The following is a 111,748-nucleotide window of genomic DNA, read 5'->3' on the forward strand; positions in this document are numbered from 1 at the left end:
GTGGTGACGCCGCCCGACTTTTGCGTAGGAGGAAGCAAAAAAAACAGCAGCGTGTTGGAAACCTGCCCCGTCGTTATTACCGGAGTGGGGACCGTTTTGTCGACGGGTGTGGAATAGTCGTGATAATACTGGTCATTACGTCCGCCCTCATCGCTTGTGAAGCGCTGCCAGCCTTTGGTGGTGACATCGCTACTCTGAGCATGATCCAGGAATTTTATTTTTGATTTAATGTTATCTTCTATCTCTCCGGCTATCGAAGAATCAAAAGTCACGTCGTCAGCCTTGTAAGTGTATTTTACAAAGCAGATTCCGGTCATCTTGCCATTTCCATAAATATCTCGCTCACCTGCTGTGACTTTAAGTTTTTTGGATAACTTAATTTTACTCGGATCGGCAGAAGTATAGAATCCCTGTATTTGCAGGTTATGTTCGTCGTAGATAAAGGTGCTCATGACAGTTATCTCCATGGAGTTTTAAACATTAAAAATTTTGATGCCGATTGGATACTATTTTTTGCAATATATAATTTGACGATGGTACTGTCGCACCTCCTTTCGGATAATGAGTTTGATGAAAATTCAATGAGATATTTATTTTTAGAGAAGCGCATCGATAACGAAATAGTTCGAATTACAGTTATTTTATGTGGATGTAAGAGATTTAATATTGTCGGCGCGTATCGATAAACTTGTAGTTGTATGTTAGTGGATCGACACTGCTAAACGTGACACAAACGTGACATTTTTGTCATCACGGCAGGTTTGCGTATCAACATGATCGTTCGCCAATAGAAAATATCGCCCGGAGCCACTGGCTGGTAATTCAGAGAACCATTCTTGTGGATTTAGCGCTCTATAGTTACATCGTGGCTGCATTGTGTTCGTTGCTACGTGACGCAAGTTATTGAGGTGCCGCACGGATATGTGATCTGGTCATGCAGAATCCGGCATTGGAGTGCATCGCAAGACGCCGAGGTCGCACTGGCATTCGTGCCGAAGCAGGCGCGAACCGCCTCGAGCTCGAGTTGCGTGTTACGTTTCCAGCGAAGTCATTGAATGGTCTTTAAGGGATTTGCGAATGCCATCTAACGCAGATTCGCTCCACATTCGATCCAGAAACCGAAGATAGGACGATAACTAGTCAGTTTGGATGGCTGGGACATCCTGCAGAGCCTCATATGAGCAACACTCAAACGATGAGGTAGTCTCACGTGCGGTTCTAATGTGATGAAGCCTATCGAAGTCCTTCGCCCAAGTCATACTGGTATCCGAGTTGGCCTGGCGATGCCGCGGATTCGGGCGGTTCCTGCAGCATTGCCGAGGGGGTGGGAGCATTGAAGATGAATGCCCGGCTAGACGCGAGAATGGCGTTGTATAGCGAGCTGATCGCGTTCGACCACTACAACGAGCTACACCTGCACGCCGCCAGGAGATATCGCGTACTACAGGAGGTCTGCTCTAAAGGGCGATCATCGATGCCGGTATTCAATTTTAATGGATTGTCTACCTTTAGCAAAACGAAAGGAGTGATCGTTTCCTCATCATCAGGATTTTTAATCGACAGGTTTCCATTCAGGCGCGAACAGGTCTAGTATTTGACGGTGGGATTATTTTATTGCGCCGTCGATCATTACCTTCCGCTGGGTAATGGCCATTTTTTTATTCAATGAGGCTTCTGAAAATCTTCCAGGTCTTACGGCGAGACATTTTATGCCTCAGCCATGCCGGGGGAATTAATTACACCTGGTAGCTTCGCACTTGAGTTCTCCATTTTTTTGACGAGGCACACATATTTGCATTGGTCACTTCCGGTTCAGGGCAAATCGATAGCGATGCGGTCGACAGCCATGATTCCCTCAGTGGCATTTCTTCCGGTGCGGCAGCTTCTTGGAGAGGATTTTCGATGCGAATTTTAGTCGTTGGTGGGGGACGCGTCACTGGAAAATATATCGCCAGGTCGCTGTCCGAGGCTAGTCTGTTGGCAGACTGGGTTGATGAAGATGATGCTACCGGAGAGCACCTCGCCGCCAGTGGGAACTATGGTCTGGTTGTTCTCGCTTCTCGCTGCGCCGCAGAGAAAGATTGGAGCTTTACGCGAGTTGGATCAAACGGACTCTACGCTTCGCCTGTACTTTTAACGGCGTCACGTGATCCGCATGCTCATACCCTTGGAGCGAATGACTGCTCGATTCCACCTCCCAATTTTGCCGAACTTCTTGGGAAGGTGCAGGCTATCCTGCACTCTCAAAGCACGCAGGATCGCTCAGTGTTGGTGGTGGCCGACATGGAACTGGACCTGGTGCGTCGGAAAGCAATGCGTCAAGGCAAAACGACTTCATTAACCTCAAAGGAATTTTCCTTGCTGTGGTTGCTGACGGAGCGGACGGGCGAGATTCTTCCCCGTTCAATCATCGCTTCGCAAATTTGGGGCGTGAATTTCGTTAGTGGAACAAATTTCGTTGAAGCGACGATCAAGCGGTTGCGGGCGAAAATCGATCACAACTTCCATCCCAAGCTGATTCACACAGTGAGAAATATGGGTTACGTGCTTGAGGACCGAGACGCGGGCGCTGCCACTGCACGTCGAAGACGTGCAGTGGCAGACTCCTGAAGGGAAGGGGTTGACGCCACGCGACCCGCCAATCAATGTTTCGTCGACGTGGACGGTATAACGAAAGTCTCAGCACACGGATCGTTCGGCTCGCAGCGATCCGTAAATAGTGTCTGGCGATTCTGCCGCTGCTCGTCCAGCAGAACCTGAAGCGACTCCGCCTCGAAGGTTGCCTCCAGTTCAGCGCGGTCGGCAATCTCTTCCATTGTCCCGATGAGTAAGGCTCGATCCAGGTTCGGCAAATCGCAATCGCGAATCGTCCTCGCCAACGCAGCAAGTTTTGCGAACTGAACGACGTTCCGTTGACCAGCCTTCAGCATCGTTTCAAGCGAGTCTTCGAGTGCTTGAGCGGCTTGTTTGGATCTGAATTTTTTCCAGACGTGAAGCGCGTCATTGAACATGGTAGGTTCTCCGCTGATTAGAGATAAAACGCCTGGTGCAACCGCGCACTGTTAATCCGACGCTGCCCGTAGCGTCTATTCCCGAGTCCGGGATCGCAGCTTGCCGGTTTGCGCCGGCCCTGACGACACATTCGCCTGTGGCGCATTCGTGTTCACCACCGCTGCCCCACTTTCCGCCAACGCACGTGCCGCGAATCCCGTCGCAATGTACTGCGCTATGGCCCCGCCACCGGTAACACCCGCCCCGGACGATGAAACCAGCGACCCACCTGCCGATTGCCCGGAAAAAGTCGCCAGCACAGAATAGGTATCGCGCGCACCTGCGCCATTAGTCTCCCCATCGCTTCCGGTGGTGCCGTTAAAGCTCTTGCACGAGTCCGACTGACAGACCGCCGGGGTCTCGGCGCCTGACGCATTCGTCGTGTTCGCCAGCAACGGTATCCACACAACCTCCTGTCTGCGATAACCCAGCGTCACGCCGAGATTGCCGGTCGGCAACTGCGACACATCCAGCGCAACCGCCGTATTGGTTCCGAAAATCAGCGTATTGCTATGCTGCGGCGTACTCGAACAGGACACCGTCGCAAACACCACCGCGACGATCGACATAAGCAGTTTCAGTAACGGGTCACACATGGCCCTCTCCCGTCAAGTCCGTCATTGACAATCTTTCCGGCAGCGACCAATTGCGCATCGGTCTGCACCAGAAAAACGAGCCGGCAATCCAGCGGGACCGATATCTCGCTATCGTCGAAATATCCGATCCCCGATTCCCCGCCAAAACGAATTCCAACCGAGCGCAGACGCGTGGCAACCAGACCCGGTTGACCGCCCGACGAACGATAGATGTCTAGCCGCACCAGACCCATCACATGTGTTTCGGTCTTTCCATCGTCATAATGCGTCGTCTCAATCACGCATGCCTGACAACTCAGCATAACTAACGAAATAACGAACAGATTCTGCAGCGCCCGCGCGATCAACTTCATTAAGCGTTCTCCGGGGTTGCCTCGGATGATGAGTAATCTCTGTCGCGCAAGCCCCTAACGCTACGTCTTCTGATTATTGAAGTGCCTCTTGCGATACTTACTTAGTGTCTGTCTGAATTAAGCTTTCTAGTGTTTTAGCGAACCGATCCAGCGATTCCAAGGCAGTGTCCAAAATTTTCGAAACCGGTCGAAACACTGTGCGGTCTCAGGATGAAACTGCAACAGCACCTTGTGGGGCGTTGCACGGATCTGCCATCTGGACATGCCGTACGCACCCCTCCTCGCTCGGGTATCGAATCGTCCGGATTCACGTGACTTCCGCGATCAATCAAAACGCATACTTAATTCACAATTCTGCAAACACGACGATTTCAATTTCATTCTCCCACCTATATTTTTAAATTTATATTGGAATCTTCGTATCAATAGATTAAAAATCAACCACAGGAAATTTCCACAAGCATTCTTCGCCGGGGCAAGCAGTGGGAAACTTCACCGATCTATCCGAACGTAATGTTCCATCCATGCTCGCCGAACAGGCAGCCATGGTTGCCGCTCAGGCGCGCATGGCCTTGTCCGCGAACTTCATTCCGTCCGCTGCTTCATCTCGTTGAAGCAGCGCCAATAACAGAGTAGTTGACGCGCTCCGTGCCGACGGCACGAAACGCGGCGTGTTTGGGGCGCTCGCACAGGCCCGCTTTTTCCAACAGATATGAAAAAAATTTCGTACGGCGGCCGCATTCCAATATGGAGTCGTCATTTCTCTCCGATGAGCGCCAACGCAAAGCATGTGTTGCCAGCTCCCGAAGCGCCGGGATTCGTATGAGCCCCATCGTTATTCTCGTCCTCTCGGTCACGGGAGCGCAGATCGTCGGCATTGCAAGCGCGCTTGCCTCAACCTGGGCCGAAAGCTGGGATGCGCGGCCGCATGATCTGCCAGCGCCAGACGTACTCCCAACATCCGTCGCGTTCGAGTACCGAGGACAGCGCACGACGCAACCGTTGTCGATCTCGGATCCCGCCCCTCGAAGTTAATCGCGAGCCAGTGGCTGCGGTGCGGGGCCGCCTGTTTGAATTCCCGACACACAGAGCGAACCGTTGAAATATCCGATTACAAAACGTGCTAATAGCGCGATCCCCGGCTGAGACCTCAGAAACGCAAAGATCATTTAGCTATAGACTTGCGTCCAACTAATAGAACAGAATAAGGTCGGGGTATTTTTCGCTCAAATCCGGTGCGGACCGCAACCAATCAAAAATTGAAACAATTAATCCGAAATCCGGCAGAAAGACCGTCGACCGATGAGCACGATAGATAACCAATCACAAAGAAACCTCAACGGCAATCCCCATTTCCCCCGGCCGCCCGATCATATGAACGCCTTATCCATCCTGGATTACCGGCCGAGGATCGACCTGACCACCGGAATCCATCCATATTCATCACCCGATATCGGCACACGCTTAAAAATAAAAGCATTTCATTTTTCAAATCAATAATTTGCGTCGAGCCAAACGGGAAATAATATTGTTTACGATCTCAAATTGTTGAAATATTATTCGATTCAACATAACATTTAAAAGCACTTACACCGAGTTCGACGCCACAAGCAGCGCGAAACTCAAACACTTGATTTCCCGACAATATTCGCGCGGTCACACCGCGCATGCGAGGCAATCCGTGGATCACATTCAAGCGATGCGTGTGTTCGTCAATGTCGCTGACACACAAAGTTTTCGTCGGGCGGCACGGCAACTTGCCGTGTCCAACGCCCTCGTGACAAGGTCGATTGCAATGCTCGAGGCCCATTTAAAAACCAGACTCATCAATCGCACCACACGCAACGTCTCGCTCACCGCGGCAGGCACGCGTTATCTGCAAGGATGCCGTGGCGTACTCGAGGAATTCGATCGTCTGGAAAACTCGGTCGTGCATAGCGCACAGGAACCCAGCGGCACACTCAACCTATTGGCGGCAGAAGCGTTGTCGCTGCTTTCATTGACCCCGCTACTCGACGGGTACCGGCGTCGATATCCGAAAGTCACTGTTCGATTGACGCTCGCCGAACGTAACATGGACATGATCAAGGACGGTTACGAAAACCTATACGACGTCGGCATCATGACATCGACGATGGCACCCGATGGCGAACTGGTTCAACGACTCATCGGCACGAATCCCCTGGTGATGTGCGCCGCGCCGGCCTATCTCGCGAACCGCGGCGAGCCGGTCTCACTGGATGAACTCGCGTCGCACTCATTCGTCGCGCTGCAGGAAAGGCAGCCCGAGATCAAGCGGGATTTCACCGATGCGGCAGGAACATCGCAACCAATCTTGCTGCGGCCGGTTTACACCGTCAACAGCGCGGTGATGGTCCGCCAGGCGGCGCTCGCGGGGATGGGTATCGCGATCCTGCCGTCGCAGTTCGTGGCGGACGAATTGAGCGCGGGCACACTTAAGCGCATATTGCAAAGCCATCAAATCGACGACCCCGAGGAAAACGTATCGATCATCTATCCGCGGCGCCAATATCTGCCGGCCAAAACGAGTGCATTCATCGACTACACCCTGGAATATTTCAATCGCGGTAAGCCGCCAGTCCCAGTATCGGCGGCGGGCGGTTATTTTTCGCCGTACCAGTACGGCCAGTCGGACGATTAGATTAAATAGATGCTCAGTTAGCAACCCGACAGCAACCCCACCGCCGACGTTTGCGCCGGCGGTTTTCCCCGTCTGCAGCAAACCCAGGGAACCTGCACCGATACGACTCGCGTCGCCACACGCAATCTCATCCCCTCAAACCTATACGTGTACGTTCACGTTGCACTATACTACCCACTCCCTTTCACTGCTTCACGCCCCATGTCAAAGGACCGCCCCACCCTGCTCACCGTACGCGACGCCGCCGATCGTCTAAACGTCACGCCGCGCACGCTCAAGTACTACGAGGAACGCGGCCTCGTCTCGCCCACGCGCAGCGAAGGCCGCTACCGGCTCTACGACGAAGACGACCTGGAGCGTTTCGCCCGCATTCTGCGACTGCGTTCGCTCGGCTTTTCGCTGCAAGGCATCACCGAGATGCTGAAGCGCCCGCTAGAGTCCACTGAAACCGGCAGCAACCGCTTTTCCACCGAGTCGCTGCAGGCGATCCGCGACGGGCTCTCGCAACAGGTCGACGCACTCGACGCGCGCATCGAAGCGATGCGTCGCGAACTGAAGGAAGCGCAAACGCTGAAGGCCGAACTCAGTCACGACCTCGACTACGTCGTGCGCCGTCTCGCCGGCGAAAACGCCGATACGCTCCTCAAGCAACGCCGCGAAGCACAAGCCGCACGCAAGTCGAAGAAGTCCAGGGCGCGGGACGAATCCGCATGAGCGCCGCCACATCCCGCGTGCCGCTCTTCAGCGTCGAAAAACTGCGCGGCGACTTTTTCCCGTGGGTGCTGGCGGTCGTCACCGGCCTCGACTATTTCGACAACGCCATCTTCTCGTTCTTCACGAGCTACATCGCCGGCGGGGTCAACGCGTCGCCCGACGAGTTGGTGTGGTCGTCGAGCGCCTACGCCGTCGCGGCCGTACTCGGCATCCTGCAACAGCAGTGGTGGGTGGAGCGCTTCGGTTACCGGCGCTACGTCGCCGGCTGCATGCTGCTTTATTCAGCGGGCGCACTCGCGGCGGCGCTATGCGAAACCTCGTTCGAACTGGCGTTCGCGCGCGGCTTTCAGGGTTACTTCATCGGCCCGATGATGGGCACGTGCCGCATCCTGATCCAGATCAGCTTCACCACGCAACAGCGCCCAGTCGCGACGCGCGCGTTTCTGCTTCTGATCGTGCTCAGCAGCGCGCTGGCGCCGCTGGTCGGCGGTCAGCTCGTAGCGCATTTCGACTGGCGCGCGCTGTTCGCCTGCACCGCGCCGGTGGGTGTCCTGTTCGCCGTATTGGCCTTGCTCGCCCTGCCGAATTCCGGCGATCGCCAGCCGGAAGAACGCGGCTCCGCACACTTCTGGCCCTACGTGATTTTCGCGTTTGCGCAAGGCGCGTTGCAGATCGTGATGCAGCAACTGCGCTTCCAGTTGTTCACGGGGTCCCCGGGACTGATCCTGCTGACCCTGCTGGGCATCGGCGCACTGGCCTGGTTTGCCTACCAGCAATGGCACCACCCGAATCCGCTGGTGCGGCTGCACGCCCTGCGCGAGAAGACGTTCCAGGTGGGCCTCGTGCTCTACATGTTCTACTACTACCAGTCCACCGCTTTCAGTTATCTGATCTCGCGTTTCCTCGAAAGCGGTCTCGGTTATCCGGTGGAGAACGCCGGCAGGCTCGTCGGCGTGACCTCGCTTATCTCCGCCAGCGCGTTGTTCGTCTACCTGCGCTATTCGAAGCTGCTGCCGCGCAAGAAGTGGATCATCGTGCCGGGCTTTGCGCTCGCCGCGTTCGCCGCGGCGTGGATGACGCGCATGGAACCCGGCGTCGGCGAGGAGGCGCTACTCGTGCCGTTGCTGCTGCGCGGTCTGCTGTTACTGTTTATCGTGCTGCCAGTCGCCAATCTGACGTTTAGAATCTTCGCTATCGAGGAATTCACGCACGGCTACCGGTTGAAGAACATCGTGCGGCAATTGACGATCTCGTTCGCCACCGCGTCCATGATCATCATCGAGCAGCATCGCGAGGCGCTGCATCAGGCGCGTCTTGCCGAGTTCGTGAATCCGTTCAATCCGGTGTTCCAGAACACGCTTGCCACGCTGACGCGAGGCTTCGCCGCAACCGGCCGTTCGCTCACCGAGGCGCACGGCCTCGCCATGGCGCAGATCGCGCGGATGGTCGCGCAACAGGCGAGCTTTTTGACTTCGCTCGATGGGTTCTACTACCTCGTTGGGGTAGCAGTGTGTGGCGGCCTTTTCGCCGCGTGGCAAAAACAGATCGACTGAGCGATGCTAGCGAAACTCACCCACTGGTTCGATGCGCGCCGCCGCGAGCGGGCACTGCGCAACCATCCGATTGACGACGCGCTCTGGCAGGCAACGCTTGCCGGTCTGCCGTTCCTCAACCATCTCGAAGCGGCGGACCTCGCGCGGCTGCGCGAACTGAGCAGCCTCTTTATCGCGCAGAAGGAGTTCTCCACCGCGCACGAACTCGAGCTGACCGATGCGATGACCGTGGCGATCGCCGCCCAGGCTTGCTTGCCGGTGCTGAACCTTGGGTTGGATCTCTATCGCGGCTGGGTCGGCGTGATTGTCTATCCGGGCGAATTCGTGATCCGCAAAACCGTCGAGGATGAAGACGGCGTGGTCCATGAAGTCGAGCACGACGCCAGCGGCGAGGCCTGGGAAGGCGGTCCGGTGGTGCTGTCGTGGGAAGACGCGCAGATGACGGACGGCACGGACGCCTATAACGTGGTGATTCACGAATTCGCGCACAAGATCGACATGCTGAGCGGCGAGGCCGATGGCCACCCGCCGCTGTTTCGCCGCTGGCACGCGCCACTCGATGCAACCGCCTGGGGCCAGGTATTCGACCACGCCTACGACCACTTCTGCGCCAGGGTGGATGCGGTACCGGACCGCCGCTGGACGCGTTTCGAGCGGGAATCGCTGATCGATCCCTACGCGGCGGACCATCCGTCGGAATTTTTTGCCGTTTGCAGCGAGGCGCTGTTCGTCCAGCCGCACGCGTTCGAAGCCGAATACCCGGAGCTCTACCGGCTGCTGGCCCGCTACTACCGGCAGGATCCGGCGCGGGTGGGCGCACTGCAGGCCTAAGAAGCGGCACGGAACCCGGCGGCATAGAGGTCACGGGCATGAGACCCGGCCTGGAACCGCAACCGGCGGCCAGCCAACCAACCAGTCAACCCGCCAACCCGCCGGCCGTGAAAAAACCTCCGCAAAGTTCGTCAACCGTCTGATTTTCTGGCATAATCGCCGTTTTTCGACCTTAGGCAAGTGGCTCGCGCCAAGATGCTTCCGCATAAGCGGCTGCACGCGGGTTGGCTACCGCCAGACTAAAGGAAAGACCATGAAAGAAGGCATTCACCCGAATTACCGCGAAGTTCTGTTCGTCGATATGTCGATCGACTTCAAGTTTGTGACCCGTTCGACCATCCAGACGCGCGAAACCGGCGAATTCGAAGGCAAGACCTACCCGCTCGCCAAGATCGAAGTGTCGTCGGAATCGCATCCGTTCTACACCGGTCAACAAAAGATCATGGACACGGCAGGCCGCGTCGAGAAGTTCAACAAGAAGTTCGGCTCGCGCGCTACCGGCAAGGCAGCGAAGTAATAGCCAGGGTGTATCCGCCCCGTCACTGGCTGCAGGCCGGACGGGGCGCTCAAGCACCAGCACAGGAGGGCAGCGTAAGCTGCCCTTTTTTGTCGCCTGGCGCCGCTGCTTTCCCTGCGCCGTATCGCGCCGCTCAACGCCCCGTTACGGGCCGGTGCGCCACGTTGCCGCCTGTTACTGACCGTGACGCGCGCAGTGCGCCACGTCTACAATGCCGGATGCTGCGAATCGGCCATGCTGCCGGGCACCCTGCCCGGCGCCGGTCGAAGCGTTTATCCGAGATCAACATATCCGCATGAGATCCGTCGTTCGCCTCACTGCCTCCGCCACGAGCGCCCTGCCGCGCTGGCTGTTGCTGGCCATCAGTATTGTCTACGCGTCGTTCGGCCTGTTCGGCCGCGACCCGTGGAAGAACGAAGATGCGGCCGGCTTCGGCGTCATGTGGACCATGGCCAAGGGCAACGCGCACGACTGGCTGTTGCCGAACCTGGTCGGCAAATATCTGACCGACAACGGTCCGCTCGGCTACTGGCTCGGCGCCAGTTCGATCCGTGCGCTGGCGCCCTGGGTCGACGCCAGCAATGCCTCGCGCGTCTTCACCGGCCTGCTGTTTTGCGGCGCCTGCGCCTTCGTCTGGTACACCGCCTATCTGCTCGGCCGGCGCCCTGAAGTCCAACCATTCAAATACGCCTTCGGCGGCGAGCCGGAACCGCGCGATTACGGCCGCACGCTCGCGGACGGCGCACTGCTGATTCTGCTCGCCTGCTTCGGCCTCGCCGAGCGCGGCCACGAAACCACGCCGCAACTCGCGCAGTTCGTCTGCGTTGCGATGCTCCTGTACGGCCTTGTGCGGATGATCGACAAGCCGGTGCAAGGCGCGCTCGTCTGGGGCTTCGCGCTCGGCCTCGTGGCCTTGGCGAGCAACCCCGTGCTGGTGGCCGCGCTGCTGGTCGGCACGCTCGCCATGACGATCATCGTGCCCGCGGCGCGCACGCGCTGGCTGCTGCTGGCCGGCTTGCCGGTCGCGCTGGTGGTGTCGCTGTCCTGGCCGATCGCCGCGCTCTCCGCCTACCCTGACGACGCCGTCTGGTACCTCAATCAGTGGGTGAGCACCAGCATCAACACGTTTGCCGGACCGCCCGGCTCGGTGGCCCGCTATGCGCTGAAAAACCTGCCGCTCTTCACGTGGCCCGCCTGGCCGCTGGCCATCTGGTCGTGGTTCAGCTGGTCCGGCTTGCGGCGCGCGCCGCACGTGGCGATTCCATTGTCGGTGATCACGCCCTTGCTGATCCTCGTCGTGCTGCAGAGCCATCAGACCAACCTGCTCTTCATGCTGCTGCTGCCGGCGCTCGCGGTGCTCGCCACCTTCGCGCTGCCCACGCTCAACCGCGGCACCATCAACGCCATCGACTGGTTCGCCCTCCTCAGCTTTACGATACTCGGCAGTACCGTCTGGCTGTTCTGGATCGCGGGCCTCACTGGTTTTCCGGCGCCGCTCGCGCGCAACATGGCCCGGTATGCGCCGGGCTTCGTGCCGCAGTTCAAAATGCTGTCGTTCATCTGCGCGGTCGCCGTGACAGTATGCTGGTTCGTGCTGGTCCGCTGGCGCCTCGCGCGCCATCCGAAAGTGCTGTGGCGCAGCGTGGTGCTCTCCAGCGCCGGCACGACGCTGATGTGGGTGCTGGTGATGACGCTGTGGCTGCCCATCATCAACTACAGCCGGACTTATAAGGACGTGGCCGAACAGATCGCGACCCATCTGCCGGACGACTACAGTTGCATTTCGCCGGTGCGCCTCGGCAATGCGCAGATTGCGACGTTTGCCTACTTCGGTCACATGCATTTTGCTTTCGATCAAGACTGCGACGTGATCCTGCGCCAGGACACGCAAGACTACGGCGAACCGAGTTCGATGTCGGACTTCGTCTGGAAGATGGTGTGGGAAGGCCGCCGGGTCGCCGACCGCGACGAGCGCTTCCGCCTGTACGTGCGCATCGACCGTCCGAAGCCGCCCGCCAGACACCGCGCCTGGCGTCCGAGGCAAGCCGCGCCGGCCAGCACGGACTGATCATGCTCGCTGACGTACGGAAGATCGCCGCGCTTGCCTGGCCGGTATTGATCGGCCAGTTGGCGATCATCGCGTTCGGCGTGATCGACACGGCGATGGTCGGGCGTTATTCGGCCGTCGACCTCGCGGCGCTTGGCCTCGGCTCGTCGATCTATATCTCGGTCTATATCGGCCTGACCGGCATTCTCACCGCCCTGCAGCCGATTGCCGGCCAGCTCTACGGCGGGCGTCACTACAGCCAGATCGGCGAGGAAGTCCGCCAGTCGTTCTGGCTCGCGCTGGCGCTGATGACGATCGGCTTCCTGATCCTGTACTTCCCCGAGCCGATCCTGCGCGTGGCCCGCGTGCCGGCGGCGCTGCACGAACGCACGGTCGCTTACCTGCAGATCCTGGCGTTTGGCCTGCCGGCCGGCCTGACCTTTCGTATCTACAGTTCGCTGACTAACGCGGTCGGCCAGCCGCGGCTCGTGATGATCCTGCAGGTCGGCGCGCTGCTGATGAAATTTCCGCTCAATCGCTGGTTTGTCTTCGGCGGCTTTGGCATGCCAGCGCTCGGCGGCCCGGGCTGCGCGCTCGCCAGCACGACGATCAACTGGACGCTGGCCGTCGTCGGCATTCTGTTGATGACGCGCCTCGACGTGTTCCGGCCGTTCGCGATCTTCTCGCACTTCTGCTGGCCGGTCTGGCGCCGTCAGGTTGCCCAGTTACGCCTCGGTATTCCGATGGGGCTCTCGTATCTGATCGAGGTCACCTCGTACACCTTCATGGCGCTGTTCATCGCCCGCTTCGGCACCACGACGCTCGCCGGACACCAGATTGCCGGCAACGTCGGCGCGGTGCTCTACATGACGCCGCTGTCGATCGGCATTGCCACCTCCACGCTGGTGGCCCAGGCGCTCGGCGCGCATCGCCACGAAGCGGCGCGCACGCTGTCGCGGCATGGCATCCTGATGGCCGTGACGATCGCCTGCTGCTATGGAGCCATTGCGCTCGCGCTGCGGCCGCTGATCATCGAAGGCTATACGCCGAACCCGCTGGTCGCGGCGGCCGCGATGCCGCTGGTTCTGATCGTGGTGTTCTATCACGTGTTCGATTCGCTGCAGGTGACGACGGCCTTCGTGTTGCGCGCCTACAAGGTGGCGGTCGTGCCTACGGTGATCTATGCCATCGCGCTGTGGGGTGTGGGGCTTGGCGGCGGCTATCTGCTCGGCTTCGATATCGGCGGCGCCATACCCGTCTGGTTGACCGGCGCACGCGGGTTCTGGGTCGCCAATATGGCGAGTCTCGCGATTGCCGGATCCGGGTTATTGCTTTACTTGCAATCGGTCAGCCGGCGGTATCTGCAGGCTGGTTTTGACGGGCAGGCGGATAAGGCCGTGTAGGCGGCGTGGGCGGCAAGCGATGATGCGGGTCAAGGCGTTGTTGGAGGCGCCTTGACTGCTTGACCGTTAGTTGCATTTCAAGCCTTAGGCAGCCGCTCTGCAAACCTCGCCGCGCTCCTGCTCCGCCGCCTCCAGCCGCATCGTCTGCCTTAGGCAGCCTCCCCCACCGCCTCGCCGCACGCCTCCTCCACATCACGCCGCTCGAACACCTCCCGGGCGGCAAACAACGCGTTCAGGGCCGCCGGAAAGCCTGCGTAAAGCGCCATCTGCATGAACACCTCGACGATCTCGTCGCGCGTGCAGCCGACATTCAACGCCGCTTCGATATGCACCTTCAGTTGCGGCTGCGCGCACCCTAGCGTCGCCAGCGAAGCAATTGTCGCAATCTCGCGCGAGCGCAGATCCAGTTGCGGCCGGCTATAGATATCGCCGAAACCGAACTCGATCAGCAGCCGCCCGAAATCCGGGGCGATCGGCGCAAGCGCGGCGATCACCTTCTCGCCGGTGGCCCCGTCGATCTCCTTCAGCTTGTTCCAGCCCCGGGTGTAGCGGTCGTTTTGTGCGTGTTCCATGGTGAGTCCTTGTCTGATTGAGAGGGGTCGACCTGTCGTGTCACCGTGCGCTCAGCCGCCTCGTAGTAGGCAATCTTGTCGACGATCGCTTCGAGGTTGATCTGCAACTCCGCGATATGCGCGAGCACCGTGTCGCGATGCGCCGCCAGCATCTCGCGCCGCGCGCCGATCGTGGCCTCGCCTTGCGCCCGCAACGCAGCGAAAGCCTGCATCCCGGCGATCGGCATGCCGGTCGCCTTCAGACGCATCACGAACTGCAGCCAGTCGAGGTCGCCGGGCGCATAGAGACGATGCCCCGCCTCCGTGCGACCGACCGCCCGAATCAGGCCGGCCTGTTCGTAGTAGCGCAGCGTGTGTGCGGAGACGCCGGTGCTTGCCGCGACCTGGCCAATGGTGAGTGCTTTTGACATGACGGAACTCAGGTTAGGACTTCGAGTGCACTCTAAGTCAAGCGATTTGCATTGTCATCGACCATCGGGATTTTCCGACGCCTAACAAGGTTGGGGATACTGATGATCGTCCGGTAGAATCGCCAGCATTCTGTAAGCGAACAGGAGCGCGGTCGATGCGAAGCGGCACCCTCAGATGGACGTGGATGTGGGCAACGATAGCAGCGCTCGCCTTGCTGGCCGCCTCGTCGTGGCGCGCCGATGCAGCACGCATCACCAGCGTGTCGCCGCAAGGCAAGGTGGCGCAGGTTCGGCAAGTGGTCGTCAAGTTCGACGAAGCGATGATCGCCTTCGGCTCGGCCTCGGCCGCGGCGCCCGCCCAGGTGCATTGCAACGACGCGGCCGCGAGCGGCGGCGAGGCGCACTGGATCGACGACAAGACCTGGGCCTGGGACTTCACCGCAGACCTGCCGCCAGGTCTCAGTTGCACGGTCGATCTCAACGACGGGTTGAAATCGTTTGCCGGCCACGCCATCACGGGTCCGCACCGCTACGCGTTTCAAACGGGTGGCCCATTCGTCCAGGAGATTCATCCTGACAGCGGCGAAATCGAGGAAGACCAGGCGTTCGTCCTGCAGTTGAACGGACCGGCTACGGACGCCTCGGTGCACGAGCATGTCTGGTGCGAATCGAGCGGCCTCGGCAATCGCATCCCCGTCAAGAATCTCGACGACGCTGCACGCGCGGCGCTGCTCAAGCACTTCCGCCTGAAAAAAGATGCCGCTCGCATCCTGACGCTCCAGTGCCAGCAGACGCTGCCTGCCGCCACCAAGATGCAACTGGTGTACGGCGTGGGCGTGGCGGGCCCGAGCGGTCTCGCCAACGACGTCGAGCGCCGCTTCGACTACACCGTGCGCGAGCCCTTCGCCGCCAGCTTCTCCTGCGAGCGCGAAAACGCCAAGGCGCCGTGTACGCCGCTGCGTCCGGTGCAAGTGCGCTTCAACGCGCCGATCAGCCGGACCGACGCCGAAAAGCTCACGCTCAAGGGCCCCGGCGGCACGATCGCACCCACCTTCAAACCCGATGACAAGGATTCCGAAACATCGACGGTCGAATTTGCGGCGCCGCTGCCCGAACACGCCGAACTCACCATCGACATCCCCGCGAACCTGAAGGACGTCAGCGGCCGGGCGCTCACCAACACCGACCTGTTCCCGCTCAAGACCACCACGGCGCCGATGCCGCCGTTGGCCAAGTTCTCGTCGGGGACGTTCGGCATCATCGAACGTTTTGCGGAACCGGACATGCCCGCGCTCGTGCCGGTGACGCTGCGCAACGTCGAAGCGGATCTGCATGTGGCGGGCCTCAATGCGGGCAACGCGCAGTTCACCACACTGCGCGTCGATGCGGACACCGACATCCGCAAGTGGATGCGCCTCGTCGACCAGTTCGACGGCTATTCGATGAATCGCTCGGGTATCGACTCGCTGATGCCCGGCTTGCTGCAGCGCTCGAAGAACCCGGTGTATGTGCCGCGTTCGCCGGACGAATCCAGCGACGACAACAAGAAAGACCCTGAAATCGACATCCGCTCGCTGTCCCTGCTCGCGGGACAGCGAGGCGTCGAAACCCTCGCCTTGCCGAAGGAAGATCCGAAGGCGCTGCGCCCATTCGAAGTGGTCGGCGTGCCGGTGACGAAACCGGGCTTCTACGTAATCGAACTGGCCTCGCCCGCGCTCGGCGCGTCGCTACTCAGCAGGAAAGCACCCATGTACGTGCGTACTGCGGTGCTCGTCACCAATCTCGGTGTGCACTTCAAGCAAGGGCGTGAAAACAGCGTGGTGTGGGTGACCTCGCTCGACAAGGGTCAACCGGTACCGAACGCCGCCATCCAGGTGAGCGACTGCAACGGCGCCCCGCTCGCCGAGGGCAAAACGGATGCGCACGGCGTGCTGACCATCGACAAGCCACTCTCCCCTGTGAAGGAATGCGGCGAAGGGAGCTTCGAAGGCTTCTTCGTCTCGGCCCGCGTCGACGATCCGAAGACCGGTTCCGACATGGCCTTCGTGCGCTCGGACTGGAACCGCGGCATCGAGGCCTGGCGTTTCAACGTGCCCACCGACACCAGCATCGAGCAAACCGTGCGCGCGCATACCGTCTTCGACCGCACGCTGTTGCGCGCCGGCGAGACGGTCTCGATGAAGCATCTGATCCGCGTCGAAACCTTGCACGGCTTCGCGTATCCGCAAAAGTATCCGACCCGGGTCACGATTCGTCATCTCGGCAGTGGCCAGACCTATCATCTGCCGCTCAAATGGGCCGCCGACCACAGCGCCGATTCGACCTTCACGATTCCGGTCGCGGCGAAACTGGGCGAATACAGCGTCACGCTAGACGATGGCGATCCGAACGCGACGGCGTCTTCCGGCGCGGCGAACGGCAGCGGTGGTAGCAGCAATGGCAACGACGGCGACGACAGTGACGCCTCCGACGATAGCGACAACAACGCCGCCGGCAACAGCTCGCCGTCCATGAGCTACGAGTCGGGCAGCTTCCGTGTCGAAGAATTCCGCTTGCCGGTGTTCAAAGGCACGATTGCCGTGCGCGACGAGAAGACCCATCCGCTGGTGGCCGCTAAAGAAGCGCCGCTTGCGCTGCAGATCGACTACGTCTCGGGCGGCGCGGCCTCGAACCTGCCGGTGCAGGTGTCCGCGTTGCTCAAGAGCACGACGCCCGGCTTCACGGACACGTTTCCGGACTTCAGCTTCACGCCCTATACGCCGCAAACCGGCGACGACACCTCGTCCTCGGACGACGAAGACAGCGACAGCGACGCCCAGCAATCCGCCGACGACGGCGCCAAGCTGATCGCCGACAAGCAGGCGGTGACGCTCGATCGCAACGGCTCCGGCGCCTTGACGCTGAAGAACCTGCCGCACGTCGACGCGCCCAAGCGCCTCGCGCTCGAAGCCACCTTCGCCGATCCGAACGGCGAGGTGCAAACGCTCTCCGGCGGCGCGACGCTGTGGCCTGCCGCGGTGGTCGCGGGCATCAAGTCGGGGCAATGGGTGTCGGTCGGCAACACGGTGCCGGTCAAGGCCCTTGCCGTGGACCTGCAAGGCAAGCCGCGCGCCGGCGTGGCGCTCGACGTGCACGGCTATGCGCGCATCACGACGAGTTCGAGAAAGCGCATGGTCGGCGGCTTCTATGCCTACGACAACCACACCGAGACCAAAGACCTCGGCTCGCTGTGCAGCGGCAAGAGCGACGACCACGGCCTCCTGAGCTGCGACGCGAAGCTGCGCGACGCGGGCAACATCGACCTCGTGGTCACGGCCAAAGACGGCGACGGCAACGTGTCGACGGCGAGCAGTTCGGTCTGGGTCACGCGCGAAGACGAACTGTGGTTCGGCGGCGAGAACACCGACCGCATCGACGTGCTGCCCGAGAAGACAGCGTATGAGCCCGGCGAGACCGCGCGCTTCCAGGTGCGCATGCCGTTCCGCTTCGCCACCGCGCTGGTCGCGGTCGAACGCGAAGGCATCCTCGAGACGCACGTCGTCCAGCTGGACGGCAAGGATCCGACCGTCGAACTGAAGGTCAACGAGGCGTGGGGGCCGAACGTGTACGTGTCGGTGCTGGCACTGCGCGGCCGGATCCACGAAGTGCCGTGGTATTCGTTCTTCACCTGGGGCTGGAAGGCGCCGCTCGAGTGGGCCCGCGCGTTCTGGTACGAGGGACGTCAATACGAAGCGCCCACGCCGCTCGTCGATCTGTCGAAGCCGGCGTTCCGCTACGGCATGGCCGAAATCAAGGTGGGCACGGCGGCGCACAAGCTCGCCGTGACGGTCACGCCGGACGCGAAGTCCTACACCGTGCGCGGCAAGGCCCACATCAAGCTGCACGTGCAGATGCCGGGCGGCAAGCCCGCGCCGGCCGGCACGCAGATCGCCGTGGCCGCCGTCGACGAGGCCCTGCTCGAACTGATGCCGAACGAAAGCTGGGACCTGCTCGACGCCATGCTGGAACGGCGCGCTTATGGCGTCGAAACGTCGACCGCGCAAATGGAGATCGTCGGGCGCCGTCACTTCGGCCGCAAGGCCGTGCCGGCCGGAGGCGGCGGCGGCCACAGCGCGACGCGCGAACTGTTCGACACGCTGCTGCTGTGGAATCCGCGCGTCACGCTCGACGCCAACGGCGACGCCTCGCTCGACGTGCCGCTCAACGACGCGTTGACGAGTTTTCGCATCGTCGCGATTGCGGCGGTCGGTCCGGGCACCTTCGGCACCGGCAGCACGTCGATTCGCAGCACGCAGGATCTGCAACTGATCTCCGGCTTGCCGCCGCTCGTGCGCGAAGGCGATGTCTTCCGCGCCCAGTTCACGGTGCGCAATACGACGGCCCGGGCGATGAAAGTGGTGGTCACGCCGAACGTGCCGGGTCTCGCGCTTGCAGCGCAAACGGTGGACCTCGCGGCCGACTCGGCACGCGAAGTCGCCTGGAACGTAACGACGCCCGACGGCCTCGCCGATGGGCCGTCCGGCGCGCTCACGTGGAGCGTGGCCGCCGCCGAACAAGGCGGCCCGCACGCCAGCGACGCCCTGAAGATCGCCCAGCGCGTCACCGCCGCGCTGCCCGTGACCGTGCAACAGGCCACGCTTGAACAGGTCGACGGCACGCTGTCGTTGCCGGTGGCCGCGCCGCCGGACGCGAGCACGACGCAAGCCGGCGTGCTGCGCGGCGGCATTGCGGTGTCGTTGCAGTCGAAGCTCTCCGACGGCATGCCCGGTGTGCGTCGCTGGTTCGAACGCTATCCGTACAACTGCCTCGAACAGCAAACCTCGCGGGCGATCGGTCTGCGCGACCCCGCGCAATGGCAGGCGGTGGTGGCGAAGATGCCGGTCTATCTCGACCGCGACGGCCTCGCCAACTACTTCCCGCCGAGCGACGACAGCGGCAGTCACGGCAGCCCGACACTGAGCGCGTATCTGCTCGCCGCCAGCGACGAAACCGCGAAGCTCGATCCGCGTTTCGCGCTGCCCGACGACGTGCGCGGCAAGCTCGAAGCCGGCCTCGTGAGCTTTGTGCAAGGCAAGATCCAGCGCGATGTCTGGGCGCCGCGCAAGGATCTCGATCTGCGCAAGCTCGAAGCGCTCGAGGCGCTGTCGCGGTTTGGGATGGTGCAGCCGGGCATGCTCGAGTCGATCGAGATCGCGCCGAACCAGTGGCCGACTTCGGCCGTGCTCGACTACTACGCGATCCTGTCGCGCGTGGCGGATATCCCGCAGCGCGACGACAAGCGCGCGCAGCTCGAACAGATCCTGCGGGCACGGCTCACGTATCAGGGCACGCGCCTCACGTTCTCGACCGAGGCCGACGACGATCTGTGGTGGTTGATGACCAGCACTGAAGACAACGCCGCTCGCACCGTCCTCACCTTCGCCGACGCCCCCGCGTGGAAGGACGAGATGCCACGCCTCGTCGCCGGCCTGCTCGCGCTGCAACGCAACGGCGCGTGGCAGACCACGACCGCTAACGTGTGGGGTTCGCTCGCGGTCGCGCGTTTCTCGCAGGTGTTCGAAAGCACGCCGGTCGCCGGGCAGACCCGGCTGCAGCTCGGCACGTTCGACAAGACGATCTCGTGGAGCCAGGCCGCCGCATCCCCTGCGGCGAGTTCGGCGACACCCGCCACGCCGGCGAAGGACACCCGTAGCCAGCTCCTGCCATGGCCGCCGGTGAATCAAGGCGCAGCGGCGCAGTTGACGCTCACGCAAGACGGCACCGGCAAGCCGTGGGCGACCATCGAAAGTCTCGCCGCCGTGCCGTTGAAAACGCCGTTCGCCGCCGGCTACCGCATCACCAAGACTATCACCGCGCTCGATCCGGCTGTGAAAGGCGTCTATACGCGCGGCGATGTGGTGCGCGTGCATCTGGACATCGACGCGCAGACCGACATGACCTGGGTCGTCGTCAACGATCCCGTGCCGGCCGGCGCGACGATTCTCGGCTCGGGTCTGGGACGCGACTCGGAGGCGGCCACGCAAGGGGAAAACAGCGGCGACAATGCCGACCGTGGCGCGTGGCCGGCATTTATCGAACGCGGTTTCGATGGTTATCGGGCGTACTACGATTATTTGCCGAAGGGGAAATTCTCGGTCGAGTACACGGTGCGGCTCAATAACGTCGGCACGTTCGGTCTGCCGCCGACGCGTGTCGAAGCGCTCTACGCGCCGTCGACCTTTGGCGCGGTGCCGAATGCGCCTCTGGTGGTGGTGCCCGCGGCGGGTACTGTGCCGGCGGTGTCGAAGTGAGACGTGCGGATTGTCCGGCGTGGCTCGCCCGCGCAACGATCTGCATCAGCCTGCTCGGCACCTCGCTCAGCGCCTTCGCGCTGCCCTCGTTCGACGAGGTCCACGCCCGCTGGCACAGCTCGGACTGGGTGCTCCTCGCGCGCGACGGCGAGCCGCTGCAGCGCACGCGCATCGATCACAGCGAGCGACGCGGCGACTGGGTCGCGCTCGCCGACGTCTCGCCCGCGTTGCGCCAGGCCATCGTCGTCTCCGAAGACAAGCGCTTCTACGAACACAGCGGGGTCGACTGGCGCGGCGCAGCGGGCGCCGCCTGGGCCAATCTGTGGAATACGCGCACGCGCGGCGCGTCGACCGTGACCATGCAGTTGACCGGCCTGCTCGACGACGATCCACAACGTTCAGGACAACGTTCGATCGCGCAGAAGGCCAGCCAGGCTGTCAATGCATTGTGGCTCGAGCGCTCCTGGCGCAAGGACCAGATCCTCGAAGCCTATCTGAATCTGGTGCCGTTCCGTGGCGAAACGATCGGCTTGTCGGCCATCTCGATGACGCTGTTCGGCAAGGCGCCTTCGGGACTCAACGACCGCGAAGCGGCGGTGGCCGCTGCGCTGATCCGCGCGCCGAACGCGCCCTACGCGAAAGTCAGCGAACGCGCCTGCCGGATTCTGCGCGACATGCAAGCGGCCGGCCAATGCGCGAACCTCGGCGGTTTCGTGCAACTGGCATTCGCCCGTCCTGCGCCGGCCACCCTCTCCCTCACGCCGGATGACGACGGCCTCGCGCCGCATTTCGCGCGGCGCATCGCGGCTGAAGTGCATCCGGTCGCCGGCACGCGCGTGCGCTCCACGCTCGACGCCAGGCTGCAGCGTTTCGCACGCGACACCCTCACCCGTACGCTGCTTGAACTGAACGCCCGCGCGCATCCGCGCAATGTGCAGGATGGCGCCGTGGTAGTGCTCGATAACACCACCGGCGAGGTGCGCGCGTGGGTGGGTTCGTCGGGCGCGCTGTCCGGCGCCCGCGACGTCGATGCGGTGCTCGCGCTACGCCAGGCCGGCTCGACGCTCAAGCCGTTCCTGTATGCGCAGGCCATCGACGAACGGCGGCTCACCACGGTGTCCCTGCTCGACGACGCGCCGCTCGATCTCGCTGCCGGCGGCGGCCTCTACATCCCGCAGAATTACGACAAGGACTTCAAGGGCTGGGTCAGCGTCCGCACTGCGCTCGGCTCGTCGCTGAACGTGCCGGCGGTGCGCACGCTGGTGATGGTAACGCCGCACCGCTTTGCGAAGACCCTCACGGCGCTCGGTCTGCCGCTCACGCAAAGCGGCGATTACTACGGCTATAGCCTCGCGCTCGGCAGCGCGGACGTCACCCTGCTTGCGCTGACTAACGCCTATCGCGCGCTGGCCAATGGCGGGGTCGCCGGATCCACGGCCGATCTGCCGCGTCGCCAGGCGGCACCCGGCGACACCGCAACCCGGGCGGCGCAGCGCGTCTTCAGCGCCGACGCCAGCTTCATCATCACCAGCGTGCTGTCGGACAACAACGCGCGTACCCGCACCTTCGGATTCGATAGCCCGCTCGCCACGCGCTTCTTCTCCGCGGTCAAAACGGGCACCAGCAAAGATATGCGCGATAACTGGACGGTCGGCTTCACCTCGCGTTATACGGTGGGCGTGTGGGTCGGCAATGCGGACGGCACGCCGATGTGGGACGTGTCCGGCGTGAGCGGCGCGGCACCGGTGTGGGCTGCGATCGTCGGCTATCTGCACCGTCGTTTGCCGAGCACGCCGCCGGCCGCGCCACCCGGTGTGATGCAAACACGCGTCACGTTTGAAAACGGCGTCGAACCCACCCGTGACGACTGGTTCCTGCGCGGCACGCAAACCCCGCTCGTCGCGCTCGCAGCGGATGCCGGCGCGGCCGTGCAACGGGTTTCGACGCGCGGCGCGGTGCATATCGGCGCACCCACCGACGGCACGATCTTCGCGCTCGACCCCGACATCCCTGCCTCGCGACAGCGGATTTCATTCGAACGCGCTAGCGAAACGTCGACCTTGAGCACATGGCGTCTAGACGGCAAGACGCTCGGCCACGCGTCGCGCGTGCCCTGGCTGCCGTGGCCTGGGCATCATCTGCTGGAACTGGTGGATGCCGACGGCAGCGTTGCCGATGCAGTGCACTTCGAAGTGCGCGGCGCGGTAGCCCGCACGCCCGGCACTAGCACTGGCACTGGCACTAGCACTGGCACTGGCACCATCGCAGCACCGATCGCCTCACAAAGGCCTACGAAATAGGCAAAAGCTTTAAATAGTATCCACGATGATTTACTTGTCACGAATCGATCGGTATAAATCGGCGGTTTTCATCAGAAGGCCGCGCGATTTATCCTATGCTTAAGCGCAGCGCGTGCTGACCGAATGCGTCGTCCGTTCCCGGCTAACTTTTTGTGCCCTCAATGGAGTGCTTGCCATGCTGAAGAAGCTGCTTATGCTTTGCGTTGCCTTGGCCCTGTCGCTGTCAGCCACCTTCGCCTCTGCGGTGGAAGTCAATTCCGCCGATCAGGCGACGCTTGAAACTGTCAAGGGCATCGGCCCGGTTCATGCGAAAGCGATTATCGACGAACGCACCAAGAACGGCCCGTTCAAGGATGCAGACGATCTCGCCGCACGCGTGAAAGGCATCGGCACGAAGTCGGTGACGAACCTCGAAGCAGCCGGTCTCACGATCAACGGCGCGTCTACCCCGCCGACCGGCGCCAAGGCGGCCGCGAAGTCGAGCACGACGGCCACCAGCACACCGGCAACGAAGACCCAGGTCGCCACGTCGACGAATACGACGGCGGCCACCACGACGCCGGCCGCGACACCCGCACCGGCGACCGCCGCCGCGAGTGCGCCTGCGGCCGCATCGGGCGGCAAGGCTTCGAAGTCGAAGAAGAAGAGCAAGGCGGCGGCATCCGAAGCAGCCGCTGCCTCCGCCCCGGCCGCAGCGGCGGCAAGCGCGCCCGCGGAAGCCTCGGGCGGCAAAGCCTCGAAATCGAAAAAGGCGAAGAAGAGCAAGGCGGCATCGGCTGCCGCCGCTTCGGGCACCTGATTGTCGTCAGGCGAACGGGGTAAGCTGTTCGCCTGACGTGATTCATCTAACGTGTTTCACCCGAGCGCATCCGGTATCGGCCACGCCCTGCTTTCCATCCAACCGGTGCCGCGCAACCGCGCGGCGTTTTCACCCGCCGGCGTCTCTACGGAACGCCGGCATTCAAGAGAGACCGTCATGAGCCTACTCGACACCTTCGGTTCCCTGCTCGGCCAGTCGCCTGAAGGCGGCGGCGGCCAGCAAGCCCTGATCAGCACCGCGCTTGAATTCGTCAACAACCAGCCGGGCGGCCTGAACGGCCTGATCCAGCAGTTCAAGGACAAAGGGGCCGGCGACATCATCAGTTCGTGGGTCAGCAACGGCGAGAATCAGCCGATCTCGGCGGACGCGCTGCATAGCGTGCTCGGCTCGGACACCGTCACCAACCTCGCGGCCAAGGCCGGTGTACAGCCTGACCAGATCACGGGACTGCTGTCGCAGATCCTGCCGCATGTCGTCAATGCCGCCACGCCCACCGGTGAAGTCCCCGCCGAAGGCCAACTGAACGCGACAAGCGTACTCGGTGCGCTCGGTGGTCTGGAGTCGCTGTTCGGCAAGGGCAAAGCGTAACGTTTGAACGTGGGTCCCGCGCGCGGCCGTTTCAGTCGCGCCGCGGGAACCACACCCTACGCCGAGGCAAATAAAAAGGGCAACGAATCGAAATTCGTTGCCCTTTTGCATGGCGGGCAAGTTCGCGGCTCAACCGCCGCGGCCTTGCAGACCGTACCGCTTAATGCACCACGCGGTCGAACACCAGCTTGCCGTCTTCCACTTCGACGGGAATCACATCCTTCGGACCGAACTTGCCGGCCAGGATCAGCTTCGCGACCGGGTTCTCGATCTCCTGCTGGATCGCGCGCTTCAACGGCCGCGCACCGAACAACGGGTCATAGCCGACCTTGCCGATCAACTCCAGCGCGTCGTCCGAGACGACCAGTTGCATGTCGAGCTTCGCCAGCCGCTCATGCAGCCGTTGCAGCTGGATCTTCGCAATCGACTGGATGTTCGAGCGATCGAGCGCATGGAACACGACGACATCGTCGATCCGGTTGAGGAATTCCGGGCGGAAATGCAGCTTCACTTCTTCCCACACCGCATCCTTGATCGCGTCCTGCGGTTCGCCGACCATCGCCTGGATCACCTGCGACCCGAGATTCGAGGTCATGACGATCACCGTGTTCTTGAAGTCCACGGTGCGCCCCTGGCCATCGGTCATGCGGCCGTCGTCGAGCACCTGCAGCAGCACGTTGAACACGTCCGGGTGGGCCTTCTCGATCTCGTCGAGCAGGATCACGCTGTACGGCTTGCGACGCACCGCCTCGGTCAGGTAACCGCCTTCCTCATAGCCCACGTAGCCCGGCGGCGCGCCGATCAGCCGCGCGACGCTGTGCTTCTCCATGAACTCGCTCATGTCGATGCGGATCAGATGATCTTCCGAATCGAACAGGAACGACGCCAGCGCCTTGCACAGTTCGGTCTTGCCCACGCCCGTCGGGCCGAGGAACAGGAACGAGCCATACGGACGATTCGGGTCCGACAGCCCCGCGCGCGAGCGGCGGATCGCATCGGCCACCGCGGCGATCGCTTCGTCCTGGCCGACCACGCGGTCGTGCAGCTTGTCTTCGATCTGCAGCAGCTTTTCACGCTCGCCCTGCATCATGCGCGAGACCGGAATGCCGGTGGCACGCGACACGACTTCGGCGATTTCCTCTGCGCCCACCTGCGTGCGCAACAGACGCGGGCGGGTCGGATTGTTCTGCTCCTTCGCTTCGGCCTTCGTCACTTCCTTCAGTTGCGCTTCGAGTCCCGGCAGCTTGCCGTACTGCAGCTCCGCGACCTTCTCCAGCTTGCCTTCGCGTTGCAGCCGGACGATTTCGGCGCGAGTCTTCTCGATCTCTTCCTTCAGTTGCGCGCTGCCCTGCACCGCTGCTTTTTCCGCGGTCCAGATTTCTTCGAGGTCCGAATATTCGCGGTTCAGCCGCTCGATTTCTTCCTCGATCAATTGCAGGCGCTTCTGCGACGCTTCGTCCTTTTCCTTCTTGACGGCTTCGCGCTCGATCTTCAACTGGATCAGGCGGCGATCGAGCCGGTCCATCTCTTCGGGCTTCGAATCGATTTCCATCTTGATCTTCGAAGCCGCTTCGTCGATCAGGTCGATGGCCTTGTCCGGCAGGAAACGGTCCGTGATGTAGCGATGCGACAGTTCAGCCGCCGCGACGATGGCCGGGTCGGTGATGTCCACGCCGTGATGCAGTTCATACTTTTCCTGCAGGCCGCGCAGGATGGCGATGGTCGCCTCGACCGACGGCTCGTCTACCAGCACCTTCTGGAAGCGGCGTTCGAGCGCGGCGTCCTTTTCGATGTACTTGCGATATTCGTCCAGCGTGGTTGCGCCGACGCAGTGCAGCTCGCCGCGCGAAAGCGCCGGCTTGAGCATGTTGCCCGCGTCCATCGCCCCTTCGGCCTTGCCCGCGCCGACCATGGTGTGAATTTCGTCGATAAAGACGATGGTCTGGCCTTCGTCCTTGGCGATGTCGCTCAGCACGGCCTTCAGGCGCTCTTCGAACTCGCCGCGGTACTTGGCGCCGGCCAGCAGCGCCGCCATATCGAGCGACAGCACGCGCTTGCCCTTGAGCGTCTCCGGCACTTCGCCGTTGACGATGCGCTGCGCGAGCCCTTCGACGATGGCCGTCTTGCCCACGCCCGGCTCGCCGATCAACACCGGGTTGTTCTTGGTGCGGCGCTGCAGGATCTGGATGGACCGGCGGATCTCGTCGTCGCGGCCGATCACCGGGTCGAGCTTGCCCGCGCGCGCACGCTCGGTCAGATCGACGGTGTATTTCTTCAGCGCTTCGCGCTGGCTTTCGGCGTCCTGGCTATGCACCTGCGAGCCGCCGCGCACCGCGGCGATGGCCGCTTCGAGCGACTTGCGCGACAGGCCGTGCTGGCGCGCGAGGCGCCCGGCTTCGCCCTTGTCGTCGGCGACCGCGAGCAGGAACATCTCGCTCGCGATAAACGTGTCGTTGAGCTTCTGCGCTTCCTTGTCCGCCTGGTTCAGCAGGCCGGTCAGTTCGCGGCCGATCTGGACGTTGCCGTCCGTGCCCTGGACCTGCGGCAGACGGGTGATGGCGTCGTTCAGCGCGGTTTGCAGCGCCTGCACGTGCACGCCGGCGCGCGACAGCAGCGAGCGTGCGGAGCCGTCCTGTTGCGCGACGAGCGCCGCGAGCAGGTGAACGGGTTCAATGTATTGATTGTCACGACCGACGGCGAGACTCTGCGCATCGGCCAACGCTTCCTGGAATTTAGTGGTGAGTTTGTCGACTCTCATCAAGAGACCTCCAATTTCGAATACCACCAAAATGAGGCGTTTTTTGCGGGTTTCAAGCGCTTTTTTGCACGCGGGAGCAAGTATTTAACAATTGACGCGAACAAGCGGTTTGATTCGGTCAATCGACGGGCGCCGCTCCGCCGTCGCCGGACGTCTCCAATGCAATCGGGATCACCTGCCGCATGCCGAGCAACGCCGCGAGCGGCCCATGAGGCTCGGCCAGCTCGCCGATGGTGTGGCGATCCAGCTCCGACAGAAACGCGTGACGCGCCGCTTCCAGCACATTTTTCAGGCGGCATTGGGACTGGATCACGCAGTGCCGGTTGGCGCCCCGTTCATCCGGAAAGCATCCGACCAGCGCGAAGTCGCTTTCGGTGGCGCGCACCACTTCGCCGACCGTGAGCGAACCCGAGTGCTCGAAAAGCCGCAGCCCGCCGTTGCGGCCACGCACCGTCTCGACCCAGCCCAGTTCGCCGAGCCGCTGGACGACCTTCATCAAGTGGTTCTTCGAAATACCGTAGGCGTCCGAGATATCCTGGATCGTCGCCAGCCCCTCGTCGCGAACCGCGAGGTACAGCATGACGCGTAGTGAATAATCCGTGTAGTCAGTCAGTCTCATAAGCGCAAAGTCACAATGAGCGACGGCGGCGATCCGCTGAAAGACCGTGTCGGCGCGAGGGTTGTCCATCCAGCCTCTTCGCAATAACATGCGGGGCCGGCGCATGTTATTCGGGGCTTTCTGTCAATATGCGTCATTCTGAATGGTATCGTCTGACCACAGCGTTGTTTTTCTGAATAACGTGATTGTGAGCCATTATTTCTCGCAGTACTTAGCGACTTTGAATTTGCCCCTGATCACAGCATGAATCCACTCTCTCCCAGCCCCGCTGCGGCGGCGCGACACGCAGAACCGACCGAAGCCAATATCCGCGAGCTCGTTTATGCGTTTTATGAGCGCGTGCGAGCCGATGCCATCCTCGGTCCTGTCTTCGAGCAGACGCTCGGCGGCCGCTGGGACGAACATCTGCCGAAGATGTGCCTGTTCTGGGCGAGTCTCGTGCTGGGTGCGAAGCAGTATCGCGGCAATGTGCAGCAGGCGCATCAGCCGCTGCCGGGTCTCGAACCCAGGCACTTCAGTCACTGGCTTTACCTCTTTCTCGACACGGTGGAGTCGCGCTACGAGCCCGCGGCGGCGGTCCGCTTCATGGAGCCGGCTTTGCGCATTGCGCAAAGTCTGCAATTGAGCCGTTTTGGGTGGGATTACACGATTCCCGCCGAACAGCGAGATTTGCTCGACCGTATCGCACCCGCGCGGCGCGAGCGCGGCGAACGCGATCCGCAGGCGCACGATGCCGCGCGCGGCGAGCCGTTTCCGGCGAAGATCATTGGGCGCTCGAGCGAGCCATGAAGGTTCGGCGCGGCTAAAACGCCGCGCTACCTGCGACGTCTAGCCGAAGAAGCACGGCGCTTTATTCGGACTTCGTATTAATCGAGCCGATCCCCCAGCGCGCGAGCGCGGCGTCGTCGGTCACACGTGCATCGACCCAACGCTCGCCCTGGTCGGTCTTTTCCTTTTTCCAGAACGGCGCCTCGGTTTTCAGGTAGTCCATCACGAACTCGCACGACGCAAACGCGTCGCCGCGATGCGCCGCGGTGGTGGCCACCAGCACGATCTGGTCGAGCGGATACAGCTTGCCCACGCGGTGGATGACCAGCACCTCGATGCCTGGCCAGCGCCCGCGCGCAACCTCGACGATCGCCGCGAGCGATTTCTCCGTCATGCCCGGATAGTGCTCGAGCTCCATGGTTTCGACCACGCTGCCGTCGTTCAGATCGCGCACGGTGCCGACAAAGCAGGCCACCGCGCCGACCTTGGGATTCTGCGCGCGCAAGGCGGCCACCTCGGCGGTGAGGTCGAAGTCTTCTGTCTGGACGCGAACCGTCATGCCCGCTCCCTCACCCGCCCGTCACGGGCGGAAAGAACGCGACCTCGCAGCCTTCGGTAATGCGCGTGCCGGCATCGGTCATCACGTGGTTGCAGGCCATGCGCAGCGCGCGCCCCTCGGCGAGCGTCTCCGCCCAGATGCCGCCGCGCACGCGCAGCCACACCCGCACGTCGCCCACCGTGGCCACGCTGTCGGGCACGTCCACCGTTTCGTCGGCGGTACCAAGTGCTTCACGCACGCTCGCAAAATATTTCAGCTGAATCTTCATCTGGGTCGCCACCGGACGCCGCCGGCGTCAGTTCAACAATTCGGAAAAGGGAATGAAGCGCACGGTCTCGCCGGCGCTGATCACATGATTGGGCGGGTTGTCGATCAGGCCGTCGCCCCATACCGTCGAAGTCAGCACCGCCGAGCTCTGGTTCGGGAACAGATCCAGGCCGCCCGCCGGATTGACCCGGGCGCGCAGGAACTCGTTGCGCCGGTCGCCTTTGGACTGGGTGAAGTCGGCGCGCAACGACAGCGCACGCGGCGTCACGGTCCGCACGCCCGCGAGACGCAGCAGGAACGGACGGACGAACAGCAGGAAGGTGACGAAGGTGGATACGGGGTTGCCGGGCAGGCCGATGAAGAAGGTTTCGGCGGGGGTGTCGGGGGTCGAGGTATCCGCTGCGCCAGCATCCACGTCGCTCACGTCACCCACCGCGCCGCGCCGCACCGCGCCGAACGCCAGCGGCTTGCCCGGCTTCATGGCGATCTGCCACATCGACAGACGCCCTTCCGCCTCCACCGCCGGCTTCACGTGGTCTTCCTCGCCCACCGAGACCCCACCGCAGGTCAGAATCAGGTCGTGGCCGTGCGCGGCCTCACGCAGGGTCGCACGGGTCGCATCGAGCCGGTCGGCGACGATGCCGTAGTCGCTCACCTCGCAGCCGAGCTTTTCCAGCAGCCCGCGCAGCGTGAAGCGATTCGAGTTGTAGATGGCGCCGGGCTTGAGCGGCTCGCCCGGCATGGTCAGCTCGTCGCCGGTAAAGAACACCGCTACCTTGACACGCCGCACCACCGACAGCTCCGCACAACCCACCGAGGCAGCCAGCCCCAGCGCCTGCGGGGTGAGGCGTGTGCCGGCCGGCAAGATCACCGCGCCGCTGCGGATGTCCGCGCCCTGCGCCGTGATCCACTCGCCCGTTTTCGGCATGTGCAGGATCGTGACCGCGTCGCCGGCGGCTTCGGTCTGCTCCTGCATGACGATGGCATCGGCGCCGGGCGGCACTGTCGCGCCAGTGAAAATACGCGCCGCCGTGCCGGCCGCAAGCGGCTGCGGCGCATGGCCCGCCGGGATGCGCTGCGAGACCGGCAGGCGGCGCTCGCCCTGGGTGAGATCGGCGATCCGCACCGCGTAGCCGTCCATGGCGCTGGTGTGCATGGGCGGCACGTCGAGCGGCGACACGACGTCGACGGCCAGCACGCGGTTCAGCGCCTCGAGCGTGGGCAGCGTTTCCTTGCCGACCACGGCGCCGGCGGCGCCGAGCAGCGTTGCAAGGGCGTCGGCCGTCGAAAGCATCGGGGCGCGAGGCGCGGGAGATGTAGGCGTGGACATCGGTTGGGGACGCGCTGAACTGAAAGGAATATTGTAGCGGTCCGCGGCTTTCGCCGGGGCGACCCGGCCCGTCAATAACCCGAATCCCCCTCAGTCGCCCGCATGCGCGACAACGAAGTCCTTCACACGCTGCACGTCCGCCGGCAGCACCTCGAAGCGCTGCGGCAGCGACTCGAGCCCGGAAAACGCCGCCGGCCGCTCCGGCTCGCGCAGCAGCGCTTCGCGGATCGTCTCGCCGAACTTGATCGGCTGGGCGGTTTCCAGCACGATCATCGGGATACCCGCTTGCAGATGCTCGCGCGCCACCTTCAGGCCGTCAGCCGTGTGGGTGTCGATCATCGTGTCGTAGCGTTCGAACACGTCGCGGATCGCCTCGACGCGGTCCGCGTGGCTGCTGCGGCCCGACACGAAGCCGAACTGCCTGACCCGCGCGAAATCGCCGCTCGCCGCCAGGTCGAAGCCGCCCTTTTCCTCGACGTCGCGGAACAACTGCAGCACGCGCGCCGGATCGCGCCCCAGCAGATCGAACACGAAGCGCTCGAAATTCGACGCCTTCGAAATGTCCATGCTCGGGCTGCTGGTGTGATACGTCTCGGCGGCCTTGCGCACGCGGTAGATGCCGGTGCGGAAGAACTCGTCGAGCACGTCGTTCTCGTTGGTGGCCACCACGAGCTTCTCGATCGGCAGACCCATCATCCGCGCAATATGGCCCGCGCAGACGTTGCCGAAGTTGCCCGACGGCACCGTGAACGACACCCGCTCGTCGTTCGACTTCGTGGCCGCGAAGTAGCCCTTGAAGTAATACACGACCTGGGCGACGACGCGCGCCCAGTTGATCGAATTGACCGTGCCGATCTTGTACCTGGCCTTGAAGGCGTGATCGTTCGAAACAGCCTTGACGATGTCCTGGCAGTCGTCGAAATTGCCTTCAACCGCGAGGTTGAAAATGTTCGGGTCCTGCAGGCTGTACATCTGTGCCGTCTGGAACGCGCTCATCTTCTTGTGCGGCGACAGCATGAATACGCGAATGCCCTTCTTGCCGCGCATGGCGTACTCGGCGGCGCTGCCGGTGTCGCCCGAGGTGGCGCCGAGGATGTTCAGCGTCTCGCCATGCTTGGCCAGCGCGTACTCGAACAGGTTGCCGATCAACTGCATCGCCATGTCCTTGAACGCGAGCGTGGGCCCGTTCGACAACTCCAGCAGCGACAACGGCGCACCGTTCTCGACACCGAGCGTCTTCAGCGGCGTGATCTGCTCGGCGCTTTCGTCGTCGCGCACATGGCAATACGTCGCCGCCGTGTAGGTGCGGCGCGTGAGCATGCGCAGGTCGGCGGCGGGGATATCGTCGCTGAATTTCGACAGGATCTCGAAGGCGAGATCCGCGTACGGCAGCGTGCGCCAGCGCGCCAGTTCGTCCGCCGAGACGCGCGGATATTCCGCGGGCAGGTACAGGCCGCCGTCGCTGGCGAGACCGCCCAGCAGGATGTTGGAAAACGTATGGCGCTCGCCGGCTCCGGCGCCGCGCGTGGAAAGGTAGTTCATATCGGTCTCTGGCCTAGTTCAGCGCTTCCATGCGCAGCTTGGTCACCTGCGACACCACGGTCGTCAGTGCCTCGATGTTCCTGATCGCCGCGTTGACGTGCTTTTCCACGGTTTCGTGCGTGATCAGGATGATGTCGGTTTCGCCCTTGCCGTTCGCGTCGACCTGCTCCGATTCCTTCTGCAGCAGCGCGTCGATCGAGATGCCCGTATCCGCGAGAATGCGTGTGATATCGGCGAGCACGCCGGTCACGTCCGCCACCCGCAGGCGCAGGTAGTAGCCGCTCGTCACTTCCTCGATCGGCAGGATCGGCGTGTTCGACAGGCTGTCCGGCTGGAACGCCAGATGCGGCACGCGATGCTCCGGGTCGGCGGTATGCAGGCGCGTCACGTCCACCAGATCGGCCACCACGGCCGAAGCCGTCGGCTCGGCGCCCGCGCCCTTGCCGTAGTACAGCGTGGTGCCGACGGCATCGCCATGCACCACCACCGCGTTCATCGCGCCTTCCACATTCGCCAGCAGGCGCTTCTCGGGAATCAGCGTCGGATGCACGCGCAGTTCGATGCCCTTGTCGGTGCGTCGCGCAATGCCCAGCAGCTTGATCCGGTAGCCGAGTTCTTCGGCATATTTGATGTCGATCGCCGCCAGCTTGCTGATGCCTTCGACGTACGCCTTGTCGAACTGCACCGGCACGCCGAACGCGATCGCGCTCATGATGGTCGCCTTGTGCGCGGCGTCCACGCCTTCGATGTCGAAGGTCGGGTCGGCTTCGGCGTAACCGAGTTCCTGCGCGGCCTTCAGCGCGGTCGCGAAATCGAGACCGCGGTCGCGCATTTCCGACAGGATGTAGTTCGTCGTGCCGTTGATGATGCCGGCGATGTACTGGATCCGGTTCGCCGTCAGGCCTTCGCGCAGCGCCTTGATGATCGGAATGCCGCCCGCCACCGCCGCTTCGAACGACACCATCACGCCATTGGCGCGCGCCGCTTCGAAGATCTCGGTGCCGTGCACCGCCAGCAAGGCCTTGTTGGCCGTCACGACGTGCTTGCGGTTGGCGATGGCGCGCAGCACCAGCTCGCGCGCAATGCCCGTGCCGCCGATCATTTCCGCGACAATGTCGATGGACGGATCGTCGACCACGGCGTCGAAGCTATCGGTGACCTCCACCGTGCCGGCTGCGCTGCCGAGCGCGGCCGTGGCCTTGGCCGGATTGCGCACGGCAATGCGCGCAATCTCGATGCCGCGCCCCGCGCGCCGTTTGATTTCTTCCTGGTTGCGGCGCAGTACCGTGAAGGTGCCGCTGCCCACCGTGCCGAAGCCCAGCAGTCCAACTTTGATCGGTTCCATGCAGCGTGTGTTTTCGAGTAAGGATTAAGGGAAACGGGTGTCGGGGTCTGTGCGCGGGCGAGGTGCCCGGCGCGTCAGACCGAATGACGTTTTCGGTAGCCGTCGAGGAAGCGGGCGATCCGGTTGATCGAATCGGCCAGGTCGTCGACATTCGGCAGGAACACGACACGGAAGTGATCCGGCGTCTTCCAGTTAAAGCCAGTGCCTTGCACGAGCAGCACCCGTTCGGCCAGCAGCAGCTCCAGGATGAACTGCTGGTCGTCTTCGATCGGGTACATCTTCGGATCGAGGCGCGGGAACATGTACAGCGCCGCTTCCGGCTTGACGCAGGTCACGCCGGGAATCGCCGTCAGCATGTCATACGCGAGTTGGCGCTGTTTGTACAGGCGGCCGCTCGGCACGATCAGGTCGTTGATGCTCTGGTAGCCGCCCAGCGCGGTCTGGATCGCATACTGACCGGGCACGTTCGGGCACAGGCGCATTGACGCGAGAATGCCGAGCCCTTCGAAATAATCCCTGGCGCGGCGGCGGTTCTCGCCGGTCAGGCCCGAGATGAACATCCAGCCGGCGCGGTAGCCGCACGAACGGTAGCTCTTCGACAGGCTGTTGAAGGTCACCGTCAGCACGTCTTCGGAGAGCGCCGCCATCGACGTATGCTGCTTGCCGTCGTAGACGATCTTGTCGTAGACCTCGTCGGCGAAGATCACGAGGCCGTGCTGGCGCGCAATCTCGATCAGGCCGAGCAGCAGCTCGTCCGAGTACAGCGCACCGGTGGGGTTGTTCGGGTTGATCACCACCAGCGCCCGCGTGTTCGGCGTGATCCTGGCGCGGATATCGTCCAGATCGGGCATCCAGCCGTTCGCTTCGTCGCAGAGGTAGTGCACGGGCGTGCCGCCCGACAGGCTCACGCCCGCCGTCCACAGCGGGTAGTCCGGCGCCGGCAGCAGCACCTCGTCGCCGTCGTTGAGCAGGCCCTGCATGGCCATCACGATCAGCTCCGACGCGCCGTTGCCGATGTAGATATCGTCCAGCTCGACACCGTGCACACCCTTTTGCTGGGTGTAATGCATGATCGCCTTACGTGCGGCGAACACACCCTTGGAGTCGGAATAGCCCGACGAGCCCGGCAGATTCAGGATCATGTCCTGGATGATCTCGTCCGGGGCGTCGAAGCCGAACGGCGCGAGATTGCCGATGTTCAGCTTGATGATGCGGTGGCCCTCTTCTTCGAGCCGCTTCGCATGTTCGAGGACGGGCCCGCGGATGTCGTAGCAGACGTTCAACAGCTTGTTGGATTTGAGAATCGGTTTCACGGCGGGCACTTCATCCTGGGTAAATAATGGGGCCGACCCGCAACACACGGGGCATGGAGGCGTCTGGACACGAAGCGGCCATTTCAGGCGCACTCCCGCGGACGGGTCTGATTCGGGCTGGCGGCGGATTGCGCCGGGGTGCTCGGGGTGCTTCAGGGAACCGGTCAGGGGACCCTCAGGAAATCTTAAGCGAGCGCCTGGTATGGTGCCTGACAAGCTGCCCGGCAAGCTGTTCGGCCATGCCGGATCCGGCACCTTGACCGGTGTCCGGCAGCGGCTTCGGGTGCGGCTTATGACGGCACGCGAAGCAAGGGGCGCCGTCGGGCGGCTAAAAAGTTATAATTTAGCGGATTTTGGCCGACTTCCGCAATGCACCAAGTGCATGCAGTCCGGAAAGAACGACTTCGGAAAACGAATTTGAAATTACACCAGGATTCCAGCGGCGCCCTGAACACCGTGACCGGCTACGGCGCCGGCTATGTCGAAATCAACCTCCAGCGCCATGCCGGCAGCATCCTCGTGATGCCCGAGACGCCCGTCATCGCCTGGCCGGTGGCTTCTTTCGAAGCGCTGACCCCCGAGCATTTCGCGATGCTGATCGAACCGGCGCCCGAAGTGGTGGTGTTCGGCAGCGGCGACCGGTTGCGCTTCCCGCATCCGCGCCTGACCGCCGCGCTCGCCGCGCACCGGATCGGCGTCGAGACCATGGACTTCAAGGCCGCCTGCCGCACTTACAACATTCTGATGGCCGAGGGCCGCAAGGTCGCGGCCGCCTTGCTGATCGAAGCATAACCGGCACGGTGACGCCGGCCGTGGTCCCGTGCCTTGCCGGTATCGTAAGCTGCGCGTCAACCGCCGGCCGACCCTGCGCATCCCGGCGGCGCGCGGGACTCGCCCTCCGCAAGCGACGTTGCGCAACCGGCCGTCCGAAAGCGGCCGTCCGCCCCTAACAACACCGAAACGCCGCCTGTGCGGCGTCGCAAAAGAACAGGCTAACCACCCATGAACGATATGCCTTCCCGGCTACCGCTCAACCGCAGCACCCTCCTGCTTCTGGTGCTCGCTCTCGCCGTCATCTGGTTCGTGCCGCTCGGCTGGCGTCATCTGCTGCCGAGCGACGAGGGCCGCTACGCCGAAATGGCCCGCGAGATGTTCCTGACCGGCGACTGGATCACGCCGCGCTACAACGGCTACAAGTACTTCGAGAAGCCGCCGCTGCAAACCTGGATGAACGCGCTGACCTTCGCGTGGTTCGGCATCGGCGAATGGCAGGCCCGGCTTTACACGGCCCTGACCGGCTTCGCGGGCGTCCTGCTGATCGGCTACACCGGCGCGCGGGTGTTCAACGCGGCCACCGGCGTGTTCGCCGCGATCGTGCTGGCGACCTCGCCGTACTGGAACCTGATGGGCCACTTCAACACGCTGGACATGGGCCTGTCGTTCTGGATGGAGCTGACCCTGTGCGCCCTGCTGCTGGCGCAGCGTCCCAACCTGCCGGGCGGCCAGGTGCGGCTGTGGATGTGGCTATGCTGGGCGTCGATGGCGCTGGCGGTGCTGTCGAAAGGCCTGATCGGCGTGATCCTGCCGGGCGCGGTGCTGGTGCTGTACACGCTGATCGCCCGCGACTGGGCGGTCTGGAAGCGGCTGCACCTGATCGGCGGCGTGATCCTGTTCTTCGCGATCGCCACGCCGTGGTTCGTGCTGGTGCAGCAGCGCAATCCGGAATTCCTGAACTTCTTCTTCATCGTCCAGCAGTTCAAGCGCTATCTGACGCCCGAACAGAACCGCCCCGGCGCGTTCTACTACTTCGTGCCGGTGATCCTGGTGGGCTTCCTGCCGTGGCTGTCGGTGAGCGTGCAGAGCATCCGCCACGCGCTGCGCCTGCCGCGCCAGCCGAACGGCTTCTCGCCGGTCACGATGATGCTGGTGTGGTCCGGGTTCATCTTCCTGTTCTTCAGCGCGTCGCATTCGAAACTGCTGTCGTACACGCTGCCCATCGCTCCGGCGCTGGCGCTGCTGATCGGCCTGTACCTGCCGCTCGTCACGCCCGCCACGCTGCGCCGCCATCTGGCCGGCTACGCCGCGTTTCTGGTGGTGGCGGCGGTCGGCGCGCTGTTCATGAGCCGTCTCGGCGACGACCGCAATCCCACCGAGTTGTACGTCGCCTATCGCGTCTGGGTGCTGGCCGCCCTCGGCGTAGCCTTTGCCCTGACGCTCGCCGCACTGTGGCTGAACCGCCGCGGCCGCGGCGGCATCGTCGGCGCTGTGGCGACCTTCGGCGCCGCCTGGCTGCTGCTCGGCACCATCGCCGGCACCGGGCACGACGTGTTCGGCCGCCTGAGCTCCGGCGCGCCGCTTGCCCCCGCCATCAAGGCCGCCATCGCCAAACTGCCACCGGACACGCCGTTCTACTCGGTCGGCGTGCTCGATCACACGTTGCCGTTCTACGTCGATCACACCATGATCATGGTCGAACATCCGGACGAACTGGCCTTCGGCGTGTCCGTCGAACCGCAGAAGTGGGTGCCGACGGTCGACGAGTGGGTCCAGCGCTGGGACGCGGACCGCTACGCCCTCGCCCTGCTGCCGCCGGACCGGTACCAGAAGCTGCTGGCGCAACATGTGCCGATGGAAGTCGTCGCCCGCGACTCGCGGCGCGTGATTGTAGAAAAACCGCAGCAATGACCCCATATCAGGACCTGAACCCTTGATGAATCCGATTTCGCTCTTTTGTATCCTTGCCGGCGTCGCGCTGAACGCCTGCGCGCAGTTGTTGCTGAAGGCCGGCACGAATGCCGTTGGACACTTCGAATTCACCCGTGCGAACATCCTGCCCATCGGCTTCAAGCTGGCGACGCAATTGCCGATCATCGGCGGGCTGGGTTGCTATGTCATCAGCGTCGCGGTGTGGGTGGTCGGGCTGTCGCGGGTCGATGTGTCGATCGCCTATCCGATGCTGTCGCTCGGGTATGTCGTCAACGCGATCGCGGCCTGGTATCTGTTCGGCGAGGTGCTGTCCGTCCAGCGGCTGATCGGAATCGGCATCATCCTGATTGGCGTCGTCGTGCTGGCGCGCAGCTAGGCGCCGCACCGGTTGCCGCAAGCTGTCTGTTACGGTTGCGTGCCGGCGCAGCAAGCCGGCCGGTAAGGGGTGGTAACACCCTGGCAGAGGCGCCGTCATACTCGTTGAGTGCGCCCCGGGTTGCCGAAGTATCCTTGCAGGTCACCGTCCTTGTTGGTTGCCGCCCTTATTTCTTTCGAGCGAAGCATTCATGAGCCAGTCATCAGTCCCGTTTTTGCCGTTTGTCCGTCCGGAAATCGATGAAGAGACCATCCAGGGCGTGGCCGAAGTGCTCCGCTCCGGCTGGATCACCACCGGCCCGCAGAACCAGAAGTTCGAAGCCGCGCTGTCGGAATTCTGCGGCGGCCGTCCTGTGCGGACCTTCAACTCCGGCACGGCGACACTCGAAGTCGGCCTGCGCATCGCCGGGGTCGGCGTGGGCGACGAAGTCATCACCACGCCCGCTTCGTGGGTCTCCACCAGCAACGTGATTTACGAGGTTGGCGCGACGCCGGTGTTCGTCGACATCGATCCGAAGACCCGCAACATCGATCTGGATCTGCTCGAGAAGGCCATCACGCCGCGCACCAAGGCGATCATTCCGGTGTTCCTGTCGGGCCTGCCGGTGGACATGGATCGCCTCTACGAAATCGCCCGCGCCCACAAGCTGCGCGTGATCGAGGACGCCGCGCAGGCATTCGGCTCCACCTGGAAAGGCGAACGCATCGGCAAGCTCGGCGACATCGTCTCGTTCAGCTTCCACGCCAACAAGAACCTGACGTCGATCGAAGGCGGCGCGCTGGTGCTGAACAACGAGGAAGAAGCCATCCTTGCCCAGAAGTACCGGCTGCAGGGCATTACCCGCACGGGCTTCGACGGCATGGACTGCGACGTGCTCGGCGGCAAATACAATCTCACGGATGTGGCCGCGCGCGTGGGCCTCGGACAGATGCCGCATCTGGAGCGTTTCCTCGCCCAGCGCAAGAAGCTCGTACGGGCCTACTTCGCGGGTTTCGAAGGCGGCGCCGCGGTCAGACTGGGCATGGGCCTGCCGCTTGCTGACTTCGAAAACAGCAACTGGCACATGTTCCTGATCACGCTGCCGCTCGACAGACTGTCGATCGACCGCGCGGCTTTCATGGGCGAACTGAAGGAACGCGGCATCGGCTCGGGCGTGCACTACCCGGCGATCCACCTGTTCTCGCTGTACCGTGCGCGCGGCTTCAAGGAAGGCATGTTCCCGCATGCGGAGCACTATGGGCGCACCACGGTCACGCTGCCGCTCTTCACGCTGATGAACGAAGGCGACGTGGCGCGCGTGTGCCAGGCGGTCAATGAAATTTGCGAACAATACGGAAAATAAGCGGAAATGAGTCAAACGGAACATCGCTCCCCGATGTCTGATACGCCGGAAGTTTCGGTCATCATCCCGGTGTACAACGAGGAGGCCGGACTGGCCGCGCTGTTCGCGCGCCTGTATCCGGCGCTCGATGCGCTCGGCACCGCCTACGAAGTGATCTTCATCAACGACGGCAGCCGCGACAAGTCCGCCGCGCTGCTGGCCGAGCAGTTCCGCAAACGGCCGGATACGTCGCGCGTGATCCTGCTCAACGGCAACTACGGCCAGCATATGGCGATTCTTGCCGGCTTCGAGCAGTCGCGCGGCGAGATCGTCATCACGCTCGACGCCGACCTGCAGAATCCGCCGGAAGAAATCGGCAAGCTGGTCAACAAGATGCGCGAAGGCTACGACTACGTGGGCACGATCCGCCTGCAGCGTCAGGACAGCCTGTGGCGCCGCAAGGCCTCGCGCGCCATGAACCGCCTGCGCGAGCGCATCACGCGCATCAAGATGACCGACCAGGGCTGCATGCTGCGCGCGTACAGCCGTCACATCATCGACACGATCAACCGCTGCGGCGAAATCAATACCTTCATTCCGGCGCTGGCCTATACCTTCGCGCAGAATCCGGTGGAAATCGAGGTGGCGCACGAAGAACGCTTTGCCGGCGAATCGAAGTATTCGCTGTACTCGCTGATTCGTCTGAACTTCGACCTCGTGACCGGCTTCTCGGTCGTGCCGCTGCAATGGCTGTCGTTCATCGGCGTGATCCTGTCGCTCGGCTCGGCGGCGCTGTTCGTGCTGCTGCTGATTCGCCGCTTCATCATCGGCGCGGAAGTGCAAGGTGTGTTCACGCTGTTCGCCATCACGTTCTTCCTGCTCGGCGTGATCATTTTCGCGCTCGGGCTGCTCGGCGAGTACATTGGGCGGATCTACCAGCAGGTGCGTGCCCGTCCCCGTTATCTGGTGCAGACGATCCTCGAGCAGCGCAACGGCGCCACCGTCACCGAGACGCCGCGCCAGGCCGTGGTGCAGGCGGTCCAGCCCGCGCCGCTCATCGATCAGGGACCGAATCCATGAAACCACGCGCGGTCGTATTCGCGTATCACAACGTCGGCGTGCGCTGCCTGCAGGTGCTGCTCGCGCGCGGCGTGGACGTGGCGCTGGTCGTCACCCACGAGGACAGCCCGACCGAAAACATCTGGTTCGGCAGCGTGGCCTCGGTCGCCGCGAGCTACGGCATTCCCACGGTGACGCCGGCCGATCCGAAGAGCGCCGAGCTGCGCGCCGCGGTCAGCGCCGCGCGCCCGGATTTCATTTTCTCGTTCTACTACCGTCACATGTTGCCGGTCGACCTGCTCGCGCTCGCCGCGCGCGGCGCCTACAACATGCACGGCTCGCTCCTGCCGAAGTATCGCGGCCGGGTGCCGACCAACTGGGCGGTGTTGAAGGGCGAAACCGAAACCGGCGCGACCCTGCACGAAATGGCCGCCAAGCCCGACGCGGGCGCGATCATCGCCCAGACGCCCGTGCCAATCCTCCCGGACGACACCGCCGCGCAGGTGTTCGACAAGGTCACCGTGGCCGCCGAGCAAACCCTGTGGCGCGTGCTGCCGGCGCTGCTGGCCGGCGAAGCGCCGCATCTGCCCAACGATCTGGCGCACGGCAGCTACTTCGGCGGGCGCAAGCCCGAAGACGGCCGGATCGACTGGAGCCAGCCGGCCCAGGACGTGTACAACCTGATTCGCGCGGTGGCGCCGCCCTACCCGGGCGCCTTCACGGAGCTCGACGGCCAGCGCCTTATCGTCGCGCGGGCGCGCCTTGCGCGTCCCGGCGCGCTCCGCTCGGATTTGCCCCTGGGCCTCCACGTAAGCGATAATGCCGTTTTTGCGGTGTGCGGCGATGGCCGCGCCATCGCCATCCACGAATTGCGGCGCCAGCACGAGGGCAGCGAGTCCGTCGTCTCCCCAGCCGAATTCACCCAGCTCATTCAATCTTCCCGTCATTCATGAAAAAAGTCCTGATTCTGGGTGTCAACGGCTTCATCGGCCATCACCTGTCCAAACGCATTCTCGAAACGACCGATTGGGAAGTGTTCGGCATGGACATGCAGACCGAGCGCCTTGGCGACCTCATCAATCACGAGCGGATGCATTTCTTCGAAGGCGACATCACGATCAACAAGGAGTGGGTCGAGTATCACGTCAAGAAGTGCGACGTGATCCTGCCGCTCGTCGCGATCGCCACGCCGGCCACCTACGTCAAGCAGCCGCTGCGCGTGTTCGAACTGGACTTCGAGGCGAACCTGCCCATCGTGCGTTCGGCGGTGAAGTACGGCAAGCACCTCGTGTTTCCGTCCACCTCCGAGGTCTACGGCATGTGCACGGACGAGCAGTTCGACCCGGAAGAGTCGCAACTGTCGTACGGCCCGATCAACAAGCCGCGCTGGATCTACGCATGCTCGAAGCAGTTGATGGACCGCGTGATCTGGGGTTACGGCATGGAAGGCCTCAACTTCACGCTGTTCCGACCGTTCAACTGGATCGGCCCGGGCCTCGACTCGATCTACACGCCGAAGGAAGGCAGCTCGCGCGTGGTCACGCAGTTCCTCGGCCATATCGTGCGCGGCGAGAACATCAGCCTCGTCGACGGCGGCGCGCAGAAGCGCGCCTTCACGGATATCGACGACGGCATCGGCGCCCTCATGAAGATCATCGAGAACAAGGACGGTGTCGCCACCGGCAAGATCTATAACATCGGCAACCCGACCAACAACTTCTCGGTGCGCGAACTCGCGCACAAGATGCTGGCGCTCGCCGCGGAATTCCCGGAATACGCGGAAACCGCCAAGCAGGTGCAACTGGTTGAAACCTCGTCGGGCGCGTACTACGGCGCGGGCTATCAGGACGTGCAGAACCGCGTGCCGAAGATCGACAACACGATGCAGGAACTCGGCTGGGCGCCGAAGTCGACCTTCGACGAAGCGCTGCGCAAGATTTTCGAAGCGTATCGCGGCCATGTCGGCGAAGCGCGCGCGCTTGTCGAACAGCAATAATCAAGGACTGATCCTTGCCTCGTATCGTCCTGAAGATCGACGTCGACACGCTGCGCGGCACCCGCGAAGGCGTGCCGAATCTCGCCCGCATCTTCGACCGTTTCAAGGCGCGCGCCACCTTCCTGTTCAGCCTCGGGCCCGATCACACCGGTTGGGCGATGCGCCGCGTGTTGCGGCCGGGCTTTCTGCAGAAGGTGTCGCGTACCTCGGTGGTCGAGCATTACGGCATCAAGCAACTGATGTACGGCGTACTGCTGCCGGGGCCGGATATCGGCGCGCGGGCCTCGTCGGAGATGCGCGCGATCCACGAAGCCGGCTTCGAATGCGGCATCCACACGTGGGACCACGTCTACTGGCAGGACAACGTGCGCACGCGGGAGCGCGACTGGACCGTCGCGCAGATGCAGAAGAGCCATGAGCGTTTCGTCGAGATCTTCGGCACGCCGCCCGCCACGCACGGCGCAGCCGGCTGGCAGATGAACGGTCATGCGTTCGAGCAGATCGACGCCTGGGGCATGCAGTATGCGTCCGATGGGCGCGGCCATTCGCCGTATTTCCCGGTGGTGGACGGCAAGACGCTCGCGCATGTGCAGATGCCCACCACGCTGCCCACGCTCGACGAAGTGCTGGGTGTCGACGGCGTCGAACTGGACAACGTCGCGGCGTGGATGTTGAAGCGCACCGAGAACAATCCGCACGACCAGGTGTTCACGCTGCACGCCGAACTCGAAGGGCAAAAGCTCGCGCCCATCTTCGAACAACTGCTGGAAGGCTGGCGGGCTCAAGGCCACACGTTTGCGACCATGGGCGACTATCACGCCGCGCTGGACCGCAGCACGCTGCCATCGTACCCTGTCACCTGGGGTGAGATTACAGGCCGCTCCGGCGAGCTGATCGTCCAGCCCTCGTGAGCCGGTCGCGGTAAATCAGCCTGACCATAACAACCGGAGAACCTCGTGCCCATCGCAGTCGACCAACCCGTCCCCGACTTTACCGCCCCCGCAACCGGTGGCGAGATCACGCTGTCCAGTCTTCGGGGCAAGAAGGTGGTGCTGTATTTCTATCCGAAGGACAACACGCCGGGCTGCACGACCGAAGGTCTGCAGTTCCGCGACCTGTATCCGAAGTTCAAAAAGGCCGGCGCCGAAATTCTCGGCGTGTCGCGCGATAGCCTGCGCTCGCACGAGAACTTCAAGGCCAAGCTCGAACTGCCCTTCCCCTTGATCTCGGATCCGGAAGAAACGCTCTGCGCGCTCTTCAGCGTCATCAAAATGAAGAAAATGTATGGCAAAGAAGTACGGGGAATCGAACGCTCCACGTTTGTCATCGACAGCGAGGGCGTCCTGCGCCAGGAGTGGCGTGGCGTGAAAGTACCAGGTCATGTCGATGAAATTCTGGAGGCTGTACAAGCGCTGTGAGGCGCGTTATATTGGGCTGCAATGAGTGCCTGTCCACCCCATTCTTTCCGCGGCTGCGCCGTACATCATGCCTCTGTGGTTGAGGCAGAGAGGCGCAACGCGATGACCGAAGTCGAGCCGCTTGCCCCGTTTGCCGGGGCGGCGGCTTTTTTAATTGCGCGAAGCCGTTCATTTGTTCGGCCACGCGCTCTCGTCAAGGAGCCGATCGAAAACCAGGCGAACCGGCATCTCTAGACCGAAAGCGCGCCTCCGGGCGCAAACTGCGTGGGCCATCCGGCACACCGGCAGAATGCGACAGGCGGCGCACGATATGTGACCCGATTTTTTCGAGGGAAACCATGCCTTTGCCTACCGCACCCAGCAAGCTCGGCAATCTCTTACCGGCTGACGAATACAAGGCTAAAGCCACGCCGGCCCGGTCCGCCAAAAAACAGGCGACCGAAGGGGAGCAAGCAGAGTCGGCCGATTTCGGCCCCGTCAGCGTCGCCACGCCCATGGCGCGCGCTGCCAATGCAGCCTCCACGTTGCGGCCGGTTCCTGCTTCTTCGTCTGCTTCGTCCACTCCTTCCGCCAGCACCGAGCCGGCCGCTCCGGCTCGCAGCCGCAAGTCCAAACAGACCGCTGCATTGCTGCAACCGGTGCCGGCTCCCGCGGCGCGCCAGGAAAGCGCACGCGTCGAGCCTGCACAGCCCGCCACGGCGGAACCCGTCGTCGCGCGGGCCGGCAAGCAGCCGGCACCCAGCGCGACCGCTGCTCCGGTCGCCACCACGCGCGGCACCACGAGAAAGCGCGGCAATACGGCCGAACAGGTCGAAACCCGCAAGCTGTTCGTGCTCGACACGAACGTGCTGATGCACGATCCGACCTGCCTGTTCCGTTTCGAGGAACACGACGTCTATCTGCCGATGATGACGTTGGAAGAACTCGACAACCACAAGAAAGGCATGTCGGAAGTCGCGCGCAACGCGCGTCAGGTCAGCCGCACGCTGGACGCGCTGGTCGCCAACGGCGGCGATATGTCGGAAGGCATTTCGCTGTCGCGCCTCGGCAGCCGCGAAGCCGCCGGACGCCTGTATTTCCAGACCGAGCTGACCTCCATCGAACCGGTCGAAGGCCTGCCGCAAGGCAAGGCGGACAACCAGATCCTCGGTGTGGTGCGCGCGCTGCAACGCGACCGCAACGATCGCCAGGTCGTGCTGGTGTCGAAAGACATCAACATGCGGATCAAGGCGCACGCGCTGGGTCTGCCCGCTGAAGACTACTTCAACGACCAGGTTCTCGAAGACAAGGATCTGCTCTATTCCGGTATCCGCGCGCTGCCGCAGGATTTCTGGACCAAGCACGCCAAGGGCATGGAGAGCTGGCAGGACACCAAAACGGGCACCACGTATTACCGCGTGACCGGTCCGCTGTGCGCCTCGATGCTGGTCAACGAGTTCGTCTATCTGGAACCGCAGAACGGCGAGCCGGCATTCCACGCGCTGGTGCGTGAGCTGAACGGCAAGACCGCGCTCCTGCAGACCTTGCGCGACTACGGCCACCACAAGAACAACGTGTGGGGCATCACGGCGCGCAATCGCGAGCAGAACTTTGCGCTCAACCTGCTGATGAATCCGGAGATCGACTTCGTCACGCTACTCGGTCAGGCCGGCACCGGCAAGACGCTCGTCGCGCTGGCGGCGGGTCTCGCGCAGGTGCTCGACGACAAGCGTTACAACGAGATCATCGTGACGCGGGCCACCGTGCCGGTCGGCGAAGACATCGGCTTTCTGCCGGGTACGGAAGAGGAAAAGATGCAGCCGTGGATGGGTGCATTCGACGACAACCTCGAAGTGCTGCAGAAGACCGACGACGCCGCCGGCGAATGGGGCCGTGCTGCGACCCAGGAGCTGATCCGCTCGCGCCTGAAGATCAAGAGCATGAACTTCATGCGCGGCCGGACCTTCGTCGACAAGTATCTGATCATCGACGAGGCGCAAAACCTGACGCCGAAGCAGATGAAGACGCTGGTCACGCGCGCCGGTCCGGGCACGAAGATCATCTGTCTCGGCAACATCGCACAGATCGATACGCCGTATCTGACGGAAGGCAGCTCGGGTCTGACCTACGTGGTGGACCGCTTCAAGGGCTGGGCGCACAGCGGGCATGTGACGCTGGCGCGCGGCGAGCGCTCGCGTCTGGCGGATTACGCGTCCGATATTCTGTAGACCGCGTTAGCAGCGTCGCATTTCCGGCTGAGCGATACAAAAGCCGCGCCCGGGTCACACCGGACGCGGCTTTTTTCCGTCTGCGCGCACGCTTCGGGGAGGGGAGAAAGGTCCGCTTGCGCGTTCCGGTCGTGCAACACTTAGCGCGTAAACTTCAAGTAATTTATCAACTTTTCTTGCCCACGCCACGGTGGACGGGCTACCATCGCGACATCGCCCGCCTTAAGCGAGTGTTTACGCTCGCCTTGTCTTCATGCGCCGACTTGGCTTTTCGCTGCTGATCCTTCTGCTGCTCGCCGCCTGCTCCAGCGAGCCGCAGCGGGTTTCGCGCAGCTCGAGCGGCTATTCGTCGGCGTCCAACGGCGCGTATCGCACCACCCCGCCCGGCTTCCCGAACTTCGTCGATCACAGCATCGGACGCGAGGAAATCTCCATTCAGGCGATGAGCCTCGTGGGCATCCCATACCGTTGGGGGGGGAATACGCCCGATAGCGGCTTCGATTGCAGCGGCCTGGTTCGCTATGTCGTGGCGCGCGCGGCCTCGGTGAATCTGCCGCGCACAACCGCCGATATGAGCGGCAGCGGCGAGTCGGTCGAGCCGGACGAAGTGGCGCCCGGCGATCTGATCTTCTTCAACACGACGGGACGCCCTCACTCGCACGTCGGCATTTATGTGGGCAAGCTGCGTTTCGTCAATGCCCCGTCGACGGGCGGCACGGTTCGCATCGACTATCTGACCAATCCGTATTGGGCCAAGCATTTCGATGGTATCCGGCGCGTGGCTGCGCCGACTCATGCGCCGACGACGCCGTTCGAGACGCCGACCTATCAGGCATCGAACCCGCCTGAGAAGGTGGTGCCGGCGGAGCCGCAAGCGTCCTATGCGGGTACCGCTGTTGTGATTCCGGCGCAGCAACCGGTAGCCGAGTCACAGCCGGCGTATGCAGCGGCTGAGCCTGTGATTGCGCCTTCTTCGCAGCAGCAATCCCAACCGCAGCGTGTTGCTGCCACGATGCGTGCGCCGCTGACGACGACTGCCGTACAGCCCACGCCTCAGCCGGTGGGTGCGTCCGCAGATGCCTTCGAGCCGCCGCCTCCCGCGATGAGCGCCGCGCAGATGCAGGCGCGTGAAGCGGGTGCCGTGGCGCCGGCGAGCGTCGACCGCGCGCCGGACCCGATCGATGCCGCCGCCGACGCTTTCGAACCACCTCCGCCCGCCTCCGTCGCGGTTCGGCAGGAACAGCAGGCCGTCTCATCGAGCGGCGGCGTGCAGATCATGCGCGCGTCGACCAACTCGCGTGCCACGCCCGCCCCCACGCAGTCCAGCGACGACCCGATCGCACACTTCGCGAACGGCAACTTCTGAGCGAAGGTTGCGGTCGGCCCTCGCCCCACCGTCACCCCGCAGTTGCTCCGCCCTTACCCAGGTCCCGGCCGTGTTCGAATGCACCCGCGAATACGCGCGACTATGCTATCTGCTATCGTCCCCGATATTCCTTCGACGGCAGGTGCTCAACATGGATCTTGGACTGAAAGACAAAGTCGTGCTCGTCACGGGCGGCAGCAAAGGAATCGGCCTGGCCTGCGCCCGCGCATTCGCGGCCGAAGGCGCGAAGGTGGCGATCGTCTCGCGCGATCCGGCGAATCTCGCCCGCGCCCGCGAGCAACTGGCAAGCGAAGGCCTGCACGTCCACCTGACGCGCGCCGACCTGCACGAGCCGCATGGCGCCGCCGATATCGTCGAGGAAGTGAGCACCGCCGTCGGCCCGATCGACGTGCTGATCAACAGCGCGGGCGCCGCCCGCCGCTACGATCCGGAAACGCTCGACGCCGCCGCCTTCAGGGCCACCATGGAGGCCAAATACTTCCCGTACATTTACCCGCAGCAGGAAGTGCTGCGCCGCATGGCGGAGCGGGTGAAGTCCGGCGAAGCCGCCGAACCGGGCACGATCGTCAACATCATCGGCATGGGCGGCAAGGTGGCGAGCGACATCCACATTGCCGGCGGCGCCGCCAATGCCGCGCTGATGCTGGCGACCGTCGGGCTCGCGCATTACTACGCGCGCTATGGCATCCGCATCAACGCGATCAATCCGGGCGCGACCTTGACGGAGCGCGTCGAGGAAGCGTTGAAGCTGGAAGCCGGCCAGCAAGGCATCGACACCAAGGAAGCGCTGGCGCGCGGTCAGGCCAAGGTGCCGCTCGGGCGCTACGCCAAGCCTGAGGAAATTGCCGACGTCGCCCTGTTTCTGGCGAGCCGGCGCGCGAGCTATGTGACGGGCGCGATCGTCCCGATGGACGGTGGCAGCGCGCCGCTCATTTAAAGGCAGCGCGCCGGCACGTTAAAAGGCCGCGGAAGTTACAGGAAGTGGTGGCCGAGCCACCAGCCCGCCGCGGCCAGCACGGCCGAAGCCGGAATCGTCAAAATCCACGCCCAGACGATATTGCCGGCCACGCCCCAGCGCACGGCGCTCAGCTTCTGCGTCGCGCCCACGCCGACGATGGCGCCGGTAATCGTGTGGGTGGTGGAGACCGGAATGCCGAGGAAGGAGGCGATAAACAGCGTGATCGCCCCGCCCGACTCCGCACAAAAGCCGCCGACCGGCTTGAGCTTGGTGATCTTCTGGCCCATCGTACGCACGATGCGCCAGCCGCCGAACAGCGTGCCCAGGCCCATGGACAGATAGCAGCCGCCGATCACCCACAGCGGCGGCGCATCCGCGATCGACGATGCGTAGCCCGTCGCAATCAGCAGCATCCAGATAATGCCGATGGTCTTCTGCGCGTCGTTGCCGCCGTGCCCGAGGCTGTACAGGCCGGCGGAAATCAGCTGCAGACGTCGGAAACGCCGGTCTACCTTGCTGGGTGGCGTGCGGAAGTAGATCCACGAGACCGCCAGCATGAAGAACGAGCCGAGCACGAAGCCGAGCAGCGGCGAGATGAAGATAAACGCAACCGTCTTCATCAGGCCGTCGAAGTTCAGCGAGTGCCAGCCCGATTTGGCGAGCGCCGCGCCCACCAGGCCGCCAATCAGCGCATGCGACGAACTGGACGGAATGCCGTAGTGCCACGTCACGATATTCCAGCCGATCGCGCCCACCAGCGCGCCGAAGATCACGTAGTGATCGACGATGGCCGGGTCGATCGTGCCTTTGCCGACCGTCTGCGCGACTTTCAGGTGGAACACGAAATAGGCCACGACGTTGAACGCCGCCGCGAAGGCGACCGCCTGCTGCGGCTTGAGGACGCCGGTCGACACAACCGTGGCGATCGAATTCGCCGCGTCGTGAAAACCGTTCATGAAGTCGAACACCAGCGACACGGCGACCAGGAGGGCAACAGCCCAGATGGCAAGTTGAATCGATTGCATTAGGCGTTTTCCAGCACGATGCCTTCGATGATGTTCGCGACGTCCTCACATTTGTCGGTGATAGTCTCGAGCAGTTCGTAGATCGCCTTCAGCTTGATCAGCGTCTTGACGTTGTCTTCCTCGCGGAAGAGCTTCGACATGGCCGAGCGCAGCACGCGGTCGGCTTCGGACTCGAGCCGGTCGATGTCCTCGCACGCCTTCAGGATCTGGCTAGCCTGCTTCATGTCCGACAGCAGGCCGACGGCGAACTGCACGCGCTCGGACGTAGCTGTGCAGATATGCGCCAGTTGACTCGCCTCGGAGGTCACCGTCTGCACGTCGTACAGCGAAATGGCGGTGGCGACGTCCTCCATCAGGTCGAGGATGTCGTCCATGGTGGTGATCAGCTTGTGGATTTCGTCGCGGTCGAGCGGCGTGATGAACGTCTTGTGCAGCAGGTCGATGGTTTCGTGCGTGAGCTTGTCAGCGGCTTTTTCGGCTTTCTGCACGTTCTGCTTATGGGTCTCGGCGTCCTGCAGATTGTCGATCAGCAGCTCGAGTTCGTGGCTCGCCGAGACGATGCACTTTGCGTGCTCATTAAAAATTTCAAAGAACTTGCCCTCGGTGGGCATGAATCGACCGAACATTGGGATCCCGGAATTTTGGTCACGTCATGACTGACATAAAACCGCAATATTGTACCGTTACCGGGATACCGTCGCACTTTTGAAAGCACCGTTACAACAGCGCTTTCACATAAGGCTTTACTCGGCGTAGAAATTCTGCGCGCCGGCAAAATTATCGAACTTCGTGAATTGACCGTGGAACGTGAGTCGAACGGGACCGATCGGACCGTTACGCTGCTTACCGATGATGATTTCCGCGGTGCCCTTATCAGGACTGTCCGGGTTGTAGACCTCGTCGCGGTAGATGAACAGGATCACGTCGGCATCCTGCTCGATAGCGCCCGATTCGCGCAGGTCCGACATGATCGGACGCTTGTTCGGACGCTGTTCCAGGCCCCGGTTCAACTGCGACAACGCGATCACCGGCACGTCGAGTTCCTTGGCGAGACTCTTGAGCGAACGCGAGATTTCCGAGATTTCGGTGGCGCGGTTTTCGCCGGATGACGACCCGCTCATCAGCTGCAAATAGTCGATGATGATCAGGCCCAGCTTGCCGCACTGGCGCGACAGCCGGCGCGCCCGCGAGCGCAGTTCCATCGGATTCAGACCGCCGGTTTCGTCGATGAAGATTTGCGCTTCGCTCATCTTCTGCACGGCGTGCGTCAGCTTCGGCCAATCCTCGTCGGTCAGGCGGCCCGTGCGCATGCGGTGCTGGTCGAGCCGGCCCACGGAGCCGAGCATACGCATGGTGAGCTGGGTGCCCGGCATTTCCATGGAGAACACCGCGACCGGCAAACCGTATTCGACGGCGACGTACTCGCCGATATTCATCGAGAACGCCGTTTTACCCATCGACGGACGGCCCGCCACGATGATCAGTTCGCCGCCGTGCATGCCGGAGGTCATCCGGTCCAGGTCGACGAAGCCCGTCGGCGTGCCGGTCACGTCGCTCGGATTGGCGGTGTGGTACAGCGTGTCGATCCGCTCGACCACCTGGGTCAGCAAAGGCCCGATTTCCAGAAAGCCTTGTGTGCCGCGCGCGCCGTCTTCGGCGATCGAAAACACTTTCGATTCGGCCTCGTCCAGCAACTGGCGGACTTCCTTGCCCTGCGGATTGAAGGCGTCGGCCGAAATTTCGTCGGCCACGGACACCAGACGCCGCAACACGGCGCGATCGCGCACGATTTCCGCGTAACGGCGGATATTCGCCGCGCTCGGCGTGTTTTGCGCCAGCGCGTTCAGGTACGCCAGCCCGCCGACCTCTTCCGCCTTGCCCGAGGTGCCGAGCGCCTCGTAGACCGTGATCACGTCGGCCGGACGCGTTGCCGCGATCAGCTTGCCGATGTGTTCGAAGATGATGCGGTGGTCATAGCGATAAAAGTCGCTTTGCGACAGGAAGTCGGCAATGCGGTCCCACGCGGCGTTGTCGAGCAGCAGCCCGCCCAGCACCGATTGCTCGGCCTCAATTGAATGCGGCGGGACTTTCAGCGACTCGATTTGGGGGTCTTTGGACGGTGCGTTCATGGGATGGAATTATCGGGCAAATGGTACCCATCGGGTACAAACCGGCCAACAAAAAAGGCAGGGGCCGGTCACCCGGCCCCTGCCCTTCGCCAGTCAGACTACCTGGCAAATGCTACTGCGATGATGCTTAGACGTGTTCGCCCAGCACCGACACCGTCACGTCGACGAGGACGTCGGTGTGCAGCGAGATTTGCACAGCGTGGTCGCCGACCAGCTTCAGCGGGCCTTCCGGCAGACGCACTTGCGCCTTTTCCACTGCGAAGCCTTGCTTGACCAGTGCGTCAGCGATGTCGGCGTTCGTCACCGAGCCGAACAGACGGCCGTCGACGCCAGCCTTCTGGCTGATCTGAACCGTCGAGCCTGCCAGCTTTTCGCCTTGAGCCTGAGCTGCTGCCAGCTTTTCAGCGGCAACCTTTTCCAGTTCTGCGCGGCGGACTTCGAATTCAGCGATAGCGTCTTTCGTTGCGCGGCGTGCATGCTTGTTCGGGATCAGGAAGTTACGTGCGTAACCGTCCTTCACCTTGACGATGTCGCCCAGGTTGCCCAGGTTGACGACTTTTTCCAGAAGAATAACTTGCATTCTGATTGCTCCTTGTCGCGTCGTCGGGTTAGGCCTTGTGCTGGTCGGTGTACGGCACCAGCGCGAGGAAACGAGCGCGCTTGATTGCCGTATCCAGCTGGCGTTGATAGTGCGACTTCGTACCCGTGAGACGCGCCGGCGTGATCTTGCCGTTCTCGCCGATGAAGTCCTTCAGCGTTTCGATGTCTTTGTAGTCGATCTGGTCGACACCGGCTGCCGTGAAACGGCAGAACTTCTTGCGCTTGAAGAGCGGATTTTGTTGCTGACGACGCTTGTCGAATTTCTTACCAGTCGGGCGGGGCATGTTCAGTCCTTTCCAATGTCCTGCAATGCTGTGATGTGAAATACCAGGGTTCTTGCGTTGCGGCTTTTCTTTGCCAGGAAACCGGTGAAGAGCGTTTCGACGCCCATCGCACAGTTTTCCAGCTTGCCGCTCGCCTCGCCGGCCGCCACCGCCGGCATCGTCAGTTCAACTTGCCGGGCAATGCCGGCTTCGACGACTTCGGTGCGGTGTTGCAACGTACAGCTTGCGATCGGAACGCCGGCGGGGGTGTACCGCACCGGTTCGCGTTCGACGACGCTGGCTGTGAGTTGCAGCCGATTCACGAGAGCGACGCTTTAGCCTGGTAGCTTAAATAGTGTGTCTTAAGCCTGCGCTTCGGACGGCTGCGTAGCAGCTGCCTTCTTGGCTTCTTCGCGCTGCACTTCCTTCATCATCGGCGACGGGCCGGTTTCGGCCTTCTTCATCTTGACGATCAGGTGACGCAGAACCGCGTCATTGAACTTGAATGCGTGTTCCAGCTCGTCGAGCGTGGTTTGGTCGCATTCGATGTTCAGGCAGACGTAGTGAGCCTTCGCGAGTTTCTCGATCGGATAGGCCAGTTGGCGACGGCCCCAGTCTTCGATACGGTGGATCTGGCCACCGTGCGACGTGATCGTGGTCTTGTAGCGCTCGATCATGGCGGGCACTTGCTCGCTCTGATCGGGATGCACAATAAAGACGATTTCATAATGACGCATACACACTCCTTGTGGATTAAAGCCACCCGGGCGTCTGGACCGGTGTGGCAAGTGAGAAGCCGAATATTGTAGCCCGAATGGGGACGGGTTGCAAGCCATCCCGTTAATCGGGCGCCTGATTCGGGTGTGTTTTCAAGGGTTTAGCCCCTTGGCGGCGGCGGGCGCCCCTAATACGTGCTGCGGTTCCAGTAATCCTTGCTGGCGTAGGCCTCTTTCAGATAGTCGATGAAGTAGCGCACCTTGGCCGGCACGTAACGCTGCTGCGGGTAGACCGCGAGGATGTCGTAGTCCGGCAGCGCGAATTCGTCGAGCACCGTTTCCAGCTCGCCGCGCGCGAGCTGCTGCTGGATTTCCCAGGTCGAACGCCAGCCGAGCCCCAGCCCCTCCGACACCCAGCGGTGCAGCAATTCGCCGTCGTTGCAGTCAAGCGTGCCGCCGACCCGCACCGTCGCCAGCTTGCCGTTGCGCCGGAAGTACCAGCCGCGGTTCTGGCCCCCTTGCAGGTTGAAGGCGAGGCAGTTGTGCTGCGGCAGGTCTTCGAGCGTCTTCGGCTTGCCGTATTGGCGGAAATACGCCGGTGTGCCGCACACCACGCGCCGGTTCGAGGCCAGCTTCACGGCCACAAAATTCGGATCGACCGCGCCGCCGATGCGAATCGAGAGGTCGTAGCCTTCGCGCACCAGGTCCACGACCCGGTCGGTCAGATTGAACGACAGTTGCAATTCAGGCTTGTCGGCAAGAAATGACGGCGCGAGGGGCGCGACGTGCTTGCGGCCGAAGGCGGCCGGCGCCGACACGATCAGATGCCCGCTCACCGCCCGGCGGCCCGCGGCCAGTTCGTTTTCCGCCTGATCCCACTCCGAGAGCAGGCCGCGGCAACGCTCCAGAAACGCGGCGCCCTCTTCGCTCACCACCAGACGGCGCGTCGAGCGGTACATCAGCTTGACGCCGAGGCGCTTTTCCAGCGCGTCGATACGCCGTCCGAGGATCACCGGCGACACGCCCTCCTCCAGCGCCGCGGCGGCCAGACTGCCGGCGTCGGCGACGCGCACGAAGGTTTCGATCTGCTTGAAGCGGTCCACGTCTTGTCTCCATTGTCGAGCGCAGTTAGCGCTTCAGCGCTTACTCCGGCCCCACGCAAGCGGGTTGCAACCGTCCTGCGTTCGTCGTCATTCCATACTTTTTGTTTCGAAATAAGCGACCCGCACTGATCTTATCAAACCTTTCGGTGAGGCCTAAAGTCCATCTCAACCCCCTCGATCCGCATTCACAGACATTCAGGAGACATTCATGGCCAAGATGAGAGCCGTCGACGCAGCGGTGCTGGTGCTCGAAAAAGAAGGCATCGATACCGCCTTCGGTGTGCCGGGCGCCGCCATCAACCCGTTCTACTCGGCCATGCGCAAGGCAGGCAACATCAGCCACGTGCTGGCGCGCCACGTCGAAGGCGCTTCGCATATGGCCGAAGGCTATACGCGGGCTCAGCCGGGCAACATCGGCGTGTGTATCGGCACGTCCGGTCCCGCCGGTACCGACATGATCACCGGTTTGTACTCCGCTCAGGCCGACTCGATTCCTATTCTGGCTATCACGGGCCAGGCGCCGCGTGCGCGTCTGTACAAGGAAGACTTCCAGGCCGTCGATATCGAATCGATCGCCAAGCCCGTCACCAAGTGGGCCGTCACCGTGCGCGAACCGGCGCTGGTGCCGCGCGTCTTCCAGCAGGCCTTTCATCTGATGCGCTCGGGCCGCCCGGGTCCGGTGCTGATCGACCTGCCGATCGACGTGCAGCTCGCCGAAATCGAATTCGATATCGACACCTATGAACCGCTGCCGGTCTACAAGCCGAAGGCAAGCCGCAAGCAGATCGAAGCCGCGCTCACACTGCTCAACGATTCGGACAAGCCGCTGATCGTCTCCGGTGGCGGCGTGCTGAACGCCGCCGCGGAAGACCTGCTGGTGGAATTCGCGGAAACGATCGGCGTGCCGGTGATTCCGACGCTGATGTCGTGGGGCGCGATTCCCGACGATCACCCGCTGATGGCCGGCATGGTCGGCCTGCAGACGTCGCACCGCTACGGCAACGCGACGATGCTCGCCTCCGACTTCGTGCTCGGCATCGGCAACCGCTGGGCCAACCGTCATACGGGCAGCGTCGAGGTTTATACCAAGGGCCGTAAGTTCGTGCATGTGGACATCGAGCCGACGCAGATCGGCCGTGTGTTCGGACCGGACCTCGGCATCGTCTCGGACGCGAAGGCCGCGCTCGAACTGTTCGTCGAAGTGGCCAAGGAATGGAAGGCCGCCGGCAAGCTGAAGGACCGCAGCGCGTGGGTTGCGGACTGCCAGCAACGCAAGCGCACGCTGCAACGCAAGACGCACTTCGACAACGTGCCGATCAAGCCGCAACGCGTCTACGAAGAGATGAACCAGGTGTTCGGCCGCGATACGTGCTACGTGAGCACGATCGGTTTGTCGCAGATCGCCGGTGCACAGTTCCTGCACGTCTACAAGGCCCGCAACTGGATCAACTGCGGCCAGGCGGGCCCGCTCGGCTGGACGATTCCGGCTGCGCTCGGTGTGCGTGCCGCGGACCCGCAACGTCCTATCGTGGCGTTGTCCGGCGACTACGACTTCCAGTTCATGATCGAAGAACTCGCGGTCGGGGCGCAATTCAAGCTGCCGTACGTGCATGTGGTGGTGAACAACTCGTACCTCGGGTTGATCCGCCAGGCGCAGCGCGCGTTCGACATGGACTTCTGCGTGCAGCTCGCGTTCGACAACATCAACGCGCCGGAAGTGAACGGCTATGGCGTCGATCACGTGGCCGTGGCCGAAGGCCTCGGCTGCAAGGCGATCCGCGTGTTCAAGCCGGAAGAGCTGAAGCCGGCGCTGCAAAAGGCGCAGTCGATGCTCTCCGAGTTCAACGTGCCGGTGATCGTCGAAGTGATTCTCGAGCGCGTGACCAACATTTCGATGGGCACGGAAATCGACGCCATCAACGAGTTCGAAGAACTGGCGGCGAAGCGCGAAGATGCGCCGAGCGCCATCAGCATGCTCGACTGAGTCCACCCAGTCGGCCTGTTTAGTTGACCTGCCTAGTTTGACCCGATCGACCGGGCGGTTCAGTGCGTAGTTCGCACCGCACCGCCCGAGCGAAGTTGTTTCATTGACCGACCAGCGAGACCCCAGCACCATGCCGAAATTTGCAGCCAATCTCACCATGCTGTTCAACGAAGTCCCGTTCCTCGACCGCTTCGTGGCCGCAGCGGACGCGGGCTTTAACGCCGTCGAATTCCTCTTCCCCTATCCGTATCAGATCGCCGAGCTGGCCGAGCGTCTGCAGCAGAATCGCCTGAAGCTCGTGCTGCACAACCTGCCCGCGGGCAACTGGGAAGCCGGCGAGCGCGGCATCGCCTGCCTGCCGGATCGCGTCGGCGAGTTCCAGGAAGGCGTCGGCCGCGCGATCGAATACGCCAAGGCGCTCAAAGTACCGCAACTGAACTGCCTCGTCGGCATTCCCGGCCCGGGCGTCGATGCCGGCCGCGCTCACGCGACGATCGTCGACAACCTGCGCTTCGCTTGCGCCGCGCTGAAGAAAGAAGGCATCAAGCTGCTGGTCGAGCCGTGCAATTCGTACGACATCCCCGGCTTTGCGCTGAACCGTTCGTCCGAAGGGCTCGATGTGATCCGCGCCGTCGGCTCGGACAATCTGTTCCTGCAGTACGACATCTATCACATGCAACGGATGGAAGGCGAGCTTGCCGCCACCATCAGGAAGAACCTGGCGTCGATCGCGCACATCCAGCTGGCCGACAACCCGGGCCGCAACGAACCGGGCACGGGCGAAATCAACTACCCGTTCCTGTTCAACCTGCTCGACTCGCTCGGCTACGACGGCTACATCGGCTGCGAATACAAGCCGCGCACGACGACTACCGAAGGTCTCGACTGGGTGCAGCGCGTGGCCGGCCAGGCACGCGGCGCGGCGCACGTGGCCGCCTGAGCGATCGACTCGCTCTCCTAACGACTCTCTACCCCAACCCACTGGAGACATAGACACATGGCAAAGATCGGTTTTATCGGCCTCGGCATCATGGGCGCGCACATGGCGCGCAACCTCATCAAGGGCGGTCACTCGCTGATCGTGAACGGCGCGTATCCGGTGCCGGAAGATCTCAGCAAGACCACCACGGTGGTGGCGAACTCGACGGCTGTTGCGCAAGCTGCCGACATCGTCATCATCATGGTGCCGGACACCCCTGACGTCGCCAACGTGCTGTTCGCCGACGACGGCGTCGCCAAGGGTCTGACGCAAGGCAAGCTGGTGATCGACATGAGCTCGATCTCCCCGCTCGACACGCAAGCCTTCGCGAAGAAGATCAACGCGCTCGGCGCCGACTACCTCGACGCGCCGGTCTCGGGCGGCGAAGTCGGCGCACGCGAAGCGTCGCTGACAATCATGGTCGGCGGTCCGGAAAAAGCCTTCGCACTCGCCAAACCGCTGTTCGAACTGATGGGCAAGAACATCTCGCTGATCGGCGAGAACGGCGCGGGCCAGACCTGCAAGGTGGCGAACCAGATCATCGTCGCGCTGAACATCGAGGCGGTGGCCGAGGCGCTGCTGTTCGCCGCGCGTTCGGGCGCCGATCCGGAGCGCGTCCGCAAGGCGCTGATGGGTGGTTTCGCTTCGTCGCGGATTCTTGAAGTGCACGGCGAGCGCATGACCAAGCGCACCTTCGATCCGGGCTTCCGCATCGAACTGCACCAGAAGGACCTGAACCTCGCGCTCGACGGCGCGCGCAAGCTCGGCATCGCCCTGCCGCATACGGCGAGCGCGCAGCAACTGTTCAGCGTGTGTGCGGCGAACGGCGGCAAGGCATGGGACCACTCCGCGATGGTGCGTGCGCTGGAAATCATGGCGAACTTCGAAGTGGCTCAGGCGCCGGGTAAGGAAGCGAAGGCCGCTTAAGGCGATCGCGTGAGATCACTGGGCCGCCCCTGGAGCCGTAGCCATACGGCGCAAACGTCGCGACCGGTTGGGGGCGTGCCCAGTAGCAACAACATCGGTTGCCGTGAGCTTTACGGCAACCGGCAGGTGGGGCGTCCGATGCGGTGCGCGGCACGCGCAACGTATCGGACAAATCGTGCCGCTCTGGGCTGAGAGCGGCAAGTGGGGTCCGCAGCGGCACCCGGCGACGCCGGGGAAGCCTTGGTCGGTCAGACGTCGTCGTCGGGTGTCCGGCTGTCGGATTGCACGGCATCAAATCACAACGCGGCGATAAGGGCAGTGTGCCCCTATCGCCGCGTTTTTTTATCACATCCACATCAAGCAGCCCCGCCGGCGCGCGCCAGACGACGCACGCGCCCTGCCCGCTCAGTACTTATCGAAGATCGCCTGCAGCGCCACCGCTCCCGTGCCGCCGGCCGCGAGGGCCAGCATCAGCAGCACGCGCGCCTTGTACGCATTGAGCGAACCGGCCGTGACAAAGCCGAGCGCATCGTCCGGCGCCGCGCCGTTGCGCATCACATGGCCCGAGCCGACCCGCGACGAACGCACCACCACCACGCCCTGCGTCACGGCATCGGCAAGCGCCTGTTGCACCGACGCATGGATCGAACCGTTGCCCGTGCCGGCCACGACGATGCCGCGCACGCCCGCCGCCACCAGCGCATCGACGGCGATCCGCGAAGCCCCCGCATAACTCGTGACGATCTCGACATTGGGCCACTTGGCGCCGATCACAAATTCCGTATCGACGGTATGCGGACGCACGACCTTACGCTGGAATTCGACGCGACCGTCCTGCACCCAGCCCAGCGCGCCGATTTCCAGAGACTGGAACGCATCGACCGCGTAGGTGCTGGTCTTGACGACGTCGCGCGCGCTATGAATGCGGTTGTTGAACGCGACCAGCACGCCCTGCCCGTGCGCCGCCGCGCTGGCGGCGACCGTCACGGCATTGAGCAGATTCAGCGGGCCATCCGCGGAGAGCGCCGACGAGGGCCGCATCGACGCGGTCAGCACGACCGGCTTGGTCCCTTTGACGGTCAGATGCAGCAGGTAGGCGGTTTCTTCGAGCGTATCGGTGCCGTGGGTAATCACCACGCCGTCGATCTCGTCGCTTGCCAGCAGCGCGTTGACGCGTTGCGCGAGCGTGGTCCAGAGCGCGAGCGCCATGTCCTTGCTATCGATGCTGGCAATCTGCTCAGGCTGGATCTGCGCAACGCCCGACAGCGCGGGCACCGCCTCGAGCAAACGGTCGACGCCGACCACGCCGGCCTGATAACCGGAAGTATTGGTGACATCGGCGGCGGAGCCGGCAATCGTGCCGCCCGTCGCCAGCACGGCGATACGCGGCAGCGCATGCGCCGCCGGCGTTCCCGAAGAGGAGGAAGTCAAAGTATTCATGGCGGCGATTGTAAGCGATGCGCCGCCCGCCGCCATCAATCCACTGCGCGCAACTGGGCGGCGATATCCGCTTCCTTCAGCTGCGGTGCGAACATTTCCAGCAGACGATACGCATAGGCCCGCAGGAACGCGCCCTTACGCAAGCCGACGCGAGTCGTGCTCGCCTCGAACAGATGCTGCGTATCGAGCGCGACCAGTTCCGTATCGCGCTTCGGATCGTAGGCCATCGCCGCCACCACGCCAATGCCCATGCCGAGTTCGACGTAGGTCTTGATCACGTCCGCGTCGATGGCGGTCAGCACGACGTCGGGCAGCGCCCCCGCCTTGGCGAACGCCTGGTCGATATGCGAGCGGCCGGTGAAATCCTGATCGTAGGTCACGATCGGAAACTCGGCGATCTCATCGAGCGTCAGGTTCTCGCGGCCCACCAGCGGATGGCCCTTCGGCACCACCACCACGTGGTGCCACGAATAGCACGGGAACGTGACGATGTCCGGGAAGCGGTCGAGCGCTTCGGTCGAGATGCCGATATCCGCTTCGCCGTTGATGATCATCTGCGCGATCTGCTGCGGACTGCCCTGGCGCAGCGCCAGATGGACCTTCGGAAACACCTCGGTGAACTGGCGGATCACCTTGGGCAAGGCGTAGCGCGCCTGCGTGTGGGTGGTGGCCACCACGAGGTGACCACTGTCCTGGTCCGCATACTGGCGTGCGACGCGGCGCAGGTTTTCCGCGTCGAGCAGCATCCGTTCGATCAACTGATGCACCGCCTTGCCCGGCTCGGTCAAGCCGGTGAGACGCTTGCCGCGACGGATGAAGATATCGACGCCGAGTTCGTCCTCGAGGTCCTTGATCTGTTTGGACACGCCCGACTGCGACGTGTACAGCACGTTCGCGACTTCGGTCAGGTTCATGTTCTGGCGCACGGCCTCGCGCACAAAGCGTAGTTGCTGAAAGTTCATCTGTATGTCTCCGGTTCAGCCAGACTCAAGTTATGCAATATAGGTTAACCGGGCTGTTTCAATGCGCCGGAAAGACGCGCAACGCGCGCGGCACCGCCGTCACGCCGTCGCCGACCGCCAGTTGCAGCGCCCGCCACGCTTCGCGATCCAGTTCCGCTTCGAGTACGTTGCCTTCGCGCCCGGCGAGTTCGACGCGCACCGAACCGCCCAGCGTCACGACACGCCGCACATCGACCACGATGCCGTCGCGATGACCCGAGGCTTGCGGATACAGTTGCAGGTCATGCGGACGCACATACGCGAACGCCGGGCCTTCGAAACCGGCCGTCGCCACCACCGGCAACGCGGCGCCGTCCACCACGAAACCGTGTTGATCCACCTTGCCGTGCAGCCGGTTGGCCGCGCCGAGAAACTCGTAGACAAACGAGGTCTGCGGATGATCGTACACGTCCTGCGGACTGCCCACCTGCTCCACATGGCCGCGATTCAATACGACGATGCGGTCGGCCACCTCGAGCGCTTCTTCCTGGTCGTGCGTCACGAAGATCGTCGAAATATGCAGATCGTCGTGCAGGCGGCGCAACCAGCTGCGCAGTTCCTTGCGGACCTTCGCGTCCAGCGCGCCGAACGGTTCGTCCAGCAGCAACACCTTGGGCTCGACGGCGAGCGCACGCGCCAATGCAATCCGCTGCCGCTGCCCGCCCGACAGTTCCGACGGATAGCGTTGCGCCAGCCAGTCCAGTTGCACGAGCTTCAGCAACTCATGCACCTTCTCGCGGATCACCGCCTCCGACGGCCGCTCCTTGCGCGGTTTCACACGCAGGCCGAAGGCGACGTTCTCGAACACGGTCATATGACGGAACAGCGCGTAATGCTGAAACACGAAACCGACCTGGCGTTCGCGTGCGCCCACCGTCGCGACATCCTGTCCTTGTAACACGACCTGACCCGAGTCCGCATATTCGAGGCCGGCAATCACGCGCAACAGCGTGGTCTTGCCACAACCCGACGGTCCGAGCAGCGCCACCAGTTCGCCCGGCGGAAAGTCGAGCGAGACGTTATCGAGCGCGGTGAAATCGCCGAAGCGCTTTTGCAGGTTACGAACGGTGATGCCCATTGATTACGCTCCAGTCGGCTGCGAGGTGGCGGGACCGGCATGCGCGGGCACGTCGCGCGCAGCCGCCAGTTCCGCGGACAGATGACGCTCGGCAAGCAGCTTGAGGCCGAGCGTCACGAGCGCGAGCAGCGCAAGCAACGAGGCCACGGCAAACGCCGCCGAGAAGTTGTATTCGTTGTAGAGGATTTCGACATGCAGCGGGATCGTGTCCGTCTGGCCGCGAATATGGCCCGAGACTACCGAGACCGCGCCGAACTCGCCCATTGCCCGCGCGTTGCACAGGATCACGCCGTACAGCAGGCCCCACTTGACGTTCGGCAAGGTGACGCGGCGGAACGTCTGCCAGCCGGATGCGCCGAGCACGTGAGCGGCTTCCTCTTCATCGTTACCCTGGGCCTGCATCAGCGGAATCAGCTCACGCGCGACGAACGGGAACGTCACGAAGATCGTCGCGAGCACGATGCCCGGCACCGCGAAGATGATCTGCACGTTGTGATCCTGCAGCCACGGGCCGAACCAGCCTTGCGCGCCGAACAGCAGCACATAGACGAGACCGGAGACCACCGGCGAGACGGAGAACGGCAGGTCGATCAGCGTGGTCAGCAGCGCCTTGCCCTTGAATTCGAACTTCGCGATGCACCAGGACGCGGCGAGCCCGAACACCAGGTTCAAGGGCACGGCGATCGCGGCGGTCAGCAGCGTCAGCTTGATGGCGGAAACGGCGTCGGGATCGGCAAGCGCTTCGAAATAGAAGCCCACGCCTTTGCTCAGCGCCTGATAGAACACCGCGATGAGCGGCACCACCAGAAACAGCGCGAGAAACAACAGCGCGATCCCCGTCAACACCCAGCGCACGAGGCGTGGTTCGGTGACGGGATCGGCGCGGCGGGCCGCGTTCGAAGCGGCGCGCTGTACAGGCGGCAGCGGCGGCGGCAGCGCAGCGGAATCGTGGCTCATTGCAGACCTCCTGCGGTGCCTGTCGTAACCGTTGCGGCGGTCGCAATGGGCAGCGCCGGCGCGGCCGCGCCGCGGCGCGTGCGACGCTGCAGATACCACTGCAGCGTGTTGATCAAAAGCAGCATCAGGAACGACACCACCAGCATCACGACGGCGAGCGCGGTGGCCCCGGCATAGTCGTACTGTTCGAGCTTGGTGATGATGAGCAGCGAAGTGATCTCCGATTTCATCGGCACGTTGCCGGCAATGAAAATCACCGAGCCGTATTCGCCCAGCGCCCGCGCGAAGGCCAACGCGAAACCGGTCAGCAGCGCCGGCAATACCGCGGGCAACACGACGCGGCGAAACGTCAGCCAGCGCGATGCGCCGAGGCACGCCGCAGCCTCTTCCTGCTCGCGTTCGAATTCTTCCAGCACCGGCTGCACAGTGCGCACCACGAACGGCAAGCCGATAAAGGTCAACGCCACCAGCACGCCGGCCGGCGTAAACGCGATCTTGATGCCGAGCGGCTCGAGAAACTGGCCGATCCAGCCGTTGCCCGCATACACCGCCGCGAGCGAAATGCCCGCCACCGAGGTGGGCAACGCAAACGGCAGATCGACGACGGCGTCCACCAGACGCTTGAACGGAAACTTATAGCGCACCAGCACCCAGGCGACCAGAAAGCCGAACACCGCGTTGATCAGCGCGCCGCCGAGCGCCGAGAAAAACGTCAGCCGGTACGAGGCCAGCACGCGCGGCGAGGCGACCGCGCGCACGAACTGGGCCCAGTCGAGCGAAGCCGTCTTGAGAAAGGTCGCCGCGAGCGGAATCAGCACCACGAGGCTCAGATACGCCACCGTGATGCCGAGCGTCAGGCCGAAGCCGGGTAACGCGCTGGGCTTGCGGAAGGTCAACGTCGTCATGCGGAATGCTCTTTCAGGGTGAAAACCACGGCGGCCACTGTCGGCCCAACACGTCGCCGATACGTGGCCTAAACACGTGAACAAAAGGCACGCCACATGTGGCGTGCCGGATTGCGTCCTGCGGATTGCGCTTTACTGCGGCGAGTAGATCGAATCGAACACGCCGCCATCCGCAAAGTGCGTCTTCTGCGCATTCGCCCAGCCGCCGAACGAGTCGTCCACCGTGTACAGCTTCAGCTTCGGAAACTTCGCGGTCAAAGCCGCCGGCACCTTGTCCGAACGCGGACGGTAGAAGTTCTCCGCGGCGATCTCCTGGCCCTGCTCGCTATACAGGAAGTTCAGATACGCCTCGGCCAGCTTGCGGGTGCCGTGCCTGTCCACCACCTTGTCGACCACCGCCACCGGCGGCTCGGCCAGAATGCTCACCGACGGCACCACGATCTCGAACTTGTCCGGACCGAATTCCTTCAACGACAGGAATGCTTCGTTCTCCCACGCAATCAGCACATCGCCGATACCGCGCTGCACGAAGCTCGTGGTCGCCCCCCGCGCGCCCGAGTCGAGCACGCCGGCGTTCTTATAGAGCTTCGAGACGAAGTCCTTGGCTTTCTGGTCGTTGCCGCCCGGCTGATGCTCGGCGTAGGCCCAGGCCGCCAGATAGTTCCAGCGCGCGCCGCCCGAGGTCTTCGGGTTCGGCGTGACGATCGACACGCCCGGCTTCACCAGGTCGTCCCAGTCCTTGATGTGTTTCGGGTTGCCCTTGCGCACCAGAAACACGATGGTCGAGGTGTACGGCGCCGCGTTGTCCGGCAGGCGCTTTTGCCAGTTCTTGTCGACGATGCCCTTGCTGGCGAGCGCGTCGATGTCGTAAGCGAGTGCGAGCGTGACGACGTCCGCCTGCAGGCCGTCGAGCACCGAGCGCGCCTGCGCGCCCGAGCCGCCGTGCGACTGCTTGAAGGTGACGGTCTCGCCGGTCTGCGCCTTCCATTCCTTGCCGAATGCCTGGTTGACCTGCTGGTACAGCTCGCGTGTCGGGTCATAGGACACGTTGAGCAGCGTCGTGTCCGCTGCAGCCGTCTGGGCCACCAGGCCGAGTGCCGCTGCGGCGCCCAGCGCCAGCACCGTGATGAGTTTCCTGGTCTTGCCTGCGAGCCCCGTGCCCTGATCGATCATCCAGCTTCTCCGCGTCGTGGTTGGTTGGGACTGCGCGTCCCGTGTTCTATGCAGCGAGTGGAGGCCAGTCTATCGAAGGGCTTTCATCATTAAAAATAATGTTTCTTCATTTTTTAATACTCAAAAGTGGTAATGACAGCCAGACGTGGCGTTGCGGCACGAAAACGGCCGTTAAGACGCCCCAAAGCGACGCCACAACGACACCCAGGGACACGAACTTAAAGTAAAGCTTGAATTGCGCCGAATACTGTATAAAAATACAGTCACCTGTCTATCCATACAGTGGCGCCATGACCAAACTCACCGCACGACAGCAAGAAGTTTTCGATCTGATCCGCCGGGCTATCGAACGCACCGGCTTTCCGCCCACCCGCGCGGAGATCGCCGCCGAACTGGGTTTCAGCTCGGCCAACTCGGCGGAGGAGCACCTGCGGGCGCTGGCCCGCAAGGGCGTGATCGAACTCGCGGCGGGCGCTTCGCGCGGCATCCGGCTGCTGCTGGCCGGTAATGACGACGCGCCGCACCAGTTCACGCTGCCGCACGCCAGCATCATGCAGTTGTCGCTGCCCCTGATCGGCCGGGTGGCCGCAGGTAGCCCGATCCTCGCGCAGGAACACATCTCGCAGCATTACGCCTGCGACCCGGCGCTGTTTTCGAGCAAGCCGGACTATCTGCTGAAGGTACGCGGGCTGTCCATGCGGGACGCCGGCATCTTCGACGGCGACCTGCTCGCCGTGCAGAAGAAAAGCGAAGCAAAAGACGGCCAGATCATCGTTGCGCGACTCGGCGACGACGTGACGGTCAAGCGTCTCAAGCGGCGGCCGAACGGTATCGAGCTGATCGCCGAGAACCCCGATTACGACAACATCTTCGTTCAGGCCGGCAGTGCGGAATTCGCATTGGAAGGCATTGCGGTGGGGCTGATCCGCCCCACCGAATTCTGAACCCTGCTGCCCTGAATCAAGCCTGGAGAGACTCATGGAACGCCTTGCCCGCCTGCTGCCCTTCCGCCAGTTCGGTCGCCTGCGCCACTTGCGCAGCCTGGTGCCCTGCGCACCGATCGAGGCATCCAGTGCCACGGCTTCGTTATTCGACGTGGAGGAGCCGCGCACCTCAACCTTGCCGTCGGCGCTGCCGGCCTTCGCACGGGTGTCGCTGAATTCGGGGCTGAATACGGCGGAACCGGCCCGGCGCGCGCCGGTGCGGGTCTACCACGGGCCGTCGCGGCTCATTATGGTCGGCACCGTCGACGCAGTGTGCCGGATGATCGACCGTTGCATCGCCGAAGAACGCGCCGGCTTGCAGAACGCGCTGTTCGAGTAAGGGCGTGCGTGTGGGGGATCGTTTTGCCGCGGTTGCGGTCCACGTTAGATCCCCTCTAACGGAGAATCTCGTCCGATGGCTGTTTCAACACCTGCAAAACGCGGCTTTGTCCGGCCGTTGATCGTTGTTCTGGTTGTGATCGTGATCGTCGCCGTGCTGGGGTATGGCTATGCGTCGCCCTACCTCGCGCTCGATCGTCTGAAGCGCGCGGCCGACGCGCGTGATGCGCAGACCGTCAGCGAGTACGTGGACTATCCGGCGTTACGCGAAAGCCTGAAGGAACAGGTTTCGGGCTTGCTGACGCGTCGGCTCGAAGCGCGGGCGAACGGCAATCCGCTTGCGGCCATTGGGGCAATGATCGGCGTGGCGTTGATTGGTCCGTTAGTGGACGCCTATGCCACGCCGGATGGCGTGGCTGCGCTGCTGAACGGCATGCCGCCACGCGGCGATCTCACCCAACGTCCGCCTGCGCCGCCGGATCTGGCGAGCCATGCGCCCGGCACCGGCGCGGCGGATTCAACGCCGGCGCCTACAGTGCCTGCGCCGGCCGCCACAGCGCCGGCCACAGCAACCACCGCCGCGCCGCCGCAGCCGCCGCAAACCACGGCCGGCTATCGCGGCATCAACGAATTCGCCGTGACGTATCAGCATGGCGTCGGCGACGCGCGCTATGCCGCGATTCTGCGACGCGAAGGGCTATTTTCGTGGAAGCTCGCGGCGGTCGATCTGAACGCCAACTAAACGCCAACTGAACGAATCAGGCCGCAGCGGCCGCTTGCTGCTGCTCCTGCACCGACGAGCACGCCACCAGGATGCTGCACGAAATCCGGTCGAGTAAAGGCGTATTGCCCGCCCCCATCCACCAGCGCGACAGGCCAGTGCGGCAGCGATGGCCGACCACCACGAGATCCACTTGCAGATCGTTGGCGAGGTTGGCGATTTCGTCGATCGGATGGCCGAACGCAAAGTGGCCTTGCGCCGTCACACCGCGCTCGGTGAGCCAGTCCACGCCTTCCTGGAGGATGTCGCGGGCGGTCTTCTCGAAGCTGCCGCAGGCCACGTCGGTCAATAGCCCTGCGCTCTGCGCGATGCTCGAGCGCATGTCCACGACCGACAACAGATGCGTTTCCGCCTTGAGGTCCAGCGCCAGATCGGCGCCGCAACGCAGTGCCTTGCGGCCTTCGCGCGAGCCGTCGTAGCACAGCAGGATTTTCTGGTAGCTCGCCATGTGGTTCTCCCTACCGCGTTGATCGCGGTTCTGTCCTGAATCATGGTGCGCCGCAATTCAGCTTGCAAGGGATGGAAAACGCTAATTAAGCATCAACGCGACACCCGTTGCATGACAGCCGCTTCGCACGTCATGCCGCAGCGCAAGAACCGCACCCCGGCAGTGCACGGATGCCAACAGCAAGGCGCCAATGCCCTAGAATGGGCAGCCTTACCGGCCGTTCACGTCTTTCGGAATCCCTATCGACCCATGTCTGAAGCCGCCATCGAATTCCTGCAAGTCCACAAGCGCTATGCCGGTAAGACCGTCGTCGACGGTCTGTCGTTCCACGTCCGGCGAGGCGAGTGTTTTGGCCTGCTCGGCCCGAACGGCGCCGGCAAGACCACGACGCTGCGTATGCTGCTCGGCATTGCGGCGCCGGACGCCGGCACGATCCGCCTGTGCGGCGAGCCGATTCCGGCGCGCGCCCGGTTCGCGCGGGCGCGTGTCGGCGTGGTGCCGCAGTTCGACAATCTCGATCCGGACTTCACGGTGCGCGAGAACCTGCTGGTGTTCGGCCGCTACTTCGGCCTGAGCGCGGCGCAGGCCCGCGCCATGGTGCCGTCACTGCTCGAATTCGCCCGCCTCGAAAGCAAGGCGGATGCGCGGGTCGGCGAACTGTCCGGCGGCATGAAGCGGCGTTTGACGCTGGCCCGCGCGCTCGTCAACGACCCGGACGTGCTGATCCTCGACGAGCCCACCACCGGGCTCGACCCGCAAGCGCGCCATCTGATCTGGGAGCGGCTGCGCTCGCTGCTCGTGCGCGGCAAAACCATTCTTTTGACCACGCACTTCATGGAAGAAGCGGAGCGGCTCTGTCACCGTCTATGCGTGATCGAGGAAGGACGAAAGATCGCGGAGGGCGCGCCGAATGAACTGATCGCCTCGGAGATCGGCTGCGACGTGATTGAAATCTACGGACCGGATCCGCTCGCCTTGCGCGACGAACTGGCGCCGCTCGCGGAACGCACCGAGATTAGCGGCGAGACGCTGTTCTGCTACGTCACCGACGCGGAACCGGTGCATGCGCGCCTCAAGGAACGCTCGGATCTGCGCTATCTGCACCGGCCAGCCAATCTTGAAGACGTGTTCCTGCGGCTCACGGGCCGCGAAATGCAGGACTAGCGGCGCCACGGCACACCCAACCGCAAGCACAACCACGCATCCACGCCTGAAACCGCACCCCAAACCCAGCCTGCCTCGACACCCACCCGCCATGGACGCACGCACCTACGACACCCCCAGCCAGGCCGCCCCGGCCAGCGAGCCGTTCGCCGCCCTGCCGGCCAATGCCGTCAACTGGATCGCCGTGTGGCGCCGCAATTATCTGGTGTGGCGCAAGCTGGCGCTGGCGTCGATGTTCGGCAACCTCGCCGATCCGATGATCTATCTGTTCGGGCTGGGCTTCGGCATGGGCCTGATGGTCGGGCATGTCGACGGCGTGTCGTATATCGCCTTTCTCGCCGCCGGCACGGTGGCCTCGAGCGTGATGATGTCGGCCAGTTTCGAAGCGATGTATTCGGGGTTTTCGCGCATGCACGTGCAGCGCACGTGGGAAGGCATCATGCACACGCCGCTGACGTTGGGCGATATCGTGCTCGGCGAAGTGATGTGGGCAGGCAGCAAGTCGATGCTGTCCGGCGTGGCCATCATGCTGGTGGCCGGTGCGCTCGGCTATGCAAACTTCCCGTCGATGCTGCTGGCGCTGCCCGTCATCGCGCTGACCGGACTCGCGTTTGCCAGTGTGGCGATGATCGTGACGGCACTCGCGCCGTCGTACGATTTCTTCATGTTCTATCAGACGCTTGTACTCACGCCGATGCTGCTGCTCTCCGGCGTGTTCTTTCCGATCGCGCAGTTGCCGCCCATCGCCCGGCACGTGACGCAGGTGCTGCCGCTCGCGAATGCGGTCGATCTGATCCGGCCGGCAATGCTCGGCCGGCCGCTCGACCACGTAGCGCTGCACGTCGCCGTGCTGGTCGCCTATGTGGTCGTGCCGTTCTGCATCGCGGCCGTGCTGTTCCGCCGCCGGATGATGCGTTAAGGCGCAGCGGGAGCGTGCTCAGTCCTCGTCATCCGTCCAGGGAATATCGACGTCGGAGATGAACGCGACCGTCGCGAACGGGCCGCCTTCCTGACGCCCGACCTTGCCGTCCGCGCGCTGCCATTCGACGCGAAACAGCGTGCCCGGATCGTCGGCAATCAGGCGTACCGTACGCACCTCGTCGGGATCGGACTCTTCCACCGGGCCGTCGAGCGACACCAGCAGTTCCTGTGGCCACAGACCGTCGGCGGGATCGTAGATGCGATCGCCGTCGGGGATCAGCGTGAAGGCTTCCACGCCGATCGTCGCCGAGGCTTCAATGATCATTTTGCCCAGGGCGCGCAGCAGCGCAGTGGCCCGCGCCGAGTTCGCCTGGCGGATCGCGAGGTCCCCGCGCGTCAGCGCCTGTTCAAGTTTCGGATTTGTCTTTTGTTGCGCCATTCGATTTCCTGATTGCAATCGCTCGAGTGTATGCGGCGGCTCGCCTAAACCGGTGTCGCCTGTACCCAACCTGCAAAGGGGCACGCCGCCTGTGATTTTTTTCGGGCTGAATCGTACCACTGGTGGGCATCCCAGCCGCGTCGAACGTGACAGCCGTTCGATCCCGACGCCCCCAGTTCCCCAGTTTAGGTCGTGATTCGACAACTGGCAGCGAGATTTCTCAGGCGAGGCGGTCCAGCTCACAGATGCCGTGCACCGCTTCAGAAGCCGAGCGCGACGGCCAGTCCGCCGCTCACCACCCCGAACAGCACCACCGACACCGCCACCAGCGTCAGGAGACGCGGCCGGAACGAGCGGGCCAGCATTGCCAGCGATGGCACGCTGATCGGCGGCAGGGTCATCAGCAGCGCGCCGGCGGGACCGACGCCCATGCCGAGCGAGAGCATGGCCTGAATGATCGGCACCTCGCCCGCGGTGGGGATCACAAACAGCATGCCGGCGACCGCCAGCGCCACGATCCAGCCAAACTGGTTGCCGATCTCCGGGCCGACGTGCGGAAACAGCCACGCGCGCGCCGCGCCGAGCAGCAGGATCAGCACGATGTATTCGGGAATCAGGCGCGCCGCCATGCGGGCAAACAGACTGAGCCAGCGGACGAACGCGTTGCCGCGCGCCTGCTCCTGCAGTGCAGCAAGCTGCGCCAGTTGCGCGTCGGCGGCCTCCGCCTCCTTAGGGGTGACGAGCCGGTTCACCAGGTAGCCCAGACCGAACACCATCAGCACGCCCAGCACGAGGCGCAGTGCTGCCCAGTTCCAGCCGAGCACGAAACCCATAAATACGAGCGTGGCCGGATTGAGCACCGAGTTGCCGAGCCAGAAGGCAATCGCCCCGCCCGGCGAGGCCTGCCGCTGCCGCAAGCCGACCACCACCGGCGCCGCGCAGCAGGTGCACATCATGCCGGGAATCGCCAGCAGGCCGCCGGCCGCGACGCTGCCGAAGCTGGTCTTGCCGAGCACCCGGGCGATCCATTGCACGGGCAACAGGACCTGTACGGCCGAACCGAGCACGAGACCCAGCACCATTGCCTGCCAGATCGCCTTGCCGTAGGCCAGCGCATAACCGAGCGCGGCCGCCAGCGACGGGGCGGGCGGGCTCGCGTCGGTCCCCATCAGGATCGACTTGCCGATCGAATGCGTCTCAGCGGCCGTGAAGGCGCGGTGGTAGTACGGAAACCACTTCACATAAAAAAGGCCGGCGACGGCGACCAGCAGAAAGATCAGCCATCCGGCTGCGGGTTGAGTCTGGCGTGTGGTGTTCATCGTTATGATCTTTTGGAGTTTGAAACTCGGACTTCGGGGCAGGAGGCGTCTACCGGCCCCTCTGCCTGCGCAAGACTCGCCAGCAGCGCCGCGGCCTGCTCGACGCTGTCGGCCGCGTTTGGCCTGAAACTGAAACGCAGCGCCTCGCCCAGGCGGCTGAAATGCTGCCGGCTGCTGCGCTGATACGCGGGATCGTAGTGCCGCTCGATCAGTTCGCCGAACAGTTCGGCACGCGCCGCCGCGGCGTCTGCTTCGTGCACGCCGTCTGGGCCAGGCGCACTGCTGCCTGCGTCGATCAACTGCTGCCAATGCTTTACCTGTTCGCGGCTATGCAGTCCGATCAAACGCTCGAGCTGATGCTTGAACGAATCCGGCTGGTCGAACAGATGCGCATAGTCCTGCAGCAAAAACGTGATGCGCTCGGCGTGCGTGGCTTCGACTTCCACACAGGCGCCGCCGTGAAAACGCTCGAGCAGCGTCTGCGGCAACGTGATCGCGCCGATGCGCCGGCTCTCCGCTTCGACGAACACCGGACGCCGCACGTCGAAGTGCGACAACGCGCCGATCAGCGCCGTATCGAAGGCTTTTTGCGCCGGTTGCGGCTGATCCGGCAACGCGCCGAGCAGCGAGCCTCGATGGCAGGCCAGCGCCTCCAGATCGAGCACCTGGGCGCCCGCCTCGCGCAACGCCTGCAAGAGCCGGGTCTTGCCGCTCCCGGTATGGCCGATCAGCGCGACATAGTCGAACTGGCCCGGCAAACTCGCGAGCGCGGTGACCACAGAGCCCCGGTAAGCCTTGTAGCCGCCGTCGAGCTGACGCGCCTGCCAGCCGATCAGGTTGAGCCACGTCGTCATCGAACCGGAGCGCTTGCCGCCGCGCCAGCAATAGATCAGCGGACGCCAGTTGCGCGGACGCCCGGCGAAGGTGGTCTCGAGGTGCTGCGCGATATTGCGCGCCACCATCGCCGCGCCGACCCGCGTCGCCTCGAAGGGTGACACCTGTTTGTACATGGTGCCGACGATCACACGCTCCTCGTTGCTCAGCACCGGCGCGTTGATCGCACCGGGAATGTGATCTTCGGCAAACTCGAGCGGCGTGCGCACGTCGACGATCTCGTCGAAGCGCGTCAGTTGATCGAGGGACACCAGCAGGTTTTTCAAGGGGACGACGCACGAAGAAAGGCTGCTTTCGAATGAAATAGCCGGAATGAACGGAACGGTGACAGCGGTTAAGCCGAATTATGGCATGGGGTAGCGTCACTTCGGCTGCGGCGCCCGGATCGCAGCAATCAGGAAATCGCGAAACGCCCGCACCGAAGCCGGCAGTTCGCGCCCGGCCATGGTCTGCACCTGAATGCTGCGCTGGCGCATCTGCGGATGACTGAGCGCGATCACCACGAAGCCGTCGGCGGCGTAACGATCGCGCACCGACAGCAGCCCCGTGAACATGATCGCGCCGGATTGCTGTGCGTAGCGGTACATCGCGCCGCTGTTGTTGCTGGTCAGGTCCGGTTCGAGCAGCAGTCCTTCGAGCGCGCAGGTAATGTCGATCAATTGCCGGATGGTCGTGCCCGCTTCCGGCAGCACCAGCGGATAGCGCTGCAGATCGGCCAGCGAAACCTTGGCGCGCGCCGCGAGCGGATGATCGGCCCGCATCAGCGCGAACACCGGAGCCCGCTCCGTGTGCTCGACCTTGACGCCCTTTTCAGGTGCGAGGCTGAAGGTCAGGGCAAGGTCGGCGTCGCCGTCGCGCACCCGCCGCGTCGCTTCGCCGGGCGTCAGGACCGCGAGGTTGAAGTCGATCCCTGGGTGTTTGAGGCGGAAGCCGGCCATCGCGGTCGGCAGGAAGTCCGAGGCAAACCCTTCGGAGCTGACGATCTTGAGCATGCTGCCGTGCAAGGCATCGAGCCCACCGATCTCCTTCATCACATGTTCGGCTTCCAGCAGGCTGCGCTGCGCGTAGGCGAGCAGGCGCTCGCCCGCTTCGGACAGCGCCATGCCGCGCGGCCGCCGTTCGAACAGCGGCGCGCCGATCTCCGACTCGAGCCGCGCGACCTGCCGGCTGATCGCCGAGACCGCCACGTGCAGGCGCACCGACGCCTCGCTGATCGAACCGGTGCGCGCCACCTCGACGAAATAGCGCAAGGCAATGCCATGCAGGGAAAGGGCCATGGAACGGGATCTCGCAAAGGTCGTTCGAGCTTTGCCTTTTCGGCAACGCAAGCTTCGAAATACGATCATTGTGACAAAAAAAACGGCCTCCTAGAATCGATCTCAAGTCACCCTTCCTCTACCGCCCCATCCCGGAGACCACCTTGACCCGCAATCAGGCCATTGAGCACGCGACACATCACTTCGAGTCGGGTGCCTTTCTCACCGACCTCAACCGCCGCGTCGGCTTTCGCACCGAGAGCCAGGACGCGGGCCGCGCCGCCACCCTGCTCGCCTACCTGACCGATGAGATCGTCCCGGAGGCCGGGCGGCTCGGCTTCGAGACGCGCATCGTCGACAACCCGGTAGCGGGCGCCGGTCCTCTCCTGATCGCCACGCGGCATGAAAACGACGACCTGCCGACCGTGCTGATCTACGGCCACGGCGACGTGGTGCGCGGCTACGACAACCAGTGGCGCGAAGCACTGTCGCCGTGGGAAGTGAAAATCGAAGGCGAGCGCTGGTACGGCCGCGGCACCGCCGACAACAAGGGGCAGCACAGCATCAATCTCGCGGCGCTCGCCAGCGTGCTCGCCACACGGGGCGGCACACTCGGTTTCAATGCCAAGCTGCTGATCGAAATGGGCGAGGAGACCGGCTCGCCGGGACTCGACGCAATCTGTCATACGTATCGGGACGCGCTCGCCGCCGACGTGTTGATCGCCTCCGACGGACCGCGTCTTGCCGCACGGCGTCCCACCGTGTTTCTCGGCTCGCGCGGCTCGGTGAATTTCCAGCTCGCCCTGAACCTGCGCGACGGCGCGCATCACTCGGGCAACTGGGGCGGCCTGCTGCGCAATCCGGCCACCGTGCTCGCCAATGCGCTGGCGAGCCTCGTCGACGCGCGCGGCGTGATCGCCGTCGCCGGCCTGCGCCCGCCGGCGATTCCCGAGGCGGTGCGCCGGGCGCTCGCCGATATCACAGTCGGCGGCGGCCCGGGCGACCCCGCCGTCGACGACAACTGGGGCGAGCCCGGTCTCACGCCGGCAGAGCGCGTGTTCGGCTGGAACAGCTTCGAAGTGCTGGCCTTCAAGGCGGGCAACCCCGAGAACCCGGTCAATGCGATTCCTGCGTCCGCCTTCGCGCACTGCCAGTTGCGCTTCGTGGTGGGCACCGACTGGCAGCATCTCGCCCAGCACCTGCGCACCCATCTGGACGCGCACGGCTTCACGATGGTCGAGTTGACGGTCGAGCGCGGCGCGCCGGCGACGCGTCTCGATCCCGAGGACCCGTGGGTCACGTGGGCGATCGCGTCGCTCGAGCAGACCACCGGTAGAAAGACAGCAGTCCTGCCGAACCTCGGCGGCACGCTGCCGAACGAAGTGTTCGCCGACACGCTCGGCCTGCCGACCATCTGGGTGCCGCATTCGTATCCGGCCTGCTCGCAGCATGCGCCGAACGAACATCTGCTCGGACCCGTCGTTCGTGAAGGACTGCAGATCATGGCGGGGCTCTTCTGGGACCTCGGCGAGAACCCACCCAAAGCGCTTGCCGCCGGCGCCTGACGCGCGGTTGCTGGTCGCCTGAAAACCGCCGCGTCGCCGGCGGTCCACCCCATGCCGTCACGAGAGCCGATCACGATGAGCACGCCCGCCCTGCAAGCTAACGCCCTGCGCCCCTCTGCCGCCAAGGTCCACCGCATCATCCTCGCGGCGTCGATCGGCAACGCGCTCGAATGGTTCGATCTGGTGGTCTACGGTTTCTTTGCGGTGACGATCGCCAAGCTGTTCTTTCCGGCGCGCACCGAATCGATCTCGCTGATGCTCACGCTCGGCACCTTCGGCATCTCGTACCTCGTGCGGCCGCTGGGCGGCTTCGTACTCGGCTCGCTGGCCGATCGCGCCGGACGCAAGGCGTCGCTGCTGCTGTCCATCGGTCTGATGATGATCGGCACCCTGACGATCGCGATCATGCCGGCCTATGCCTCGATCGGCGTGTGGGCGCCGGTCGGCATTTTGCTGTCGCGTCTGCTGCAGGGCTTTTCCGCCGGCGGCGAGTTCGGCTGCTCGACCGCCTTTCTGGTCGAACACGCGCCCGAGCGGCGCGGCTTCATGGGCAGTTGGCAATTCGCGAGCCAGGGACTCGCGACGCTGCTCGCCTCCGGCTTCGGCGCCTTGCTGACGAGCCAGCTTTCGATGGCGCAGCTCGAAGCATGGGGCTGGCGCATCCCGTTCCTGTTCGGCCTCGCGATCGGGCCGGTCGGTTTCTATATCCGCAAATACGTCGACGAAGGCGCGGAGTTCGACAAGGAAGAAAAGACCCACACGCCAGTGCGCGATCTGTTCGTGACGCAAAAGATGCGCATGCTGCTGGCGGTGGGCGCGCTCGTCATTTCGACGGCGGCCAACTACATGATCCTGTACATGCCGACCTATGCGATCAAGCAGTTGCATCTGCCTGCCGCGACGGGCTTTGCCGCGACGCTCGCGACCGGTCTCGTGCTGACCGTGCTCACGCCCTTCGTCGGACACTGGTCCGATACCGCGGGGCGCGTGCGAATCATGGCGGTTGCGGCGCTGCTGATGCTGGCGACGGTGTATCCGACTTTCGTGTACATGAACGTGCACCCGTCGTTTGCGACGATGCTGGTGGCGATGATCTGGATCGGCGCGTTAAAGGCCGCGTATTTCGGTGCGCTACCGGCGTTGATGTCGGAGATCTTTCCGACCCGCACCCGGGCGACGGGACTCGCCGTCAGCTACAACATCGGCGTCACGGTGTTCGGCGGCTTCGCGCCGCTCATCATCACGTGGTTGATCGCCGCGAGCGGCAATAAGCTCGCGCCGGGTTTCTATCTGATGTTTTGCGCGGTGCTGAGTCTCATCGCGCTGTACGCGGTGCGAGTGAAACTCGCGATTCGCTGAGCGCGAGCCCGGTGCATACGCAACCGGGCCCGTCTGTCTCCGCCGAGACTTACGGCGCGGGATTCGGCTGCTGTTCGTGCAAGGCGTCGATTTCCGCCAGCACTTCGGGCGACAACTTCACGTCCACGCTGGCGATGTTCTCCTTCAACTGCGCCAGCGAGGTTGCGCCGATCAGGTTGCTCGTCACGAACGGCCGGCTATTGACGAACGCCAGCGCGAATTGCGCGGGCGACAACCCATGCCGCTTCGCGAGTTCGACATAGCGGCTGGTCGCCTGCACCGCATGCGGCTTGCTGTAGCGCTGGAAGCGTTCGAACAGCGTGATGCGGGCGCCCTCGGGACGCGCGCCGCCCTCGTACTTGCCCGAGAGCCAGCCGAAAGCGAGCGGCGAGTACGCGAGCAGACCGATGCCGTCGCGATGGCTGTATTCCGACAGCCCCACTTCGAAGGTCCGGTTCAGCAAGCTGTACGGATTCTGGATGCTGACGATGCGCGGCAAGCCAAGCTTCTCCGCCGCGCGCAGGAACTGCGCGACACCCCAGGGCGTTTCGTTCGACACGCCGATATGGCGAATCTTGCCTTCCTTCACGAACCCGGCAAGCACCGACAGCGTTTCTTCGATCGGCACCGTATACGTATCCTCGACCCACGGATAGTTGCTGCGGCCGAACGTCATGGTGCTGCGATCGGGCCAGTGCAACTGGTACAGATCGACGTACTCGGTTTGCAGGCGCTTGAGACTGTCGTTGAGCGCCTCGGTGAGGTTCTTGCGGTCGAACTGATTGCCCTCGCCGCGAATATGGCGCGGGTTATGCGGTTGGCGCGCCGGCCCCGCGATCTTGGTGGCGAGCACGATTTTCTCGCGCGCGCTGCGATGCTGTGCGAGCCACGTGCCGATGCAGCGTTCGGTGGCGCCCTGCGTCTCGGGACGCGGCGGCACCGGATACATCTCGGCGGCGTCGATCAGCGTGACGCCATGATCGAGCGCATAGTCGATCTGCTCATGCGCTTCGCGTTCGGTGTTCTGCTCGCCCCAGGTCATCGTCCCGAGACCGATCAGGCTGACCTCGACGTCGCTGTTGCCTAGTCTGCGGTATTCCATCGCACTGTTCCCTGTTGTTTGTGTGAACGAAAGACGTCGAAGTTACCACGGCGGCGCAATGCCTGCAGCGCAGCTAAAATGCGGCTACCCCGCCGAGTTCGGCACAGCTCCATTCAACCCTCAAGCGATGAATCCGGAAAAACTTGAATTGCTGGTCACCCGCGTGATGCCCTATGGAAAATATAAAGGCCGCCTGATCGCGGATTTACCGGGACACTACCTCAACTGGTTTGCGAGCCAAGGTTTTCCACCCGGCGAAATCGGCCAATTGCTGGCGCTCATGCACGAGATCGATCACAACGGACTGAAATCGTTAATCGAACCGCTACGAAAACGTTAAACAGGAGGGCGAAGAACAGATAAGCCCGCGGCAAGCGGGTTCAGGCTTTCAGTTTTCCAAAATCGGTCGACAATCGCATCACTAAATCAATACAAAGTGAAAGCTGTCGAACGGGTTATTTCTCGTGTAAAAAAATCTAACTTTTTGTCGCTTGACCGGTGTGAGTCCATCGGTTGTAATCGGCAGCACTTGATCTGCTTCTCTCTGTTTCGCTCCGCTGATCTCGTATGCCTCTATGAACAATCCCAGTCTCATTCATCTGCTCGAATACATCGGTCACGACATGTCGCCCGTCTGGGCTGTCATCGCGTTCTTCGTGTTCGGCTATGTTATCGTGGGCCTGCCGCTGCACTTCCGCCAGGGGCCCGCCTCGCGCGACGTCTGGGGTACGGCCGCCGGCGTGACAATGGCCGCCGTGTATGCCGCTTTCCTTGTGTGCGTGTATCCGCTGTTGCAACATTCGCTGCATCTGCTGCCGCCCATCAGCATGACTCACTGAACGCCGCCGCGAGCGCGGCAAACGCCTCGCTCGCCGCACTCCGGTAAGCCCCGCTGCGCCGCAGAAGTACCGCCGTGCGGCGCGGCAACGCGGGTTTCAACGCGACCGGATGCAAGCCCTCGTGCTCGCGCGCGATCGCATCGGGCAACACGGTGGCGAGCTGTCCGCGCCGCACGATCTCCACCACCGCACTGAGCGAATTCACCTCGATCGCCACGCGCGGCGCGATGCGCTGTTGCCGGCAGTACAGATCGATGTAGCGACGCGTCGCAAACTCTCCGCTCAACAGCACCAATGACTCCCGCTCCATGTCCCGCACCGCCAATGGCGCCGTCTGCGCCGCGCAGCGATGGGCCGCGCCGACTACGAGGCTAAGCGTCTCGACGAACAGCACCTCGCTTTCGATATCCGGCGAACGGATCTCGTCGAAAGCAATGCCGATGTCGAGCAGGTCGGCGGCCAGCGCCGCTTCGATGCGGTCCTGGGTGGTCTCCTCGAGATTCACCGTGACGCCCGGATAGCGTTCGTTGAAACGCGCCAGCAACGGGCCGATCAGATACGCCGTAAACGTGGGCGTGACGGCCAGCCGCAGCGTGCCGCGGCTCAGGTCCTGCACGTCGTCGATCGCGCGCCGGCCGGCATCGAGATCCTGCAACGCGCGCCGGGCGTGGCGCAGATACGCCTCGCCCGCATCGGTGACGCGCACCGTGCGGCCCGAACGGTCGAGCAGTTGCACGTGCAGCAGGTCCTCGAGCTGCCGGATCTGCTGCGACAGCGTGGGCTGCGAGACGTGCAGCGCCTCGGCCGCGCGCGTGAAGTTCTGGTGTTCCGCGACCGCCTGCAGATAGCGGATATGGCGTAGCAGCATAAAGACCCAACTATAGGTATGGCTTATTGGATCCATCATAATCCGGTCTTGGACCCTATAGCTAAACAGGTTCATCCTTTCGTTATCGCTGTGTGCCCGGAGAGACGCTCATGCAGAACATCATCAATGGCTTTCTGAAGTTTCAGCGGGAAGTCTTCCCCGCCCACTCTGCGCTGTTCAAGCGCCTCGCCAACAGCCAGAACCCCGGCGTGCTGTTCGTCACCTGCTCGGACAGCCGCGTGGTGCCGGAACTGCTGACGCAACACGAACCCGGCGACATGTTCGTGATCCGCAACGCCGGCAATATCGTGCCGTCCTATGGACCGGAACCGGGCGGCGTCTCGGCGACCGTCGAATATGCGGTCGCGGTGCTGGGCGTCACGGATATCGTCATCTGCGGGCATTCGGACTGCGGCGCGATGACGGCCATCTCGACCTGCATGTGCCTCGATCATCTGCCCGCGGTGGCGGCGTGGCTGCGGCACGCCGATTCGGCCAAGGCCGTGAACGCCGCCCGCCAGCATGCCTCGCCGCAGGCACGGCTCAATGCGCTGGTGCGCGACAACGTCGAAGCGCAGCTCGCCAACATCAAGACGCATCCGTCGGTGGCGGTGGCCCTCTCGCAGGGCAAGCTGAACCTGCACGGCTGGGTCTACGACATCGAAAACGGCGCCGTCGACGCCATCGACGGCAGCGCGACCCCGCCGCGTTTCGTTTCGCTGGCGGCACATCCGGATGCGTGCGCGCTGCGGACCCATGTCGACAAGCCGGCCGGCGGCGCTCAGGTGACTCAGGACACGTAGAGCACGCGGACCGGCTAGCACGACCGCAACGTTGGACACCCGTTTGGACACCCTTCCACGCAACCCACGAAAGGACTCACCATGCAAAGCCAAGTAAGCCAGGCTGCCCGCCTGCAACTGACCGACGCCATCATCGACGCGAAGCTGCGCAACAACCTGTCCTGGGAGGCGCTCGCCGAGGGCACCGGCCTGAGCCTCGCCTACGTGACCGCGGCCCTGCTCGGGCAACATGCGCTGCCTGCCGAGGCAGCCGAACGGGTCGGCAAGCGGCTCGAGCTCGACGCCGACGCGATCCGTCTGTTGCAGGCCGTGCCGATGCGCGGCAGCCTCGCCGAGCCGGTGCCGACCGATCCGACCGTCTACCGTTTCTACGAGATCGTGCAGGTCTACGGCACGACGCTGAAAGCGCTCGTGCACGAGCAGTTCGGCGACGGCATCATCAGCGCGGTCAACTTCAAGCTGGACATCAAGAAGGTGGACGATCCCGAGGGCGGCTCGCGGGCGGTTATCACGCTCGACGGCAAGTTCCTGCCTTACAAGCCGTTCTAACCCGCGACGGCCTGCGTCTCTATCTTTGTCTGTACATGGCCGCCGACGCGGCCATGGCATTGCCTCCGACCTCTCTGGTCACCTCCCCTCGCCGTCCCCGCCGGGCGCGCCGCTCCGTACAAACCCGAAGTTGAGTCAGGCTCATACCTGAGATCAAAAAACATCAATTCTTCGGCAACGGCAACGAACAGCACAATCACGCTACACCGTCGATTGCGCAGCGTATTTCGATCGCGCGGCCACGATCAACTAGAAAAACATTCAGACAATATTTGGAGACAGTCATGCAATTCAGACACCTTCGCGCGGCATGCCTGAGCGTCGCCTTACTCGTAACCGGCACGGCCCACGCGGCCGACACCTGGTGCGGCGCGGGCAAGACCGTGCACTTCGCCGGCATCACGTGGGAGAGCGGTGCGTTCGCCACCGAAGTGCTGCGGCAGATTCTGGAGAAAGGCTACGGCTGCAAGACCGACGAGGTGCCAGGCAGCACCGCCGCCACCGAAACCGCGCTCGCGCACAACGACGTGCAGGTCTGGGCCGAACAATGGACCGGCCGCAGCGAGATCACCGCTAAGGCCGTGGCTGCGGGTAACGTCAAGCTGGTCGGCGATACGCTGCCGGGCGGCACCAAGGAAGGCTGGTTCGTGCCGGACTACGTCGTCAAGGGCGACCCCTCGCGCGGTATCAAGCCGTCGGCGCCGGGCCTTGTGGCCGTGAGCGATCTGCCGAAGTACAAGGATGTCTTCACGGACGACGAGGAACCCGGCAAGGGCCGCTTTCTCAACTGCCCGAGCGGCTGGGATTGCGAACGCGTCAACACGCGTCTCCTGAAGGTACTCAAGCTCGACGATTCGTACACGAACTTCCGCCCCGGCACGGGCGCCGCGCTCGATGCGGCGATTGCGTCGGCTTATACGCGCGGCAAACCGATCCTGTTCTACTACTGGGGCCCGGCTGCGCTGATGGCCAAGTACAAGCTCACCGAACTGAAGATGCCGCCGTACAACGCCGATTGCTGGAAGACGCTGCGTGACGAGAGCAGCACGTCGCAGTGCGCGTCGTCATACATGGTCTCGCATGTGACGGTGGGCGTCTCGACGCCCTTCTACAACGACGATCCGCAGTTGATGGAACTGTTCACCAAGGTCAAGTTCCCGATGGACTTCCTGAACGAAACCATCCTCGACATGAGCGTGAAGAAGGTCGACGGCAGCACCATGGCTACGCAATTCCTGCGCACGCATCCGGAGATGTGGAAGCAGTGGGTGCCCGCCGACGTCGCGTCGAAGATCCAGGCCTCGCTCGCAGGCGCCTGATCTGCGACGACGTCGCGACGCTTTGGGCTTGGGCTGAACGGATGGCGTTTGACGCCGTCCGTTCAGGCGCATCGGAGGTTTGATCATGCATTCGTTTTTCCTGCACCTGTCGATTGCCGACTGGGTCAACGACGCGGTCCAGTCGTTCGTCACCCAGTACGGCGACAGCTTTCATAACTTCAGCATCGCGCTGCTGCGCTATCTGCTGGTGCCGCTCGAAGGCGCGCTGCGTGCGACGCCGCCGTGGCTGATCCTGCTTGTGGTAGGTGCGATTACGTGGAATGCGACGCGGCGGCTCGGTATCGCCGGCTTCTTCGTCCTGCTGCTTTACGCGATCGGCTGCTTCGGCCTGTGGGACAAGCTGATGGAGACGCTCGCGCTGATGCTGGTGGCCACCGTGCTCTCCGTCGCGCTCGGCGTGCCGCTCGGCATCTTCACCTCGCGCAGCGCATGGCTGCGGCGCATCCTGCTGCCGGTACTCGACATCATGCAGACGCTGCCGAGCTTCGTGTACCTGATCCCCGTGCTGATGCTGTTCGGCCTCGGCAAGGTGCCCGCGATTCTCGCCACCATCATCTATGCGCTGCCGCCGCTGATCCGTCTGACCGATCTCGGCATCCGTCATGTGGATGCAGACGTGGTCGAAGCCGCGCGCGCATTCGGCACGACGCGCTGGCAGTTGCTGGTCAACGTGCAGTTGCCGCTCGCGCGCCCCAGCATCATGGCCGGCATCAACCAGACCACGATGATGGCGCTGTCGATGGTGGTGATCGCCTCGATGATCGGCGCACGTGGGCTCGGTGAGGATGTGCTGGCGGGGATTCAGACGCTCGATGTCGGCAAGGGCACGCAGGCGGGCATTGCGATCGTGATCCTGGCGATTGTGATCGACCGGATCAGCCAGGGGTATGGGCAGGATCGTCGTACGCGGCGTCTGCTGGCGTTGCGCAGGAAGGCGAAAGCGGTGTCGCGCGTGCCGTACAAGGTCGCGGCTACCGAAGCCGGGGCGGATGAGGCCAACGGCGAGGCTCACGCCGCTCAGGGCGGGCTTGAAACCCGTGCGGCGAAGTAGTCACCTGGAAAGCTGAAAAGTGTGCGAGAAAGCGCTCAGGAGAATGACATGGCAGCGATAGAAGTCAGACACGTCTACAAGCTGTTCGGCCCCGAGACCGGGCATGCACGCGTGCTCGACCTGCTCAAAAGCGGCAAGGGCAAGGCCGACGTGCTCGCGCAAACCGGCTGCAACGTCGGACTGAACGACGTGAGCCTGAACATCGGTTCGGGCGAGATTTACGTGATCATGGGCCTCTCGGGCTCCGGCAAGTCCACGCTCGTGCGCCACTTCAACCGGCTGATCGAGCCGACCGCGGGCGAAATCGTGATCGACGGTTCGGACGTCATCAGGCTGAACCCGCAGGGCCTGCGCGAACTGCGCCGCTACAAGGTCAGCATGGTGTTCCAGAACTTCGGACTGCTGCCGCACCAGACCGTGCTCGACAACACCGCGTATGCGCTGCGCACGCGCGGCGAAGGCAAGGCCGAAGCGAACGAGAAGGCGCGCACGTGGCTCGGCAAGGTGGGTCTGAACGGCTACGGCGAGCACTATCCGGACGAGCTGTCCGGCGGCATGCGCCAGCGCGTGGGCCTCGCCCGCGCGCTCGCCGCCGATACCGACGTGCTGCTGATGGACGAAGCGTTTTCCGCGCTCGATCCGCTGATCCGCACGGAAATGCAGGATCAGTTGCTGCAGTTGCAGGCGACGCTGAACAAGACCATCGTGTTCATCACGCACGATCTGGATGAGGCGCTGCGCATCGGCAACCGCATCGCGATCCTGAGAGACGGGACGCTGGTGCAGGAAGGCACGCCGGACGAGATTCTCACGCGTCCCGCCGACGATTATGTGCGGCGTTTCGTGGAGCGGCGCGCGGGCGTGCATTGAAGCGAGCGCTGCCACCCAAGGGCGCGCCAGCACACTCCACGACGCGGACGGTCGCACCGCAGGACCCGCGCGGCGAGCAACGCGCGCATGTGCGCCCGTGCGCCCTCACCGCGACCCAGTCCTCCTACCAGCCCGCCGCCTTCGGCAAATGCCAGCCGAACACGACGGCCATCATCCGCAACGCGAAGCACGCCACCCCGCCCACCACCGCGGCCCAGCCGGGCGGCACGCCGGCGCGGCGCGCGACGATCACCACCAACGCGCCAAAAAAGGCCGCCGTCGCGTAGATATCGGCGCGTAGCACCAGCGGCACGCGCGCCAGCAGAATGTCGCGGATCACCCCGCCGCCGACCCCGGTCACCGTCCCCATCAGCATCGCGACAAACGGACGGATCTCGAAGAGAAGCGCTTTCTCCACGCCGGCCACGGCGAAGAGCGCAAGACCCGCGGCATCGACCACCGTGACCAGCAGGTCCGGAACCGGCTGGGCCAGCGAGTGAAACAGGAAGGTCAGCAGGCCCGCTGCGAACGTCAGGGCGGGATAACGCCAGTCGCGGATCGCGCTCGGCGGCGTGGCGCCCAGCAGCAGGTCGCGAATCACGCCGCCGCCGAGCGCGGCGACGAACGATACGACCATCACCCCTAGCAGATCGAGCCCGCCGCGCATCGCGCTGACCGCCCCTTCGACCGCGAAGACGAACGTGCCGGCCATATCGGCCGCCCAGATGACGGCCTCGACGTTTGGCCTGGTTTTGCTGATGGACAGTGTTGGCATCGGCCCGTTACCTCTCCCCTCGTTTGAGTTGTCGAAAGGTATAGCGGAAACGGGACGAAGGGGGAAACTTTTTGTGCGGGCGTAGAAGGCCGGCAGCAGCGCCTGACGTCCTCGCGCAACCTAGTTGCGAGGACGCGCGCGCAACGCCCGTTGCATGGGCTTATCCAGCAGCCCGCTTGCGTTCAGCCTCCAGCAACGCCGGACCCAGCCCGTCGTACAGCGGCTGAATCAGCTCCGCAGCCGGGCGCCAGCGTTCCAGCGACGTGCGAAACAGCGGCTTGCGCACCTGCGATGCGCTGGCGGTATTGACCTGGCGTTCGGTCTGATGGAAGGCGAGACAGCGCTCGTCCCAGTCGAGCCCGCAGTGCGCCAGCATGCGGCGAACGTTGCCCTCGAGATCGTCGACGAGGTCTTCGTACTGCACCTCGATCATCACGCCTTCGGGCAGCGCCTCGCGCCAGTGCGTCATCAACGCATCGTACGCACGGTAATAGCGGCCCAGTTCGCCGAGGTCGTAGCCGAACGGGACGTCCTGGAAAATCCGCGAAAAAATCGACAGGCAGATTTCCACCGGCGAGCGTCGGCTATGGATAAAGCGCGCATTCGGCAACGCAAGGTGGATCAGGCCGACGTTGATGAAGTTGAACGGATACTTGTCGGTAATGCGCAGGTAGCGCGCCGCATCCGGCACCTCGATGCCGATCCGGCGCACGTAGTCGGCGCCGAGCGGGGCCAGTTGCGCCGCGGTGGCGTGATGCATCGCATCGAAGTTGAGCTTGCTCTGGTCGGCCTCGCTGCGCGCGAGGGCCGCCACCAACGCCTTGCCGAAATCCGGCCGCTCGCCGGCGCCGAAAACCTGCGGATGGCTCGCCAGAATCTGCTCGATCAGCGTCGACCCGGAACGCGGCATCCCGACAATGAACACCGGCGACGCGGAAGGATCGCCCAGCCCGCGCTTGTCCTTCAACACGTCCGCGTTCAGTAACCCGGGCATATGGCCGAACAGGTCCAGCGTCATCGCTTCGTTGTAGCCGACGCTGCGCCGATGCAGCGCATTGCCCTTGAGCAGATGCTCGAACGAGCGATCGTTCTGGCCGAGATCGGCCAGCGCGTGCCCCATGGCGAAATGCAACTGGGCCTGATTGTCCGGCGTCATCGCATCGGCATGCTGCGCCAGTTTTTGCAGCGAGACGAAACAGGGATCGTCGAGCGTCATGCGCTTCGACTGAACGAAATTGCGGTAGTACACCATGCTCTGCGGCGCAATCTCGATGGCGCGACGGTAGGCCTCGTGCGCCTCGTCGAAACGTCCAAGCGATTGCAGGCAGTTCGCCATGTTGTTGTACGAGCCGTCGACGAGCTTGCCCAGTTGCACCGCTCGCCGGTAGCTCGCCACCGCCTCGTCCAGCCGGTGCATCTGCTCGAGGATCCAGCCGAGGTTGTGATGGATATCCGCGTTGTTGGGATCGAGCGCCTCCGCTTGCCGGTAGCGCTCCAGTGCCTCCGGAAAACGCTCCATTCTGACGAGCGTCGAGCCGAGGTTGTTGTAGACGCCGGGGTCGGCGGGACGCGCGAGGCGAACCTTTTCAAAACAGGCGAGCGCGGTCTCGAACTCGCCGCGTTCGGCGCAGGCGTTGCCGCGGGCGAACCAGTCGTCCGCTGTTGCCGGCTGTGTATCGTGCGTCATGGACGGCCAGAAATCGTGACTAAAAAAGCTGAAAGAGGCTGCGTACGGCACGTATGAGCCGGACGCGGTAATCGTTCATGCCGAACTTAACAGGAACGCGCCGCAACTTGATTTCAAAATTTCACGAACCGTTACATTTGAGAAGGCTACGTAAGGAATCGCAGACTCGCGGTTTCGCGAGCCGTGCGACGGCAAGCGAAAGTGCTAGCATGAATTGAGTAACCCGACGGAGACGGCCATGTCGAAGTCATTGAGTCCGGAAGCCATCGAGGCGTTGCGACGTCTGAACGACGTCGGCGTCGGCCAGCTTGCGCCGCCGCTTTCTGCCACCATCACTGCGGAGCTGCTCGAACAGGGGCTCGCCGCGGAGGCAGCGGGAGGCGATGTCGAGATCACCTGCAACGGCCGGCAGTATTTGTCTGGCGATTGCGACTGACGCGGCGACGCGAGTCGAGCGAGGATGAGGAGCGTGAGAAGTTCGCTCGCGGGGAAGGTGTGTGCCTTGCGTAGTGGAGCGTCTCACCGTTCACCGGGTGGCGGGGCACAAGGAGACAGGCAAACCTACGCCCCGTCGGATAAGCGAAAACGCCGAAGCGTGCGGGCAATGGCCCGGACACTCCGGCGTTTTCAGCGGACGTTCGTGACGAACGCCCGGCACAGGCTCGCTTAGTTCGCTTGCGAAGCGGCGACCGGCTGGCGGTTACCCGATTGCGACGACGGTGCGTTCACGCCACCGTATGCGTTAGCATCGGCATTGGCGCGTTCAGCTGCAACCGTCTGTGCGTTCTGGCCTTGTTGCGACGCAGGTGCGCCAACAGCCGGACGATAGAACGGTGCCGGGCCGTAGCCGCTAGCAAAAGCGGGAGCGGCGAGCGTAGCGGAAGCGGCAACCAACAGGGCGGCAAGAAGCGTGTTCTTCATGATGACTCCAATAAGCGTTTCGGACTTCGGTTCAGGAAGACGTCGCAACAGTGACCGAGCCGGTTTGTCTGCAACGCTGATGGAATCAGTGTATTCCCTTACTATCAAGAATTTGTATCGATAATCCGAAATTACTTTTCTCCTGCCTGAAACAATCGGTAAGGGGCTTTTCTGGCGCGGGAAACAATGGGGTCAAGGCCGTTTAAATAGGCCATGGGGGCGTTTTTCTTCCGGCCCTACTTTGATTTGTCATAGGCCGGCGACTCTGCCGGTTTCCGGCTTCCAGCGCCGGCCGTAAGCCGCCCCGCCCGCTTGCGGTAAAATCGCGGTTTGATTCATGCCGCCGGCCGTCCCTCATGTCCCTCGCTCTTCCCGCCAATCCCCGTCGCGTCTCGGTTGCCCCGATGATGGACTGGACCGATCGTCACTGCCGGTCGCTGCATCGCATGCTGTCGCGCCACACGTGGCTCTATACGGAGATGGTGACCACCGGCGCGCTGCTGCATGGCGATGTGCCCCGGCATCTGGCGTTCACGCCGGAGGAAGCGCCGGTCGCGTTGCAACTGGGCGGCAGCGAACCCGACGACCTCGCCCGCTCGGCCAAACTCGGCGAACAGTGGGGCTACGACGAAATCAACCTGAATTGCGGCTGCCCGTCGGAGCGCGTGCAGCGCGGTGCATTCGGTGCGTGCCTGATGAACGAACCGCAGCTCGTCGCCGATTGCGTCAAGGCGATGCGCGATGCCGTATCGGTGCCGGTGACCGTGAAGCATCGGATCGGCGTCGATGCGGTAGAGGAATATGGCTTCGTGCGCGACTTCGTCGGCACGATTGCGGACGCGGGTTGCGAAGTGTTCATCGTGCATGCGCGCAATGCGATTCTGAAAGGCCTGAGCCCGAAAGAGAATCGCGAGATCCCGCCGCTCAAGTACGACTTCGCCTATCAGTTAAAGCGCGATTTTCCGCAACTCGAGATCATCATTAACGGCGGCATCAAGACCCTCGACGAGGTCGAACTGCATTTGCAGCACGTCGACGGCGTGATGTTGGGTCGCGAGGCTTATCACAACCCTTATGTGCTGGCCGACGTCGATGCGCGCTTTTATGGCTCGACGCAGGCTGCGCTGACGCGCGAGCAGGTCGAAGCGAAGCTGATCGAATACTGTGCGGCCGAACTTGCGCGCGGCACGTTCCTCGGCTCCATTACGCGTCATGCGCTGGGGCTGTATCGCGGCGTAGCCGGTGCGCGTGGATGGCGGCGCGTGCTCTCCGACAACAAGAAACTGGCGGCGCGCGATCTCGCCATTTTCGACGAAGCAAGACAGCATCTGCGTGAGCCCGCCGAAATCTTTGAATAAAGGGCTAGGCAAACGCAAATCATGTTTGTATAATCTCGCTTCTTGATCGGCAAGCCAGTTCATGGCAAGCCAAGCAGATGTTCCAGTGGTGGCTGTAGCTCAGTTGGTAGAGTCCAGGATTGTGATTCCTGTCGTCGTGGGTTCGAGTCCCATCAGCCACCCCACTTTCCTCAAGCAGTTCTGCAGTAACTCCCCTTCTCGATTATTTGCGCTTTAAAGCGTGGACTTCGCTATCGCTCTGCGCTCAGCATTAAGCTCGTCATCGCATCGCGGCGGCATATAGCTGCGACAGCGTGAGCGACTTTCTCCACGACGATCGCAAAAGCGAAGACGGCGATCCCCGCCGTCCCCACCTCAGCCCCTCATCCTAATTGTTGTGCTGGTCATGATTATCGTGGCCGCCACCTCCTCCGCCATGTTCTTGCGGAGCACCTCCATGCTGTTGCTGGGGCGCGCCACGCTCTTGAGGCGCTGGGCCGCCATGCTGCTGCGGAGGCGCGCCATGCTCTTGAGGCGCCGGTCCCCCATGCTGCTGCGGCGGACCACCATGCTCTTGCGGTGCTGGACCACCATGCTGCACCGGCGGACCACCCCGTCCCGGAGGCTGAGCAGCACGCTCCTCAGGCGGACGGCCTCCTCCTGGCGGAGGACCACCCACGCCTGGAGGCGGACCACCATGTCCCGGCGGGGGACCGCCATGTTCCGGCGGAGGGCCACCATGCCCCGGAGGCGGACCACCGCGTCCAGGCGGCGGCGGTGGATGATGCGCCCAGTGTTCCTGGTTGTTATACCAGGGCCGTCCGCGGTAATAGCTGCCCCAATACGCACCGATTGAAAACGTGACGACAGGCAGTCCGATCACCGTACCGTAGTTCAGGATCGGCACGTTATTGCCCTGATACGGGTAGCTGAGATTGCCCGCGTAGACCCAGCCACGCAAATCCGGCAACGCCACATCGCACCACGTGTAACCACTGACACAGCCCATCACGGTAACCGGCACACCGCCCGGCAACTGGGACACAGCGGGATAATCGTCCGCCGGGCCCGCGTACAGATTCACCGGACTATTGGTGTACGCCTGAGTCTGCGCGAACGCCACGCCTGGTAACGTCAACAGACCGGCAGCGCCGGCAAGCAATCCACTTATCATGCGTTTTCGCATTGTTCCTCCCGTGTGGTTCATTCATCTTCACGTCCTGCATGCTGCGAACGCTGCCCTTGATAGGCCTATCTGCCAGGCAGCAATTACTGTTCCCGAGGCGAACGGCAACGTAAGAAGAACGCTTATCAAGCGCCCAAAACGCAACCCATTCAATCAGGATTCCTTTTTATATGCCGGCAGCGCGCACGCCTTTCCTCCGCTTCACCGAACCGGTATCAAGGCACCCTCCTTCACCCCGCGCCGGGCAATCCGCGCAAAGAAATTCCACCCTCCAACCAGACCCAGGGTTAGATGCCGTAAGGCATGTAAGTAGCCCTGAAACCTGATTCGAGGTCAACCGCTCTACACTGGGACCTCCTCTTCCCTGAGAGGATTTTGTCTCTCATCACTCTTTATGGCCCACTTCCCCTGGTGGGCCTTTTTTTATCGCCGATGGATCCGAGCGCCCCCGCAGCACGTGCCGCGCAGTCACGCCAATCCGCTCGCAAGCCGGCGCCTGTCCTACAATAGCGGGCTAAACGATACGGTATGAGGATGCAATAATGCAGTTAAGAATTCGAACACTCGCGCTGACTTTGCTTACAGCGTGTTTCACGCTCAACGCGAGCGCCGAGATGACCGCCGAGCAATACAAGCAGTGGAACCACGTCGACAACAATTCGATCTACGCGGCCTACATCACCGGCGCGCTCAACGAGCTGGGATGGGCCAACGGCGACCTGATATCGAAGAAACGCAAGCCCCTCTTCTGTCCACCCGAAAAGCTGCCCATCGGCCCGCAGACGGTGTACCCGCTGCTCGACGAATTCTTCACCAACCACCCCGGCCTGTCCGACGATTTCCCGGTCGGTCTCGCGATCCTGCGCTCGCTGCAGGCTGCGTTTCCGTGTCCGACCAAGTAGCGTCTGCGCTAACGCGCGGCTTCGAATCGATTCACGTGGAGTAAGCGGCGCTTGCGTGTTGCGCAAGGCTTCGGGCGCGCGTCGTCAGGACGCACGCGGCAGGGTCGCGAAACATGGAAGAGAAGCGAATTTTCCGCTCGGGTTGCGGTCTACCAGGGAACGGAGCGCCTGACGGTGGCCGCAGGCGGCTTCATGTGGCCGAAAACCGCCAGACCAGACCAGGGAGGAGCGGATGAAACCGAACAAACCTGCAATGCTCGCAGCGCTTTGCGCGCTTGCGGCATTCACGGTCGCGGCGGGACCGGTACTCGCGCAGACACCGCCAGTGGACAGCGGCGCCTCAATGGTGAGGCCGCCCGAGGCGGCCGGTACGGAGAATCCGGCGAATCCGGATCATATGCCGGTCAAGCGGCCGCCCAAACCGACGCACGACAAGATGACGCACACGCCGCCCGCCAGCGCAGCCGAAGCGAAATAACGCAACGGCGGCGTTATCGGCTAACGGCGGCTGGCAGCAGCTAGCGCAGACAGGCAGGCAGGCAGCGGCAAGCACAGCCCCATGCGCTTAGAGGCGCGCGATCGACACCTCCGTCGACTTCACCAGCGCGACCACTTCCGAGCCGACCTTGAGATCGAGCTCGTCGACCGAACGCGTCGTGATCACCGACGTGACGATGCCGAACGGCGTATCGACGTCGACTTCGGACACCACCGGTCCGCGGATAATTTCCTTGACCTTGCCTTTGAACTGATTACGTACGTTGATTGCGGAAATGCTCATTTCGAGTGACTCCAGTGAATCGATAAAAAACGGTCAGGCAAGGGACTGTCAGACAGCCCAACGGACTTCGGTCGGCCGCACGAGGCGGTCGTCGCGATGCGCATCAGCGGCGCGATACGGGAGACCGTCGTCGTTCGGCGAGGTCTTCAGCACACGCTGCAACACATGGTCTTCAAGCGCGGCAAACCCTGCCGAAGCGCGCGCGCGGGGTCGGTCGAGCGGCACCGGTTGATCGAGCGCAATGCGCCCTTCTTCGATCAACAGAATCCGGTCGCCCAGTGCGACCGCTTCATGCACGTCGTGCGTGACGAGCAGCGCGGTGAAACGATGTTCGCGCCACAAGCGTTCGATCAGCGCATGCATTTCGATGCGCGTGAGTGCGTCGAGCGCGCCGAGCGGCTCGTCGAGCAGCAGCAGTTGCGGCCGGTGCACCAGCGCACGCGCCAGCGCCACACGTTGACGCTGGCCGCCGGACAATTGCGCGGGCCAATCGTTGGCGCGTTCGAGCAGGCCAACCTCGGCGAGCACCGCACGCGCATCCTCGCGAGCGCCGCGGCCGAGACCCAGCATCACGTTGTGCAAGACGCTCTTCCACGGCAACAGGCGCGCGTCCTGAAACATGATGCGCGTATCGAGCGGCTGCCCCTGCTCGCCGCGCTTTTCGAGCACGCCGGCGGTCGGCTTCTCGAGCCCGGCGACGAGCCGCAGCAAGGTGGATTTGCCGCAACCGCTACGGCCGACGATCGCCACGAAACTGCCGCGCTCGATCGACAGGTCGAAATCCGTCAGCACCGTGCGCTCGCCATACTGCTTGCCGACGCCACGCAACTCGACCGCGTGGTCCGCGCTGCGCGACGCGTCCCGCGTCAGCGGACCGGCCCCTGCAGCAGCGCGTGAAAAATCGACAACGCCCGAAGAACCATCGTCGCGTTCCAGGCTTGCGGCCTCGTCGGCATCGTGATCGCGAGTGCGTGGTTGCGCCAGTTCCGCTTCGAGATCGCCGCCCGCGATGCCGCCGAAACTCGTCGACAAGGTCGTCGCGCTCATGCTTTCGCTCCCCGTTGATAAGCCGGATGCCAGCGCAGCGTGACGCGCTCCAGCGTTTTCGCCAGCACATCCGCGAGCTTGCCGAGTCCGGCATACAGCAGGATGCCGACCACCACCACATCGGTTTGCAGGAACTCGCGCGCATTCATCGTCATGTAGCCAATCCCCGACTGCGCGGAGATCGTTTCCGCGACGATCAGCGTGACCCACATCAGGCCGAACGCAAAGCGCACGCCGACCAGAATCGACGGCAGCGCGCCCGGCAGGATCACGTCCCAATACAGCCGGAGACCTTTGACGCCATAGCTGCGCGCCATCTCGATCAGGTTCGCGTCGACCGAACGGATGCCGTGGAACGTATTCACGTAGATCGGGAAGAACACCCCGAGCGCGACGAGAAACACCTTCGCTTCCTCTTCGATGCCGAACCACAGGATCACGAGCGGGATCATCGCCAGCGCCGGAATATTGCGGACCATCTGCACGGTCGAATCGAGTGCGACTTCGATGGGCTTGAAGAGTCCCGTGGCCAGCCCGAGCGCCAGGCCGATGCTGCCGCCCACCGCGAAGCCCGACACCGCGCGCCACGTGCTGACCTTGACGTCGGCCCACATTTCGCCGGACTGGATCAGCGACCACGCCGCCTTCACCACCGCAATGGGCTCCGGCAACACGCGCGTCGAGAGGACGCCGCTGCGCGCGGCAAACTCCCACGCGAGCAGGATCACAAGCGGCGCAATCCACGGCGCCACATGTCCGCCGAGACGCCGTACCGCACTTTCACTTCCACTGGATCGAGCCATGATCGCTTACTCCACTTCTTATCCATACAGAGGCTGCGCTCGCCTGCCTGAACCGCAGCCCCGGACCTCGCCGGCCACGCCTAGCTCTGGCTGACCTTCGGCAAATAGTTGTTCCCGACGATCTCGCCGAACGGCCCCGACAGCGGCCCGCTCGCGCTCGCGCGCTTGCGGTTCGGCAGCAGCGGAAACACCAGTTCGGCAAAGCGGTACGACTCTTCCAGATGCGGGTAGCCCGACAGGATGAACGTATCGATCCCGAGGTCCGCGTATTCCTTCATGCGTGCAGCGACCTGTTCAGGATTGCCGACGATTGCCGTACCCGCGCCGCCGCGCACGAGGCCGACGCCGGCCCATACGTTCGGATACACCTCGAGATCCTCACGGCTGCCGCGCTTGCCGCCGTGCAACGCGGCCATGCGGCGCTGCCCTTCCGAATCCATCTTGGCGAACGAGGCCTGCGCGCGGGCGATGGTCTCGTCGTCGAGCTTGCTGATCAGCTTGTCGGCGGCGGCCCACGCTTCCTCTTCCGTCTCGCGGACGATGACGTGAAAGCGAATCCCGAACTTGATCTCGCGGCCATGCGCTGCGGCGCGGGCGCGGATGTCGGCGATCTTCTTCGCGACCGCTTCGGGCGGCTCGCCCCAGGTCAGGTACGTGTCGATGTGCTCGCCGGCCATCTCGTGCGCGGCCGGCGACGAACCGCCGAACCACAGCGGCGGATGCGGGTCCTGCACCGGCGGATACAGCACCTTGCCGCCCTTCGAGGTGAGATGCTTGCCTTCGAAATCGATCGCGTCGTTCGTGTGCGCGGCCGTCAGCAGTTGACGCCAGATGTACAGGAATTCGTCGGTGATTTCGTAGCGCGTATCGTGACTGACGAACACGCCGTCGCCTTCGAGCTCGGCCGCGTCGCCGCCCGTCACCACGTTGATCAGCAGACGCCCGCCCGACAGGCGGTCGAAGGTCGACGCCATGCGTGCCGCGAGACCCGGCGAGGTAATGCCCGGGCGAATGGCGACGAGAAACTTCAGGCGCCGGGTGGCCGCGATCAGGCTCGAGGCGACAACCCATGCGTCTTCGCAGGAGCGGCCGGTCGGCAGCAGAACGCCCTCGTAGCCGAGCGTATCGGCGGCGACGGCGATCTGCTGGAAATAGTCGTAATCGGCTGCGCGTGCGCCTTGGGACGTACCGAGATACCGGCTGTCGCCGTGAGTCGGGATGAACCAGAACACATTCATTTGCTGCTCCTGCTTGTTCGAGACTGGATTAATAAAGGCGGGATGGGCCGGCGCGCGCACACCATGGCGGCGCGGCCACGCCGGGCCGGCGACGCGGCCTCAGTCAACCGGCACGGCCATACCGCAAGACAGATCGGAAAAGCGTTGATTCAGGACTCCCGCGCTCGCCAGCCCGCGGACGAGCCGGCGGCGAACGCTGCGCTGACCGTTGGACCGGCAGCCGGGCAGGCTCACGGGCGTCGCTGGCCGCGCGGCTAGCGGCCGCGCCGACAGCGCGGCGGTGCCGTAGGGGGAACAGCGGAGACCGGCTTCAGAAAGGACATCGCGACAGCTTCCCTTGACGAAACGTGCGCCTTCCCGGCGCGCGGTAAGTGGACGACGGCGGCAATGCCGTCTACATGGAGAAACAGTCTATGGATCGGACCCAGGCTTTTGAACGATTTTTTTTAGCTTAGGTTTTCCACTTTCGTGATTAGCCCGACGCTTAAGCATACAGACGGCACCCTGAAACCCGCCGCTGCGTCTATATAATGACGCGTCTTTCGATAATCCGGCCCGGGCCGCGCGGTCGCCGCCAACCGGGCCCTTGGCGCTGCACCGCATGCAAAAAATCATCCTGCCGTTCGTATCCGGCTTTCTGGCTTCACTGTTTTTCCACGAATCGACCCTCGCGCTGCTGCACGCCGCGGGGCTGATCGACACAGCAGGTTTTTCGACTGCGCCGTTCCTGCCGCTGGGACTGCCGGAATTCATCGCGAATGCCGTGTGGAGCGCCGTGTGGGCGGTGTTGATGGCATGGCTGTTGCGCGTCGCGCCCGAGCGCCGCGCGCCGTGGATTCAGGCGTTTGTGTTCGGCGGCATCGCGCTGACGGCGGCGAGCGTGTTCGTGGTCGATCCGCTGCGCGGCATCTGGCCGAGCGGCAACATGCTGCCGCGCCTCGCCGAGGGCTTCGCCGCCAACGCCATGTGGGGCTGGGGCGCGCTGGTGTTCATGCGCGCGTTCATGGCGTTCGACGATGAGGAATGAGGGACGCTGAGTTGCGGTCTCGCGGAACCCGCCTATCCTGCGCCTGATCCCGACGCATCGTCCCTGCGTTTGATGCTCTAGCCCTGCAGATCGGCCAGCGGGTGCTCCGCCGCCGGCCACGGGCTCTCGAACATCTCCGCCACATCGTCGGCGCGGACTTCTTCGATGCGGGCGAAGCGCCAGCGCGGCGCGTTGTCCTTGTCGATGATGCGGGCGCGGATGCCTTCCACCACATCGCCATGCGCGAAGCTCGTGCGCGTCAGGTCCAGGTCGCGGCGCAGACAATCCGCCATCGCGCCCTCCGCGCGCGTCACCACCTCCAGCGACACCGCCATCGACAGCGGCGAACGTTCGCGCAGCACGCCGACGACCTGCTCGGCCCACTCGGCCTCTTCGCAGCCGCTCACCGCCTCGAGCGACGCCAGGATCTGCGCCACGTCCGGCAGCGCAAAATGCCGGTCGATAAAGGCTCGCGTGTCCGCCAGCGGCGAGGTATCGGGCGTCGGCACGACCTTGTGCGCCACCGTTTCGCGCTCGACGCATGCCACCACGTCCACGCCGCGCTCGAATACTTCGCTACGCAAGGTGTCGACGAGCGCGGGCAACGCCGTGTCGTCGATATAGGCGTCAGCGAGACCGGCGTACAGCGCGTCGGCCGGGCCAATGGTCTCGCCGGTCACGGCCAGATAGCGGCCGAGCGCGCCCGGCGTGCGCGCCAGAAACCAGCCGGCGCCGACGTCGGGAAAGAGTCCGATACGCGTCTCCGGCATGGCCATGCGGGTCGAGCCGGTCACCACCCGCAAGCCGCCCGTGCGATGCGCGCCTTGCGAAATCCCCATGCCGCCGCCCATCACCACGCCGTTCATCAAGGCGATATAGGGCTTCGGGTAAGTGAAGATGGCGTGATTGAGACGGTATTCCTCGATAAAGAAGGTGTCGCGCGCCGCCTCGTCGCCGCGCTGAAACGACTCGTACAGAAAGCGGATATCGCCGCCCGCGCAGAACGCGCGCGGATGCTGGCTGCGCACCACCACCGCCAGCACATCGGGATCCTCGCGCCAGGCGTCGAGCGCGGCATGCATCCCGCGGATCATGCCCGTCGAGAGCGCATTCAGCGCTTTCGGGCGCTCCAGTTCGATAAAGCCGATGCGGTTGGCAATGTAGGTCGTGACTTCGTCGCTGACGGCGGATGCTTCAGGAGTGGACATGGCGTAGCAGGTGGAAAGGCGTGTTCGGATGGAAGGCTGAACGTTATCACGCGTCGACGGCTTTCGGCTTCGCGGCCGGACGGCGTGCGCGCGTGGATCGGGCTGCGGCCGGCGGCGCCGCGGCGGCGGCCGCAGCCGGCTGTTCGCGTACGCCGAACCAGGCGTCCAGCGCGGCGTCGATAACCGTGTCGAGCGGTGAAGTCGGAAACACCGGACAGGTCAGATTGAGCGCCACGATTCCATGCATCGTGGCCCACAACGCCTCGGCCCAGACCGCGCCGTCCGCCGATGCCGGCAGGCGCCCCGCCGCTTTCAGCTCGTCGAGCGCGCCCACCATCAGGCGCATCGCCGCGTCGCTGGAATCGTCGGAGGCCGCGGGGTTGATGAGCTGGGCGTCGGCCTGGGGAGCAGCCTGGGGGGCGGCCTGGGGGGCGGCCGGATTGCCCGCCGGTTTATTCGCCCGCTCGTTCGCCGCGCCGGCGGACGCCTTCTCCGCTTCGCTCGCGCCGCCCAGCGCCGCGCCCAGGTAGGTCGGATCTTCCATGAAGATCAGCCGGTACGTCTGCGGATGCGCCACGCCGAACGCCACGTAGGCACGGGCCAGCGCCTTCAGCCGCTCGGCGGGATCGGCAATCTGCGCGAGCGGCTCAAAACCGGCAAGCAACTGCGCATAGCCCTGCGCGCACAGCGCACGCGCAATCTCGTCGCGGCTAGCAAAGTACAGGTATAGCGTAGCGGGTGAGTATTCGATGGCGTCGGCGATCTTGCGCATCGACAGCGCCGCGAACCCTTCGCGTATGACGATGCGCCGCGCCGCCTCGAGGATGCGGTCGCGCAACGCCTGCTTCTCGCGAGTCTTTCGTTCATTGATTCCCATGCCACGCATTTTCCGGTTGACAAACTGAAAAGTCAAATTAAACTGAACACCGTTCACTGAACGATGTTCATAAAAATTCATCCAGTTATTTGGCGGCACATCGAAGTCCGTCACCTTGTTCAAGGAGTCGTCATGGAAAACGTAGGGAAAGTCGGTCTGTTCGGCGCCGCCGGGGCAATCGGCCAAAGCATTGCTCACGCGCTGGGCGCCGCCGGGCGGGACTACCGGGTCATCGGGCGCTCGCGTGGTTCGCTCGAAGCGGCTTTCGGCCAGGATCCGCGTGCGGAGATCGTCACGTGGAACCCGGACGATCCGGCGTCCGTCGTCGCTGCGGCCCAAGGCCTGCAAACGGCCATATATCTGGTGGGCGTGCCCTACAACCAGTTCGAGACGCACCCGCCGCTGATGGAGAAGACGCTGGCCGGCCTGCGCGCGGCAGGTGTCGAGCGCCTGATCCTGATCGGCACGGTCTATCCGTACGGCCGCGCGCGCAGCCAACCGGTGACGGAAAATCATCCCCGTGAACCGCACACGTTCAAAGGCCAGATGCGGCTCGCCCAGGAGAATCTGGTGCTCGACGCGCACGGCCATCATGGACTCTCGACGCTCGTGTTGCGCCTGCCCGACTTTTACGGCCCAGGCGTCGAGCGCAGCTTTGTGAACGGCGTGTTCGAAAGCGCGGCGCGCGGCACGCGGGCGCAGATGGTCGGCCCGATCGACGTGCCGCATGAGTTCGTGTTCGTACCGGATGTCGGACCGGTCGTCGAGACCCTCACGCGCACGCCCGAGGCCTATGGCCGTTGGCTGCACCTCGCCGGCGCCGGTACGATCACGCAGCGTGAGATCGCCGCCAAAGCCTATGCGCTGGCCGGACGCGAACCCAGACTGATGGTTGCCGGCAAGCCGATGCTGCGCGTACTCGGCCTGTTCAATCCGATCATGCGGGAAATGGTGGAGATGAATTACCTGATGAGCGAGCCGCTCATCCTCGACGACAGTGCGTTGCAGGCGCTGATTGGGCCGATCAGGAAGACCTCGTATGACGAGGGTATCCGCCTTGCTTTTGCCGCTGCGCAGGACGCGGCGAAAGTGGCGGCGTGAGGTGGCTCATAAGGTGACGCACGGGGTGGCACATGAGATGGCGGCATGCAGTTGCGGCACGATGGGACACAGCGCGGCACGCACCCTCCTTCGCTACGCAGCGCCCTTTGCCTAGCCGCTACAGGCCAGCCACATTGCCTGGCGGAAAATGCCCGCTCTTCAGCAGCACGGGAGTGCCGTTGCTGATCTGCAGATGCTCGCGCGCCACCTCTTCGATACGTCCACGCCCCGCGTCGAAGGCCCGCATCCAGCCTTCGCGGTCTTCGGAGCATGCGCCGAAATGGTCTTCGAGCGCTTCCACCGAAATCGCGCACGGCACGGCCTCGCCGTCTACCAGCGCGCGGAACACGACTGTCAGGTTGGAATCGCGGTAAGCGGGCGCGTCCGCGGGAAACCGAATTTCCATGGTCGCCTCATCAGAAGAATCCGTCAGGAAATCAGACGCCGGAACCACAGGCCCGGCGAAATCGGACTTCGCACTTATGGTACTCGCCGGACTGCACCGCGGTCCACCCTCGGACGTGCTCGACCAGGAGCCCGGGTGCAATCGGACCACTGCGTGCGTCCAACAGGTATAAGTCGCATCTGGCGACAATAAGTTCTCAGTGAAAAAAAGCCTTGCGCCGCACTTGCGCGACGCGACACGGTCGAACCCGGTACGCGGCACGATATGTGCGTGGGACCTAATCGATCCGGGAGTCCGCAATATGGGAAAATATTTTTTAGAGCAAACTGAAATCGCCGAGCCCGATGCGGCCAACACATGGTTCGCCTATGCCGGCAACCATGGCATCGAGATTCCAAAGGCCATCAGCATCTGGGAAGATGCGGCCACTGAAAGCGGGGCCGAGAGCCGCCGCATGGTCAGAAGCGCGGGCATTACGATCGACCCGGAGCTCGACTGAGCCGCGCCGTAGCGCCTCCGGTCGCCACTCGCGCTGCTCGCGCTCCGGCCGCGCGGCGTTTGCAACGCCGTCGCTTTCGCCATTCGTCTAGCCATCCGTTTAAAGAGGACACACCATGAAGCAACTTACGCGGCGCTTTCGCCCGTCCGGCCAGTGCCCTGCCACCGAGGCAGCGCACGGCGCGAGCCGCAGCGCGTGGGCGCGTATCGGCGCCCTGCCCGTTGCGCTGCTGGCCGCCGTCGCCTTGAGCGCGTGTGCGTCGTCGAATACGACCTCGCTGATCAACCTGCCGAACGGCCAGACCGGCTTTGCGGTGAACTGCAGCGGCGCGGACGCCGCGTCGAGCTGGGCGTCCTGCTATGTCCAGGCGGGGCAAGCCTGCGGCGCCACCGGCTACGACATCATTTCAAAAGACAACGATGAAGGCGGCGCCGCCGGCGGCAGCGTTACCAACGTCGTATCGGCCAACGTGAAAAACCGTTCGATGATCGTCCGCTGCAAGTAACGCGCAACGCCTCAATGCGCCTGCATCTTCGAGAACAGGTTGAGCACGACGACACCTGAGATGATCAGCCCGAGTCCGATGATGGCCGGCAAATCGGGCACCTGCCGATACAGCACCAGGGCAACGAGACTGATCAGAACGATGCCGGCACCCGACCAGATCGCATAGACTATCCCGACTGGAATGGTCTTGAGCGTCAACGACAGACAGTAGAACGCCACGCCGTAGCCGAGCACGACCACCGCCGCAGGCAACCAGCGTGAGAAGCCTTCCGACGCACGCAGCGCGGAGGTGGCAATCACCTCGGCGACGATGGCGATGGCGAGCAGCGCATAAGGAGGCACGCGCATGAGTTCAGGCCTTTGCAAGCGCGAGCTTGCTGTAGTCCTGACCGAGGTGCGCGCACAGCGCCTCCACGACGAGCTCGTGATCGGCGCGCTGCGGCAGGCCGGACACCGTCACCGAACCGATCACACCCGCGCCCGCCACCGTCAATGGAAACGCGCCGCCATGCGAGGCGTATTCGCCGAGCGGCAAGCCGTGCTTTTCGGCGAGCGTGCTGCCCGCCTGCTGCATGCGCAAACCGAGCGCGTATGAGCTGCGGCGGAAATGCGCCACCACGTTGCCCTTGCGGCGTGCCCAGTCGACATTGTCCGGCGTGGCGCCCGCGAGCAGGCTGAAGAACAGCGGCTGGCCGAAGGTGCGGATGTCGATGGCGAGCGCGAGTCCGCGCGCTTGCGCAACCTCGTGCAGATACGCGCCGAGTTGCCATGCGCGATCGGCATCGAAATGGGGGAACACCAGGGCGTTTTCCTGAGCGGCAATCGACTGCAGATCTTGAACGATGTCCATGGGCGGAAGAAGAACGAGAGAGGGATGCGTCGCCGCAACCTGGCGGATATCAATGCCGGGTGTTGGATAGACACGGCGTAGCGACGCAGATGGAAAACGGATTCTAGCGCAGCGGTCCTGATGACTCGCTTCGAGATCCGCACAACATCAGTGGCAATACGACATCGAGACCCTTCGCCCTCATGGCTGCACACAACGCGGCGCGTACGTATCAGCAACGCGCTCGCCGCCATGTTGAAGTCTGTTCTTAAAAAGGTATTGCGCGGGTATGCGGTTTGTCCTATAATCTTTTCTTCGACGGACGCGGGGTGGAGCAGTCTGGCAGCTCGTCGGGCTCATAACCCGAAGGTCGTAGGTTCAAATCCTACCCCCGCAACCAAGCAGCTAATCGTATCGCGTACGCATCGAATAGCTAACGTCGAAAACATCAAGGGCTTGCCTAACCGGCAGGCCTTTTTTGTTTGTGCGCTTTGTGCGTTTCGTTCGCGGCCTCGCTAAAAATTCTCTGTCACCGAACACAGCGCAACGACCCCGGCCGCACTCAGAAGCAAACGGTTACCCGACAGCAGTGCGTGCAGCAACGGATCCGAAAACAGCGATACGGCCAGCGCGCACAGCGGGAAAAGACAGAGGCCGCTGAAAAAGTCCGCAGCAGTGGACGAGCAGAAAAGCGCCCGCATGGGATGCACCCGCCTCGCGGAACGCCGCACCGGCATACGCCGGCGTTTGACATAGCGCGCCCACGACCACGCAACGGCCGTCACGTAGGAAAAGTCATCAATCCAACCTCCATCAATCTGTAGTCCGAATAAAGACATGCCAACCTGAAGCGACATGCTCAGACGAGCGTAAATACTCTGAGCGACCCCACCCCTGCTCCGATCACGACGCCGATGGTTTGCATGTCAACCGACCGGTCGATCCAGCCGAAGAACTTGCTGACCGCGAGCCCGCCCATGACCCCGCAGGCGACGATAAACCGAACCCGCTCGGAGCGTTGTTTGTTGCGCATCATGCCCTCCTCCTACCGCATTGAAAATGCCCTTGTCAGGGCGTCCAAACTGAATAGCAATCCTAATGCAATCACCAGCCCTTTGCTAAGCGATTTTTTCCACACTAGCCATCCGGCCAGGGCCGCCGGCGCGGCTTCCCGCTCCGATTTCGCGCCCTCGCCAGGCACCGCCATCTTGATAATTCGCCCTGGTGATAAACTCCTGTTACCACTCTTCGTCCCCTTCCTATGAAATTCTGTTCTGTCTGCGGTCACCCGGTCAGCCTGAGCATTCCGCCGGGCGACAATCGCGAGCGCTTCGTCTGCGCCAGTTGCGGTACCGTGCACTATCAGAATCCGCGCAACGTGGTGGGCACCATCCCGGTGTGGGACGACAAGGTGCTGCTGTGCCGTCGCGCCATCGAACCGCGCTACGGCTACTGGACCTTGCCCGCCGGCTTCATGGAAATGGGCGAGACCACCTCCGAAGGCGCCTCCCGCGAAACCCTCGAGGAAGCCGGTGCGCGCGTCGAGGTGCAGAGCCTGTTCTCGCTGCTCAACGTGCCGCACGTGCATCAGGTGCATCTGTTCTACCTCGCGCGGCTGCTCGATCTCGACGTCGACGCCGGTGAGGAAAGCCTCGAAGTGAAGCTGTTCGAGGAACACGAGATTCCGTGGGACGACATCGCCTTTCCGACCGTCGGCCAGACGCTGCGCTTCTTCTTTGCCGACCGCCAATCCGGCAGCTACGGCCTGCATACCGGCGACATCTTCCGCTCGCTGCGCGAAGGCTGAGCGGCGCACGCATGGTTCCCTGGCTCGGACCCGACGATCCGTTCCCCGCCGTCGAGCGCGCGCTCGGCGCGTCGAGCGGCGCGCCGGGACTGCTCGCCGCCAGCGCCGACCTGCTGCCGTCGCGCCTCATCGACGCCTACCGGCGCGGCATTTTCCCCTGGTACTCCGACGGCCAGCCGGTGCTCTGGTGGAGCCCCGATCCGCGCATGATCCTGCGTCCGGCTGAATTCAAGGTCTCGCCTTCGCTGCGCAAGACGCTCAAGCGCGTGCTGCGCGACGATGCGTGGGAAATCCGCGTCGACCACGACTTCGCCGCCGTGATGCGCGCCTGCGCGCAGGCGCCACGGCGCGGGCAGCGCGGCACCTGGATCACCGCCGATGTGGTGGAAGCCTATTCGTCGCTGCATCGCGCGGGCGAAGCGCACAGCATCGAAACCTGGTTCGAGGGCGAGCGCGTAGGCGGTCTGTATGGCGTGTCGTTCGGCCGGATGTTCTTCGGCGAATCGATGTTCGCCGAGGTGACCGATGCGTCGAAAATGGCGCTCTCCGCGCTCGTCGGACACTTGCGACGTCACAAAATAGAAATGATAGACTGCCAGCAGAACACGTCGCATCTGGCGTCGCTGGGCGGTCGCGAGATAGCGCGCAAGGCGTTCATCGCGCATGTCCGCGCGTCTGTCGATGCCGCGCCCATCCCCTGGCGTTTCGACAAGACGGTCCTGCTCGATGTCGTCGCGCCCGCGGCGTAACGTGCCAAGCCGGGCCCGCTGCCGAGACTGCGGCGGGTGTGAAATACCAGAGACGCTTCGAGAGCTGCCAACGTGACGCACCCCAACGAGCTGCCGCTTTCACCCCTTTCCGCGCTGCAATTCTATGCAACGGCGCCGTACCCCTGCAGCTATCTGGAGGGGCGCGTGGCACGCTCGCAGGTCGCCACGCCCAGCCATCTGATCAACTCCGATGTTTACACCGACCTTGTCAAGGCGGGCTTCCGGCGCTCGGGCGTGTTCACCTACCGCCCCTATTGCGACGGCTGCCGCGCGTGCGTGCCGGTGCGCGTGCCGGTGGACCGGTTCGAGCCGAACCGCACGCAGCGCAAAGTGTGGAAAAAACATGGCGGCCTCATCGCCACGGTCGCCCCGCTGCATTACGACGAAGAACACTATGCGCTTTACATGCGCTATCAGTCGGCGCGGCACGCGGGCGGCGGCATGGACCGCGACAGCCGCGACCAGTACGAGCAGTTCCTGCTGCAAAGCCGGATCAACTCGCGGCTCGTCGAATTCCGCGAGCCGCTGGCCGGATATCCCGATGCGCCAGGCATCTTGCGCATGATCAGCATGATCGACATCCTCGGCGACGGGTTGTCCTCGGTCTATACCTTCTTCGAGCCGGAGCTGCCGCACAGCAGTTTCGGCACCTACAACATCTACTGGCAGATCGAGCAGGCGCGCAGCCTGCGCCTGCCCTACGTGTATCTGGGCTACTGGATCCGCGAGAGCCAGAAGATGGCGTACAAGGCCAATTTCCGGCCGCTCGAAGGCCTCGTCGACGGCGCCTGGAAAACGCTCGATCCGCATAGCCTCGAGCTGGCGCCGGTCGACGCCGCCATCCAGGGCCGGCGCGGCCCGATACGGTTGTGACGCCGGCGGCGCGGCGCTGAGGCAAGCACCAGCGTCCACGATCGCCCCCATCGCGTCCTACGCACCCTGCCGTCCCGTCAAAGCCGGTAAAATGGCGGGTTCCCATTTTTAGCCGCCCGGCTCCGCCCTGTGTTCAGTTCCCTCTATCCGCTCGTACGCGCCCAACTCTTTCGCATGGACGCGGAAGATGCTCACCATCTGACCTTGCGCCTGCTCGGCGCAGCCGGCCGCACCGGCATCGCCGGCACGCTCGCGCCGCGCGTGCCCGAGGCGCCACGCACCGTGATGGGGCTCACCTTCCGTAACCCGGTGGGCCTCGCCGCCGGGCTGGACAAGGACGGCGCGTGCATCGACGGGCTGGCGGCCCTCGGCTTCGGCTTTATTGAAGTGGGGACCGTCACGCCGCGCCCGCAGGCGGGCAATCCGCGGCCGCGCATGTTCCGGCTGCCGGAGGCAGGTGGCGTGATCAACCGGATGGGCTTCAACAACGCCGGGGTCGACCAGTTCGTGAAGAACGTGCAGGCCGCGCGCTATCGCGGCACGCTGGGCCTGAACATCGGCAAGAACGCCGACACGCCGATCGAGCGCGCCGCCGAAGACTACCTGTACTGCCTCGAACGCGTGTATCCGTTTGCGAGCTACGTGACGGTCAACATCTCCTCGCCGAACACGAAGAACCTGCGCCAGTTGCAGGGCGCGGGCGAACTCGATGCCCTGCTCGCCGCCTTGAAGGACAAGCAGCAGCGCCTCGCCGACCTGCACGGCAAGCTGGTGCCGCTCGCGCTGAAGATCGCCCCGGACCTCGACGACGAGCAGATCAAGTCGATCGCCGACACGCTGCTGCGGCACCGCTTCGAAGGCGTGATCGCCACCAATACGACGCTCTCGCGCACCGCGGTGACGGGCCTGCCGCACGCTGACGAAGCCGGTGGCCTGTCGGGCAAGCCGGTGTTCGACGCGTCCAATGAAGTGATCCGCAAGCTGCGCGCCGAGGTCGGCGAGACGGTGCCGATCATCGGCGTCGGCGGCATCTTCTCGGGCGCGGACGCACGCGCCAAACTCGCAGCCGGCGCGGCGCTGGTGCAGCTCTACACGGGCTTTATCTACCGCGGCCCCTCGCTGGTGGCAGAATGCGCACAGGCGCTGGCTTAAACTGAGACACTGCCGGCGCGCGGGCTGAAGCGCGGGCTGAAGCACCAACAGGCCAAGGGTCCGACCAGGTTATATAGGCATAAACAAACAGTATTTAAGTGCCGATAGTCTGCTTTGTTATCCTTTCCGCTGTTCAAACCGCCCTCCTGGGCAACAAGCATGAATAAGGGAACACGATGAAGTTTGGCTTGCTGAAAAACATTCTGGTGGCCGGCCTGATTGGCGCCTCGTTCACCGCCGCGACGGCCCACGCGGACGACCTGCTCGACCAGGTCAAGCAACGCGGCACGCTGCGCATCGGCCTCGAAGGCACGTTCCCGCCGTTCGATTCGAAGGCGCCGTCGGGTGAGCTGGTCGGTTTCGACGTGGACATCGCCAAGGCCGTCGCCGCGAAACTCGGCGTGAAGCCCGAGTTTGTGACGACGGAATGGAGCGGCATCATCGCCGGCCTGCAGGCCGGCAAGTTCGATGTGATCGTCAACCAGGTCGGCATCACCGACGCCCGCAAGCAGGTGCTCGATTTCTCGCCCGGCTACACGTTTTCGGCTGCGCAGCTGATCCAGCGTAAGGACGACACGCGCCAGTTCAAGTCGCTGGACGATCTGAAGGGCAAGAAGCTCGGCGTCGGTCTGGGCACGAACTACATGGACATGGCGAAGTCGGTGCCGGGCATCGATGTGAAGACCTATCCGGGCGCGCCCGAGTATCTGGCCGATCTGGCCGCCGGCCGTCTCGACGCCGCGCTGAATGACCGCCTGATGCTCGCCTACCTGCTGAAGACCTCGCCGCTGCCGCTGCGCACGGGTGCGATGGTCGGCGCGGGCACGCCGTCGGGCATTCCGTTCAAGAAGGGTAATCCGAAGTTCGCCAAGGCGATCGACGAGGCAATGACCCAGCTCGAAGCGGACGGCACCTTCGCGAAGATCTCCGACAAGTGGTTCGGCATCGACGTGACCAAGCCCGTCACGAACTGAAGCTGACTGCGCCGGTAGAAAACCCCCACGCGGGACACAAGGCGGCATCCTGGCGATGCCGCCTTTTTCTTTGCAGCAACGCCCATGCGCCCCGCCCTGGTGAGCGCGCGTATACGTCTGCGCCCCATCACCCGTTTATGATGTGCGCTTTGTTGCACACAACACTCACCGCCCATGTCCACCACTTCCCTGCTCGTCCAATCGCTCCCGGTGCTCGCTCAGGGCGCCGTCCTGACGGTCAAGTTCGCGGTTCTGTCGATGATCTTCGGGTTGCTGGCCGCCAGCGTGCTCGCCGTGATGGGGATCAGCCACAACCGGGGATTGAACTGGATCGCGCGGATCTATGTGAGCCTGATGCGCGGCACGCCGCTGCTGGTGCAGATCTTCGTGATCTACTACGGCCTGCCGAGCCTCGGCGTCTCGCTCGATCCGACTCCGGCGGGCGTGATCGCGCTATCGGCCAATGTGGCCGCGTATCTGTCCGAGAGCATGCGCGGCGCGATCCTCGGCATTCCGAGCGGCCAGTGGCTGGCGTCGTATAGCCTCGGCCTGTCGCGGCGCCAGACCCTGCGCTATGTGATTGCGCCGCAGGCGCTGCGCATTGCCGTGCCGAGCCTGTCGAACAGTCTGATCAGCCTGATCAAGGACACCTCGCTGGTCTCGGTGATCACCGTGACCGAGTTGCTGAGAAGCGCGCAGGAAGTGATCGCTTCGACCTATCAGCCGTTGCCGCTGTACCTCGCGGCGGCCGCGATCTATTGGGTGCTCTGCCAGGTGCTGGAATGGGTGCAGCACTGGTATGAGCAGCGTCTCGCGCTGCCCACACGGCATTGAATCGGCAGGGGCGCTTGCGCGGGGCTTAAGCTGCTCAGGCCGCGCAGCCGCCGGTATCACCCGGCGTCAAGTTGACTGTGGCTGCCCCGCTCAGACGCTCAACGCGCAGCGAGCGGCGGCGGCGTATCGAGCCGCGCACCGAAGCGGCTAAAGCGCGGCTCATAGTAATGATCGGGGTCGAGCGAGAACGCCACGCGGCGCGTGCGGCCCATCAATTCCCCACGCGGGAAAAAGCCGAAGTAACGCGAGTCCGCGCTGTTGTCGCGATTGTCTCCGAGCATCAGGTATTGGCCCGGCGGCACGATCACCGGCCCAAACGAATTGCGCGGGCTCGGCGACTCGGGCGAGAGCCGCACCGTATGCACCACGCCGTCGAAACGCTCGGTCAGATAGTCGGCCGGCGACGTCGCATCGCCCGGCAGCGGCCCGAACTTCAGCGGCTGGTAGGCAGCGCGCACGCCGTTCACATACAGCACGTTGTCGCGCATCGCCACGCTGTCGCCGGGCAGGCCGATCAGCCGCTTGACGAGCAGTTCATGCGCGGCCGACGACTCGATCGTCACGATGTCGCCGCGCTGCGGATCGTGCAAATGTGCGATGGCGATATGCGTGAGCGGCACGCGCAGATCGTAGGCCATCTTGTCGACGAAAATGCGGTCGCCTTCGCGAATGGTGGGCAGCATCGAGCCGCTCGGCACCACGTTCCAGTCGGCGATCGCGCTGCGGAACAGCACCATCAGAACGAGAAAGGCGACGAGACTTTTGTTGTCGCGCCACAGTTTTCCAAGCATGCGCATCGAGGACAGCTCCTGCGGAAGGTAATCGAAAGCTTTGGCGGCACCTCTGCGCCGCGCCGACGCAAACGCGCCGACGCAAATCGTACCACCGCGGCTTGCAGTCAACGTGACGACATAGGGACGCGCATGCCCACGCACCCGCACGCTCGCGCCGCCGCGGCGTCACCCACTGCCCCTCATTGCCCCTCACTCGCCCGCGAACCGCAGCCCAAGCGCGGCGCGCGCCGCATCGGCCATTGCGATCATCTGCAAGGATTTGGCGTGCGGCATCACCGGGCTCTCCAGTTGCCCCGCGCGGATCAGCTCGCAGAAATGCGCGGTCTCGTAGTTGAGGCCGCCGCCTTCGAACGGCACATCCAGTTCGACGACGCGGCCATCGCCATAACGGATCGTCGCGCGCGCCGGGTTCCACCAGTTCTCGTGAATCGTCACGTGGCCGCCGGGCGCGAGCAGCAGCGCGTCGCCCTTGCCGTACAGATCGAGTCCGCAGAACAGTTGCGCGATGCCGCGCTCGTGCTGGCTATTGAGGCTCGCGAAGGTATCGACGCCGGTCGCGCCGAGCCGCCCCAGCGTCTGCACTTCGAGCGGCGCGCCGAGCCAGTCGACGGCGAGAAACATCTCGTAGATGCCGATATCGAGCAACGCCCCGCCGGCGTGCTCGAAGGAAAACGAAGGATGGTCGGGCGGCACGTTCGCCGCCGAACAACCGGCCCGCACGAGACCGATCTCGCCGATCGGGTCGGCAGCGAGATGGGCGCGCAGCGCCTCGTAGAGCGGATAGAACGGCGGCTTCATCGCTTCCATGAAGAGCCGCTGTGCCTGGCGGGCCGCCGCGAGCACACGTTCTAGCTGCGCCGCGTTGATGGTGGCCGGCTTTTCGCACAGCACGTGCAGGCCCGCTTCGAGCGCGGCGATCGCGTAGTCGACGTGGCTATCCTGCAGCGTGGCGATGTAGAGCGCGTCGATGCCGCTGGCGAGCAGGGCTTCGAAGCTGGCGCACACGCTGCCGCCGTATTCTTCGGCGAAGGCTGCGGCGGGTTCGGGACGGCGCGACCAGAGCGCGGTGAGTTGTGCGGCCGGCACGTGCGCCAGACCTTGCGCGAAGCGGCGGGCAATGCGGCCGGTGCCGACGATGCCCCAGTGAATCACGGCGGTGTCGTTCATGACCCGTTCTCTCCCATCGATCCCGGCACGGGCAGGCCAATACGACCCGGCCCTACCGGTAGAAATCAAAAGGAAAAGACGATATCACGCAGACCACTGCCGCGGTGACGGTGACGAAGCAACACAGGCGCAGGGCGCACCGCTCGACATGCGAGAGCGCCGCGCAGCGCACGCGACGCAACGCGACGCGACTCAGACGCGAAGCCAACGCGCTCACGCGCGCGGGCTGCCTGCCGCGCGCAGCGCCGGCCAGCGCCAGGCGCCAAGCGTGCGCAGCATCGGCCGCTCCACATGCAGATGAAACAGGACCGCGGCCGCCACCGATACGCTGACGGCCACAGCCAGCGCGAACACCGCCCCCCCCAGGCCTCGCAGGCCGAGCACCATCATCAGCTTCATCACCACGCTGATGAGCGGATAGTGCAGCAGATACAGCGCATAGGAAGCGGCGCCCAGCACTTGCCATCCTGCGTGCGCGCCATGGACCGCGCCACGGTCCTCGGCTTTGACCACGCCGAAAATGATCAGCGCGCTGGCGAGGCCATACAGGCTGATCAGCGACTCCTGCCGTACCACGCCGGCGTCCATCAGACCCAGCGTGTGCAACGTAGCCGCGGCGACCAGGATGCTCACCCCGAGCATCAGCGACAGCCGGTCCGTCCACGGCCCCACGCGCCATCCGCCGCGCGCGACCGCAGCGGGCAGCGTAGCCGCCGCACCGCTCGCCACGGTCCTGCGGCATAGCCAGGCGGTCGCGCCGCCAAGCGCGAACAGCAGGATGCGGTAATCGGCGAAGAAGCCAAGCGGAAAACTGCAAACCGTCCGGCACGTGAAGAAATTGAAGACCCACAGCGCCGCGACCAGCAGACACGCACGCGGCGCGATGATAGCCAGCGCAACGAACAGATAAAACATCACCTCGAATTGCAGCGACCACGCCACGGTCAGAACCGGCGCTCCGGTCGCGGTGACACCCGGCGTGGCCGGATCCATCGGCACGAGCAGCAATGCCTTGAGCAGCGTCCATGGATCGCCTGGCACCGTCTGGCGCAATGCGGGCACGGCCAGCGCCGCGCAGCACACCACGGCGAAGATCGTCCAGTAGGTCGGATAGATGCGGATCGCCCGCTTGGCCAGATAGCTGCCGAGGCGCTTCGGCTGACCGATGTCCTTCGCGTGGATCCAGAAGATGATGAAGCCGCTCAGCACGAAGAAGAAGTCGACCCCGGCGGAGCCGCCGAAGATGAACGCATTGCCGAGCACAGACTCGCCGAAGTATTTGGGTTGGGAAATCGCGCCACGCGCATGATAGAAGACCACCATCAACGCGGCGAGTCCCCGGCAGGCCTGAAGCGATTTGTACATGGCGGACTCCCGCGAAGTTCTCGCGACACTGTCCGCGATGCAGCCCGCGTGGTCTGTACGCGGCGCCACACTGGCGCCGCGCACGGCGTGCCGCTCAGGTATGGCCGAGCGGCTCGATCGACAGCGCGTGACGGATCTCTTCCGCGGTAAAGTCGATCATCGCAATCGAGGCCGCTTCGGCCTCCTTCGGATCGCGCCGTTCAATCGCCTCGACGACGCGGCCATGCGTGCCGATCACAGCCTCCCAGCCGCCCTCGCGCCCCGCCACGATCGGATTGATCGCCGACAGCGCGCCACGAATGATCGTCGCCATCTGCTGGAAGAACTGGTTGCCGCTCGCCGAGACGATCCGCGTATGCAGCAGCTCGTCGGCGCCCTGGTAGCCGCTCTCGCCGGGCCGGCTCGAGCGGAACAGATCGAAGGCTTCGCGGATTCCCGCAATCTCGGCGGCCGTCCCGCGCGCGGCCGCCTGGGCGCAGGCGCGCGGCTCGATCAACGCACGGAACTCGATCACGTCGCGCAGAAAAACCGGATCGGGCTTCGCACGAAAACGCCAGCTCACCACGTCCTCATCGATCATCCGCCAGTCGCGCATGGGCCGGATACGCGTGCCGATCTTCGGCCTCACGTCGAGCATCTCACGCGCGAGCAGCATCGACAACGCCTCGCGCATGACCGTCCGGCTCACGTCGAACTCCTTGGACAGCACATCCTGCGGCGGCAGCACGGCGCCGTACTTCTCTTCGACGATACCCGTGACCAGCCCATCCATCACCTTGCTGACCAGTGATCGATCCTTGTTTCCCTGTTCCATGACACTCTCCCCGCTGCGGGTTTGTATCCCCCGCGTAGCCTGTTGATGAAACGGCCCTCTCGGTTTTTTTCTTTTGTTTTGTTGTATTAATCGATACGTTGCTAGCATAAAAACAGATGCGCCAGTTGGGAAACGTCCTAACAGGGTTATCCCTCTGAAGAATTGTTTCGTTCATGTAACGCACCTTGCAGCGACGCGCTGCAAGCTTGCGTGATAAGCGTGCGGGAGATGGAAAAGTTGCATCGTGCGAAGACGCACGCA

112 protein-coding genes and 2 tRNA genes (1 of these 114 cut by a window edge) are annotated in these 111,748 nt (G+C 63.6%); 60 read left to right on the forward strand and 54 right to left on the reverse strand.

Annotated elements, in window-relative coordinates:
• Positions 1 to 452: the 5' end (the start) of a hypothetical protein gene (locus tag P3T42_RS02905; protein ID WP_429305126.1), read on the reverse strand. The gene continues 778 nt to the left of window position 1, outside the view; 452 of the gene's 1,230 nt are visible here — the first part of the coding sequence; its start codon is at positions 450 to 452; its stop codon lies beyond the left edge, outside the window.
• A gap of 1,450 nt (positions 453 to 1,902) precedes the next feature.
• On the opposite strand from P3T42_RS02905, the gene P3T42_RS02910 reads away from it, so the two are divergent.
• On the forward strand, positions 1,903 to 2,610 hold the full coding sequence (locus P3T42_RS02910; protein WP_429305127.1) for a winged helix-turn-helix domain-containing protein: 708 nt from the start codon (positions 1,903 to 1,905) through the stop codon (positions 2,608 to 2,610).
• A gap of 32 nt (positions 2,611 to 2,642) precedes the next feature.
• Here P3T42_RS02910 and P3T42_RS02915 read toward each other — a convergent pair whose 3' ends face one another.
• The 3 genes from P3T42_RS02915 to P3T42_RS02925 form a co-directional block, all read right to left on the reverse strand.
• Complete coding sequence (locus P3T42_RS02915) at positions 2,643 to 3,011, reverse strand: hypothetical protein (protein ID WP_429305128.1); 369 nt, start codon at positions 3,009 to 3,011, stop codon at positions 2,643 to 2,645.
• A 75-nt stretch (positions 3,012 to 3,086) separates the two neighbouring features.
• Entirely contained in the window at positions 3,087 to 3,647 is a 561-nt protein-coding gene (locus P3T42_RS02920) for a hypothetical protein (RefSeq protein ID WP_429305129.1), read from the reverse strand.
• Positions 3,629 to 4,000, reverse strand: a complete 372-nt coding sequence (locus tag P3T42_RS02925; protein WP_429305130.1) for a hypothetical protein — start codon at positions 3,998 to 4,000, stop codon at positions 3,629 to 3,631. Before P3T42_RS02925 ends, P3T42_RS02920 begins: the two co-directional genes overlap by 19 nt.
• Positions 4,001 to 5,681: 1,681 nt before the next feature.
• On the opposite strand from P3T42_RS02925, the gene P3T42_RS02930 reads away from it, so the two are divergent.
• The 7 genes from P3T42_RS02930 (at position 5,682) to P3T42_RS02960 (ending at position 13,727) form a co-directional block, all read left to right on the forward strand.
• Complete coding sequence (locus P3T42_RS02930) at positions 5,682 to 6,662, forward strand: LysR family transcriptional regulator (RefSeq protein ID WP_429305131.1); 981 nt, start codon at positions 5,682 to 5,684, stop codon at positions 6,660 to 6,662.
• Positions 6,663 to 6,863: 201 nt separating this feature from the next.
• Positions 6,864 to 7,376 carry a MerR family transcriptional regulator gene (locus P3T42_RS02935; RefSeq protein ID WP_074298509.1) on the forward strand — a complete coding sequence of 171 codons (513 nt, stop codon included), beginning with the start codon at positions 6,864 to 6,866 and terminating at the stop codon, positions 7,374 to 7,376.
• The gene (locus P3T42_RS02940; RefSeq protein WP_074298508.1) at positions 7,373 to 8,929 is read left to right on the forward strand and encodes an MFS transporter; all 1,557 of its coding nucleotides are present in this window, start codon (positions 7,373 to 7,375) and stop codon (positions 8,927 to 8,929) included. Before P3T42_RS02935 ends, P3T42_RS02940 begins: the two co-directional genes overlap by 4 nt.
• 3 nt (positions 8,930 to 8,932) lie before the next feature.
• Positions 8,933 to 9,760: a zinc-dependent peptidase gene (locus tag P3T42_RS02945; RefSeq protein WP_074298507.1), complete on the forward strand. Its 828-nt coding sequence runs from the start codon at positions 8,933 to 8,935 to the stop codon at positions 9,758 to 9,760.
• Between the two features lie 253 nt (positions 9,761 to 10,013).
• Positions 10,014 to 10,277 carry a type B 50S ribosomal protein L31 gene (locus tag P3T42_RS02950; protein ID WP_074298505.1) on the forward strand — a complete coding sequence of 88 codons (264 nt, stop codon included), beginning with the start codon at positions 10,014 to 10,016 and terminating at the stop codon, positions 10,275 to 10,277.
• A gap of 295 nt (positions 10,278 to 10,572) precedes the next feature.
• Positions 10,573 to 12,345: an ArnT family glycosyltransferase gene (locus P3T42_RS02955; RefSeq protein ID WP_074298503.1), complete on the forward strand. Its 1,773-nt coding sequence runs from the start codon at positions 10,573 to 10,575 to the stop codon at positions 12,343 to 12,345.
• A 2-nt stretch (positions 12,346 to 12,347) separates the two neighbouring features.
• Complete coding sequence (locus tag P3T42_RS02960; protein ID WP_074298502.1) at positions 12,348 to 13,727, forward strand: MATE family efflux transporter; 1,380 nt, start codon at positions 12,348 to 12,350, stop codon at positions 13,725 to 13,727.
• Positions 13,728 to 13,876: 149 nt separating this feature from the next.
• Here P3T42_RS02960 and P3T42_RS02965 read toward each other — a convergent pair whose 3' ends face one another.
• Entirely contained in the window at positions 13,877 to 14,299 is a 423-nt protein-coding gene (locus P3T42_RS02965) for a carboxymuconolactone decarboxylase family protein (RefSeq protein ID WP_429305132.1), read from the reverse strand.
• Complete coding sequence (locus P3T42_RS02970; protein ID WP_074298499.1) at positions 14,251 to 14,709, reverse strand: MerR family transcriptional regulator; 459 nt, start codon at positions 14,707 to 14,709, stop codon at positions 14,251 to 14,253. The genes P3T42_RS02965 and P3T42_RS02970 overlap by 49 nt, the downstream gene beginning before the upstream one ends.
• A gap of 155 nt (positions 14,710 to 14,864) precedes the next feature.
• Here P3T42_RS02970 and P3T42_RS02975 point away from each other — a divergent pair, with 155 nt between their 5' ends.
• The 4 genes from P3T42_RS02975 (at position 14,865) to P3T42_RS02990 (ending at position 24,707) form a co-directional block, all read left to right on the forward strand.
• Positions 14,865 to 20,999: an MG2 domain-containing protein gene (locus P3T42_RS02975; RefSeq protein ID WP_429305133.1), complete on the forward strand. Its 6,135-nt coding sequence runs from the start codon at positions 14,865 to 14,867 to the stop codon at positions 20,997 to 20,999.
• Between the two features lie 38 nt (positions 21,000 to 21,037).
• Positions 21,038 to 23,299 carry a penicillin-binding protein 1C gene (gene pbpC / locus P3T42_RS02980; RefSeq protein ID WP_429305255.1) on the forward strand — a complete coding sequence of 754 codons (2,262 nt, stop codon included), beginning with the start codon at positions 21,038 to 21,040 and terminating at the stop codon, positions 23,297 to 23,299.
• Positions 23,300 to 23,474: 175 nt separating this feature from the next.
• Positions 23,475 to 24,098 carry a ComEA family DNA-binding protein gene (locus P3T42_RS02985; protein ID WP_429305134.1) on the forward strand — a complete coding sequence of 208 codons (624 nt, stop codon included), beginning with the start codon at positions 23,475 to 23,477 and terminating at the stop codon, positions 24,096 to 24,098.
• Between the two features lie 177 nt (positions 24,099 to 24,275).
• Positions 24,276 to 24,707: a YidB family protein gene (locus tag P3T42_RS02990; protein WP_074298491.1), complete on the forward strand. Its 432-nt coding sequence runs from the start codon at positions 24,276 to 24,278 to the stop codon at positions 24,705 to 24,707.
• Between the two features lie 160 nt (positions 24,708 to 24,867).
• Here the strand turns inward: P3T42_RS02990 and clpB are convergent, their stop codons facing one another.
• Both clpB and P3T42_RS03000 read right to left on the reverse strand, forming a co-directional pair.
• Positions 24,868 to 27,465 (reverse strand): ATP-dependent chaperone ClpB, encoded by a 2,598-nt coding sequence (gene clpB, locus P3T42_RS02995; protein ID WP_074298489.1) that lies wholly within the window; start codon positions 27,463 to 27,465, stop codon positions 24,868 to 24,870.
• A 118-nt stretch (positions 27,466 to 27,583) separates the two neighbouring features.
• Positions 27,584 to 28,084 carry an Rrf2 family transcriptional regulator gene (locus P3T42_RS03000; RefSeq protein ID WP_074301591.1) on the reverse strand — a complete coding sequence of 167 codons (501 nt, stop codon included), beginning with the start codon at positions 28,082 to 28,084 and terminating at the stop codon, positions 27,584 to 27,586.
• Between the two features lie 243 nt (positions 28,085 to 28,327).
• Here P3T42_RS03000 and P3T42_RS03005 point away from each other — a divergent pair, with 243 nt between their 5' ends.
• Positions 28,328 to 28,873, forward strand: a complete 546-nt coding sequence (locus tag P3T42_RS03005; protein ID WP_429305135.1) for a group III truncated hemoglobin — start codon at positions 28,328 to 28,330, stop codon at positions 28,871 to 28,873.
• A 61-nt stretch (positions 28,874 to 28,934) separates the two neighbouring features.
• On the opposite strand, the gene moaE is transcribed toward P3T42_RS03005, so the two are convergent.
• The 6 genes from moaE to P3T42_RS03035 form a co-directional block, all read right to left on the reverse strand.
• Complete coding sequence (gene moaE / locus P3T42_RS03010) at positions 28,935 to 29,411, reverse strand: molybdopterin synthase catalytic subunit MoaE (RefSeq protein WP_429305136.1); 477 nt, start codon at positions 29,409 to 29,411, stop codon at positions 28,935 to 28,937.
• Positions 29,412 to 29,421: 10 nt separating this feature from the next.
• Positions 29,422 to 29,679, reverse strand: a complete 258-nt coding sequence (gene moaD, locus P3T42_RS03015; protein WP_074298485.1) for a molybdopterin converting factor subunit 1 — start codon at positions 29,677 to 29,679, stop codon at positions 29,422 to 29,424.
• A gap of 27 nt (positions 29,680 to 29,706) precedes the next feature.
• Positions 29,707 to 30,972 carry a molybdopterin molybdotransferase MoeA gene (locus P3T42_RS03020; RefSeq protein ID WP_429305137.1) on the reverse strand — a complete coding sequence of 422 codons (1,266 nt, stop codon included), beginning with the start codon at positions 30,970 to 30,972 and terminating at the stop codon, positions 29,707 to 29,709.
• Positions 30,973 to 31,098: 126 nt separating this feature from the next.
• Complete coding sequence (gene thrC, locus P3T42_RS03025; protein ID WP_429305138.1) at positions 31,099 to 32,550, reverse strand: threonine synthase; 1,452 nt, start codon at positions 32,548 to 32,550, stop codon at positions 31,099 to 31,101.
• A 13-nt stretch (positions 32,551 to 32,563) separates the two neighbouring features.
• Positions 32,564 to 33,895, reverse strand: coding sequence for a homoserine dehydrogenase (locus tag P3T42_RS03030; protein WP_429305139.1), 1,332 nt, complete (start codon positions 33,893 to 33,895; stop codon positions 32,564 to 32,566).
• Between the two features lie 74 nt (positions 33,896 to 33,969).
• Complete coding sequence (locus P3T42_RS03035) at positions 33,970 to 35,217, reverse strand: pyridoxal phosphate-dependent aminotransferase (protein ID WP_429305140.1); 1,248 nt, start codon at positions 35,215 to 35,217, stop codon at positions 33,970 to 33,972.
• 193 nt (positions 35,218 to 35,410) lie between these two features.
• Here P3T42_RS03035 and P3T42_RS03040 point away from each other — a divergent pair, with 193 nt between their 5' ends.
• The 14 genes from P3T42_RS03040 to P3T42_RS03105 all read left to right on the forward strand — a co-directional run bounded on the left by P3T42_RS03040 (position 35,411) and on the right by P3T42_RS03105 (position 48,615).
• Positions 35,411 to 35,629 carry a hypothetical protein gene (locus P3T42_RS03040; protein WP_143788408.1) on the forward strand — a complete coding sequence of 73 codons (219 nt, stop codon included), beginning with the start codon at positions 35,411 to 35,413 and terminating at the stop codon, positions 35,627 to 35,629.
• Positions 35,626 to 36,000 carry an Mth938-like domain-containing protein gene (locus tag P3T42_RS03045; RefSeq protein WP_074298474.1) on the forward strand — a complete coding sequence of 125 codons (375 nt, stop codon included), beginning with the start codon at positions 35,626 to 35,628 and terminating at the stop codon, positions 35,998 to 36,000. The genes P3T42_RS03040 and P3T42_RS03045 overlap by 4 nt, the downstream gene beginning before the upstream one ends.
• Before the next feature lie 210 nt (positions 36,001 to 36,210).
• Positions 36,211 to 37,893 carry a glycosyltransferase family 39 protein gene (locus P3T42_RS03050; RefSeq protein WP_429305141.1) on the forward strand — a complete coding sequence of 561 codons (1,683 nt, stop codon included), beginning with the start codon at positions 36,211 to 36,213 and terminating at the stop codon, positions 37,891 to 37,893.
• Between the two features lie 25 nt (positions 37,894 to 37,918).
• Positions 37,919 to 38,290 (forward strand): SMR family transporter, encoded by a 372-nt coding sequence (locus tag P3T42_RS03055; protein ID WP_074298469.1) that lies wholly within the window; start codon positions 37,919 to 37,921, stop codon positions 38,288 to 38,290.
• A gap of 190 nt (positions 38,291 to 38,480) precedes the next feature.
• Positions 38,481 to 39,632, forward strand: coding sequence for a DegT/DnrJ/EryC1/StrS family aminotransferase (locus P3T42_RS03060; RefSeq protein WP_429305142.1), 1,152 nt, complete (start codon positions 38,481 to 38,483; stop codon positions 39,630 to 39,632).
• Between the two features lie 6 nt (positions 39,633 to 39,638).
• Positions 39,639 to 40,691, forward strand: coding sequence for a glycosyltransferase (locus P3T42_RS03065; RefSeq protein WP_074298465.1), 1,053 nt, complete (start codon positions 39,639 to 39,641; stop codon positions 40,689 to 40,691).
• Positions 40,688 to 41,623 carry a formyltransferase gene (locus P3T42_RS03070; RefSeq protein WP_074298464.1) on the forward strand — a complete coding sequence of 312 codons (936 nt, stop codon included), beginning with the start codon at positions 40,688 to 40,690 and terminating at the stop codon, positions 41,621 to 41,623. Before P3T42_RS03065 ends, P3T42_RS03070 begins: the two co-directional genes overlap by 4 nt.
• On the forward strand, positions 41,620 to 42,666 hold the full coding sequence (locus P3T42_RS03075) for a bifunctional UDP-4-keto-pentose/UDP-xylose synthase (RefSeq protein ID WP_074298462.1): 1,047 nt from the start codon (positions 41,620 to 41,622) through the stop codon (positions 42,664 to 42,666). Before P3T42_RS03070 ends, P3T42_RS03075 begins: the two co-directional genes overlap by 4 nt.
• 14 nt (positions 42,667 to 42,680) lie before the next feature.
• Positions 42,681 to 43,577: a polysaccharide deacetylase family protein gene (locus P3T42_RS03080; RefSeq protein ID WP_429305143.1), complete on the forward strand. Its 897-nt coding sequence runs from the start codon at positions 42,681 to 42,683 to the stop codon at positions 43,575 to 43,577.
• Positions 43,578 to 43,622: 45 nt separating this feature from the next.
• The gene (locus tag P3T42_RS03085) at positions 43,623 to 44,084 is read left to right on the forward strand and encodes a peroxiredoxin (protein ID WP_074298458.1); all 462 of its coding nucleotides are present in this window, start codon (positions 43,623 to 43,625) and stop codon (positions 44,082 to 44,084) included.
• Positions 44,085 to 44,186: 102 nt separating this feature from the next.
• The gene (locus P3T42_RS03090) at positions 44,187 to 44,318 is read left to right on the forward strand and encodes a hypothetical protein (RefSeq protein WP_429305144.1); all 132 of its coding nucleotides are present in this window, start codon (positions 44,187 to 44,189) and stop codon (positions 44,316 to 44,318) included.
• Positions 44,319 to 44,422: 104 nt separating this feature from the next.
• The gene (locus P3T42_RS03095; protein WP_429305145.1) at positions 44,423 to 46,291 is read left to right on the forward strand and encodes a PhoH family protein; all 1,869 of its coding nucleotides are present in this window, start codon (positions 44,423 to 44,425) and stop codon (positions 46,289 to 46,291) included.
• Positions 46,292 to 46,544: 253 nt separating this feature from the next.
• A complete protein-coding gene (locus P3T42_RS03100) occupies positions 46,545 to 47,657 on the forward strand; it encodes an NlpC/P60 family protein (protein ID WP_429305146.1) in 1,113 nt (370 codons plus the stop codon).
• A 151-nt stretch (positions 47,658 to 47,808) separates the two neighbouring features.
• The gene (locus P3T42_RS03105; RefSeq protein WP_074298453.1) at positions 47,809 to 48,615 is read left to right on the forward strand and encodes an SDR family NAD(P)-dependent oxidoreductase; all 807 of its coding nucleotides are present in this window, start codon (positions 47,809 to 47,811) and stop codon (positions 48,613 to 48,615) included.
• 35 nt (positions 48,616 to 48,650) lie between these two features.
• Here P3T42_RS03105 and P3T42_RS03110 read toward each other — a convergent pair whose 3' ends face one another.
• The 8 genes from P3T42_RS03110 to P3T42_RS03145 all read right to left on the reverse strand — a co-directional run bounded on the left by P3T42_RS03110 (position 48,651) and on the right by P3T42_RS03145 (position 54,472).
• Positions 48,651 to 49,661 (reverse strand): inorganic phosphate transporter, encoded by a 1,011-nt coding sequence (locus P3T42_RS03110; RefSeq protein WP_074298450.1) that lies wholly within the window; start codon positions 49,659 to 49,661, stop codon positions 48,651 to 48,653.
• Positions 49,661 to 50,287 carry a DUF47 domain-containing protein gene (locus tag P3T42_RS03115; RefSeq protein ID WP_074298448.1) on the reverse strand — a complete coding sequence of 209 codons (627 nt, stop codon included), beginning with the start codon at positions 50,285 to 50,287 and terminating at the stop codon, positions 49,661 to 49,663. Before P3T42_RS03115 ends, P3T42_RS03110 begins: the two co-directional genes overlap by 1 nt.
• Positions 50,288 to 50,404: 117 nt before the next feature.
• Complete coding sequence (locus P3T42_RS03120; RefSeq protein WP_074298446.1) at positions 50,405 to 51,790, reverse strand: replicative DNA helicase; 1,386 nt, start codon at positions 51,788 to 51,790, stop codon at positions 50,405 to 50,407.
• A 127-nt stretch (positions 51,791 to 51,917) separates the two neighbouring features.
• A complete protein-coding gene (gene rplI, locus P3T42_RS03125) occupies positions 51,918 to 52,370 on the reverse strand; it encodes a 50S ribosomal protein L9 (RefSeq protein ID WP_074298444.1) in 453 nt (150 codons plus the stop codon).
• Positions 52,371 to 52,398: 28 nt separating this feature from the next.
• The gene (gene rpsR / locus P3T42_RS03130; protein ID WP_074264854.1) at positions 52,399 to 52,674 is read right to left on the reverse strand and encodes a 30S ribosomal protein S18; all 276 of its coding nucleotides are present in this window, start codon (positions 52,672 to 52,674) and stop codon (positions 52,399 to 52,401) included.
• A 2-nt stretch (positions 52,675 to 52,676) separates the two neighbouring features.
• The gene (priB, locus tag P3T42_RS03135; protein ID WP_074298441.1) at positions 52,677 to 52,976 is read right to left on the reverse strand and encodes a primosomal replication protein N; all 300 of its coding nucleotides are present in this window, start codon (positions 52,974 to 52,976) and stop codon (positions 52,677 to 52,679) included.
• Positions 52,977 to 53,015: 39 nt separating this feature from the next.
• On the reverse strand, positions 53,016 to 53,390 hold the full coding sequence (rpsF, locus tag P3T42_RS03140) for a 30S ribosomal protein S6 (protein WP_074298439.1): 375 nt from the start codon (positions 53,388 to 53,390) through the stop codon (positions 53,016 to 53,018).
• A gap of 167 nt (positions 53,391 to 53,557) precedes the next feature.
• Positions 53,558 to 54,472 carry a LysR substrate-binding domain-containing protein gene (locus P3T42_RS03145; protein ID WP_429305147.1) on the reverse strand — a complete coding sequence of 305 codons (915 nt, stop codon included), beginning with the start codon at positions 54,470 to 54,472 and terminating at the stop codon, positions 53,558 to 53,560.
• Between the two features lie 208 nt (positions 54,473 to 54,680).
• On the opposite strand from P3T42_RS03145, the gene gcl reads away from it, so the two are divergent.
• The 3 genes from gcl (at position 54,681) to P3T42_RS03160 (ending at position 58,362) form a co-directional block, all read left to right on the forward strand.
• Entirely contained in the window at positions 54,681 to 56,456 is a 1,776-nt protein-coding gene (gcl, locus tag P3T42_RS03150; protein ID WP_074298435.1) for a glyoxylate carboligase, read from the forward strand.
• A gap of 130 nt (positions 56,457 to 56,586) precedes the next feature.
• Positions 56,587 to 57,396, forward strand: coding sequence for a 2-oxo-tetronate isomerase (gene otnI, locus P3T42_RS03155; RefSeq protein WP_074298430.1), 810 nt, complete (start codon positions 56,587 to 56,589; stop codon positions 57,394 to 57,396).
• Positions 57,397 to 57,453: 57 nt separating this feature from the next.
• Positions 57,454 to 58,362 (forward strand): 2-hydroxy-3-oxopropionate reductase, encoded by a 909-nt coding sequence (locus P3T42_RS03160; protein WP_429305148.1) that lies wholly within the window; start codon positions 57,454 to 57,456, stop codon positions 58,360 to 58,362.
• A gap of 405 nt (positions 58,363 to 58,767) precedes the next feature.
• On the opposite strand, the gene P3T42_RS03165 is transcribed toward P3T42_RS03160, so the two are convergent.
• From P3T42_RS03165 to P3T42_RS03190, 6 genes are all read right to left on the reverse strand, one after another.
• Entirely contained in the window at positions 58,768 to 59,802 is a 1,035-nt protein-coding gene (locus P3T42_RS03165) for an asparaginase (protein ID WP_429305149.1), read from the reverse strand.
• A 35-nt stretch (positions 59,803 to 59,837) separates the two neighbouring features.
• The gene (locus tag P3T42_RS03170; RefSeq protein WP_074298426.1) at positions 59,838 to 60,764 is read right to left on the reverse strand and encodes a CysB family HTH-type transcriptional regulator; all 927 of its coding nucleotides are present in this window, start codon (positions 60,762 to 60,764) and stop codon (positions 59,838 to 59,840) included.
• Positions 60,765 to 60,822: 58 nt separating this feature from the next.
• A complete protein-coding gene (locus P3T42_RS03175) occupies positions 60,823 to 61,881 on the reverse strand; it encodes a sulfate/molybdate ABC transporter ATP-binding protein (protein ID WP_074298424.1) in 1,059 nt (352 codons plus the stop codon).
• A gap of 3 nt (positions 61,882 to 61,884) precedes the next feature.
• Positions 61,885 to 62,838: a sulfate ABC transporter permease subunit CysW gene (cysW, locus tag P3T42_RS03180; RefSeq protein ID WP_074298422.1), complete on the reverse strand. Its 954-nt coding sequence runs from the start codon at positions 62,836 to 62,838 to the stop codon at positions 61,885 to 61,887.
• Positions 62,835 to 63,743 carry a sulfate ABC transporter permease subunit CysT gene (gene cysT / locus P3T42_RS03185; RefSeq protein ID WP_074298420.1) on the reverse strand — a complete coding sequence of 303 codons (909 nt, stop codon included), beginning with the start codon at positions 63,741 to 63,743 and terminating at the stop codon, positions 62,835 to 62,837. Before cysT ends, cysW begins: the two co-directional genes overlap by 4 nt.
• 132 nt (positions 63,744 to 63,875) lie before the next feature.
• The gene (locus P3T42_RS03190) at positions 63,876 to 64,916 is read right to left on the reverse strand and encodes a sulfate ABC transporter substrate-binding protein (RefSeq protein WP_074298418.1); all 1,041 of its coding nucleotides are present in this window, start codon (positions 64,914 to 64,916) and stop codon (positions 63,876 to 63,878) included.
• A gap of 290 nt (positions 64,917 to 65,206) precedes the next feature.
• Here P3T42_RS03190 and lexA point away from each other — a divergent pair, with 290 nt between their 5' ends.
• From lexA to P3T42_RS03205, 3 genes are all read left to right on the forward strand, one after another.
• Positions 65,207 to 65,860: a transcriptional repressor LexA gene (gene lexA / locus P3T42_RS03195; RefSeq protein ID WP_074298416.1), complete on the forward strand. Its 654-nt coding sequence runs from the start codon at positions 65,207 to 65,209 to the stop codon at positions 65,858 to 65,860.
• A gap of 34 nt (positions 65,861 to 65,894) precedes the next feature.
• Positions 65,895 to 66,239 carry a hypothetical protein gene (locus P3T42_RS03200; protein ID WP_074298414.1) on the forward strand — a complete coding sequence of 115 codons (345 nt, stop codon included), beginning with the start codon at positions 65,895 to 65,897 and terminating at the stop codon, positions 66,237 to 66,239.
• A gap of 75 nt (positions 66,240 to 66,314) precedes the next feature.
• Positions 66,315 to 66,980, forward strand: a complete 666-nt coding sequence (locus P3T42_RS03205; RefSeq protein WP_429305150.1) for a DUF2939 domain-containing protein — start codon at positions 66,315 to 66,317, stop codon at positions 66,978 to 66,980.
• A gap of 16 nt (positions 66,981 to 66,996) precedes the next feature.
• On the opposite strand, the gene P3T42_RS03210 is transcribed toward P3T42_RS03205, so the two are convergent.
• Positions 66,997 to 67,467: a universal stress protein gene (locus tag P3T42_RS03210; RefSeq protein ID WP_074298411.1), complete on the reverse strand. Its 471-nt coding sequence runs from the start codon at positions 67,465 to 67,467 to the stop codon at positions 66,997 to 66,999.
• A 249-nt stretch (positions 67,468 to 67,716) separates the two neighbouring features.
• On the opposite strand from P3T42_RS03210, the gene nodI reads away from it, so the two are divergent.
• Positions 67,717 to 68,631 (forward strand): nodulation factor ABC transporter ATP-binding protein NodI, encoded by a 915-nt coding sequence (nodI, locus tag P3T42_RS03215; RefSeq protein WP_429305151.1) that lies wholly within the window; start codon positions 67,717 to 67,719, stop codon positions 68,629 to 68,631.
• Between the two features lie 91 nt (positions 68,632 to 68,722).
• A complete protein-coding gene (locus tag P3T42_RS03220) occupies positions 68,723 to 69,550 on the forward strand; it encodes an ABC transporter permease (RefSeq protein ID WP_429305152.1) in 828 nt (275 codons plus the stop codon).
• A gap of 18 nt (positions 69,551 to 69,568) precedes the next feature.
• On the opposite strand, the gene P3T42_RS03225 is transcribed toward P3T42_RS03220, so the two are convergent.
• The 4 genes from P3T42_RS03225 to P3T42_RS03240 form a co-directional block, all read right to left on the reverse strand.
• Entirely contained in the window at positions 69,569 to 69,991 is a 423-nt protein-coding gene (locus tag P3T42_RS03225; protein ID WP_074298404.1) for a hypothetical protein, read from the reverse strand.
• A 260-nt stretch (positions 69,992 to 70,251) separates the two neighbouring features.
• Positions 70,252 to 71,310, reverse strand: coding sequence for a permease (locus P3T42_RS03230; protein WP_074298403.1), 1,059 nt, complete (start codon positions 71,308 to 71,310; stop codon positions 70,252 to 70,254).
• 2 nt (positions 71,311 to 71,312) lie between these two features.
• Positions 71,313 to 72,470: a tRNA 2-selenouridine(34) synthase MnmH gene (gene mnmH, locus P3T42_RS03235; protein ID WP_429305153.1), complete on the reverse strand. Its 1,158-nt coding sequence runs from the start codon at positions 72,468 to 72,470 to the stop codon at positions 71,313 to 71,315.
• A gap of 96 nt (positions 72,471 to 72,566) precedes the next feature.
• Positions 72,567 to 73,481: a LysR family transcriptional regulator gene (locus P3T42_RS03240; RefSeq protein WP_074298399.1), complete on the reverse strand. Its 915-nt coding sequence runs from the start codon at positions 73,479 to 73,481 to the stop codon at positions 72,567 to 72,569.
• Positions 73,482 to 73,624: 143 nt separating this feature from the next.
• Between P3T42_RS03240 and P3T42_RS03245 the strand changes: the two genes are divergently transcribed.
• Complete coding sequence (locus tag P3T42_RS03245; RefSeq protein ID WP_429305154.1) at positions 73,625 to 75,025, forward strand: M20 family metallopeptidase; 1,401 nt, start codon at positions 73,625 to 73,627, stop codon at positions 75,023 to 75,025.
• Positions 75,026 to 75,100: 75 nt separating this feature from the next.
• Positions 75,101 to 76,384 carry an MFS transporter gene (locus P3T42_RS03250; protein ID WP_429305155.1) on the forward strand — a complete coding sequence of 428 codons (1,284 nt, stop codon included), beginning with the start codon at positions 75,101 to 75,103 and terminating at the stop codon, positions 76,382 to 76,384.
• A 49-nt stretch (positions 76,385 to 76,433) separates the two neighbouring features.
• Here the strand turns inward: P3T42_RS03250 and P3T42_RS03255 are convergent, their stop codons facing one another.
• Entirely contained in the window at positions 76,434 to 77,486 is a 1,053-nt protein-coding gene (locus P3T42_RS03255) for an NADP(H)-dependent aldo-keto reductase (RefSeq protein WP_429305156.1), read from the reverse strand.
• 127 nt (positions 77,487 to 77,613) lie between these two features.
• Here P3T42_RS03255 and P3T42_RS03260 point away from each other — a divergent pair, with 127 nt between their 5' ends.
• Together P3T42_RS03260 and P3T42_RS03265 are read left to right on the forward strand one after the other, a co-directional pair.
• Positions 77,614 to 77,826, forward strand: a complete 213-nt coding sequence (locus tag P3T42_RS03260) for a DUF3820 family protein (RefSeq protein ID WP_074301589.1) — start codon at positions 77,614 to 77,616, stop codon at positions 77,824 to 77,826.
• A gap of 235 nt (positions 77,827 to 78,061) precedes the next feature.
• Positions 78,062 to 78,325 carry a hypothetical protein gene (locus P3T42_RS03265; protein ID WP_074298390.1) on the forward strand — a complete coding sequence of 88 codons (264 nt, stop codon included), beginning with the start codon at positions 78,062 to 78,064 and terminating at the stop codon, positions 78,323 to 78,325.
• On the opposite strand, the gene cynR is transcribed toward P3T42_RS03265, so the two are convergent.
• Positions 78,309 to 79,193 (reverse strand): transcriptional regulator CynR, encoded by an 885-nt coding sequence (cynR, locus tag P3T42_RS03270; protein ID WP_429305256.1) that lies wholly within the window; start codon positions 79,191 to 79,193, stop codon positions 78,309 to 78,311. The two genes, P3T42_RS03265 and cynR, sit on opposite strands and share 17 nt — an antisense overlap.
• A 110-nt stretch (positions 79,194 to 79,303) precedes the next feature.
• Between cynR and P3T42_RS03275 the strand changes: the two genes are divergently transcribed.
• The 5 genes from P3T42_RS03275 (at position 79,304) to P3T42_RS03295 (ending at position 83,806) form a co-directional block, all read left to right on the forward strand.
• Positions 79,304 to 79,996 carry a carbonic anhydrase gene (locus tag P3T42_RS03275; RefSeq protein ID WP_429305157.1) on the forward strand — a complete coding sequence of 231 codons (693 nt, stop codon included), beginning with the start codon at positions 79,304 to 79,306 and terminating at the stop codon, positions 79,994 to 79,996.
• An 81-nt stretch (positions 79,997 to 80,077) separates the two neighbouring features.
• The gene (gene cynS / locus P3T42_RS03280) at positions 80,078 to 80,545 is read left to right on the forward strand and encodes a cyanase (protein WP_074298385.1); all 468 of its coding nucleotides are present in this window, start codon (positions 80,078 to 80,080) and stop codon (positions 80,543 to 80,545) included.
• Between the two features lie 284 nt (positions 80,546 to 80,829).
• The gene (locus P3T42_RS03285) at positions 80,830 to 81,864 is read left to right on the forward strand and encodes an ABC transporter substrate-binding protein (RefSeq protein WP_074298383.1); all 1,035 of its coding nucleotides are present in this window, start codon (positions 80,830 to 80,832) and stop codon (positions 81,862 to 81,864) included.
• A gap of 85 nt (positions 81,865 to 81,949) precedes the next feature.
• On the forward strand, positions 81,950 to 82,936 hold the full coding sequence (locus P3T42_RS03290) for an ABC transporter permease (RefSeq protein ID WP_429305158.1): 987 nt from the start codon (positions 81,950 to 81,952) through the stop codon (positions 82,934 to 82,936).
• A 48-nt stretch (positions 82,937 to 82,984) separates the two neighbouring features.
• Positions 82,985 to 83,806 (forward strand): quaternary amine ABC transporter ATP-binding protein, encoded by an 822-nt coding sequence (locus tag P3T42_RS03295; RefSeq protein ID WP_429305159.1) that lies wholly within the window; start codon positions 82,985 to 82,987, stop codon positions 83,804 to 83,806.
• A gap of 124 nt (positions 83,807 to 83,930) precedes the next feature.
• Here P3T42_RS03295 and P3T42_RS03300 read toward each other — a convergent pair whose 3' ends face one another.
• Together P3T42_RS03300 and P3T42_RS03305 are read right to left on the reverse strand one after the other, a co-directional pair.
• Positions 83,931 to 84,581: a trimeric intracellular cation channel family protein gene (locus P3T42_RS03300; RefSeq protein ID WP_074298378.1), complete on the reverse strand. Its 651-nt coding sequence runs from the start codon at positions 84,579 to 84,581 to the stop codon at positions 83,931 to 83,933.
• A gap of 160 nt (positions 84,582 to 84,741) precedes the next feature.
• Entirely contained in the window at positions 84,742 to 86,268 is a 1,527-nt protein-coding gene (locus tag P3T42_RS03305; protein WP_429305160.1) for a tetratricopeptide repeat-containing sulfotransferase family protein, read from the reverse strand.
• Between the two features lie 238 nt (positions 86,269 to 86,506).
• Here P3T42_RS03305 and P3T42_RS03310 point away from each other — a divergent pair, with 238 nt between their 5' ends.
• Positions 86,507 to 86,704: a hypothetical protein gene (locus tag P3T42_RS03310; protein ID WP_074298374.1), complete on the forward strand. Its 198-nt coding sequence runs from the start codon at positions 86,507 to 86,509 to the stop codon at positions 86,702 to 86,704.
• Between the two features lie 230 nt (positions 86,705 to 86,934).
• On the opposite strand, the gene P3T42_RS03315 is transcribed toward P3T42_RS03310, so the two are convergent.
• Positions 86,935 to 87,189: a hypothetical protein gene (locus P3T42_RS03315; RefSeq protein WP_074298372.1), complete on the reverse strand. Its 255-nt coding sequence runs from the start codon at positions 87,187 to 87,189 to the stop codon at positions 86,935 to 86,937.
• 356 nt (positions 87,190 to 87,545) lie between these two features.
• On the opposite strand from P3T42_RS03315, the gene dusA reads away from it, so the two are divergent.
• Together dusA and P3T42_RS03325 are read left to right on the forward strand one after the other, a co-directional pair.
• Positions 87,546 to 88,547, forward strand: coding sequence for a tRNA dihydrouridine(20/20a) synthase DusA (gene dusA / locus P3T42_RS03320; RefSeq protein ID WP_429305161.1), 1,002 nt, complete (start codon positions 87,546 to 87,548; stop codon positions 88,545 to 88,547).
• An 88-nt stretch (positions 88,548 to 88,635) separates the two neighbouring features.
• Positions 88,636 to 88,711: transfer RNA gene (locus tag P3T42_RS03325), tRNA-His, on the forward strand.
• 203 nt (positions 88,712 to 88,914) lie between these two features.
• Here the strand turns inward: P3T42_RS03325 and P3T42_RS03330 are convergent.
• On the reverse strand, positions 88,915 to 89,700 hold the full coding sequence (locus tag P3T42_RS03330; protein ID WP_429305162.1) for an SH3 domain-containing protein: 786 nt from the start codon (positions 89,698 to 89,700) through the stop codon (positions 88,915 to 88,917).
• Positions 89,701 to 90,254: 554 nt separating this feature from the next.
• Between P3T42_RS03330 and P3T42_RS03335 the strand changes: the two genes are divergently transcribed.
• Both P3T42_RS03335 and P3T42_RS03340 read left to right on the forward strand, forming a co-directional pair.
• On the forward strand, positions 90,255 to 90,614 hold the full coding sequence (locus P3T42_RS03335; RefSeq protein ID WP_074298348.1) for a hypothetical protein: 360 nt from the start codon (positions 90,255 to 90,257) through the stop codon (positions 90,612 to 90,614).
• Between the two features lie 232 nt (positions 90,615 to 90,846).
• Positions 90,847 to 91,092, forward strand: a complete 246-nt coding sequence (locus P3T42_RS03340; RefSeq protein ID WP_429305163.1) for a hypothetical protein — start codon at positions 90,847 to 90,849, stop codon at positions 91,090 to 91,092.
• Between the two features lie 87 nt (positions 91,093 to 91,179).
• Here the strand turns inward: P3T42_RS03340 and P3T42_RS03345 are convergent, their stop codons facing one another.
• The 4 genes from P3T42_RS03345 to ssuD all read right to left on the reverse strand — a co-directional run bounded on the left by P3T42_RS03345 (position 91,180) and on the right by ssuD (position 94,483).
• On the reverse strand, positions 91,180 to 91,395 hold the full coding sequence (locus P3T42_RS03345) for a TOBE domain-containing protein (RefSeq protein ID WP_011488137.1): 216 nt from the start codon (positions 91,393 to 91,395) through the stop codon (positions 91,180 to 91,182).
• Between the two features lie 48 nt (positions 91,396 to 91,443).
• Positions 91,444 to 92,442 carry an ATP-binding cassette domain-containing protein gene (locus tag P3T42_RS03350; RefSeq protein ID WP_074298344.1) on the reverse strand — a complete coding sequence of 333 codons (999 nt, stop codon included), beginning with the start codon at positions 92,440 to 92,442 and terminating at the stop codon, positions 91,444 to 91,446.
• Positions 92,439 to 93,245, reverse strand: coding sequence for an aliphatic sulfonate ABC transporter permease SsuC (gene ssuC, locus P3T42_RS03355; protein ID WP_429305164.1), 807 nt, complete (start codon positions 93,243 to 93,245; stop codon positions 92,439 to 92,441). Before ssuC ends, P3T42_RS03350 begins: the two co-directional genes overlap by 4 nt.
• Before the next feature lie 80 nt (positions 93,246 to 93,325).
• Positions 93,326 to 94,483, reverse strand: a complete 1,158-nt coding sequence (gene ssuD, locus P3T42_RS03360; RefSeq protein WP_074298340.1) for an FMNH2-dependent alkanesulfonate monooxygenase — start codon at positions 94,481 to 94,483, stop codon at positions 93,326 to 93,328.
• A gap of 601 nt (positions 94,484 to 95,084) precedes the next feature.
• Here ssuD and P3T42_RS03365 point away from each other — a divergent pair.
• Positions 95,085 to 95,510, forward strand: a complete 426-nt coding sequence (locus tag P3T42_RS03365; RefSeq protein ID WP_429305165.1) for a hypothetical protein — start codon at positions 95,085 to 95,087, stop codon at positions 95,508 to 95,510.
• Between the two features lie 77 nt (positions 95,511 to 95,587).
• Here P3T42_RS03365 and P3T42_RS03370 read toward each other — a convergent pair whose 3' ends face one another.
• Together P3T42_RS03370 and P3T42_RS03375 are read right to left on the reverse strand one after the other, a co-directional pair.
• Positions 95,588 to 96,718 (reverse strand): enoyl-CoA hydratase/isomerase family protein, encoded by a 1,131-nt coding sequence (locus tag P3T42_RS03370; protein ID WP_429305166.1) that lies wholly within the window; start codon positions 96,716 to 96,718, stop codon positions 95,588 to 95,590.
• 46 nt (positions 96,719 to 96,764) lie between these two features.
• Complete coding sequence (locus tag P3T42_RS03375) at positions 96,765 to 97,595, reverse strand: TetR/AcrR family transcriptional regulator (RefSeq protein WP_429305167.1); 831 nt, start codon at positions 97,593 to 97,595, stop codon at positions 96,765 to 96,767.
• A 132-nt stretch (positions 97,596 to 97,727) separates the two neighbouring features.
• Here P3T42_RS03375 and P3T42_RS03380 point away from each other — a divergent pair, with 132 nt between their 5' ends.
• Entirely contained in the window at positions 97,728 to 98,696 is a 969-nt protein-coding gene (locus tag P3T42_RS03380; RefSeq protein WP_429305168.1) for an NAD-dependent epimerase/dehydratase family protein, read from the forward strand.
• 118 nt (positions 98,697 to 98,814) lie between these two features.
• Here the strand turns inward: P3T42_RS03380 and P3T42_RS03385 are convergent, their stop codons facing one another.
• A complete protein-coding gene (locus P3T42_RS03385) occupies positions 98,815 to 99,102 on the reverse strand; it encodes a DUF1488 domain-containing protein (RefSeq protein WP_074298330.1) in 288 nt (95 codons plus the stop codon).
• Between the two features lie 301 nt (positions 99,103 to 99,403).
• Here P3T42_RS03385 and P3T42_RS03390 point away from each other — a divergent pair, with 301 nt between their 5' ends.
• Together P3T42_RS03390 and P3T42_RS03395 are read left to right on the forward strand one after the other, a co-directional pair.
• Positions 99,404 to 99,601: a hypothetical protein gene (locus P3T42_RS03390; RefSeq protein WP_429305169.1), complete on the forward strand. Its 198-nt coding sequence runs from the start codon at positions 99,404 to 99,406 to the stop codon at positions 99,599 to 99,601.
• Between the two features lie 115 nt (positions 99,602 to 99,716).
• The gene (locus P3T42_RS03395; RefSeq protein WP_253190165.1) at positions 99,717 to 100,106 is read left to right on the forward strand and encodes a hypothetical protein; all 390 of its coding nucleotides are present in this window, start codon (positions 99,717 to 99,719) and stop codon (positions 100,104 to 100,106) included.
• Positions 100,107 to 100,117: 11 nt separating this feature from the next.
• Here the strand turns inward: P3T42_RS03395 and P3T42_RS03400 are convergent, their stop codons facing one another.
• On the reverse strand, positions 100,118 to 100,450 hold the full coding sequence (locus tag P3T42_RS03400) for a DMT family transporter (protein ID WP_429305257.1): 333 nt from the start codon (positions 100,448 to 100,450) through the stop codon (positions 100,118 to 100,120).
• Between the two features lie 10 nt (positions 100,451 to 100,460).
• Entirely contained in the window at positions 100,461 to 100,958 is a 498-nt protein-coding gene (locus P3T42_RS03405; RefSeq protein WP_074298324.1) for a heme-degrading domain-containing protein, read from the reverse strand.
• A gap of 302 nt (positions 100,959 to 101,260) precedes the next feature.
• Here P3T42_RS03405 and P3T42_RS03410 point away from each other — a divergent pair.
• A tRNA-Met gene (locus tag P3T42_RS03410) sits at positions 101,261 to 101,337 on the forward strand.
• Positions 101,338 to 101,452: 115 nt separating this feature from the next.
• Here P3T42_RS03410 and P3T42_RS03415 read toward each other — a convergent pair.
• Positions 101,453 to 101,794, reverse strand: a complete 342-nt coding sequence (locus P3T42_RS03415) for a hypothetical protein (RefSeq protein WP_143788405.1) — start codon at positions 101,792 to 101,794, stop codon at positions 101,453 to 101,455.
• 2 nt (positions 101,795 to 101,796) lie between these two features.
• Entirely contained in the window at positions 101,797 to 101,973 is a 177-nt protein-coding gene (locus P3T42_RS03420) for a hypothetical protein (RefSeq protein WP_171991684.1), read from the reverse strand.
• Positions 101,974 to 102,198: 225 nt separating this feature from the next.
• Here P3T42_RS03420 and P3T42_RS03425 point away from each other — a divergent pair, with 225 nt between their 5' ends.
• From P3T42_RS03425 to P3T42_RS03450, 6 genes are all read left to right on the forward strand, one after another.
• Positions 102,199 to 102,744 carry an NUDIX hydrolase gene (locus P3T42_RS03425; protein ID WP_429305170.1) on the forward strand — a complete coding sequence of 182 codons (546 nt, stop codon included), beginning with the start codon at positions 102,199 to 102,201 and terminating at the stop codon, positions 102,742 to 102,744.
• An 11-nt stretch (positions 102,745 to 102,755) separates the two neighbouring features.
• Positions 102,756 to 103,493: a leucyl/phenylalanyl-tRNA--protein transferase gene (aat, locus tag P3T42_RS03430; protein ID WP_074298318.1), complete on the forward strand. Its 738-nt coding sequence runs from the start codon at positions 102,756 to 102,758 to the stop codon at positions 103,491 to 103,493.
• Between the two features lie 72 nt (positions 103,494 to 103,565).
• Complete coding sequence (locus P3T42_RS03435) at positions 103,566 to 104,387, forward strand: arginyltransferase (protein ID WP_074298316.1); 822 nt, start codon at positions 103,566 to 103,568, stop codon at positions 104,385 to 104,387.
• Positions 104,388 to 104,516: 129 nt separating this feature from the next.
• The gene (locus P3T42_RS03440) at positions 104,517 to 105,539 is read left to right on the forward strand and encodes a quinone-dependent dihydroorotate dehydrogenase (protein WP_429305171.1); all 1,023 of its coding nucleotides are present in this window, start codon (positions 104,517 to 104,519) and stop codon (positions 105,537 to 105,539) included.
• 176 nt (positions 105,540 to 105,715) lie between these two features.
• Positions 105,716 to 106,513 (forward strand): cystine ABC transporter substrate-binding protein, encoded by a 798-nt coding sequence (locus P3T42_RS03445; protein WP_074298311.1) that lies wholly within the window; start codon positions 105,716 to 105,718, stop codon positions 106,511 to 106,513.
• Positions 106,514 to 106,687: 174 nt separating this feature from the next.
• Entirely contained in the window at positions 106,688 to 107,347 is a 660-nt protein-coding gene (locus P3T42_RS03450; protein ID WP_074298309.1) for an amino acid ABC transporter permease, read from the forward strand.
• A 98-nt stretch (positions 107,348 to 107,445) separates the two neighbouring features.
• Here P3T42_RS03450 and lepB read toward each other — a convergent pair whose 3' ends face one another.
• The 4 genes from lepB to P3T42_RS03470 all read right to left on the reverse strand — a co-directional run bounded on the left by lepB (position 107,446) and on the right by P3T42_RS03470 (position 111,487).
• Positions 107,446 to 108,144 carry a signal peptidase I gene (gene lepB / locus P3T42_RS03455; protein ID WP_074301585.1) on the reverse strand — a complete coding sequence of 233 codons (699 nt, stop codon included), beginning with the start codon at positions 108,142 to 108,144 and terminating at the stop codon, positions 107,446 to 107,448.
• Positions 108,145 to 108,330: 186 nt separating this feature from the next.
• A complete protein-coding gene (locus P3T42_RS03460; protein WP_429305172.1) occupies positions 108,331 to 109,308 on the reverse strand; it encodes a Gfo/Idh/MocA family protein in 978 nt (325 codons plus the stop codon).
• Between the two features lie 213 nt (positions 109,309 to 109,521).
• The gene (locus P3T42_RS03465; protein ID WP_429305173.1) at positions 109,522 to 110,673 is read right to left on the reverse strand and encodes an acyltransferase family protein; all 1,152 of its coding nucleotides are present in this window, start codon (positions 110,671 to 110,673) and stop codon (positions 109,522 to 109,524) included.
• Positions 110,674 to 110,767: 94 nt separating this feature from the next.
• Positions 110,768 to 111,487 carry a FadR/GntR family transcriptional regulator gene (locus P3T42_RS03470; RefSeq protein ID WP_074298303.1) on the reverse strand — a complete coding sequence of 240 codons (720 nt, stop codon included), beginning with the start codon at positions 111,485 to 111,487 and terminating at the stop codon, positions 110,768 to 110,770.
• Positions 111,488 to 111,748 lie beyond the last annotated feature (261 nt).

Source organism: Paraburkholderia sp. GAS38 (genome assembly GCF_050434965.1).
Classification (GTDB): domain Bacteria; phylum Pseudomonadota; class Gammaproteobacteria; order Burkholderiales; family Burkholderiaceae; genus Paraburkholderia; species Paraburkholderia phenazinium_A.

Coding starts and splice junctions, on each gene's coding strand:
- P3T42_RS03055 (WP_074298469.1), top strand. CDS start 37,919: ATGAATCCGATTTCGCTCTTTTGTATCCTTGCCGGCGTCGCGCTGAAC.
- lepB (WP_074301585.1), bottom strand. CDS start 108,144: ATGCGCATGCTTGGAAAACTGTGGCGCGACAACAAAAGTCTCGTCGCC.
- P3T42_RS02950 (WP_074298505.1), top strand. CDS start 10,014: ATGAAAGAAGGCATTCACCCGAATTACCGCGAAGTTCTGTTCGTCGAT.
- moaD (WP_074298485.1), bottom strand. CDS start 29,679: ATGAAGATTCAGCTGAAATATTTTGCGAGCGTGCGTGAAGCACTTGGT.
- P3T42_RS03275 (WP_429305157.1), top strand. CDS start 79,304: ATGCAGAACATCATCAATGGCTTTCTGAAGTTTCAGCGGGAAGTCTTC.
- P3T42_RS03380 (WP_429305168.1), top strand. CDS start 97,728: ATGGAAAACGTAGGGAAAGTCGGTCTGTTCGGCGCCGCCGGGGCAATC.
- P3T42_RS03470 (WP_074298303.1), bottom strand. CDS start 111,487: ATGGAACAGGGAAACAAGGATCGATCACTGGTCAGCAAGGTGATGGAT.
- P3T42_RS03260 (WP_074301589.1), top strand. CDS start 77,614: ATGAATCCGGAAAAACTTGAATTGCTGGTCACCCGCGTGATGCCCTAT.
- P3T42_RS02960 (WP_074298502.1), top strand. CDS start 12,348: ATGCTCGCTGACGTACGGAAGATCGCCGCGCTTGCCTGGCCGGTATTG.
- P3T42_RS03030 (WP_429305139.1), bottom strand. CDS start 33,895: ATGGAACCGATCAAAGTTGGACTGCTGGGCTTCGGCACGGTGGGCAGC.
- P3T42_RS02915 (WP_429305128.1), bottom strand. CDS start 3,011: ATGTTCAATGACGCGCTTCACGTCTGGAAAAAATTCAGATCCAAACAA.
- P3T42_RS03160 (WP_429305148.1), top strand. CDS start 57,454: ATGGCAAAGATCGGTTTTATCGGCCTCGGCATCATGGGCGCGCACATG.
- P3T42_RS03190 (WP_074298418.1), bottom strand. CDS start 64,916: ATGATCGATCAGGGCACGGGGCTCGCAGGCAAGACCAGGAAACTCATC.
- P3T42_RS03460 (WP_429305172.1), bottom strand. CDS start 109,308: ATGAACGACACCGCCGTGATTCACTGGGGCATCGTCGGCACCGGCCGC.
- gcl (WP_074298435.1), top strand. CDS start 54,681: ATGGCCAAGATGAGAGCCGTCGACGCAGCGGTGCTGGTGCTCGAAAAA.
- P3T42_RS03345 (WP_011488137.1), bottom strand. CDS start 91,395: ATGAGCATTTCCGCAATCAACGTACGTAATCAGTTCAAAGGCAAGGTC.
- thrC (WP_429305138.1), bottom strand. CDS start 32,550: ATGAACTACCTTTCCACGCGCGGCGCCGGAGCCGGCGAGCGCCATACG.
- P3T42_RS03205 (WP_429305150.1), top strand. CDS start 66,315: ATGGCTGTTTCAACACCTGCAAAACGCGGCTTTGTCCGGCCGTTGATC.
- P3T42_RS03065 (WP_074298465.1), top strand. CDS start 39,639: ATGAGTCAAACGGAACATCGCTCCCCGATGTCTGATACGCCGGAAGTT.
- P3T42_RS03100 (WP_429305146.1), top strand. CDS start 46,545: ATGCGCCGACTTGGCTTTTCGCTGCTGATCCTTCTGCTGCTCGCCGCC.
- P3T42_RS02990 (WP_074298491.1), top strand. CDS start 24,276: ATGAGCCTACTCGACACCTTCGGTTCCCTGCTCGGCCAGTCGCCTGAA.
- P3T42_RS03340 (WP_429305163.1), top strand. CDS start 90,847: ATGAAACCGAACAAACCTGCAATGCTCGCAGCGCTTTGCGCGCTTGCG.
- P3T42_RS02935 (WP_074298509.1), top strand. CDS start 6,864: ATGTCAAAGGACCGCCCCACCCTGCTCACCGTACGCGACGCCGCCGAT.
- P3T42_RS03210 (WP_074298411.1), bottom strand. CDS start 67,467: ATGGCGAGCTACCAGAAAATCCTGCTGTGCTACGACGGCTCGCGCGAA.
- P3T42_RS03300 (WP_074298378.1), bottom strand. CDS start 84,581: ATGCCAACACTGTCCATCAGCAAAACCAGGCCAAACGTCGAGGCCGTC.
- P3T42_RS03115 (WP_074298448.1), bottom strand. CDS start 50,287: ATGTTCGGTCGATTCATGCCCACCGAGGGCAAGTTCTTTGAAATTTTT.
- P3T42_RS03375 (WP_429305167.1), bottom strand. CDS start 97,595: ATGGGAATCAATGAACGAAAGACTCGCGAGAAGCAGGCGTTGCGCGAC.
- P3T42_RS02925 (WP_429305130.1), bottom strand. CDS start 4,000: ATGAAGTTGATCGCGCGGGCGCTGCAGAATCTGTTCGTTATTTCGTTA.
- P3T42_RS03350 (WP_074298344.1), bottom strand. CDS start 92,442: ATGAGCGCGACGACCTTGTCGACGAGTTTCGGCGGCATCGCGGGCGGC.
- P3T42_RS03450 (WP_074298309.1), top strand. CDS start 106,688: ATGTCCACCACTTCCCTGCTCGTCCAATCGCTCCCGGTGCTCGCTCAG.
- P3T42_RS03070 (WP_074298464.1), top strand. CDS start 40,688: ATGAAACCACGCGCGGTCGTATTCGCGTATCACAACGTCGGCGTGCGC.
- P3T42_RS03265 (WP_074298390.1), top strand. CDS start 78,062: ATGAACAATCCCAGTCTCATTCATCTGCTCGAATACATCGGTCACGAC.
- P3T42_RS03175 (WP_074298424.1), bottom strand. CDS start 61,881: ATGGGCATCACCGTTCGTAACCTGCAAAAGCGCTTCGGCGATTTCACC.
- P3T42_RS03305 (WP_429305160.1), bottom strand. CDS start 86,268: ATGACGCACGATACACAGCCGGCAACAGCGGACGACTGGTTCGCCCGC.
- P3T42_RS03040 (WP_143788408.1), top strand. CDS start 35,411: ATGGTGCCTGACAAGCTGCCCGGCAAGCTGTTCGGCCATGCCGGATCC.
- cynS (WP_074298385.1), top strand. CDS start 80,078: ATGCAAAGCCAAGTAAGCCAGGCTGCCCGCCTGCAACTGACCGACGCC.
- P3T42_RS02920 (WP_429305129.1), bottom strand. CDS start 3,647: ATGTGTGACCCGTTACTGAAACTGCTTATGTCGATCGTCGCGGTGGTG.
- rplI (WP_074298444.1), bottom strand. CDS start 52,370: ATGCAAGTTATTCTTCTGGAAAAAGTCGTCAACCTGGGCAACCTGGGC.
- P3T42_RS03170 (WP_074298426.1), bottom strand. CDS start 60,764: ATGAACTTTCAGCAACTACGCTTTGTGCGCGAGGCCGTGCGCCAGAAC.
- P3T42_RS03415 (WP_143788405.1), bottom strand. CDS start 101,794: ATGTCGCTTCAGGTTGGCATGTCTTTATTCGGACTACAGATTGATGGA.
- P3T42_RS03200 (WP_074298414.1), top strand. CDS start 65,895: ATGGAACGCCTTGCCCGCCTGCTGCCCTTCCGCCAGTTCGGTCGCCTG.
- lexA (WP_074298416.1), top strand. CDS start 65,207: ATGACCAAACTCACCGCACGACAGCAAGAAGTTTTCGATCTGATCCGC.
- P3T42_RS03060 (WP_429305142.1), top strand. CDS start 38,481: ATGAGCCAGTCATCAGTCCCGTTTTTGCCGTTTGTCCGTCCGGAAATC.
- aat (WP_074298318.1), top strand. CDS start 102,756: ATGGTTCCCTGGCTCGGACCCGACGATCCGTTCCCCGCCGTCGAGCGC.
- P3T42_RS03335 (WP_074298348.1), top strand. CDS start 90,255: ATGCAGTTAAGAATTCGAACACTCGCGCTGACTTTGCTTACAGCGTGT.
- moaE (WP_429305136.1), bottom strand. CDS start 29,411: ATGACGGTTCGCGTCCAGACAGAAGACTTCGACCTCACCGCCGAGGTG.
- P3T42_RS03370 (WP_429305166.1), bottom strand. CDS start 96,718: ATGTCCACTCCTGAAGCATCCGCCGTCAGCGACGAAGTCACGACCTAC.
- ssuD (WP_074298340.1), bottom strand. CDS start 94,483: ATGAATGTGTTCTGGTTCATCCCGACTCACGGCGACAGCCGGTATCTC.
- P3T42_RS03110 (WP_074298450.1), bottom strand. CDS start 49,661: ATGCAATCGATTCAACTTGCCATCTGGGCTGTTGCCCTCCTGGTCGCC.
- P3T42_RS02985 (WP_429305134.1), top strand. CDS start 23,475: ATGCTGAAGAAGCTGCTTATGCTTTGCGTTGCCTTGGCCCTGTCGCTG.
- cysW (WP_074298422.1), bottom strand. CDS start 62,838: ATGAGCCACGATTCCGCTGCGCTGCCGCCGCCGCTGCCGCCTGTACAG.
- P3T42_RS03165 (WP_429305149.1), bottom strand. CDS start 59,802: ATGAATACTTTGACTTCCTCCTCTTCGGGAACGCCGGCGGCGCATGCG.
- dusA (WP_429305161.1), top strand. CDS start 87,546: ATGTCCCTCGCTCTTCCCGCCAATCCCCGTCGCGTCTCGGTTGCCCCG.
- P3T42_RS03255 (WP_429305156.1), bottom strand. CDS start 77,486: ATGGAATACCGCAGACTAGGCAACAGCGACGTCGAGGTCAGCCTGATC.
- P3T42_RS03050 (WP_429305141.1), top strand. CDS start 36,211: ATGAACGATATGCCTTCCCGGCTACCGCTCAACCGCAGCACCCTCCTG.
- otnI (WP_074298430.1), top strand. CDS start 56,587: ATGCCGAAATTTGCAGCCAATCTCACCATGCTGTTCAACGAAGTCCCG.
- P3T42_RS03290 (WP_429305158.1), top strand. CDS start 81,950: ATGCATTCGTTTTTCCTGCACCTGTCGATTGCCGACTGGGTCAACGAC.
- P3T42_RS03390 (WP_429305169.1), top strand. CDS start 99,404: ATGGGAAAATATTTTTTAGAGCAAACTGAAATCGCCGAGCCCGATGCG.
- P3T42_RS03105 (WP_074298453.1), top strand. CDS start 47,809: ATGGATCTTGGACTGAAAGACAAAGTCGTGCTCGTCACGGGCGGCAGC.
- P3T42_RS03225 (WP_074298404.1), bottom strand. CDS start 69,991: ATGGCGCAACAAAAGACAAATCCGAAACTTGAACAGGCGCTGACGCGC.
- P3T42_RS02945 (WP_074298507.1), top strand. CDS start 8,933: ATGCTAGCGAAACTCACCCACTGGTTCGATGCGCGCCGCCGCGAGCGG.
- P3T42_RS03120 (WP_074298446.1), bottom strand. CDS start 51,790: ATGAACGCACCGTCCAAAGACCCCCAAATCGAGTCGCTGAAAGTCCCG.
- P3T42_RS03465 (WP_429305173.1), bottom strand. CDS start 110,673: ATGTACAAATCGCTTCAGGCCTGCCGGGGACTCGCCGCGTTGATGGTG.
- P3T42_RS03250 (WP_429305155.1), top strand. CDS start 75,101: ATGAGCACGCCCGCCCTGCAAGCTAACGCCCTGCGCCCCTCTGCCGCC.
- P3T42_RS02970 (WP_074298499.1), bottom strand. CDS start 14,709: ATGTCAAAAGCACTCACCATTGGCCAGGTCGCGGCAAGCACCGGCGTC.
- P3T42_RS03445 (WP_074298311.1), top strand. CDS start 105,716: ATGAAGTTTGGCTTGCTGAAAAACATTCTGGTGGCCGGCCTGATTGGC.
- P3T42_RS02910 (WP_429305127.1), top strand. CDS start 1,903: ATGCGAATTTTAGTCGTTGGTGGGGGACGCGTCACTGGAAAATATATC.
- P3T42_RS03220 (WP_429305152.1), top strand. CDS start 68,723: ATGGACGCACGCACCTACGACACCCCCAGCCAGGCCGCCCCGGCCAGC.
- P3T42_RS03295 (WP_429305159.1), top strand. CDS start 82,985: ATGGCAGCGATAGAAGTCAGACACGTCTACAAGCTGTTCGGCCCCGAG.
- P3T42_RS03425 (WP_429305170.1), top strand. CDS start 102,199: ATGAAATTCTGTTCTGTCTGCGGTCACCCGGTCAGCCTGAGCATTCCG.
- P3T42_RS03395 (WP_253190165.1), top strand. CDS start 99,717: ATGAAGCAACTTACGCGGCGCTTTCGCCCGTCCGGCCAGTGCCCTGCC.
- P3T42_RS03095 (WP_429305145.1), top strand. CDS start 44,423: ATGCCTTTGCCTACCGCACCCAGCAAGCTCGGCAATCTCTTACCGGCT.
- clpB (WP_074298489.1), bottom strand. CDS start 27,465: ATGAGAGTCGACAAACTCACCACTAAATTCCAGGAAGCGTTGGCCGAT.
- cysT (WP_074298420.1), bottom strand. CDS start 63,743: ATGACGACGTTGACCTTCCGCAAGCCCAGCGCGTTACCCGGCTTCGGC.
- P3T42_RS03385 (WP_074298330.1), bottom strand. CDS start 99,102: ATGGAAATTCGGTTTCCCGCGGACGCGCCCGCTTACCGCGATTCCAAC.
- P3T42_RS03000 (WP_074301591.1), bottom strand. CDS start 28,084: ATGAGACTGACTGACTACACGGATTATTCACTACGCGTCATGCTGTAC.
- P3T42_RS02955 (WP_074298503.1), top strand. CDS start 10,573: ATGAGATCCGTCGTTCGCCTCACTGCCTCCGCCACGAGCGCCCTGCCG.
- P3T42_RS03285 (WP_074298383.1), top strand. CDS start 80,830: ATGCAATTCAGACACCTTCGCGCGGCATGCCTGAGCGTCGCCTTACTC.
- cynR (WP_429305256.1), bottom strand. CDS start 79,193: ATGCTGCTACGCCATATCCGCTATCTGCAGGCGGTCGCGGAACACCAG.
- P3T42_RS03090 (WP_429305144.1), top strand. CDS start 44,187: ATGACCGAAGTCGAGCCGCTTGCCCCGTTTGCCGGGGCGGCGGCTTTT.
- P3T42_RS03005 (WP_429305135.1), top strand. CDS start 28,328: ATGAATCCACTCTCTCCCAGCCCCGCTGCGGCGGCGCGACACGCAGAA.
- P3T42_RS03420 (WP_171991684.1), bottom strand. CDS start 101,973: ATGATGCGCAACAAACAACGCTCCGAGCGGGTTCGGTTTATCGTCGCC.
- P3T42_RS03020 (WP_429305137.1), bottom strand. CDS start 30,972: ATGCTTTCGACGGCCGACGCCCTTGCAACGCTGCTCGGCGCCGCCGGC.
- P3T42_RS03310 (WP_074298374.1), top strand. CDS start 86,507: ATGTCGAAGTCATTGAGTCCGGAAGCCATCGAGGCGTTGCGACGTCTG.
- P3T42_RS03075 (WP_074298462.1), top strand. CDS start 41,620: ATGAAAAAAGTCCTGATTCTGGGTGTCAACGGCTTCATCGGCCATCAC.
- P3T42_RS02940 (WP_074298508.1), top strand. CDS start 7,373: ATGAGCGCCGCCACATCCCGCGTGCCGCTCTTCAGCGTCGAAAAACTG.
- P3T42_RS03365 (WP_429305165.1), top strand. CDS start 95,085: ATGCAAAAAATCATCCTGCCGTTCGTATCCGGCTTTCTGGCTTCACTG.
- P3T42_RS02965 (WP_429305132.1), bottom strand. CDS start 14,299: ATGGAACACGCACAAAACGACCGCTACACCCGGGGCTGGAACAAGCTG.
- rpsF (WP_074298439.1), bottom strand. CDS start 53,390: ATGCGTCATTATGAAATCGTCTTTATTGTGCATCCCGATCAGAGCGAG.
- ssuC (WP_429305164.1), bottom strand. CDS start 93,245: ATGGCTCGATCCAGTGGAAGTGAAAGTGCGGTACGGCGTCTCGGCGGA.
- P3T42_RS03240 (WP_074298399.1), bottom strand. CDS start 73,481: ATGGCCCTTTCCCTGCATGGCATTGCCTTGCGCTATTTCGTCGAGGTG.
- rpsR (WP_074264854.1), bottom strand. CDS start 52,674: ATGCCCCGCCCGACTGGTAAGAAATTCGACAAGCGTCGTCAGCAACAA.
- P3T42_RS03330 (WP_429305162.1), bottom strand. CDS start 89,700: ATGATAAGTGGATTGCTTGCCGGCGCTGCCGGTCTGTTGACGTTACCA.
- P3T42_RS03315 (WP_074298372.1), bottom strand. CDS start 87,189: ATGAAGAACACGCTTCTTGCCGCCCTGTTGGTTGCCGCTTCCGCTACG.
- P3T42_RS02975 (WP_429305133.1), top strand. CDS start 14,865: ATGCGAAGCGGCACCCTCAGATGGACGTGGATGTGGGCAACGATAGCA.
- nodI (WP_429305151.1), top strand. CDS start 67,717: ATGTCTGAAGCCGCCATCGAATTCCTGCAAGTCCACAAGCGCTATGCC.
- P3T42_RS03405 (WP_074298324.1), bottom strand. CDS start 100,958: ATGGACATCGTTCAAGATCTGCAGTCGATTGCCGCTCAGGAAAACGCC.
- P3T42_RS03230 (WP_074298403.1), bottom strand. CDS start 71,310: ATGAACACCACACGCCAGACTCAACCCGCAGCCGGATGGCTGATCTTT.